We start from the raw sequence: 81322 nt of genomic DNA, 5'->3' as shown, positions 1-81322 counted from the left end.
TCGTAAATCCTTCTGTGTAAACCACAAGTTTACCACGGGTTTGACTCCTTTCATTGGTCTGAAAACTAAAAGTCAAACCCGTTGTTATTTCAATTCTACAATTTACACAACATAGTTTACACTACCTCTTTGAGAACGGCGTTGACGCCGGAGCGTTTTCCGTTATATTGTAGCCTGATAAGGGCGTAGGGCTGCTTGTACGGTGCCGCCCTCCCTATCACGAGACAAAGACCAGACCCCATCTTGTACCGAGGATAGCATGATAAGAAACAGCCTGCTCATTCTGGTGCTGCTAAGCTCCAGCGTAGTCGCCGGGGATCTAAGACACGTATCGCACCCGATTCAGCCACTGGTTACCGCTGACGGGGAATTCTCCGGCGGGACAAATCAGATGCTGCCAAACGTCGGGGCGCCGAGGATTCCATTCGAGTGTTACTACTTTGTGCTGCCATACGGCGAAAAGATCGATGCCATCGACGTCACTATGGAGCATCTCGAAGTGCTCGATGGTGAATTCGATATCCCGTGCGCCCAGATGCCTTCAATTGTCGGGCGCCCGGTCCCAGTCACAAATCGAGATGTTCGAATCTATGGCACCGATGGACGCTATCCCGCGATGGACTGGGAGTTGGCAGGCGTTGAACGGCTTTCGGGGGTTGATATTGCCATTGTCAAAGCCTATCCATACAAGTATAACCCGATACGTCAGGAACTCAGCTACTTCCGGGAAGTACTGGTCGAAATCAGGACATCCCCGGACGTTACCACCAGAGAACAGCAAGCGAGAATGATTTGTAGGAGCACTGAGGCGCAGAAGCGCTGGGAAGCACTTGCTGTCAACGCCGATGTAACGAACACTTATCCTGAAAGGAACCTGCAGTCGAGCACCAAGAGCTTAGTCGACACGAATGATCCAAGCACGTTTCTGATCATCGCCGGGGAGGCCTACCAGAGTCTTTTCAACGACTACGCAACATGGAAAGCAAGCCAGGGGGTGTCGGCTTCGGTTTACACAATTGAGGACATCCTGGCCGAGTACGCGTCGGGCGTGGACGATGCCGACAACCTCCGGGCGTTCATAATCGACGCCTACCAGACATGGGCAGGTAGCGAGCATCCCCTTGAGTATGTGCTGCTCGCGGGCGACGATGAAATAATCCCTATCCGGGGCGTCTGGGGTCACTGCGGGGAGTACGGCTACGACTACAACATCCCCTGCGACCTGTATTACGGCACGCTTGATGGCGACTGGAACGCCAACGGGAATGCATACTACGGTGAGGAGGACGATGATCCCGATCTGTTTGCCGAAATCCATATCGGGCGTTTTCCGGGTGACAACATGCAGGATTTCCAGAACATGATCTTCAAGATTCAACACTACGTCGAGAACCCATGGCCTGAAATACACACGGCGCTGATGGTGGGCGAGCTATTATACGAAGACCCTCTTCTCTGGGGCGGTGACTTGCTTGACCCAATCTGCGACGACACGGCTTATATGCCGCCGTTCTATGACGTCACGAAGATGTACCAAAGGGAGGGAACCTTCTCGACCTACGCCGTCACGCAGCATATCAACAACAATAGCTCCGCCATGGTGCTGCACTGCGCCCACACCAACTATAACTACCTGCTGGGTTGGTCGCAGTACGATGTCGACAACCTGCAAAACACAGAGTATCCGTTCTTTTCATCGGGGGGCTGCCACACTCTCGCCTTTGATCAGGCCACAAGTGGAAGTGCCGAAGCGGTGGGTGAACACGCATTGTTCGCCGAGGGGGGGATGATGGCCTATCTCGGTCACTCGCGCTACGGCATCTCCGTCTGGACGAATCTTATCCAACAGATGATGGTCTGCATGTATTCTCAGCAAAGCGGCGCCATTGGGGCAAGCCTGACCTATGCCCGCGACCAGTTGGCCCACTTGGTACCCACGCACGAACTCTGGCGCTGGGAATACTACGAACTGATTTTCGCAGGTGATCCACAGATCCATCTCCTCAATGCCGGCGGTTGTGACGACCAGGATCAAGACGGGTTCTGCGACTCAAGCGACAACTGTGCACTCGACTTTAATCCGGGCCAGCATGACGACGATGCCGACAGCGTTGGCGATGTTTGTGACAACTGCCCAGACACATACAATCCAAATCAGATTGATAGTGACGGTGACGGCATCGGTGACCTGTGCGATCTCATCTGTTGTACCGATCCCGGAAACATCGATCACAGTGAGAACGGCGCAATCGATATCTCCGATCTTGTCTATATAGTCGACTGGATGTTCAACGGTGGTCCGCCGCCACCGTGCATGGGCGAGGCGGATACCGACGGATCAGGCAGTGTTGACATTGCCGATCTGGTCAGGCTGGTGGATTATATGTTCACCACCCCGGATCTACCGCCGTGCAACTGAGTACGGTAGGTGGCCACCTGAGGACAGCGCCAGCTGAGTCTTCATGCTAAATTGGTTTCTCTTGTGAAACCGGTTTCCAACTCACCGCCGGCCACTATTTGCCTGTCCAGGGCAGAATTCCGGCGCTATATTGTCGGTGGTCGAGTTGCAGCGCACAGTCCTGACCTGCAAAGGAGATAGCCCAGTTGAAAATCGGATTCGCACAGTTTTGTCCTCTGTTGGGTGAACCCCAAGCCAATCTGACGAACGTCGACAGGCTGGTACGCGAGGGGCCGGAAGCCGACCTGTTGGTCTTGCCGGAACTTGCCAACAGTGGATACAACTTTGTCTCAAAAGAACAAGCATGGGAAACATCCGAAGAAGTCGCAAATAGCGTCTTCGTCGAAAGCCTGGCAGAGCTTTGTCGAAAACAACAGATGCACCTCGTGTGCGGGGTCAACGAGCGCGATGGTGACAAGTTGTTCAACAGCTCTGTCCTGGTAGGTCCGGAGGGCGTTGTCGGTAAGTACCGCAAGATGCATTTGTTCATGAACGAAAAGGACATCTTCCAGCCGGGCGATTCAGGTCTGCCCGTTTTTGATATCGGCCTAGCCCGAGTCGGGATGGCGATTTGCTTTGACTGGTTCTTCCCGGAAGTATGGAGGATACTGGCCCTTGACGGCGCCGATGTGATCTGTCACCCGTCGAATCTGATTATTCCCGGCCTCTGCCAGCGGGCAATTCCGATTCATGCGCTGACCAACCACGTTTATATCGTAACGGCCAATCGAATCGGAACCGAGGACGATTTGACTTTCACCGGGCTGTCTACTATTGCCGATCCCAAAGGGGAGTTGTTAGCTCAAGCCGGGGCGGATGAAGAGCTGGTCACAGTTGTTGACGTAGACATCGCAACAGCGCGCGACAAGACGGCGACAGCACGGAACGATCTGTTCGCCGATCGCCGACCTGAAGAATATCGACGTCTGCTGAATACTTAGGTATCTGATTACAACCAGATGCCGACCAGCTACTTCTTGGGCTGCGTCGGTTCTTTCTTCGGTTTCGGCTTTTTGGGTGTTTTCTTTTCCCGGCCGGGTCTGTTTCTGTCCTTTCCCATAGTATCCATCCTTTCGGCTGTCTATAGTCTTCATTAATCGGCGGTTTTCAGTTTCCTGATGTTTTACACATTCCACCAGCCGACGCATGCTCACCAATTCTCGCTTCATCAGAAGAATAAATAGTCCAACGTTTTTTGCCAAATAGTTTTTGAGTCATGTGAGCAAGCGCGGGACACAGAATCCATCAAAGTAGGTTGACCAATTCGCACTTTCCATCACCAACCTTCGCATACGTGAAGCTCTCGATAAAATCGCCGGTGTTTATGTAAGTGCCACTGTCAAACTGCTTGATCGCGGGAATGTGCAAGTGCCCGATGGCCACAATGTCGTAGTTGCCGGACAGTTTCTCTTTCGCATACTCTTCATAATCGGCGACAAAGTCCGGATCACGACCGGACGTGTAATTGCGCGAGGAGCCCGACACTGCTTTGGCCAGCGGAATCGCCCAATCGGGTGTGAGTTTTCGGTAGAGCCAGATATTGACCCGGTTGCGAAGGATACGCTTGAGGAAACGATAGCCTTTGTCAGCTTTGGCCAGGCCGTCGCCATGTATCAGATGGAGCCGTTTCCCTTCGTATCCCAGATCAAGGGTGTCACGATGTACCGCGACACCCATCTCCTTCGTGAAAAAGTCACCCATCCAGAAATCATGGTTGCCGCTGACATAGTCTATCCGGATACCTTGTTGAATCAAGCCATCGAGCATGCAGAGAACTCGATGGTGATCTTTGGGAATGGCGTGCTTGTACTCAAACCAAAAGTCGAACAGGTCGCCCAGAATCACCAGGCGGTCACCGTCGGTACGCACCATATCAAACAGCGCCGCTATCTTCTGCCGCTTGAGGGTCTCTAACTCATCAGAGTGTGCTCCGAGATGTGCATCTGAAAAGATGTATAGGGCCATGGCTAACTCCCAGGCTGTCGCCCCTCGACTCCGCACGGGGTGACACGACAAGGTTCTACTCTTGTGCCGGAGCCATGTTCCATACATGCGTGCGAATCACGTAACACCCAGTCTTTGGTCCCCTCTCGAGAGGGGTGCCCGAAGGGCGGGGTGTGTTCTTCATTCATACTCGTCAAATACACACCCCTGAATCCCCTCTCAAGAGGGGACTTTGAAGAAGCATCATCGTGCACTCTCGTTCCGCGTGGCATTGCCACAAAAACAGGGCTTGACCGTGTTATCCCACCTTCTCCATAAACGCCGGCATGGCTTCAAAGAAAGATGCATCCAGTTTATCCAACGGCAGGTCGGTCACATCGTTGATCTTTAGCCGATCACCGCCAACTGTGCCGATGTTCGCGCAGGGAAGTTCGAGCTTCTGGAAAAACTCGGCGACCGCATCGGCATTTGCAACGTCGCAACTAATCACAACGCGCGACTGGCCTTCGCCGAACAGAAGCGCATCAGTACGTAAGTCGTCGTTGAGAGTAGTTGTGGAGCCGATCTGCTGTTCGCGATTGGAGATACAACATTCAGCCAGGGCGACAGCCAAACCGCCCTCGGCGCAATCGTGCGCCGAACGAATCCAACCGCGCGTTATCGCTGCCAGGAGTCCTTCCTGCAACTTCTTCTCGAATTCCAAATCGAGTGCCGGTACCGCCCCTTTGGTCATGCCGTGCAAAGCGTGCAGGTACTCCGAGGCGCCGATTTCGTTAGTGTTTGTGCCAAGAAGGAAAATCACGTCACCGGTCTGTTTGAACCACTGAGTGGTGATATGCTCATCATCGGAAACCAGGCCGACCATGCCGATTGTCGGAGTCGGGAAGACCGCGCGCTCGGGGTCTTCATTGTAGAACGAGACATTCCCGCCGGTGACGGGTGTGTCAAGGATTCGACAGGCATCACCCATACCGGCAATAGCCTGGGCAAAGCCGTAGTAGATCTCCGGCTTGTAAGGATTACCGAAATTGAGACAGTTGGTCACGGCCAACGGCTGACCACCGGAGCAGACAATATTGCGGGCCGCTTCAGCCACGGCGCTTTGTGCGCCCAGTCGCGGGTTGAGGTAACAGAAACGGGCGTTGCAGTCGGTGGCCATGGCCAGCGCCTTGTTGGTCTTCCGCAGACGCATCACGGCCGCATCGGAACCGGGACCAACCGCCGTGTTGGTCCGCACCATGGAGTCATATTGCTCGTACACCCAGCCCTTGTGACAAATGTTCGGCGTTGCCAAAAGGTCCAGCAGGTCTCTGTTCCAGTCCCGATCAAGAGGGAGCTCATCCGTATCGAGATCATTCAATTCATCCAGATAGGCTGGTCGTTGGGTTTCACGTTCATACACTGGCGCATCGCCGCCCAGTACCAACGAAGCGGACGGAATCTGTGAAACGACCTCGCCATTGAGACGGACGGTCATAAGCTTATCCGAGGTGACATGACCGATGATAGTCGAGTCCAGTCCCCACTTGTCGAACACTTCGGTTACTGCCTTCTCGCGCCCTTTTTTGACACATACCAACATCCGCTCCTGCGATTCGGAGAGCAGTATTTCATACGGTGTCATCGCTGTTTCACGCACCGGAACTTTTTCGATATCGACAACCACGCCGCTTTCACCCTTGGCCGACATTTCCGAACAACTACAGGTGATCCCGGCGGCGCCCATGTCCTGGATACCTACGATCAAATCTTTTTCGATAATTTCAAGCGTGGCTTCCAAGAGCAGCTTCTCCGTGAACGGATCGCCTATCTGCACCGAGGACCGCTTTTCTTCGGACTCTTCGGACAGTTCCACCGATGCAAAAGTAGCGCCGTGTATACCGTCGCGCCCGGTTTTGCTGCCGACTATCATCAAGGGGTTGCCTTCCCCTTCGGCCACGGCTGAAGCAATGCCGTCGCTTTTGACAATGCCGACCGCCATGGCGTTGACCAGCGGGTTGCCGGTGTAGGCTTCATCGAAATAGACCTCACCGGCCACGGTCGGCACGCCGAACGAGTTGCCGTAGTCGCCGATCCCGCGCACGACACCGTCGACTAAGTAGCGCACGCGCGGATTATCCGGCGATCCGAAACGTAACGAGTTCAACGCCGCAATTGGGCGCGCACCCATGGTGAAAATATCGCGAAGGATACCTCCTACGCCTGTCGCCGCGCCCTGGTATGGTTCGACCGCTGAGGGATGGTTGTGCGATTCGATTTTGAACACCACGGCCAGACCATCGCCGATATCAACGGCGCCGGCGTTTTCTTCACCCGCTTTGGCTAAGAGATTTTTACCTTCGCGCGGCAACGTTTTGATCAGTCCGATTGAGTTCTTGTATGAACAGTGTTCGGACCACATGACCGAATAGACCCCCAGCTCCGTGTAGGTCATCTCACGACCGAGGGTTTGTTTGATTTTCTCGTGTTCTTCTTTGGTGAGGCCGTGGGCTTCGACCATTTCCGGGGTTACTTCGGGCTGCTGATATTTCGCGGGCATTTTATCTCCTTACCGTAAGGAGTGGAATATAGGGTGCTCAGGGGCCAAGGTCAATTGGGAAGGGGGAGAGAAAGTTTCTTTTCCCCACAGGTCGGTAGCAACCTTTAGGACGCAACTCGTGGCCAAAGAAGTCTATCCCTTCTTAAACTGTAGACCGGCTGCCTTCGATCGTTAGGGAGATCGGACAGAATTCAATGTTGTCCTTTGCGGTTCTCAATGGTATTGACGCAGACAGAACGCTTGGTTATCATGTATCTGTTGACAAGGGCATAAGATTACTAGTCCGTAAGAGGCCTATGCGACACCGCAAGAACGTAAAGCGATCAGGATTCGAACCGGGACCGTCGGCAAATGGCTCGAAAGGTGAGAGAAAACACCGATGTGCTGCCACCACAGCCAGAGGCCAGCAATGCAAACGACTCGTGGCGAATTCGAACCGATACTGTGGTCAACATTTGCGATTGAAGCAGCGCGGTGGAATTTCTACCGGTAGAACTCTGGGATGGGCTGCCAAAGTCGGCGCCATCCTGGCCTGCCCTCCTCTTGCTATTCTCATAGGTATAAACGAACTGGCAAATCTGATCAAGTGGCGCAAAACCGCCAAGGGCAAGTGGAGTGAAGAAGAAGAAAACAAAATGCTCTCAATGAAGATGATGGCCGGCAACCCGGTTGCAGCGATGAAGCTATTGGACAAAACACTCAGTAAATCCACGCTTCCAGATTCACACAGGAAGTTCTTCAGCATCCTCTCGAAAAACCTCGCCCGCGGCATCAGCATGGCAGATGATATCGAGACGATGGGTGACTTACGGCCGACAAGGAAGAAGTAGCATGGTGGCCCGCCCGCTTGGGGAGTGTTGAAAAACCGTGGTCGGTTGTGTCGGGTCCGGAACGCACCGAAGATGTGGCGGCCCATCCCCGCATGGGCGGGCTTGGTTTCCAGTGAGCATGTCGCCGCATGAACTTGCGTCGGTTGTCCACTTTCCCTACAAACTCTGCACAAAAACCCGAAGCACCCGTTCTTATGCGAGCACTATGCAGTGCATAGTCGTGAAAGAGGTACGCGTGGCAGAAACTCACAACCGGAAAGTGTCGTGACCAAAAGTACTTTTTCCGCAAAACGAACCCAATTTGCCATCGTGGTGCACGAGGACGTACACCACGCACAGGGTGAGGCTGAAAGGCGCGAAGCGCGAAAAAGCGATTTATCGCCCTTCGACTCCGCTCAGGATGAGGTAGGGTGCACGCACAGGGTGAGGCAGATGGCCGCGAAGCGCCCTGGCCGGGGTACCGCCGGGTGTGTGCAATCACTCCAACCGCATTGACACCCCCCGACAGCCACCCTGATCCCGGTCCGAATCCACCCAAATAGAGATTTTGCAATCCGTCTTGTTTTCTTTCCAGAAATTGGACTTATGGACGTATATAGTCTATATATTATCCGCTCCTGTTACGACAGCCTTAACGGTCACCTCAGTAACTGAACAGTGAACCGGTAGTTGTCGCGGGACTTAGGGATATTTGGAACGCCAACCTTTTTCCAGGAGAGACAATTGATGCAAACCTACAAGAGCCTGACCGTCAGCTTGCTCGCCGGGCTGCTGCTCGCCCTGTCAATCGGAGGTGTCCTTTGGGCGCAATTGCCCGCGCCGGGGATGACTATCGACTCCGAACACACGGCTCTCGTAATCACGGACCCCCAAAACGACTTCCTCAGTCCCGACGGAGTCACCTGGGGTGTGGTCGGTCAGAGCGTGACCGACAATAACACGGTTGAGAACATCGAGCGGCTACTGAAACTTGCCAAGGCGAAAGGCATCGAGGTCTTTGTGTCGCCGCACTATTACTATCCTACCGATCATGGTTGGAAGTTTGAAGGTGCCTTGGAGGTGCTCATGCACAATATAGGCATGTTCGACCGCGCCGGACCGCTCACTTTGGATCAGTTTCCGAATTCCGGTGCGGACTGGCTCGAACAATACAAGAAGTACCTGGAGGACGGCAGGACGGTTGTTGTCAGCCCTCACAAGGTTTACGGTCCTGAGACCAACGATCTGGTGCTTCAGTTGCGTAAGCGCGGCATCGACAAAGTCATCCTCGCCGGGATGTCGGCCAACCTGTGTGTCGAAGCTCACCTTCGCGAACTACTCGAGCAAGGTTTCGAGGTGGCAGTCGTCAAAGACGCCACCGCAGGGGCCATGGTTCCGGAGGGTAACGGCTATGAGGCAGCTTTGGTGAACTTCCGCTACCTGGCCAATGCCGTCTGGACCACCGACGAAGCTGTCGAACACCTGAACGAGTCTGAAAAGGAGGGCAACTAGCAACAATCTGTATTCAAGAATCCTGTCAGACCAGTGAGACTATCCCCGCTGACACAAGGTAAGCTTAACGAACTAAAACCAAGGACAAGACGATGAAACGAATTGGAATTACATTTTTCGCTATTTTGTTCGCCATTGCCGGTTGTGGTGATGACGGCACCTCCTCCAACGGTGTGATAATGGACAGTGAATTCGCATCGGCGAATATGGGAGGTAATCGAGGCCTGCCCGGAAAAGCCACGGTGCTCAGACTTTTCGGTACTGGTGAAGCATACGGTGGAACCGTGCCGGATATCGACGGCGATGGTGCTGTAGACTCGGCTACATGTTTTGATGTGGACCTATATGACGGCACCGGCAAAAAGATCGGCACCGCCACCGACTGTCTCTCGATGATCACTCCGGTCGGCGACGGTCTCGCGCTGATTGGAACCACTATCTTCCACTTGCCCAACGGCACTTTTGTTTCGCGTGGCAATACATCGGTTCAGCCGATTACGGTCAGCGTAGCCACACCGGCCACTCATGTAACCGGAGCTATCCCGATCGACGGGTCGAATGGAGTGCTCTCTGGGACCGGAGCCTACGAGGGATTCACGGCCCAGGTCCGTCTTTCAGGAGCCGTGGATATGTCCAAGCTGGACTCCGATGGGTTGATTACTTTCGACTGCCTGTTTGCGATCAGCCCGCTATAGCGCGGTCGTTCTTTGCTCGATGTGACACCTGCGCTTAGATCATCCAGGGCCAAGGCTGCCAATTCCAGCCTTGGCCCTCTGTTTTTTCCGTGGGAATATGGCGGGTGAGTATTTAGCCCGGTCCGTTAACCCGTTTTCAGACTGACAGGAGAACTGGTTGAAGAAGGACCCACCCGAGGCGAAGCACTCAGGGTGGGGTGCCGTGTCCACTAAATCGTGGAACTTCATGGCCTCCTCTGTCACCCCCGCGAAGGCGGGGGTCCATCATCGGATTTGAACTGAAGTCGGCCCGGATGGATTCCCGCCTTCGCGGGAATGACAGACCCATCGACTGCGTTCATCCTTCGACTGGACTCAGAATGAAAGTGTAGAAACATGACCGTGTGGAAGCAGTCGCATCCCACCTCATGGTGAGCGGAGTCGAACCATGAACTTCTCTTTGCTGCTCACCCTTCGACTCCGCTCAGGATGACGCAATTGGCAGGTTCACGCCACGGCGCGCAGGCGAATACGGACCCACCCTACAAGACTGCCCCGGGACACAGCTTGTACAACACACACTCGGCACATCGGGGGCGGCGGGCGATGCAGGTGGCGCGGCCGTGCCAGATCATCAGATGCGAGTAAATGATCCAGTCACGTTTGGGAATGAGTTTCATAAGGTCACGCTCGACTTTGACCGGGTCGGTCTGGTTGGTTAGTTTCAACAATCGGCTGATTCGTCCAACGTGCGTGTCGACCACGATCCCTTCAGCCAAACCAAACCCGGCACCGAGAATCACCGAAGCAGTCTTGCGACCTACACCGGCCAGTGTGACCAGTTCATCGAGTGTGCGAGGTATCTCACCGTTGTAGAGTTCGAGTAGCTGCTGTGCAGATTTCTTGATCGACTTCGCTTTGTTGTTGTGGAAGCCGGTTGTAAAGATAACATGTTTCAGCTGATCCGGATCGGCGTTGGCGTACTCTTCAATCGTGCAGTACTTCTTAAACAGGTCTTTGGTTACGATATTGACCCGCTCGTCGGTGCACTGCGCCGAGAGAATAGTCGCCACCATCAGTTGATGCACTGTTTCGAAATCCAGCGAACATCGCGCGTCGGGGTACTGCTTTTTGAGAAGCCGGATTATCTTGGAGCTTCGCGCCTTCTTCTCGGCCACGGTTTCACGAGGCATCGGTTCGCCCACCGCACGACAAAATCACCAACCGGTCGCAGTCGTTGTAGTCTTTCAGGATGGCGATAGATTTGTAGCGGTCGTCGGTCTCTGTCAACAGAGCCACCTGCTCGGCCTGGTCGTAGCCTATTTCGAATATCAGCCGTCCGTTGGGCGTTAGATGTTCGGGAGCACGTATGAGAATCTGGCGCACCGCATCCAACCCGTCCGGTCCTGAAGTCAGCGATATCTTCGGGTCAGCCAAGACTTCCGGTGGGAGAGTTTCGTACTCGGTGTCATTTATGTACGGCGGATTGGACAGAATGAGGTCGAAAAGCTCGGCCGGTGTCACGGCCCCAAAGAAGTCGGATTGTCTGAATTCGATTTGGTTTTCAGCACCCAGGTCGGCGGCATTTTTCTCTGCAACGGCCAGTGCATCTTTGGAGATATCGAGCGCCACAATTTCGGGCTCGGCCAGTTCAAGGGCCATCGTGACCGAAATCACACCGGAGCCGACACCTATGTCCAGAATACGGGGACGTTTGATCTTGCGCTGTTGAACATATCTGATAGCCGTCTCACACAGCAGCTCAGTTTCAGGTGTGGGTACCATCACGGCCGGCGACACGAAAAAACGTCGGCCATAGAACCATGACTCTTCCAGTATGTATTGTATCGGATAGCGCGTCAGGCGTCGTTCGATGATGGCCTCGAAACGTTCACGAACTTCATCGGTGATTAGTTCCATCCCGCGCATGTAAAGGTCGAGCCGTTCGCAATTGAGGAGATGGCAGAGGATTGTTTCGACCTCTCCTTTGGACCGCTCAATTCCAGCGTTGGTCAGGACTTGTGCCTTTTCCGAAATGAACTTCTGTATGCGTTCGGTCAAGCTGGATACCAAACAGCGGGTCGTTTAGCGCCGCCTTTTCTTGCCTGCCGGCTGTGGCTTCCGGGGTGCCTTCACCCAACCGATAAGGTAGATCAATCCGACCAAGCCGATGAAGCCGTAACAGACACCATACGTCAACCCGGCGCTGAACTGAATGGAATGCGGAATCAGATAGACGATCATCAACAAAGCGAACGCAGTCAGGCCGAACCAACCCAGTGTTTTTGGTGAATACAAGTCGCGCCGTTTGCCTTTGCTCAGAGACCCCAAGGAAACCAGCCAGATCATGGCCAGGTACAGAAACAAAAGCTGCGTCTTGTTGTCGGTGGCGTCGGTCCCGAACGGCACACCTTCCCAGATACCGCCAAAGGCGTAGTAGTTCATGGCGAATCCCCAGGGATAGCCGCCCAGAAAAGATGCTACCACGGCCAGGAAAATATAACGCGCCAGGTGGTGCGCGTCAGTGCCGCCGGAAAGAAGCTTGAACGAGTGCAAAAAGGCCATTACAACACAGAAAACGGTTGCAAACATCAGGAATATGTGTGGGCCGATGACATACGGAGGGACCTCGCCGATGAATTTTATGAAGAACGATTTGCCTTCCTCGGGTGTGAAAGTAGCGCGCAGTCCGCCAGTGCCGTCACGAATCTCGAAATAGTAGTAGAACCTGTCTCCGCGCACCAAAGTTGAGAAATTGGAGTAGTACAACCCGGCCGCGGAATCTTCGACCAAAAGCGGTAGACTGATGTATTTGTGCAAGGCCGTGGTTTCATCCTGCCCGAACTTGCTCTGACGGAACATCGGCTTCACACCCGCACCCATGTCACCTGTGATTTTTAGCTGTATCGTTGCCATGGCCTGTTCGGGCGCTTTCGGAACGGTGGTCATCTCGAAAGTGTAACCATTGTCGGTGTGGGTAATAAACTCCGGCCGACCGCGCGAGGTGGTGCGAGCGATGTATAGAAGAACAGCCGTGAGAATGACGGCTATGACGACTCTCAGTATTTTCATTCTTACCCCTGTTACACCTGAGTTTCGAGCTTGAGTTTCTTTTCCTGATCGTGGTGGCGGAGCGGGTCGATCAAAAGATCGACATCACCGGTGAGCACCTGTTCGAGCTTATAGACCGTGAGCTTGATACGGTGATCGGTCACCCGTGATTGCGGGTAGTTGTAGGTGCGGATTTTGGCCGACCGATCCCCCGAGGATACCATGGAACGACGCTCGGCGGTGATCTTGGCCTGCTGCTCCGACAGTATTTGATCGTACAACCGGGCCCGAAGGACTTTCATCGCCTTGTTGCGGTTCTTCAGTTGCGATTTTTCATCCTGACAGGTGACAACCAAGCCGGTCGGCAGGTGAGTGATGCGAACGGCTGAGTCGGTAGTGTTTACCGATTGGCCCCCCGGTCCGCTGGAACGATAGACGTCGACTTTGATTTCGTTTTCTTTGATGACTATATCGACATCTTCCGCTTCCGGGAAGACGGCCACGGTGACGGCCGAAGTGTGTATCCGCCCTTGTGTTTCGGTCACCGGCACGCGCTGCACCCGGTGTACGCCGGACTCATATTTCATGCGCCCAAACACCAGGTCGCCGCTGATGGAGAAGATGATCTCCTTGAATCCGCCGACTTCGGATGCATGTGAGTTCATCACTTCGATCTTCCAGTTTGACTTATCGGCAAAGCGTTGATACATGCGGAAGAGATCTGCGGCAAACAGCCCGGCTTCATCACCGCCGGTACCGGCTCGAATCTCCACCACCGCCGACTTGTCGTCGTTGGGATCCTGGGGCAGCAGTTTGAGTTTAAGTTCCTGCTCGAGTTGTTCAAGACTCAAAACACCGGATTCCAGTTCCTCTTTGGCCATGGCGACGAGTTCTTCATCGTCTGAGGATGCAACTATCTGGTTGGCTTCATCGACCGCCGCGTGTGCTTGCCGATACTTCAGTGCCGTTTCGAGAATAGACTCGACCTGCCGTCGTTCGCGTGTCAGGCTGATCAGCCGTTTTTGATTGGACAGGACTTCCGGCAGGGCCATCTGGTCATCGATGGCCTTCAGTTTGGACTCGAGTTTTCCGACTATTTCAAGCATATTTCTCACGCAAAAATTCGTGCGGTTAGTGTAAGGGCTGAGGCCGAAAACGGCAAGTAGATAAAAAAGCAGCTAAGGAACAGCCACTTTCTGTGAGGCGATTTTTGACTCGGTGACACCCAATGAAGCCTCCAGCGCCACAATTGCCACTTCCAGCTGGTCCATGGTAGGTTCCCGGGTGGTGATTTTCTGCACCCACAGGCCGGGTTGGATCAATATCCGGGTGAGGGCATGATCGCGCGTTTTGCCGGAAAGTTTTAAGAGTTCATACGAGGTGCCGGCCACCAGCGGCAAGAGCGAAAAGTGCAAACCGAAGCGCGTCAGCAAAACGGGCGGGTGTCCGGTGTACAGCGCGTAGATGGTATCGGAAACAGCGTAAACGAACATGGCCAAGAGAGCCACTATGAGTATAAAAGAGGTCCCGCAGCGAGGGTGAAAACGGGTGTGTCGGGCCGCCTGTTCGGGAACTAGTTCATCACCCATTTCATAAGTGGAGATCGATTTGTGTTCGGCGCCGTGATACTGAAAAATACGCCGGAATTCTCCAAAGAACGAAATCCCCCAAACATACAACACAAACATGGTCAAGCGGATGCCGCCGGCCAGCAGATTGAACCAGACGGCATTCTTGTCGACGTTAAAGAGATTCGAAATAGCCAGGGGAACGAAGAAGAAAATGAAAATGCCCATAGCCAGAGCGAAGACCACTGTCAAGCCCAACATCAAATTGTTGGATTTTGGCGGCTTGCCATCAGTCGTTTCCCCCTTTTCCTGAGCGTCCAGCTTTTCCTGTTCTTTTATGGCTATGTCAGCTGAGAAGTTCAGGGTACTGATTCCCAACACCAGCATCTCAACAAAAGAGACGGCGCCGCGCAGGATGGGTAGTTTGAGCAGCTTGTGTTTTTTCGCCCACGAGACATAAGGATCGGCCTTGACCAGAATGCGGCCATCAGGCGTGCGGACGGCGGTGGCAACTCTGTCTTCCGAGCGCATCATCACGCCCTCGATTACTGCCTGGCCACCAACGTTCAAATCCGGCATCGGGTGTCTCCATCAAAAGGTGCGGCGTCGCAACGTCCGGCCGCAAATAATAGAACAGGCGGTGCTTCCACAAAGAATACGCACCGCCGGTTGGATTTGTCACTCAGAAATTGGCTAATTTTGCTTCTGAGCCTTGGCGTACTTACGACGAAACCGCTCCACGCGACCGGCTGTGTCGATCAATTTCTGTTTGCCGGTAAAGAATGGATGGCATTGGGAGCAGATTTCCACGTTGATAGTTTTGCTGGTCGAGCGGGTGGGGAAACTATTCCCGCAGGCACAGGTAACCGTCAACTCGTGGTACTCAGGATGGATTTTCGGCTTCAATTTCACTTACCTCGATCATTCAATTTCGCAGTCTATTTCTTGCTTCCGTCAATCGGTACTTGATTCCGTCAATCGGAAACAGGCGCCAAATATATGGTATATTTCGGTTTTGGCAAGTCCATTATTTAGCGGTCGGGGCCGCACTAACCTTGATCTTTCAGCACCACCGACCAGTAGCAATCACCGTATATAAGCTGCTCTACTCGAAATCGGTTCCCGAAAATCGACTCAAGTTGACCGGCATCAAAGTAATTCTTGATGATTGTGTACTCCCGGCCGGAGTCAAGCCTGCGCTTAATCAGGTTGTTGCCGTGCCGGTCACTGCCGACTGAGTTGTGGCGGAGTCCTTCAGCCGGGGGATTGTTGTCGATCATCCAGATTGAGCCGTTTTCCTTCATATAAGCAAGAAGAGTATTGAACAGATCGTCGTATTGCTGCCGGGGATGGTGCGAGAACCAGAATCCGAGGGTGACCCGATCAAACAGATCAGAGTTGAAAGGCAGGTCATAAATATCGCCGCGAACAAAATCGACCGGGCAAGCGGTTTCTTTTTGCCGGGCTTGCTCAATCATCTCCCGGGAGATATCCACGGCGGCGATCTGCTCGGCGGTTTGTGACATTTTCTCAAGCCAATAGCCGGTGCCGCAAGCTATGTCCAGTACCGAGCAGCCCTGCACCAGACGGCGAAGCCGGGAAACCTCGGCGGCTAGTTCCATCTGACGCTGGGGTACGTCGCGGTAGTAAATCTGCTCGTACTCAGGCGCCCTGGCGCTGTAGTAGTTCAGAAGTTCGGGGTCGTTGTGGTTCGGTTGGTCAGGTTTGTTCATTCTGGTGGTTCTCTGCCATTTGCGTTTTCTGCATAACCAGTGCTGTCAGGCGACTCGCCTGACAGTCGTGTGTTCCTCCGGTTCCTGCGTTCGACGAAGGCGAACGTGTGAAACGGAGGTTTCAAAGGCTGCTCTGACACAACGCCTTGGTGAGAGTCGCAGGGTCCTGATCTCGACGCAGTCGGGATTGTGACCCTGCGAAACCAACATGATCACTTCTTCGTTGATATCCGTCCCAAACAAAGTTTGAGACGGCCACCCGCCGTTGTGGTTCGGGCGATCCTCGTCGCTCATCCCGGTTATTCCCCGCCACCATTTTTGTCTTCATAACCATCTATGATCTTCCGGGCCAAATGTTGGCCCAGTTGGTGGGCCAATTCGATAATCTGGGTATCTTCACGTGCTTCGCCGGCTCGGTTGAAATCTTGTGACAAGTATACCAGGTGACCTTCATCGACCATCTGAACCCATTTGAAAAAGCCTGCGACTACTCGGCGGGCGCCCTCGAACCATCCGCGCTCACCACCGACCAGCACCATGGCTGCCGGACGCAGCTTTGTCAGTCGACGGATGAACTGATGATCGGGGTCGACATTGTCAAAATCGGGCGGGCGAAAACAGTTGCAGCGATCGATAAAGGCCTTGGCTTGAGCAGTGACCGAGTCGAAATAGACCGGCGAACCAAGAAGCAGACAGTCGCACTCGACCAGCGCCCGGTAGACCGGCGTGAGGTCATCGTCGAAGAGGCAGTATTCCGGCTCGGGAGATTTACCGCAGGCTTGACAGGGAATGTACTTCAGATCGTTCAGGCGGACCGTCGTGGACGCTACCTTATCAGTCTCGCCAAGCGAGGCCACCACAGCGTCGGCAATCTCCGAGAGAATAAACTCTGTTGATGATCCTTCCACCGGTGACGCTGAAATGGTCAACAGCTTAATCAAGCTCGACCTCCTCGAGCTTCTCAAGTTGAGCTAACTGTTCCAGCAACTGCGCCTCGATCTCAGTTTTCCGCGTCGTTGCGGCGGTAAGGCGTTCCCAGTCTTCGGGCGCAATCTCATGCTCCAATTCATGGGCCAGCCGCTTCAGTTCTTCCTCCAATTGTACGATCTTGTCCCGAGTCGACTGCAAGAGTTTCTTGTGGCGGCCGCGTTGGCGTGATTTTTCTTTGAAAGCGTGGTAATCATCTTTGGATTTTTCAGGTTTTTGCGTGGCCGGCTGGTCGCCTTTTTCGGTCTTTTCTCGAAAGTAGGCATAGTTTCCATCGTACATGGTAGCCACGCCGTCATTCAGATGTAGAATGCGATCCACCACCTTGTTGAGGAAATAGCGGTCATGGCTGACAATCAGACAACTGCCGTCGTATGCAATCAGCGCTTCCTCCAGCCGTTCGCGAGAGTCCATGTCGAGATGGTTGGTCGGCTCGTCGAAGATGATGAAGTTGGCCGGATGATACAGCAGCCGGGCCAGCGACAGTTTGGTTTTTTCACCACCGGACAGGTTGGCCACCAGCTTGAACGGGTCTTCATCGGAGAAACCGAACCTGGCCAGGTACGAGCGGATCTTCCCGACGACGGCCATCGGCTCCATTTCCCACATTGAATCCAATACGGTCGACTCAGAATTCAGGTCCGACAGTTCCTGGTCGAAGTAGGCCACATCGACCTGATGGCCCAGTCTGATTTCTCCGCGCACCGGCGCCAGTTGCCCGATCAATGTTTTCAACAGAGTGGATTTGCCCGAACCGTTGCGTCCGATAATGCCGACTTTGTCCCCGCGGTAGACGTCCAACGACAGATTGTGTATGACCGCCTTGTCGCCGTAACCGAGAGATACCTCGGGTATCGACAAGACATGGGCGAACGAACGGCCGGACGAGGCCATACCGATTTTTTCCTGAAGACCATCACCGCGCGGTTTGGCCAGCCGTTTGATGCGGCCGAGATATTTCAATTTGGATTGTGCTTGTTTGGTTTTTTGTCCGGCCATGTTGCGCCTGACAAAGTCTTCCAGCCGTTTGATCTCCTCCTGCTGGTGGCGATAGCGATGTTCGTGCTGCGATCTTCGGGCGGTTCTTTCGGCCAGGTAGTTTTCCAGCCCGCCGGTGTAGAACTCAAGCTTGGCCAGACGTAGCTCCCAGATCTTATTGATGGTGGCACTCAGGAACGAGCGGTCGTGCGAAACGACGACAAAACTACGTTCGGTCTCTTTGAGATACTCCTCCAACCAACGAGTAGATTCGATATCAAGGTGGTTGGTCGGCTCATCCAGGAGCAGAAGGTTTCCTTTACCGGCCAGCGCTTTGGCCAAACCGGCCCGGTTGCGTTCACCGCCCGAGAAGTTCTTCATGAGATCGGAGAACCGGTTTTTCTCAAAGCCTAATCCGTGAACGATCGTGTTAACGTCGTTTTCAAAACTGAACCCGCCCTCCAACTCAAACCGCTCCTGCAACTCCCCCAACCGGTTCAACTGCTCACGATCTTCCGGCTCGATCTGAAGGTGATGCTCCAGACCGCCGATTTCGGTTCGCATGGCAGCCAGGTCATCACGAGCCGAGCTTACATACTCAAAGAGAGTCAGATCGGCATACTGGGTGGATTCCTGCTCAATATAGTCTATACCGCATCGGCGGGAGTGATGGACCTTGCCCTGATCGAGTTCCATGCGTCCGGCCATGATCTCGAAAAGAGTCGTCTTGCCACAACCGTTCTTGCCGACAAGCCCGATGCGGTCGCCGGTTTTGATGGTGAAAGAAACGTCTTTGAGAATTACCTGATCATTGAACTTTTGCGAGATTCGCTCAGCCGTGACCAGTGTCATGGCGACTCCTCGACGTCTGAGCCCCGCGCCAGAAGCATCTCGGCCAGCAAAAGCAGTACCGCAATCCAAAGTAGCAACTGCCACAACTCCTTGCCGAATCGCAATTCTGAAACAGCCGATGCGAGGTCCGTATCCGGCTGAAACCGATGTGGATCACGCGCGCCCAGGGCCGACACAATCTGGTCGTGGTCGACCGCGCTCAAGTCGGCTTCGGCTGGATCGAGGTTGAGCGCAAACCGGTCGATCTCCCGGCCCAGATAGGAGGCGCTATAGATACCCGGCAGATCGATCGGCTGTGGTCTGAAGACGAGTCTATCAGATTCTTCTTCGGGCGGGATGCTGTAGACATTGCTGTCGGGAGCTTGCATGCGAATGGCCGCCTGAACAGAGCCGCGTATATTCACGCTTCGCGCAATGGGGTCGCCGACCGTTAAATCCAGTTCGACCGAACTGAGGTCCGCAGCCAGGTACTCCACTATCCGCGATACGAACGGTACAAAGAAGGCGTGGCCGGTGAGGTCCGAAAACTCCGGTGACATCGGTCCGGTAAATGTGAGTACGTGCCCACGACCCCGGCGATGCTCGACCAGCGCCGGGCGATCACCGGAGAATCGCAGAAGGACCCGGCTGTCGCCCTCCAGGTGCAGTTCGGGAAGAGTGTAGAATTTCACTCCCGGCGGCTGGCCGTTTTCGAACCCGAACACACTGAAGATAGGGTGTTCCAGATCTACCGAACTGAAAGTGTAATATCCGGCTCTGGAGAAACTTGTTTTGGCCGGCTGATCAATGACCACACCGGTGCTGGGCGACCACGTCCGATTGAACTGGTCGACATCGGTCTCAGCCGAGTAGGTCACAAAAAGTGACTTGCCGCCATCCACAAACGACCACAGCCTTTCAACGTAGGTTTGGCTCAAGGTCGGTGCGCCGGAGAGTATGACAACATCGTAGTCGCGAAAATTCACACCCGACAATTGATCCGGGTCGGTCTGTTTTACCGACCAATACTGGTTGACCTCCTCAGACGGTGTCAGAGCCAGCGACACAAAGTCACTTGCACGATCACCCCGGATCACCAAAACGTTGAACCGGTCGGGAATGTGCAGGCTGAAATAGAAGCGGTTGTCCAAAGCGAATTTGTCGTCGGAGAGTTCGATCCATCCACTGTGGAATCCGGTGTGCGAAACGCTTCGCGTGAAACGCACGACCGTTTCTGCTAAAGCAGCAGCACGCACGTCGGTCTGAGAGACCCGCACGCCGTCCATGAACAAAGATGCAATCAGATCATCGCGGTCGTCTTCACCGTAGTTCATCACGGTGGCCGATAACTCGAACTCATGTCCCGGCATCAACAGTTGTCCGCCGAAATCGACACCGGTGATCCCTGAGTTGACCACCGCCTCCATAGGTAGTTCGAGAAAACAAATACGAGCATCGCTTGAAGATAGCACCGGACGCTTTGGCAGATTGCGCCGCTGTCTATCGGTAACAATGTAGATCTCTTGATTGAGGTTGTCGGAACTTTCCAGAAGTTCCAGCGCTTTGTCCAGCCCGGATTGCAGGTCGGCCTTTTTTGTACCCGGCTGTATTCTCATGAGCAGATCGGCCGCGGTGGCCGCGGTAGCAAACCTGGCCGCCTTATCTCCCCCGGTCGTACCGTCCAGCGGCAGTAGCGCTACCTGGTCGGCCTCGCCGAAAGTAGTAAGCAGTTCCTCGGTCCGTTTGCGAGCCAGGTCGAACAAGTCACCATCGGCCACGTACCGGTTCATCGACGCCGAGTTGTCGAACAATATCACCGCCGATACCGAAGCATGGGAGCCGAGGCCGCCCTCCTGCAAAGTGGGTCGAGCAAAGGCGAGCACCACGGCCAGGATTATCAGCATGCGAAGTATCAGTAAGAGTAGCTGTCGAATTTTAAGCCGACGTACCTGACGCCGCTGCATCGCTTTCAGATGTTTCAATGATGAAAACTCTATGATCTTTACGCGCCGCTTGGAGAAAAGATGAATGATTAGCGGTATCAAAGCCGCCGCCGCGGCGAACAAGACAGTCGAGTTGAGGAAGTTGAACATCGGTGGCAGCTATCGGGTGTACGGTGTCTTGAGGTGTCTTTGAGCTTCGGCTTGGTGGTAGGCGGCCGAAGTCAAGGCCAGTACTTCTGAGTAGTGGCCCACCGCCTCGTCCCGCAGACCGGTCAGATCGGCCAGTTTTCCCAGCCAGAGATGACTCATACCCAGGTAGAAGGGTCGCGTTTCCAGAAACAGGGCGCCTTCAAGGTAGCCGCGCGCCGCCTCGAATTCGTCGACACCGATACAGGCCATGCCCAGCCATAAATGAGTGGACGGCGCCGGAGGACCGGACTGAAGCGTCGCTTCAAGCCCCCGAATGGCCTGCAGAAGATACTGTTGGCCCAGGGCTCGCTCCTTCTCATCTTCGGATTCGCGCAATATGTGACCCAGAATTATCATGCTGCCGACGTGCGGACCGGCTTTGGTGGGTTGGTTGACGACCTGTTGCAAGTGTTCCCGTGCTTTGGCTCGCTCCCCGCGATGATCGTAGTTCATGGCCAGATTGAATCTGACATTGTGGTCGGATGTATCGAGGTTGAAGGCTGTGCTAAGGTCCTCAAGAGCTTGATCGTAATAACCGTTCATCATCCGGTAAGTACCCAGAGTCATCCAGTGCTTGGCCGAGCTGCTTTGAAGTTGCACCAACTGTTCCTGCACGGCGGTGGCGCTGTAGTAATCGCCCGAGTAGAAATAGGCTCGTTTGAGCAGCGAGAGATGCCCGAGCGAATCCTGGTGTGTCCGCGACAGTTCCGCCACAGCCTCGGCGTAACGCAACATCAAACGATAGTCGAACATGGCTTCGGCCAGACCGGCGTGAAAAACCAAACTGCCTATGTCAAACCGGCTGGTATCGACATAGGTCCGCCACTGATTTTCCAGTTCAATGATGGAAGCATCGTAGTGCCTTTCGATCTGACGGCGGAGATTCAAATCATCGGCCGCTTCGTATAGTTGCTTGAAACGTGGAAAACCGTACTGGTTGACCAGGAACATCACAAAGGTGGCACCGGTGCGGTCGGCCAAATATGGATCGGCCGTGTAGTACTGGTAAGTGTCCAGGAAATCATCCAGAGGCAGGTTTTTTTTCTGAGCGACGATTTCTTTCATGTCGAACAAGGCCAGCGACAGGTAATTGGCCAGGCCTTCCGACAAAAACGGTGGGGCGTAACCGTAGTTGCGAAGCACAACGGTGTGAGCCAACACGAATGGGTCGGCACTGTTCAAGGCGTGAGTAAAGATGGCGTGAGCCGTGGTGCGGGTGGGATCGACAGCCGTGGCAAATCGTTTGTCCCATATTACGGACGGGATATAACATGGGCACAGGTAGATATCGTATTTGCCCGGTAGCGTGAAGTTGTACAGTGTCTGGATCCGGGTGTAATGTTCTTCGAGTATTCCTTTGGCCGCTCCCCAATAAAAATCGCCCAGGGTGTTGGGCAAATAGTGAATATCAAGATGCGCGGACGGTTCTATGTTGAATACTCCAACCTGGCGGTGGCTGTAGGAGCACCAGGCGGAGTCGGTCTCGAACGACTGAAGGGGTGTGAATTCGAAGCGGTAGCGAGAGGAGCCTTTGCCCTGAATATTCTCAATGCGGGCCGGCAAACCGTACTCGACCTTAAAATTCCGTGAGTAAGTATTGGCCGTGGGGCCGAGAGTGATTATATGCAAACTGAATTCGCAACCGGTCGTGTCGAAGGACTCCAGTTCGATATCGACTGAAAAAGTCAGCAGAAATCCGGATACCGGCATGCCGGTCACAAACCGATTGGTGTCGGCAAAGAGCAGGTGATTCTCCGAGGTGGCCTCATCCGTTTGATAGACGGCGATGGCCCCTTCGATGCCGCCTGCTGACCAGACCCGAAGATGAATTAGTGATAACGCTACCAGCAATAACAGTGTTTTTTTCATTTGCACATTATACCATATCCAGCGGCAAAAGACGACCCTTGATCACGACAATCCGATCAGTCGTCAGCCGCTACCAACTGGCCCTCCCTTAGAATCGGCAATACCGGCATCGAGTCCGTGACCGCTGCCGCTGTAACATCGGATGCAAATCCGATTTGGCTGAGATACCGGCCATGTTCACCCTGAGCGATAGTCTGTCTGAGGGCGTTCTTGTTACTGCGATAGAGCAAAAGGGCCAACGACCCGGCATCATTTATGGTGAGTTTTAGTTTCTTGTCAGTCGACAATAGGTGCAGCACCATCCCTCCACAAATGGTATCCTCAATCGAAAACTGCCCGCCGCGACCAGCGCAGGTGATAACAAGATCCCTTTCTTCGACGGCGATACGATCGACCACTCTGGTGATATTGGTCAGGCTGCACGACAGGGTCAGCGCTGCGCTGGTGGCCTGCAAAAAGGCGGCGGTGCCGTTGGAGGTGGTCATCACCACATGTTTGCCGCCTACGGCATCGGCCGTGAACTCCATCGGCGAGTTACCCAGTTGGAAATTCTCTATTTTGATACCCTGACGTTCTCCGGCCAGGATGGCCATGTCGGGACCTATCTTGGTCCACATGTCGACCGCCTCGCCGGGACCGGGAGTCGGGATCACTCCGCGCGCACCGACCATCAGGGCGGCCGAGATACAGGTGGTGCAGCGTAGGACGTCAATGACCACCACGATCTTGTCGTTGATCTCCGTCTCGGCGGATGGAAATGGAGTCAAGTATAGTTGAACGTCCATGGCAAGAGTCCTATAGGTGCGATCCGTCTTTGTAAAACGGAGGTTTTACCACCTGGGCTGCAAACCGTTTGTTCCTGATCTGAAGTTCCAGCTGGGTTCCGGCCTTGGCATGTCGGCGAGGTACATAACCGAGAGCTATCGGCTTTTGCAGCGAGGGTGAAAAGACTCCCGAAGTTACCTGGCCGACCGGCTCACCTTCAGCCAAGAGTTGGTATCCCTGGCGCGGAACCGCGCGTTCGGTCAACTCAAGACAGACCAGCCGGCGATGCGGTTTTTCTGTTTTTATGCGGGCTATTTCGTCTCGTCCGATAAAATCAGTTTCGATATCCACGATCCAACTCAGTCCGGCTTCGACCGGGTTGGTGGTTTCATCGATGTCGTGGCCATAGAGAGTCATTTTCATTTCCAGCCTAAGACTGTCGCGCGCGGCCAGGCCGATCAGTCGCAGATCGTGACGCCGTCCGACCTCGTTGACGGCTTGCCAAAGAGCGTCGGTCTGCTCTCGGGTGACGTACAGTTCGAAACCATCCTCACCGGTGTAGCCGGTACGTGAAAACAGCATCTCACCGCCGACGATGTCGGCCACCGCCGAAGTGTAATATGACATCTCATCAAGGTTGTGCCTGGTCAACTCAGCCATTAAGGTCGCCGCCTGCGGTCCCTGGATAGCCAGCAGGCTGAAATCATCGGAGCGGTTGACAAGTTTGACATCGCCAAAGAGGTGCGACTCAAGCCAAGCCAGGTCTTTGGGAATATTGGCCGCATTGATCACCAGCATGTATCGATCAGCAAGGCGGTACACCAACAGGTCGTCGACAATGCCGCCGTCCGGCCTGGTCATACAACTATACTGAATCTGCCCGACTTCGAGGGCGGCGACATTGTTGCTGGTGACGCGCTGAAGGAAATCGACTGTGTCGGCGCCGTACAGATCGATCTCTCCCATGTGCGAAAGGTCGAACAGCCCGATGTTCTTGCGCACGGCCAGATGTTCGGCCGTGATTCCCTGATACTGAATGGGCATCCAGAAACCTGCGAACTCCACCATCTTGGCGCCGGCCTCGATATGATAATCATAAAATGCGGTCTTGACCGCCTGTTTTTCGGTCACTGTCATCGGTACTACCTTAAAGCAAATCTGACCAACCAGAGTTACCGGCGTAAAGTTAGAGTGAACCGGGGAAATGTCAATATCTTAGTTGGTTTCAGCCCAGTCCCTTTTGGCGCAGACGATAGGCCAAAACCCAGCGTTTCAAGGCCCGGTTATTCCAGTAATGGAATTCATCGGCGAACTGAGAAACTGTATCGACCAACTCCTGACGCGAGGGATAGTTCTTAACGACAGAGAAAAGGCCGCCCCCCGGCAGTGTTCGCTGATGGATTCGGTTGCCGTCTGAGTCAAAAGACTCTGTCTCATCATCGGGCAAGTCGTATGGCAGCATATCGACAACGACCACGCAGCCGGATACCCGCAACCTTTGATGCAAGTCATTGAGGAATCGCGGCAATTTCCTCTTTGGAATGTGCGCCCACCAGTCGGCCATGAAAGCCGTGTCGAAGGCTCCCTCGACGCCGTCGAGATTGTAGGCATCGGCCGGGGCAAATCGAGGTTGTGGGTTGGCGTACTCTTTTTGACGCGCAATCTCAAGCGTTGACTGGTTGACGTCGGTGGCCAGCACCGAGCGAGCTCTTTTGGTGAGGATTTGCGTCCAGTTGCCGGTGCCGCAGGCGATCTCCAGAACATCCTTATCCACGATGAACGGTTCGAGCAATTCGATGATCGGCTTGAACAACGCTTCCATCTGTTGGTTGGACTTATATGACATCCTCTCGTCGTGAATAGGTGCACGTCGATGATAGTAGTCGTTCATTCCTCGGATCAGATTGTCGTCGTCCATAAGCTTGACTCGCTCTGTGTCGTCGTTGATGGGTCCAATATGCTCCGATTAGGTTTGGTTGTAAACAGCAAAGGGGTGTTGGTATATTGCTCCGTGGTGGGCGGCGGGTCGCACATGTATTCGAGTGGTGTTGGACGACCCCGCCCGACACCTACCGTCCGACCGGCTGGCTGTCAGGCGAGTCACCTGACAGCACCTGTAATGTGCTCCGATTAGGTTTGGTTGTAAACAGCAAAGGGGCGCTTGGCTGGGGCACTTTTTTGCTTGCGAAACTCGACTCATTTATATACTTTAATTACACAGGAGGAAGCGAAGTGGTTTCTCGACCCTCGGCCACTTTATAAATCGAAACATACTTGACCCAGATCCATTGAGGATTGCATCATGAAAACCTTCGCGTTAGCTACCGTTTTGGTACTGCTCTCGGTTGCAGTATCGTATGCTCAGGATTACGGCCAGCCGGACACTATCCGCGTGGCCGGAGATTCCTTGAAAGTTGGTTTGTCAATGCCCATCGATATCGTCGTGGCCAACGATTATGGCATCAGGTACATCAACTTCGGTTTGATGTCCAAAACGCTCGACACCGGTTTTGCCAAGGTCGATTCCGTCCGCTTTGTCAATCGCCTGAGTAGCCCTGAGGTTCTGTGGTATCGAGTTACCAGCTATTGGGACTCTGCCGGAGTTCCGCCGGACACGACCGTGGTTGCAGCCTTGAGCGGCCAGCCGCTGCCACCGGGTAATGATGCAGTGGTCCGACTTTGGATGACAGGACTCACACCGGGCAGCATGATCGTAGACAGTGGTTGGTTTCCTCCGGCCGGGCAATTCGGCCTGATGTCCCTCCAGGAACATGGGTACGGGATGTACACGCCGACTGTCATCATTGACACGCTGACCGTGGTCTCAGGAACTCTGCCCCCGATTTTGGCGCTGCCGGCCGATGATCCTCGCACCGCGGCCGGGTCCGAGGTTACTTTCGATTGTTCGGCCGATTCGCCGGAGGATTATCCGGTTGAAATTGAACTGTTTGATTTTTCGCTGCTGGAAACCGGCGGCGGAACGCCCACCAACGAACCTGAGTTGGTCGACGGCGACCCAGCTGAGTTCACATGGTCGCCGACTGCGTCCGATGTCGGCTTGTGGTCGGCTCGGATTCGAGCTTGTGATACGGCTGGTATGTGTGTCATGCGGTCGGTCACAATCCAGGTGGTGTCGGATGCCGATTACCTGTTGTCATTCGATCAAACTGAAACTCCAAGCGCGCCGGAAGCCATCCACATGGTCCAGGGAAACAGTGATAGCGACATTGAGCCGGAGCTGTTTATCTGTTCCGTGGGTCGAAATTATCCAAAAACCGCCTGTCTTTTGGACCTTAACCAAGATATGACTTTTGACACCGTATGGACATATCCCAACGGATATGCCTTTCGCGGTCCGGTGCGGGGTTACTTGAACGGGGACAAGAATCTTGACTTCGTTATGTTGGGAAGTACAACCGAAACTGCATACATCATGCTGGGGGACGGGGATAACGGTTTCAGCACAATCGAATCCGAATCGTTTTATAATACTTTCGCACGCGGCGCGGTTCTGGGTGAATTCACCGGCGATCAGTACCTTGATTATGTCGTCGTGAATAATTGGGGAATAGGGATGTTCCAGGGCGACGCTGATTCGGTACTTTCCGGCCAGGGTTTTCCGATTCCTTTGGGGGGCGGGGAAGTTGCCAAATCGGTTACAAGTGCGGATTTCGATGATGATGGTCTTGATGATTTGGCTATCGGCACCGAAAGCGGGTTGAAAATATACCTCAGCACTGGAAGTGGCGGGTTCAACCTGAACGCATCCTATAGCCAAACTTACGGCTCATTCGATATCGAAGTCACCAACATGGGCTCCGACTTTAACAATGATGATCTTTTTGATCTCTGCCTGGCTACTCCCTCGGTCGGCGGAACACACAGCCAGTTGGTTGTTTACTTGGGTAACGGCGATGGTACTTTCAGCCAGACCATTATCAGAACCCCGCTCGGTCACGTTATGGCCGATTGCACCGGTGACTTCAACAATGACGGAAACCTGGATATTGCATACGTCAACGGCAGTGAACAGTATTGCGCGATCTTGTTTGGTGATGGCGACGGCAGCTTTACCAACGAACTGCGATATGACATTGACAAGTATCTGCCGATTCAGGTGATCTGTTTCGATGCCGATTCCGATGCCGATTTGGACCTGGTGGTCGCATCGTATGAATCACAGAGCGGTGCCTCGCTGTTCGTGCTTGAGAATCAGCTTGACCCCGACGGCTTTACTGCTATGCCGGTCGTGATCACAGCCGAGGACAATGCCCAGTTAGCCCTCTTGAGTCCTAGTGGGCAGGTGGTCAACAACGTTCGCAGTTCGATTGCTTCCGGTGAATATCAACGACGTAACAGCAACCAAAACGGTTCGCTCGACGATGCAATTACTTTCAATACAGCCGAAAGCGGTGTTTATACTCTGTCTGCAAGTCCCAAACCGGGTGTTGCCAAAAGTGTTGAAACGTTTTCTTTGGAAATGACTTTCGGTTCGGTCCCATATCGGTTTGCCGAACAAAGCACAATGGCTTCGTCCGGTTATAATTTTGACATTTATCCCTTTGGAGGATCCCCGGTTTATCCCGCGCCCGGTTCGTGGGTGTACAACGACAATCCAGTTCTCCGTTGGCCGGGGAGCGGCAGTTTCGACCTTCAAGTGGCCACCGATATCGATTTCGCAAGTCTGGTAGCAACAGCCACGGTCGATGGGAGTTCCTATCAGGTATCTCCTTTGGATACTGCCGTAGCCGACCTGTATTTCTGGCGTGTGAAACCTGAAGGTCAGTCGGAATACGAGGTCGTTTATCCGTTCAATCTGGCCCTGGTCGACTGTATCCGCAGAGGCAATGTCGATCACGATCCGGCCGGACAGATAGATATCTCCGACCTGATTCATCTGGTCGACTTCATGTTCAATTCGGGCCCGGAGCCGCCGAACTTGGATGAAGCCAATGTTGACGGCCTGGCCGGGATTGAGATCAGTGATCTGGTCTATCTGGTGGATTATATGTTCACCAACGGTCCCGAACCGCCGGCCTGTCCGTAGCCGAGCGGCGCACCGGATGAGAACAACTGACAACCGTGGGCTCCCGTGCCCCTTAGAATAATCGCATCTTTTTCACCCGTCCGCCAACAACGGTTAAGCCGTCGGCGCCGGCAAAAGCGCCTATGGACTTGATCTCAGAATGTCCCTCGGCTGCGATGCCCCGGACCTCTTGCTCCTCATACCGGCTTTCCGATAGTATCACAATCTGAAATATCCTCACGCCCTGACCGTCACCGGCCGAGTTGTCCTGGGCCGGACGGTAGAGGTTTCCGTCAACGTTGAATATCCGACCCGCTGGTCGCGCTTTTCTGACATCGGACACTATCGGGTTAAGCGGGTGTGGCGTCCAGTGCGTACTCAGAGGATGATCTGCGTAAAACAGAAAGAGCTCGTCGTTAATGGAGGACCCTTCGTTCTCGATCGCATTGGCCAGGAGATACCAGCTTGACTCATGATGAAACATAGTCGCATTGGCCGCCGTGATATCCTGGATGAGACAGTTCTCATAAGTCCACTTGGTCGGAAAGTCGGTAGCCCGAAACAACTCGACCGGTCCGCCGTCACTCGACGATGCGATCATGTAATGCTCATTCTCTAATGTGAATACAAACGGGTGCGACAGTGCATGCGGCTGTAGGAGCACCGTGACGGCAGATTGCCAACTGCCGCTTGAGTCTAAGGACAACAGCGAAATGTGGCTTTCCGACCGTTTGCGACCATGTTCGCCGACGAAAACGTGATGCCTGCCGCCTTCGTACACGATGCACGGGTCTTGCCATGACTTTTGTCCAGGAGGACTCAGCTTCTTGAATTCAGACAATGTTTCGGGCTGTTGTTCGGTGCGGCTGTACAGCAGGACCCATTGATCGCAGAAGAGCAGCCGGGACAGCATGACCCTGACCTGCTTGGCAAGATATCGTGCAAAGAGCCGAAGGAATCTGGTGTTCGATGGAGCTTTGTACAGCTTGCCGCCACCGCGATTGTCAGTTTGGTTGTCACCATGAACTTTTTCGAAGAACTTCTCCGCGCCCAGGTTGTGAAGCTCTCTTAGTTTTCTGGGGAGGAACGAGATGGACTTGCGGTAGTAATTGTCACGGTTGCGATCTATTGAGAACGGATGCGTGGCCGACCATGAACGATAGAGTATCACACCGTCGTCCAACTCCTCGCTAAGCACCTGCAAAACCGACCCGGTCACCGGGTGACTTTCGAGCACCTCCCAGAATCCAGGCGGACCGCCTCGGATCACACGATTGTCACTCATGTGATACGACCATACACCATACCTGGCCGCCTTGAGAATATCCCCTCTGAGAATACGGAAACCAATGCGAATAAGGACATCAACCTCGTGCGATTTTATGGTCTCTATATCCTCGGGTGTGAACCGGTCGGAGTGTCGGCTTTGTTTGGGCTGCACTTTCAGAACCGGGACGGCTTTCAGCAGGGCGGACGAATCAACCAACTCAAACGGGTCCCAACCGGGTTGCGATGGGTCTTTGCTGACGCCATGATAGGTTCGCCACAGGTGTGCTTCCATGTAGCCAAGCAAGCGGTAGAGGCTGCGTTTTCGTGGCGTGATGGTCGGGGCATCGTTGAGCAGTACCAATTGGAACGCGGCATACTCCGATGCTACTATCTTCTTTAGCATTCTCAACTGCCAGGTGTGGATGGTGAAGCTATCCAGAAGGAGACCGAGGCGCAGTTTTGGTTTAGGCTTTTCTTGCATCCCGTAGTTGTTTCCGGTTCGTGTTTGCACGGCAGAACCGCCCGCGGCCAGTTGTGTTCGACCACTCGCGTCATAGGTTCGCACAAAAGGTGTGCGATTGCAACCAAAACCGACCGGGGGACGCCTGCCATCCCGACACGAACTCGGTCCTGGACGGAAAGTGTTGGCAACACCATCCTTGCGACCTGCCGGACTGGATGAGATTATCCATACTGAACCTTTCTGAGGCTCACCGGTATCATTAGCAAAGCTCACGGTGCCCACGTCGAATAATGACACGATCCGGACCCGGTACGGTTATGCCGCCGATCCGAACCATGCGACGCATGTGACACTCGAGCGCAACCCGGAGGACAGCGTTATGTCCAAAAGAATCCTTCCCCTGGTGGTCATCTTTATCTTTGCCAGCGTCGCCTGGGTGACACTGGGATCATCGATGGAACTGCGCACCGACCGACAAGACGCCAAGCTCAAAGCGGCCGTGGGGCAGTTGTGGGGGACAGTTCAACATCAGCGGGCGCCCCGAGCGCTGGTGAAGGGTCGGATCGATCCGATCAAACTGTCAGAAACGGCTCTCTCTACATCCGACAGCGCCTTCGTCCCGGTCGGGCGGGCGCCGCTCCCGCTTGACAGCAGCGATATTTCGGTGACCCTGGACCTTGACAATCGCAAAAAGGGCCTGATCTGGTATTCCACCTACCATGTTGACTTCCTCGGAAAGTACGTTATCAGCAACCCGTCGGATATCGACCAATTCGTCGTTTTTGAGTACAGTTTCCCGGCGGAAGACGGCATCTACGACGGGTTTGCGTTCAAAATCGACGGTGACAGCGTGCCCAAACTGGACGCCTCCGGCAGTACAGTCTCTCGTGAACTGTGGCTGCGGGCGGGTGAGCGCAAGACCGTCGAGATATCCTATCGGTCGCACGGTATGGACGAATGGTGGTATCTTCTCGGTTCGGGCGTAACCCAGATTCAAAACTTCAGACTGACCATGACCACCGACTTCGATGAGATCGATTTCCCCGCCAACAGCATGTCGCCGGTGAGTATGCAGCGAACCGGAGATGGCTGGACCTTGATCTGGGAGTATGACAGCCTGATTTCGGGAATACAGATCGGTATGGACCTGCCACAGAAGCTCAACCCCGGACCGTTCGTCAGTCGCCTCAGTTTCTTCGCACCGGTGTCGCTGTTCTTCTTCTTTTTCGTCATGTTCATGGTGACCACGGTCAGGAACATCAAGATACACTTTATGAATTATTTTTTTCTGGCCACAGCCTTCTTTGCTTTCCACTTGCTTTTGGCCTATCTCGTAGACCACATCAACGTGCATTGGGCTTGTGTCATTAGCTCGTTGGTCTCCGTGTTTTTGGTTCTTTCGTACATGCGATTGGTGGTGGGTGTACGCTTCGCCCTGGTGGAGACCGGGCTGGCGCAGTTTGTTTATTTGATCCTTTTCTCCTACGCTTTCTTCCTGGAGGGATATACCGGCCTGACAATAACGATCTTAGCCATCGTGACACTGTTTTTGGTGATGCAGTTCACAGCTCGGCTCGACTGGGATAAACAATTGGCGGGGGAGGTCCCGGTCACATTGAGAACCGACTGAACGGGATTAATCCCGGAGCTGCACGACAGGCGTGTACGATGGTATACCAAAAACCCCCACCCGGATTATCCGAGTGGGGGTTGATTTGTCCAAAGAAAAGGCGCTGATTATTCGGCCATGTCGGCGTGCATTTTCTTGTATTCATCGGTTGTCCGCTGGGCGAAGGCGTGCAGCTTGGTCACCATCTCAGGTTTGTCGGACATCCAAAGCGTTATCTCACCGCCATCGGTGGAGACCACTTCCGGCATGACGCCGGCCATTATAAACTCGCCATAGCCCGCGCAGTGACCACACATGTACGGCGGCGGCTCTTTGGAGGCCATCATTTTTTCGCCCGTCTCGGTCATCTTCTTGCTGACGCGAGCAAAGGCTTCCTGGTAGTCCTTGTCGACCACGGTGATCGAGAGGATACCTTTGGAGTGGTTGTGATACTCGAAATTCATGTGCTCCATCAAGCCTTTTTCGGCTGTGATGTGTTTGCAGAAAGTACACTTCTCCATGTCGAACCAGGGCAGGTCCCCGGCCGTCGCCGCGGTGCAAAGCAGGGCGACCAATCCAATGAACAGGATCGCTGATTTGGTCATACCGTTCTCCTTTTGTTTGATAAAGTCAACCTATTTACTCTGTATACATTCCGCAATCACTTTTTCGGTTATTTGGTTCCCGGGAAATGCCGGGGTCTACCTTGGCGGCTTTTTGAATATCAGGTGCGTGAGAGCGCAACAATGCATTTATTGGTGCTCAGAAGAAACACCGACCACAATGGAGGTGCCGTCGTGAGTGAGAAGATATTAGTTGGGCAGGGACGCCGGATTGTGGAACTGCCACGACGAGAATGGGAACAGGAGTTGTCTCAGGCCCCGGCGGCTGTTGCAACCCTGTTGGAGTTCATGTCCGAGGACCATCATCGGGTACGTAATTTTACGGTCCGGGAGATACCAAGAGTTGGGCGGCCCTTGTCACCTGAGTTTATTGCCCGGGAATTGAAGATATCTCTGCCGCGCGTGAACGAAATACTCGATGACCTTGAGAAGCATCTTGTGTTCCTGTTCAGAAACGACAACGGGGAGGTTAGCTGGGCATATCCCGTGACGTGCGAAACAACGCCTCATCATTTCACATTCGAGTCCGGTGAACAAACCAATGCCGCCTGAGCAGTCGACACGACAGCCACGCCCTTCGTGCAAGGGCGTTTGAGAAAAGAACAGTTGTCGACACGGGTCAAGACCGAATGCGTTGTTTCCGGTCGATCGATCGTCATGGCCATCGACAGTGATCTTAACATCGACATATTGGAAGGCGGACCGGCGCCGATGGTTTTTGTGCCGCCGCTGGATTTGCCCAATTGGCGTGATCCGAGTATCATCGACAATTTCTGACGCAAGTCTGTCTTCTTCTGGTCAGAAGAACAGGCAAGAGAGTTCTGGGCAACATCCGATCTTGTTGAAGGTAGGTTCTACACACTGGAGCAAGCTGCTTACTCGACCCGTGTTTTCCAGTCTGCTTTGTTCGCGTTTGAGTAGCCTGCAAGGGAGACCGACAAAGTCACGAACTGCTTTCAGTCCGGCGGGGTCGCAGCCGTGGAAAGAACCGGGGCACACTATTCTTGTAGTTCAAATACTCCTGCCCAAACCGTTTTTCCAATTCCGGTTCTTCGACTTTTATGACGAACAGAATAAAGGGGAGCATCAAAAGCGGCGTTACAACGAAGAACTGCACAATCGACCCAAGCACAATCGCCAATCCGAAGGAACCTATGAACCACCCGGATATCATTGGATTCCTTGTGACCCTATACGGACCTGAAGTGATCAGACTCTTTGGAGGATTCAATGGAACCGGTGTGCCTCTTTGTCGAAAGAACAAGAACACGATCCAGAGCATCAGCAAGGAGCCCATAACACAGATGGGCCAGCCAAGGGCATATCTGAGTTCTTCGAATCCGGTTACGCGTATGCCGAGACGGCGGTCTATCCACAACGCAGACCAGACCAGAGCTATGTTTCCAACCACGAAGCAGAGCATGACGACAAGCGAAACCGGCCAGCGACGCCTTGGCGAACTCGATCGCCATCGGTGGACAATGTCTATGATCCTCTCCGACAGATTCACACAGAACCTCCGGTCAATAGATGTTATCTGTATGCAGTCGTTCGCTGCTATGGTTTCAGGGCTATGTCGGACGGTTGCTTATCAGGTGCGGTGAGTGAATCTTTGCGTCCGAAGATCATCCGGATCAGAAGTACGATTATGGCGCAGGTGATAGCGCTGTCGGCGATGTTAAAGGTCCACCAGCGCTGCAATCCATAATCGAAAAGTGTGATGTCCGGCACATTAACGTCGATAAAGTCAATCACACGTCCAAGGCGAATGCGGTCAACTATGTTTCCCATTGCGCCGCCGGCAACAAAGGCGAGGGTGTTGGCCAGCATACGATCGCTGCGGGCCAGGTACACATAATAGAGCAGAAAGAGAAGAATGAGCAAGGAGGCTATTAGATAATAGGTCGATGATCCCAGGTTGGTGCCCATGGCGCCGCCCTCGTTGTACACCAACGTGAACATGAGAAAGCGACCCAACACCTCGACCGACCCGGATGACGATTCGGCCAGGTAGTGGACGGCCAGTATTTTGCTCACTTGATCGGCGAGTAACACCGCGATGATGATTACGAGCGGCCAGAGGAGGTTTTTAGCGTTTTTGGGGGCCAGACTTCTTTTCCTCTTCGGATGACTTGCAATCGATGCATAGCCGGGCATGTGGTACGGCAGTCAGTCTCGGTTTGCTGATCTGTTTTTTGCACAACCCACACTTGCCGTAGCTGCCGTCCTCGATGCGCCTGAGCGCTTCGTCGATATGATACACCAACCGTCCGGACTTGGAGGCGAACATGAAAGCCAGTTCGCGCTCCATGGCATCGGTCCCCTGGTCGGCCATGTGGTAGGAATATGATGAGAGATCGCCGGTGGAGTCTTTTATGGTGGACGATACATGGGACTCCATCAGGATGCCCATTTCTTTGAGCAACTCCCGCTTCTTATCCAAAAGCAGCTTGGTAAATTTCTTCATTTCGGTTTTTCTCATGGGAAACTCCGAATTATACTTTCACGACCGATATCGATGTCTTTTCGCCGTTTATGTTCCACTCCTGGGCGTCGTCAATTTCCTCACCCGATGAGAATTTCAGTTCGTCGGCCAGCGTCTCGGCCATGATGAACTCATCGTGTTTTGATACTGCCTGGCTAACGCGCTCGGTCGATCTGAGCGCCACTGTAATCCGGTCAGTGACCTCCAGACCGTTCGACTTGCGCATGTTCTGAATCTTGTTAACCAGTTCGCGCGCAAATCCTTCATCAACGAGATCGTCATCAAGTTCTGTAACCAGCGCCACACTCAAAGCGCCGTCCGATTCAACGGCGAAGCCTTCGCGCTCCTGCCTGATCACCAGAACTTCTTCTGTAGAAAGTACGACCTCACGGCCGTCCAAAGCAATCTTAAACTGTTGCGATCTCTCACCCTGTACCACCTCTTCTGACCCGAGCTGAGCAACCAGGCCGGCTGCCGCCTTGGCATCGCCGCCGAGCCGTGATCCGGCAGTTTTGAAATTCAGTTTGGCCGAGTATATGACATAGTCGGCCAGATCGGTAGCCGGGCCGATCTTCTTTACGTTGAGCTCCTCCCTGATAATGTCGGCAAAACCATCCAGAGTGTCAAATCTGACTTTCTCCGGGAGACCGACTATCAGCTCCGAGAGCGGCTGGCGGACCTTCAGGTTCTTGCGTGAGCGCGCTGCCCGGCCGAGCGAGACAGCTTTTTCCACCAAGCCCATCGTTTTCTCAAGATCGGTATCTATCAGCGACTCGTCCGCGGTGGGGTACGACATCATGTGAACAGACAGCGGCGCCTCCTTGGTTTGGCCCATCAGTTGTTTGAACAGAAGTTCGCTGACAAACGGAGTCACCGGCGCGGTAAGCTCACAGACGCCGACCAAGACTCGATACAGCGTCAGATAGGCGCGCATCTTGGAGGGGTCATCACCTTTGGCCCAGAAGCGGCGGCGGTTGTTGCGGACGTACCAGTTGGACAATTCTTCGATGACGAAATGCTGAATCTGGCGCACCGGCTTGGTGATCTCGTACTTGTCCAGCTGGGCGCCTACATGTTTTGCAAGAGAGTTGAATCGGGAGATAATCCATCGATCAAAGCGGTCCGGATCGCCCGCCCGGCTTTCCAAGAAGTCCTCAATTGTCCGACCTTCCTCGGTTGCGCGATCCACCAGATTATCGACATTGGCGTACAGGGCGAAGAACGAGTAAGTGTTTCTCAGAGTGTCGAAATACTTTCGCACCACCTCGGCCAGCGAGTCCAGGTTGAACTTTGTCGGCACCGCGATGGCCGAATTGGCCAGCAGATACCAACGGGTCGGGTCGGCGCCGTATTTGTCTACTGTTTCGAAGGGGTCTATTACGTTGCCGACATGTTTGGACATTTTCTTGCCCTTTTTGTCGACCACAAATTCCATCACCACATTATTCTTGAACGGCGGTTGATCATAAAGCAATGTCGAAATAGCCAGCAGCGAATAGAACCATCCACGAGTCTGATCGACCGCTTCACTGATAAAATCGGCCGGGTACTTGGTCTTGAATTCCTGTTCGTTTTCAAACGGGTAGTGCCACTGAGCATAGGGCATCGAGCCGGCATCAAACCAGCAATCCAGCACCTCCGGGATGCGCGTCATCTCTGTGCCGCACTCGCAGGTTAGTTTGACAGCGTCCATCATCGGCTTGTGCAGTTCAATATCAGCGGGTATGTTGGTAGCTTCCTTGTGCAACTGTTCGATTGAGCCGACGGCGCGCGTCTTGCCGCACTTGTCGTCATCGCAGACCCAGATCGGGATAGGTGTCCCCCAGAACCGTTCACGTGAGAGCGCCCAGTCGACGTTGTTCTCCAGCCAGTCAAGCATCCGCCCGGAGCGGATCTCATCGGGATACCAGTTGGCGATATTGTTGTTCTTGATCAGTTGCTCTTTGAACTGGGTCGTCTTGAGATACCAGGACTGCCGCGCTATGTAGATCAAGGGTGAATGACAACGCCAACAGAATGGGTAGTTGTGTTCGTATTGTTCTTTTTTGAACATCCGTCCGGCCACCTTGAGGTCTTTGATGATGATCGGATCGGCGTCCTTGACAAACATGCCTGAGTACTTGCCGCTAAGCTCCTTGAAGATACCGTTAGCCGAATTGGCCTGAAGTACCGGCAGACCGAATTCCTTGCCGATTTCATAGTCATCGGCGCCGAATCCGGGAGCGATGTGAACGATGCCGGTACCGTCGTCGAGTGTAACGAACTCGGCATTGATGACATAGAAAGCCTTGTCGGTTTGATCTTTGAAAGTATCGAACAACGGCTCGTACTTTCGTTTCAGAAAGTCGGTGCCCTTGAAGCTTTCGAGAATCTCTTTGTCCTCACCGAAAACTTTGTTCACCAGCGCTTCGGCTAAGACCAGTTTTTCCTCTTCGTGCTCAACCATAACATAGTCGGCTTCGGGATGCATACAGAGGGCGGCGTTGGATGGCAAGGTCCAGGGAGTGGTGGTCCAGATCAAGTAGCTGAAATCTGAGTCAGCCGCTTTGACCTTGACAAAGATCGACGGGTCCTTGACCATCTCATATCCCTGAGCGACCTCGTGGCTGGAGAGACCGGTTTCGCAACGTGGGCAGAAGGGTAGCGTCTTGTAACCCTGGTAGATCAGATCACGGTCAAAGAAATTCTTGAGAATCCACCAGACCGTTTCGATATACTCGTTTTTGAGCGTTACGTAAGCGTCATCGAGATCGAGCCAGTAGCCGATGCGACGAGTGAGTTTGTCCCACAGGTCGAGATACTTGAATACCGACTCTTTGCACTTGGCGTTGAACTGGGCTACACCGTACTCGATAACCTGCGCTTTGGATTCCAGTTTGAGCTGCTTCTCAACTTCGATCTCAACCGGCAGCCCGTGTGTGTCCCAGCCTCCTTTACGGTCGACGCGATAGCCGTTCATCGCTTTGTAGCGACAGATCAGGTCCTTGATAGTGCGGGAAATGACATGATGAATGCCCGGCTTGCCGTTGGCCGTGGGCGGTCCTTCGTAGAAGACGAAATGCGGCCTGTCTTTGGCGGCTTCGTTACATTTGTGAAAGACGTCCTGCTCGGTCCAGAACTCGAGGATTTTCTCCTCGGCTGAGGGGATGGTAAAATCGTCTTTTAGCGGGTCGAACTTCATTGTCATATTCCTCTAAAGCCGCCTAATTTAGACGAATTATCGACACATGTAAAGAGTTTTTGAAGCCCGGCAGCCCGCGAGCGGGTCTTGGTCGCTAGCGCTCCGGCTGACCCCCCAAAGTAGTATTGACAATACACCCCCCTTCCCCCGATCTTGCCGGTCTAACCAAATCAGAAAGGCAATACACATGACCTCACTTGATGAATTCCTGGATGAGCCGAAATTCGCAACATGTATCAACTGTATCGATGGCCGGACACAACTGCCGGTTATCAACTTTGTCAAAGAAACGTACCAAATCGACTATGTCGACCTGATCACCGAGCCGGGCGCCGACCTGATGATGGCTACGCGAAACCCGGACAAGTTACCCTCCATCAAAGAGCGAGTTAAGCTATCGGTGGAAAAGCATAAGTCAGAGTTGATCATCCTGGTTGGGCACGGCGACTGCGCAGGCAATCCGGTCTCGGAAGAAGAGCATCTGGGGCATTTGCGGCGCGGTATGGAGTGTCTGCGCGGCTGGGAGTTGGATGCCGATATCGTCGGCCTTTACGTCACCGACAAGGACTGGTCGGTCGACGAGTTCGCGGTGATTACGCGGTGATAACAGGCAAGCCTGTCTCTCGCGCTACGCGGTGATAAATCACTTCTTCGCGCTTCGCACGTTTGTAACCTCATGCTGAGCGGAGCCGAAGCATGCACACGGCACGCTGCCCACGCCCTTGCGTGCGGTAAGCAGCAGATGTGGACATCTGCCGAGCACGAGCCTATCTACGTCGCATAGGGTGGGGGCTTGTCTCCCACCGAGGGATGCCCCCCTCGACTGCGCTCGGGGTGACAGAGGTCGGCGGACACAAGGCCCGCCGCTACGCGGTGATAAATCACTTCTTCGCGCTTCGCACGTTTGTAACCTCATGCTGAGCGGAGTCGAAGCATGCACACGGCACGCTGCCCACGCCCGTGCGTGCGGTGAGCGGCAGATGTGGACATCTGCCGGACACTACATGACCTTTGGTGCCAGAACCGGCATGAGGGTTACGCCCTACCGCTGTGTTTGCTCTACTTTCCCTCTCCCCCCTTCCCGACCGGGCGGATCAGGGCGCTGTGAGTTGCCGTAATGATCATCCGTTTATCGAGCAGGATCGTCGGCGAGGCAACATTGTACACGCCGTACTTCAGGTAGATGATGTCACCGGCCCAGGCCGCGTTGTAGGCTTGCGTGAATCCGTTATATGGATTGTTGCACCAACCACCACCCCATGTACCGGGAGTCGGAACAGCCCAGAGCATACGGTTGGCATTGCAAGGCTCGACTGCGAGTTCAGGTTGCACCCTGACACCACGTTGTTCGGCCAAATACTGCTGATGCTCCTCGTAAGTTATGCACGAGATCTCTGGCAAGTTGTCAAGCTCCTGAGGGTCCTTAGGGCAAGTGTTGTCCTGGATACCAGCCCAATCGTTGTAATCGTTCAGGTACGACAAACGACCCATGGATATGCACCAACCCCCGAGCGTATCACCATCAAGGTCCTGGACCACACTATCGAACTCTATCGCACCGTTACAATCCCAATCCAGCTTTTTCATACCGATGCCGAAGAACTCGTCCAGGTCCGCCTCGTAGATGTTGCACATACTGCCGTATGAAAAGTCGATCTCCTTCAGATAATTGGCGTCCCTTGGGGCCAACCCCATGTCGACATACCTGGTCCGAACACCTTCCAGTTGACAGAAGTAACTCATGGTGCTGGGGTAGTTTGGTGTAGTGTTTCCGGTGAGGCCGCAGTTCATGTTCCCGCAATGGTTCAAGCCCAGGTTGTGCCCCAGTTCGTGGGCCAATGTAGCGGCGCGATCGAATGGTGTGCCTATGGAATCGGTGAAAGCTCCAAGCGTGACTATGAAGTCATCACCACCCAGCTCGCCCAATCCGGAACTACTGGAGGTATCATAGTTGTTGGCTTGATAACGATGCCCGAAAATACAGTAATGCCAGCAAGCTCCGTTATCCCGAAACAGATGTTTGAGCTGGCCGAAACTGTTGGTGCCGGTATACCCGAAGAAATTGGCCGAATTGTTGGGGTCCCGCTGCAGTACTTCGATGTATGGCAGTTCGTCATCGACAATGATATTGCATGTGATGCCACGACAAGCGAACATCTGCACCACCGCATCGATTTCGATTTGTTGCGGTTCGTGAGTGAAGACTATACCGGCATCGTTTCTTTGTACCATGTAATCGATCTCGATGTTGATTACAGTCGGAGGAGTTGCCATGGCATCCGAAAACATCAACACCAGAGTTGCCAGCGCGACGAGAGTAGTCTTGGTGAACGCACGGGACCACGCGAGGCTTTGCAGGTGGTGTTGGGCGACCTCGCCCGACACCTGCTTTGTTCCATGAAGACTGTCAGGCGAGTCACCTGACAGCACTTGTGCCAGAACAGGCTTCATCCCTTGGTGGGCGGTTCGTGTAAAGATAGGTATCTTCATGACTAACCTCCCACCCTACTGCAAGTTCACCAGCACGAGTACCAGTCCCTGACCGTCATCGAGAGGCGACATAGCCTTACCGATGACGCTTCCATAGGCGCGATCACGGTCGGTGGCACTCATGGCGTGACCCGGTGTATCTGAGGTTGTTAGGAGGTCGCCCGGTTTGATTACCCCGTACGATGCATCAGCCAGACAGTAGACGCGACCGTTGATAGCCACGTTTTGACCGTCCTCAAACACATCTTTCTGCGAGAGGGTCAAGCCCGGTTTGACGCCGCCTGCGCCGCTGGTTATCCCAGCCACACGCGTGTCATAGGCGCGGTCGCTCAGTTTTAGCCGGCCGGGATTCTGGTCGTCGATCACAACCAGCGCTCCCGCGGGGACCTCGCCGCCGGACATGGCGAACGGTTCGGCCAGATCAGCGCCGCCGAGAAGTTCCAGTTCATTGCAGACAGCACGTCCCGTATTGGTAACGCGGAAAAGGAAGTTCCAGACTTCATCAACGTCGATATAGAAGCAACGCAACGCATCGCCGCTGCCCTTCTGTAGAAAGACAGCGGTAGCGTCGTCGGATGTGGTCTCGGCCATCAGGGCGATTCCGTTGGCGTGGTTGCTTTTGAAGAATGCAGTCGACCCGTGCACCCGGAAACTGCTGTTCTCCACGAGCAGCCGGTGATCTCCCGGTGCGGTGGTGCCGACTCCCATATTGCCGGCGGACGTAATGCGTAGCGCTTCCGGTTCAGCGACTCCGCCGAGTTGCAGGCGAGCCGCACCGTTATCGGCCCACCATGTCCAGGCGCCCACCGCACTCGGGCTCCGGTCATAGAACTTGAATCCGGCCAAATCGCCCGAAGAAGTGACGCGACCGGCTACCTCCAGATTTGATTCCGGATCAGCGACGCCGATGCCCAGACTGTTGGTGGTAAAATCACCTGAAATCAGCGGAGTCCCGGTGGAACTGTTGTCGATAACCAGCCTGCCGGAACCCGCGATACCATAACCGGCGCCGCGACCCAGAAAGACATTGTCCGATCCGGCGGCGTTGCGACCGGCGCTATAGCCGATCATGGTGTTTCGGTCGCCGAGGATATTGTTGTACCCGGCCTCCGCACCTACAAAGGTGTTGTGGTCGCCGGTGGTATGGAAGTACCCGGCCGACCGACCGATCATCGTGTTGGCGCCCCCTTCGTTGTTGGGCCCGGTGGTGGCCCCCACAAAGGTGCAATAGGAAGCGCTGCTGTTCACACCGGCTCCCTTTCCGACGGCTATACTGTTGTTGCCCGTGGCGTGCAGCACGGTATCGCCCGCGGCAAGATAAGCAGAGTCGGTATTGATGTTGCCGTTGACGTCGAGCTTGTGGTTCGGTGTCGCCGTGCCAATACCGACGTTGCCGTCATTGTAGTAGATGTCGTCGCCACTTAGAGTCCAGACACCACCCCCACCGGCACCAGCTAGAGCATAGTTCGCGGTGTCGGCGTGTACGGCGCGGAAGGCGTAGGGTGTTGTCACCAACGGGATCAACTCGTCAATCTGCGCACCGCCTACCCGGATCCCGAGTCCCAGAATGTCGCCGTTGAAAAACGAAGCATCCAGCGGCGTGGTCGACCCCAACAACACTGTAAACAAACCGTCCGTAACGACCACACTCGCATGCGATTCGTTCCAGAGCATGCTTGTCCCCAGCGTGTCGTCATAAATCCAGAACATCATGGGCGCGACCGTATCCACCGGCGCCCCGGTTGAGTCGGTCAGGCGACCCTGGTAGCTGATAACTGTGGGCACGTCGGCGACGGCTGTCAGAGACAGCAGGCATACCAATCCGAGTGCCAAGATAAGGATGCGACCTGGATTCATAATAAACCTCCGGGAGTATTCCGGTTTGTAGGTGCTTGTGTTTTGCTTAGTGAAGTCCGTCTTGTCGTCGAGTCTAAGTTAATATAGGCAATTTAGGCCCTTTTGCCAAGGCGGAGCGCAGGTTTTCCTGCACACCTGGCGGGGAGACAGTATCTGGAGCCCGGGGGGATGTGGACCACCGACACTGGAGGGTCAAAGACTGACGGGCTAGTATTGAACGGCCACAGCGGGTGGGCTGCTTAGATCGATGTCGTGGTGGATGATCGAGCCTATCTCTTCGGTCAAATGGCGGCGGCCATCTTTGAATCGAACGAACACCGACAATTCAGCGGAATCTGCAAATGTCACCGAAATAGAGTCGAGCGCCGCGACCTCAATAAGGACCGTCTCTTGCGCTGGTGAACCTAACTTGTCCCGGCAGAGCAAGCGCTTGGGGCCACATCCTGCAGCACAGTCGGGAAGGGATGAACGAGTGGTCACGACGTATCGCTCGTTCTCGGCCAGAGTGGTGTCTACAGTCGGATCGTCTGGTTGGTGATCGTGTTTACACTTGCTGGACCAATACGCAAAGCTGGACGGGGCGGGGGGGTTCAGCAGATTGATAACTCGCGCGCGGTGCTTTCCAGGTGGACCGAATATGAAGGTCGTTGAGTCGTACCAGCTCAGCCGGTAATCAGCCACCAAGATTGGTCGGTACAGAGGTTTCTCCGCCCTGAGAATGGTCCGCTTGTCAACCACTACCACTGTATGCGGTTCCTCCGGGAATGAGCTTGGACTGTACCGGTAAGAAGCAACCAGGAACCGATCATTCTCAATGCTATCGAACATCTCTCTATCGCGGCCAATGAGGATTTCGACGGTGTTAAACAAAGATAAGGTCAGAATTGGAAGTAGGAGTACTACCGGGACTATCAGAGCCCCTCGAACCGCTCCCGCCGCCCTTTTTGATACTGAACCGGTCGGGAACAAGACACCGTCGCGATTGCGACGCAGAAACCACTGGGCAGCGATGGCCAAAGCGGTGACAAGTAGAAGCAGCGAAAGGAGCAAGAGGTCTTTTAGTCGCCAAAGCATCAAACCGAATTTGATACTGGAAAGACAAAGGAGAGGAATCAGGAAAATCATCGTGTTGGTGTGCAGCCGGTAGCCCCACTTCTTCGATTTCCAGAGACCGTAGGCAAGGCTTGCTGTGAAAAGCCCAAGGTATGCCAACAAACCAGAGAAGAACACGGGAACCGCCGGGACCACCTTGATTTCGCCGCCTGTAAACAGCACCCAGGCCGTCGCGATAAGGAGCAGTAGAGCCACTATTCCGTACAGGGTCGCGAGGATGTTCTTTAATAGCTTCTTTGTTTCGATGCTCATACCGAATATATCGGCAAAACCTTCCCCCGGGTTGAACAAGAGTTTGGTTGGTCTTGACCTCCGAATCGGAGCCGCAGGCGTATCGACCATCCCTTTGCCTCAGTTCTGAGCAAATGCGGATTCACCGCCGATTCCTCCAGTGGATTGGGATGGGGGTTGGACCCCGGCCTTCGCCGGGGTGTTGAATCAGTCCAAATCCCAGTCATTGCGAACGACCGAAGGGAGCGCGGCAATCTCATACTACTTGTAACATAGCGAAGTGAGATTGCCGCGGCACGCAAGACGTGCCTCGCAATGACGACAAGTGTGGGTTTGTCAACAGGCTCTTTCGCCGGGCTGACGCAGTTTGTGTGTGGGCTTATTACGTCAAGCGGTCCATCTCGTCAATCTGGTCGGCGAACAGTTTAAGTGTCGCCTCGACCGGGGCCGGTGTCGTCATATCGACACCACATAGTTTGAGTTGTTCGATCGGATGATCGTTACCACCGGAAGAGATCAACTTGAGGTATCTCTCGATCAATCCTTCTTCGCCGGCGAGGAACTTATCCAGGATAGCCTGCGAGGCTGCATACGAGGTCGCATATTGAAAGACGTAGAAATTCAAATAGAAGTGCGGCACACGGCTCCACTTGAGACCGCTCAGTTCGTCAAACGACAGATTGGGTCCAAAGTACTTTTTCGTCAACTCGGTCCATAAGTCGTTCACTGAGTCAGGTGACAAGGCCTCACCCTTTTCTACCCGCCGATGGATCTCCAGTTCGAAGTGCGCATACATCACCTGGTTGAAAAATGTCCCCAGCGTGTTGTCGACGTGGCGGTTGAGAATGTACAACTTATCGAGCTTATCGGTCGCTTTGGACAAAAGATGCTGCACCAGGAGACCTTCGTTCAGAGTAGATGCTACCTCGGCCACGAAAATCGAGTATTGCGACTTTGGATACGGCTGTTTTTGATTGGAGTAGTAGCTGTGCAGGGCGTGGCCCATCTCGTGCGCCAGGGTGAACATGTTGTCGACAGTGTCGTTGTAGTTCATCAAGACAAAGGGATGGCAACTGTAGTTACCCCAACTGTAGGCGCCGCTCCCTTTTCCTTCGGTCTCGCGCACATCGACCCAGCGTGAGCCAAAACCGTGTTGCAGCATCTCCGCATACGCAGGTCCCAGCGGCTCCAACGCCTGGATCGTTTGCTCTACGGCCTGCTCGTATGGTACTTCGTAATCACGTTCGGGGAAGAGCGGGCAGACCAGGTCGAAGGTCCTGATTTCATCCAGTTTCAACAGTCGTTTGCGCAGGGATACATAGTGATGCAACCCATCCAGATGTGCCTCGGTCGTTTCAATCAGGGATTCATACACACGGGCGGGAATATTGTCACCATCAAGGGCCGCCTCAAGACAGTTGTCGTACCGGCGGGCGCGGCTGTAAAAGACATCACGATTAACAGCACCGGCCAAGGCGGCGCCGGTTGTGTTCAAGTGATCGCTGTAAACCGAGTAGAAGGCAGCATGCGCCTCTTGACGAACGCGACGGTTGGATGACTCCATGAGCTTGGCGAAACGCTGCTTGGTAAGCATGACTTCGTTGCCGTCTTCGTCATTGACGGTCGGATACTTGAGATCGGCGTCGTTGAGCATGGTGAAGATCGACTCGGAACTGCGGGCCATAACCGTTGACTGGGCCAGAAGCTCTTCGACCTCTTCGGAGCGCACATGCTTGCGGCTACGGATCAGCTCTTTGATGTAGAAGTCGTACTCATCGGGTTTATCTAGTTGCTCGATCATTTCAAGCAGTTTGGTTTCGTCGATCTGAAGCAGTTCCGGTTCGATAAACGAAAAAGCAGCCGAGGCTTCAGAGTTCAGAATAGCCGCCCGGTCGCTCATGGCCTGATATTTGGATTGGCGGTTGTCCAGATCGCGATTGAGATGCGCATACTGATAGAGGCTTGAACAGATCAGCCCCAGGTCGCTGCGCGTTTTCAGGCAGGCGTACAGTGTGGCCGGTGACTCGGCCAGTTTCCCGGCGAAAGCCTGGGCTTTTTTCTGTATCTCTTGCGCCTTTGAAAAATCTGCTTCCCACGCCTCTTCGGTGGCGTAGATGTCAGCCAGGTTCCATTTGAGGCCGTCGTTTACATCTTCGCGCTGGAGCAGTTTCTTGGGCTTGGTTTTGGTATCGGTAGTCATCAATCGCCTTTCCTGATGGTTGTTATTTCAGTATAGACAATAACGGGGGAAACGCCCGGAAACGCAAGTGGGGAGTCCTTGTCGGACCCCCCCTCAAAAGTCCGTGGTGCAGATGGGGCGACTGTCGGCGGCAAACAGTTTGTGGAGGGTGTCAAGGTAAGAGTCGTCCGACAGCACAGCCAGGTTATAATCGTACAGACTCTTAAGGTCGATCGCACCCATTATCAGCGACGACATATCGGCCGCGTTCAAAGTCAGTTCGACATCGTGCTCGGCATCGGAAGCCATAAGTTGCGGTTTGCCGCCATCAAAATGCAACACCAGACTGCCGTTGTTGGCGGGCATGAAACTGTCTTCGGTGGTCAGTTTGAGTTTACAACTCTGCCATCCGAAATTGTGGTCGGCCAGAAGCTCAAACAGCTTTTGGGTATCAACAATTCTATACATGATCCCGGTACCGCTTTTGTGCGTTTCATGATAGACCGAGGGAATCAGATTACGACTTGAGTTGCGAGGGTCCTTCAAAAGGTGGTGGAAGTTGTCATCGAATGTCCGCAGCTTGATCAGACCGATCTGGTCGAATTGTGAATGCAAAAACGTCAGCAACTGAGACAGTACCCGGGGACTTTCGTATACGGCCAATATCGCGTGCATCTGGTTATCGATGAACGAGTCATGACCGCCTTTCACAAAGCGGAAAGTAAGATAGCCCAGAATACGTCCATCTTTCTCATATCCAAGCCACCTTGTGACGCCGCCGCCAAGTTCCCAACCTATCTCGCGAGCCTGAACGGTTTCCTCGATCATCCCGTGACTAAGGTCAACGAACCGATTGTAGCAATCGTTGATGGCCGGAATGTCTTCTTTGGTCAGGAAACGGATGTGTTCTTTACTGTCACCTTTGGGAAAGTTCTCGGGCTTGATTTCGTAGAGATTGATTCGTGTGCCCAGCCCGTAACCCATCTGTTTGTAAAAGTCGGGTCGGAACGACCATAGCAAGGTCAACGGTGCGCCGCGGTCGCGGTAGTGTTGTCCAAAGAACTGCATCAAATCGCGCGCAACATGCTCACGCTTGTGCAAAAGATCGACCGCCACGCAGCCGATTCCGCCGGTGAGAACACGGGTTCCGTGGAGGTTCATGTCAAAGTCGAAAAACCGGGCACCGCCCACCAGCTCACCATCGCGATAAACACCCCACAGCGAAACGCGGGGGTCGTCATGGCGGCGGAAGAACCTTGGTTTGAGTCTCTCTCTATCATCGGCCGAGCCGGAGTGGATACCGGGATAGGCGTCGAGAAAGATATCGAAGAACCTGTCGAAGTCCTCTTCGGGGATAATTCGTATGTCATTCATCTCTCGATTGTCTCCGATTACGAGGCAGGGCGGCGGTGGTCTGGCTGCACCGCTTGTCTTTATCTTACGCTATCTGGTCAACATTGATCGGTACGAACACCGGGCAAGGCTGTTTCACAATTGTGTGTTTACTGTTTCATGATCTTCTCAATCACCGCACTGTCGGCTTGGAGCAACTCTGCTTTTACCAGCCGCGGGATCAGGTCGCGCCACTTACTGTCCTGGGCAAAGATATCTCTGAAAATCGGCAGGGCCATATCGGTCTGACCAACACCGACCAAAGTCACGGCCTGCCAGTAGCGTACCTCGAGGTTTCCCGGGGCCAATGTTGCGGCCATACCGTACTCTCGTTCGGCGCGCGTGAAATCCCCGGTTTCAATAGCCAAGTCTCCCTGGTTCATGTGTTCATAGGCGCGCGCAACTTTGACCAGGCGGCGCAGTTCAACCAGCGGCTCAGGTGAGTCATCCACGCGCAAATCGAACAACCGGTCACTCCAATCTCGTCCGGTCGGTTCACCGCTAACCACCAACAAGGCCGCCGACTGCTTACCGCGAATATCGCCACCCTCGGCCTGAGCCGCTTCAAGCGCGACCAGCATCCGTTCGGCTAAGTCACCATTGCTGTTTTCGAATGCTTCGGCCATGGCCGGCCAGACGGTCGCTTTTTCCATCAGGTTAGCCTGGACCGAGTAGTGATGACCGACATGGTGCCCCGCTTCGTCGATGCAATGGCTCCCGGTGTGAGCTAAGGCTTGGCCGTTTTTGTCGATCATGGCCACCTGTCGCACGCGACTTTGTGGATCGCTGGCCAGTACACCCTCCATGGCTTGTGTAGCGCTCTTGCCCGCCTGCATCATGGCCAGACCGAGGGGACCGTAGTTGAAATCAGCCAGCGACTGCGTGGCCACCGCCCCAACGCCCGATCTGGCCCAGATGACATCCGCGACTTTGAACCAGTGCGACTGCACAGCCGCGCCGAACTGGCCGGTGACTGAGTCGAAAGCCACGATTGAATATGTGTGCACGGGACGGCGGGGGATTGCTGGACCGTCGGTAGCGACCACTGACGGGACAAACAAAGCGAACATCATTGCAACGATACATAGCAAACGAAACATAGCTGACTCCTTTACAAAAGGATACTATCCTCAAGCAGTTGCTGCTCTGAACAAGACAGGTTGGCACAAACCAACCCCGCTGTCAATGATCAAATTGTGGGGCAAACCGGCGGCGGCGGGCCGCCTGAAAACATGAAGTCGACGAGATAGACCAAATCGGATATGTCAACCGATGAACCGCCGCCGGCGTCAACATCGGACTCTATCGGACAGCCCGGTGCCGGGCCGCCTGAAAACATGTAGTCTACCATCCAAACCAAATCAGATATGTCGATAGGTGAGGCGCCACCCTGGTGGTCGATGTCGCCTCGGTGCAGGCAGCAACAAGCGTCGCCGACGCCGTCATTGTCGGTGTCGGATTGATTCGCATTCGGTGTCTGGGGACAATTGTCGACATCGCCGCACACCGTGTCGCTATCGACGTCGTTAGCCGGATCGTTGGGGCACGGGTCACAGGCATCACCGACTGTGTCGTTGTCGAGATCGGCCTGGTCGGCATTGGCTGCTTCCGGGCAATTGTCGCAAGCGTCTCCCACGTCATCAATGTCACTATCACTCTGCGAAGCGTTGGCCGCGTCGGGACAGTTGTCGCAAGCATCGCCGATGTTGTCGCTGTCGGTATCGTCCTGATCGGGATTTGACACGGAGGGACAGTTGTCGTCCCAGTCGGGCAGGCTGTCGTTGTCCGGATCGTTGAGAAGAACCGTGACGTTGAAGTAGCAGGTGTCGGTGTTGCCTGCAGAATCAATCGCCGTCGCGGTAACGGTGGTCGTACCGATCTCAAAGAGGGTGCCGAACGGCGGATCGGTTGAAGTCGTCACCTGGCTACAGTTGTCACTGGCAAAGAGGTGAGCGTGGACAACAGCACCATAGTAACCGGAGTCGTTGACCACAGAAACATCGCTCGGACAGAGTATGACCGGCGGTTCCAAGTCAACCACGATCACGTTGAACTGTCCACTGTCGACCAGTCCGGAGGCGTCGGTTGCCACGGCCTGGACGGCTGTCGTGCCCATCCCAAACAATGATCCCGGCGGGGGATCGAATAGTATCTCAACCCCGGGACAGTTGTCCGATGCGCTTGCGGCGAACGAGACAACGGCGTGACATTCACCTGGATTATTGGCCACCACGGTGTCACTCGTAATCTCAAGGATCGGGGGCTGCGTGTCGACCACGACGATGTCAAAGTAACAGGTGTCACCGTTCTGTGTACGATCGACGGCAATACAGGTCACGGTGGTACTGCCGACCGGGAAACTGCCTCCCGACGGGGGAGCACATAGTATCGATGCCTCACAGTTGTCACTGACCGACGCATCGAACTCAACAACGGCCGAGCACTCGCCCGGTTCATTGAAAACCGTGATTTCCGACGGGCAGTTGCTACCCGGCGGCTCGGTATCCACGACGGTAATGTCAAAGAAGCAGACGTTCACATTTCCGGAACTGTCGCGGGCCAGACATCCGACCGTGGTGGTGCCTTCGGCAAAGTACGAACCGGAAGCCGGGGTGGCCGATACAATCGCCCCGGGACAATTGTCCAAAGCGGCCGGAGTAAAATACACAACGGCTCCGCACATGCCGGGATCGGTCGGTACCGTCATATCCGGAGGACAAACCGATGTAGGCGGTTCAACATCACGCACCGTGACCAGGAAATTGCAACTGTCGACATTGCCGCCGATGTCAGTAGCTATGCAGGTGACAACGGTGACACCGATGTCAAACCAGGCACCGGACGGCGGAAGACACTGGATGCTCACGCCCGGCAGATTATCGACGGCGGTGATATCAAAAGTAACCTCAGCTCCACACTGTCCGGTTTCGTTGTCGACGATTATGTTTTCGAAGCATTGGATCACCGGTGGTATGGTATCTATGGCTGAAACGATCACGCCGCCGTTGTGAAAATCTACGAGGCGAATGATATTGCCCTGCTCCTCATAGAGGCATATTTCGGGCGCTCCAAACAGACTGGGAAACGAAGTATCTTGCGAGATCGGGAATTCATCGGTGCCGTCGAATTCGTAGACTTCCTTTGAAATCCACAAACTGTCGCCACCGCGAGATGACACGCTGTTGTCGCCACAATCGTACCAGATCCATCTAATGGGCAGAAAGGTCCCGGTATAGGAGGAATCGAACGGCGTTATCAGAACCAATTCGGCCAGCGTACCCACACTGTCGCCATAACATGTGGGATGGTTGGGGCCGTTGTTGATGTCGGCGATGGCCACCAGGCGGACATCGTTAATAGCGCCATGTTGGTGTGTGAAGTACTCCCATCCGCAACTATCCAGAAGCTGACCGCTGTTCACGGTTTGAAACGTGAAGCCTGCGTCGTATGTCAACAGCAGGTCAAATCCACCCATCTCAAAATCGCCCAAAGGGTTGTCGAGCGAAACAGGAATGGTCACTTGTGTGGCCAGGGGTACCGGTGTCGGTCGGGCGATCCTGATACTAACCTGAGCGCCGACTGGTTCGACGATCAGAATCAATAAAAGCAGGGCAAGATGCGGTCTCACGTGTCCTCCGGAACCGGCTGGTTCCTGTTTGCCCGCAATATACAGGCGTTTGCGAAGGTGTCAAGACAGCAGCCACAATTCACCGACAGAACCGGCGGCGGCTTTCGTCAACGTTATGACTGTTATCGGAATGTTTACAGCCTCTACTTAGTTTCAAAAGAAAGGACTCCGTGTTGCCGGGTTGGATGGCCTTATGCTCGTGGATGGCAAGTGGAAGCCATTGGTGGCCGTGCTCATGAATCCCTCGACTGCCTGGACGAACTGAAGTCCACAAATGGACCTTTGGAAATCTCGCGCTCGGTATTATATTCAAACCACAGCGGCCGGAAGTAGCTCGCCGGATTCTTTGTCCCATCCTGTCTAATTCCATAGGGCGGGGATTTCTGAGGGCCGTCATTTCCGTTTCGGATAAACCGAATCGACTTAAAACCTGCCGACATGACCAGGTCATGGTGGTATTTGAGACTATGCTGTCGACAGAAGAACAACTCTTGATCAGTTTGGCCGACCTGTTGAATGATCCGCCCAGAGAGGATCGAGTTGGCCGATGTTTGTCCGCGGGGGTGGACTGGGGTCGACTGATGGCGTTGGGTAATCACCACCGGATGACGCCGATGATGCATTCGCTCTTCAGCCGCCTCAACGATGAGCGGATTCCCGAGACGGTTCGGTCTGTGTTGGACTCGATCTATGAAGAAAACCGTGCGCGCAATCTGGACCTGGCCAACCATCTGTCGAGCCTGGCCAAATCTTTCAAAGAACTTTCAATTGATTGCATGATACTCAAAGGGCTGTACATGGCCCGCACGGTGTTCCAGGATATGGCTTGGCGACCAATGGCCGATATCGATTTGCTTGTCCGAAAAGAGGACATGTCGCGAGCCGACGCCCTGCTGACAAAACATGGATTTGCTTGCGAAGCCGAGTCGGCCCCCAGGCGGTTCTATCATTTCGTACACTTCCACCTGAGTTTCGTTCACCAACCCCGTAGCAAGGTGCCGATAGTGGTCGAGTTGCACTGGGCGCTACAGGATCGATACCGGGTTTTGCATATCGATACCGAGGGAGTCTGGCAACGTTCTGAAGAATGGTCTTTCGATGACCGCCCTGTTCGGATCATGAACCACGAAGACCTGTTGATTTATCTGTGCTACCATGTCGATAAGCATAGTTGTTTCAGCCGATACGTGCGGGACTTCTCGTCGATCCGGGCTGAGGAAATCCTGAGCACCGAAAGCCAGGTGAAACTGTTGTGGTACCTGGAAATCCTGCTGTTGCTTAAACAAACGCAGAAGTCCATGAACTGGAATGTGATTTTTGATCGATGTTACCAATGGGGTGTCCAGGCAGAGGTGCGTTGCACGCTCGAAAGTTTGGGAAAACTGTTCGGCGCCTCACTGGTCCAAAAGCCGGTAGCCATGTTGAAGCCGTCACCGCCCGGTCGCCTCACCAGCGTACTCTACCCACTGTTGCTCGGTCGCCCCGGATCAACGGGTCGATCAACCGGGACGGTGGCCAAACGACTTCGATCTATCTTGACCAGAGAACATCCCATGACACACTTTCGGGCGGTAAAGTTTTTGGATATCGGCGCGTATATTTTACCATCGCGGGAATCGGTCGCCCGACGCTATGGCAGGACGGGATGGCTTCTCTGTTTTGATTACATTCGTCGCGTGGCAAAGGCCACCACTTTGTGCACCATAGTCTTTACCATGTTGGTGTTCTACGGCTTGCGGGCGATCGTACACAAAGCTACCAACCGCCGTCAACAGCTTAAGCAGTGCGGTTCACTGATGCAGGCAGTGCAGGATGGATCCCAACAGTAGGGCACACCCACAAGTCGGTATCGGCATGGACCTTGAGAAGTTAGCTGACACTGCCCCCTTGTGGGCATGTATACTGTTATTGCTCTTGGTGTCGTTCGGTGTTTATGCCAACAGTTTGACCGGAGCTTTTTTGTCGGCCGACCTACTCAGGTGGCAAGATACATCGTGGGTGGATGATACCGATTTCGCCACTCTGATCAGCCGTCTTTTTGTCCCCAGTGGTGGTCAATACCGACCGATCCCTTATACGCTCAACGTGATCGACTACTATCTGTGGGGCGCCAACTCGACCGGCTTTCATGTCACCAACGTTGCTCTCAATTGCACGGCGGTATTGCTCGTGTTTTTCGTCGTCTTCCGGCTGTTGACGAACCGACTGACAGCCTTGGTGGCGGCCATACTGTTCGCCACCCATCCGGTACATACCGAAGCTGTGGCCTACATCGCCGGACGAACCGATGTAATCATGGCCGTCTTCTTCCTGGCATCACTTGTGTTCTATATGAAGTTTCGAAAGCCCGACGGCGTCGGGTCGTATCGTCACTACTGGGCGGCGATCGTATGTTTCCTTCTGGCTCTGATGTCCAAAGAGGCTGCCATCTCAGCGCCGTTGATCTGGCTGACCTATGAAATATATTTCCGACCCCGACCCCAGGGTGAAGGCTGGATTTCGAAGTTTATCTATCCGCTGGCGCCCGCTGTGGTCATCGGTGTCATCTACCTTGGGGCGCAGGGCATGGCCGGCGCGGCTTCGTCGCTGATGAGTAAACAGGTGGGCTGGGGTGTGCAGGCTCTCACCATGACGCGCACATACTCCGAGCACATCTGGAAGCTACTTCTGCCTTATGATCTCAATTATGCATTGATCTTCGACTTCAACTGGTCGCGTTCGCTCAACGATCCACCCACAGCCGGCCCAATGCTGCTTGTTGTATTGTTGTTGGCTGCCGTCGTCTGGTTGTGGCGTCGCAGTCGCCTGCTTTCGTTCGGCATTGCCTGGGTCATTCTGTCACTATTGCCCATTTCCAATCTGGTGGCGCTCGAAGAAGGTCCACTACTGGCCGAACGTTACTTGTATCTTCCTTCACTTGGCTTCTGTTTGGTGCTCGCTTTGGTGCTCACCAGTCCGTTTGTCGAGGGCGCCCTTGCGCTCAGCGGACTCAGGTGGCGGCTTGCTGCAACTACCGCGATGGTAGCCATCGTGGGTACCTACTCGGTGCTAACGGTGGACAGAAATCGTGACTGGGATTCACAGGTGGCGTTGTTGCAGTCGGTCGTACAGCAACATCCTGATGCCACCCAAACGTTCCTGGCTCATCGCACAATGGGTACCACCTATGTCGGCCGCGGCATGTGGCGGGAAGCAATCGAAGAATTCGCAGCCGCACTGGCTTTGAACCCCACTTCACCGGAGATCCATAGCGATCTGGGCAGCGTTTATCAAAGAGTCGGTGAGCATGATAAAGCTGAGAGTGAGTTTACGCAGGCGATCATGCTCAATCCGGAATTTGCGCTCGGCTACCTGAATCTGGGGACATGCTTGCTTCGAAAGCAGCAATTTGATACCGCCGCTGTGGTGTTGGCCAAAGCCGTGGATTTGGATTTCACTCTGGTTCAGGCGCACCTGATGCTGAGCCGTCTGTATGAACAGACCGGTGATGTCGTCAAGGCGCAACATCACGCTGAGGCCGCCGCCTCACTTCAAAACAAAGGTAGCGGCCAGTGATGGATTACCGCGGTCGACCATTGACAAGACAATGATAAGACGCACCAAATGAAGTTCAACTGCCTCCACACTGAACTCTGCCCCGAGAATCTCACCGATGCCGACAGTCTCGGCGTCACCACAGAGCATCACGGCTGCATGCCATGGGGAACAACGGTTGTGCCTATTCGCTTTGTCGATGGTGACTCGCGCAACCAGCTCTTTCAAATCGATGATCGATTCATCCTCAAGTGGTTCCGCCCCAATGACCAACTTGACCATGAACGGTCGTATCAGAACGACAAAGCCGCGTTGACGCTCTTGCACCGGCATGGCCTGGACGTTCCTGAGATTGTGGCTTGTTGTGATCGACACAGGTTCTTTGTTATGGAGCGTCTGTCCGGCAGGTCTCTGTTGGAAGTCATGGAAGACCTGGACGCCGCCCAACAGGAACAGTATCTACAACGACTGTGCACCAGCCACAAACAAGCCAATCACCACCTGCGAGAACTCAGAGACCCGCCACAGCCGGACCCACGCCCGTTCGAACAGTTCTACCGAGATTATATTCTGCGTTTTTTAACTCAGGACATCCTCCGAAAGCCACACGCCGAATTCAGCGATCATGAGTCACGCATCTTTGATGATCTGATTACCGGGGCCAACCGTTCGTTTTCCAGGGACACATGGATGTACGGTAATCTCGACGCGGAAGTCAAAAACAGCATTGTCGAAAACGGCAGATTGTATCTGATTGACTTTGAGAAACTAATGTGGCATCCGTTGGCCGGCCGAATTGTCTGTATGTTCATGATTCTCGCTACCGGGGGTGTAACTGAGGAAACTATGAATCGCGCTCGTCGAATCGTGCGTGATGTATACGAGCATGATATTGACGACAAGAACGCAGAAGCGGTGGAGTACATGTTGCTGCTGCCGCGTTTGGGTGCGATTACGCTGTTGGATACCGGCGCCGAGGAAGCCTTTGCCCATAAGTTCACCACTGTGCCTGAGCTTCTGGCGGCGGAACAGTTGATCAAAGATGTTTGCAGGAATCCGGATATTCATCGCGGCAGAGCGATCGTATGATGGTTTTGGATCGATGCGAAAGGACAGTATGGCAAGAGAACCGGTGGTGTTGAGCTCCGCGGAAAAATCGTTTGTCACCGACCAGTTTCGCAAGTTAATCGAGGTCTGTTGCTCTTTCAAGCAGGGGCCTTCATTGCCCGCCAAGGCGACTCCGACTGATGTTGATGCTATGCGCCGCGCCGCTGAGGTAACGAAAGATGGAGAGCCGCTGGGTGACATCATTGACCAGTTTGAGCAGCACGTCATGCAGTTTTCTCTTAACTTCGGTTCACGAACGTTTCTCGCCCATCCCGATTGTGGCAACTCTGTGGCTGCCGTTGCCGGTGATCTGGCCTCGGCCTTTCTTCAGCAGAATCTGGCCAGTAAAGAGTTCTCGCCGATGGCCACGGACCTGGAATTGCAGTTGTTGCAACAGTTGCGAAAGCTCACCGGGTTTCCCTGTCGTGAGAACGGGCGCTATGCCTCGGATGCCGGTGGCGCCTTTGTTTTCGGCGGATCGAATGCCAATTACAGCTGTCTACTGGCGGCGAGAGAGAATCTAAGGGCGAGGCTGGCCAAGGAAAACCGCATCTATGAGCCCAGACGCGTGCGCGTGCTGGGCAACCGCCCCTTTACCCACTACTCGCTAAGACGTTCGCTTTACATGCTCGGACTTGGCAATCGTGATTTGACCGCCGCACAGCGTACCGATCTTGGTCTCGAAGAAGAGGCTCTTTGCGATGTCGAGACGAAGAACTTCCGCATGGACACTGGCGATCTTCCCAGACAAATCGAACGGGTGCTCTCACGCGGTGAGGAAATCATGTGCATCTTTGCCGTTGCCGGCGACAGCCGCATGATGGCCTTTGACGATTTGAGAACAATTACAGATATCGCGGCTCGGTACGGGTTGTGGGTTCATGTCGATACCTGCCAGGGTTGTCAATGTTTGTTCAGTCCCAACCGCTCCCATCTGCACGATGGGCTCGAAGCCGCTCAAAGTGTTTCTCTCGATCCGCACAAGGTTCTGATGGTGCCCTACAATCTCAGCCTGTTCTTTCTTCATGATCCGTCCCACTTGTCCTACGTCACCTCGGGCGCGACAGTCATAAAAATGGGCGAGGAGTCGTTTGGTTCGTTTACGCCGGTAATCGGCAGCAAGAGTTTCATGGCGCTGAAGCTCTGGTTCATGCTCAAGCACTTCGGTTGGGCGCGCCTTGCTTCGGAGATCGATCACCGTCATGAACTGGCTTTGCAAGCCTCCACAATCGTCCGCGATCATCCCGACTTGGTTCTCATCAATTCCGAGGTGCAGCACAACGCCGTGGCTTTCATGTATCGTCCTCCCGGTGACCGTTGGCGAGACACTTCCGCACTGAACGAACTGAACCAGGAGATCCATCGAAAACTCAACCACGAAACCGAATACTTTTTGCATACATTTCCGGCGCAGGACGATGAAAACGCGGTGAGTGACTCTCGCGCAACGATCCATCCTTTGCGTATGATGTTCGGCAATCCTGATAACACTTTCGACATCGTGCGCGACTGTCTGGACGCGGTCATCGCCATCGGAAACGACACAGCAAGTCGGCATTCGTGACCTCAAGAATGATATCATGATAACACAGCCGTTGATTAGCGTCATTATGCCGGCTTACAATGAAGAAGCTGTTCTGGCCGATGCGATTGAAAGCGTGCTGGCGCAGACGCACGATCTATTCGAGCTCATTCTGGTTGATGACGCCTCTACCGACGCCACTTTGTCAATCATGATGAGTTATGCGTCGGTCGATAAGCGGATCAAGGTCATACAGAACCCCGAGAACAGCCGCCAAGCGCTGATTAGGTGGGAACCGCGCAACGACGGCCTGAGGATTGCGCGCGGAACTTTCATCGCCTACCTCGATGCCGATAACAGCTGGTCGGCATGCTTTCTGGAGAAATTAGGGGCCATCCTGATTGATGATGACAGTATCATGCTCGTTCACTGTGATTCGACCAATCATCATTCGGCTGAGGAATGCCGGCATGTGATCAGTATCGACAAGCGTCGGTTGGTCAGCCACGATGAAACTACCACGCTGTTTTCGTACGAGAAGCTTGAACCGTCGAAGCTGGGCTATGAGATTTACATCGATACCAATGAAATCATGCATCGGTCGAGTATCTTTGCCGGACTCGGCTGTCTCTGGCGTACCGAACATCCAAGCAGAGAGAACATCAACTGGTACCAGGGTTCACGGCGGCCCTATCGACGACACAACGATCTCGATCTCGTCCAACGGGTGATCGACGTCTACGGTGTCGACAGCATCCATCACCTGGCCGAACCATTGGTTGACTATTATTATCCGTCGGCTGAACGACCGGCAACAAAGGGTCGTGCTTTCGGAGAGTCCGTCGGAACCAAAGCGCCTATCAGCCCCGATGTCGCCCGGCGATTGGACGACTTGAACGTTGCGCATTTCTACGGACAGTATCTCGGCACCAACCAAAGGGCAAATGTGATCCGACATGACTTCGGTTTGGGCGAGATCAAAGGTGTCGAGGGTGTCAACCTCGTCAGGTGGTATAAAGAGTTCATTGACTCCGGTGGCCCCGGTGAGCGCATGCTTAAGTACGGCGGGACGGCTGGATTGAATACATTGTTCGAACAACTGGCCGCCGGCTACAATCGATTCCTCGGCTCCACTGAGCTTAAAGACGTTGCCATCACCGCCTTCGATGGTTGTCACAATGCTATCTATACCGCCGTTTCGGTTCTCGCAGGACCTTCGCTGCACAGCGGTCGCCACGCCATTGCCTATGCCGTCCCCGCCTATCCTTATTGGTCCATCACGGCGGCCGCTCGGCAGGATAGTCTGCCTATAACGGCCTACAACATGACCGACTTTATAAGCGCATTGGAGCGTACAGAGGCACACGTTGGTGCTATCATTGTTAACAGTCCACACAATCCTATGGGTTGGGTACTGACTGCCTCGGAGGCCGTGGCTATCAACCGCCTGGCACAACGTCGGCAGTGCGGCATCATCGCCGATATCGCCTACCACAGTTTTGAGGATACCTCGGATCAACAAGCGGGGCTGGCGGCTTTGGACCCACAGCGTACAGTTTATTGCGACAGTGTTTCCAAAACCTGGGGCATGCCCGGGTTGCGACTGGGATTTGCCTTTACCTACAACCGTGAACTCTCGGCAGCATTGCGAGCGGTGAAAAGCGGGCAGTCGCTGCTGCCATCCAGTATCAAGCAAACGTTTCTGCATTACCTGCTGATGCACCACGCCGATGGACCCAGCCAAATCGCTGAGACCATCTGCAACCGAAAACAGCTCGCCTGGAATACTCTTAGACAAGCAGATCTGGCCGAACATGGAATGGAACTGGTTGCAACGCACGAACACGGTTTCTACGTGATGATCTATATTGACAAACTGTGCCAACGGTCCGGGCTGACACCCCGCCACATAGCGGAGCACCTGGCCAGGGAGCATTCGATACGGGTCATGGCCGACGAATCGTTTTTCCCGGTGTCTCTGCAAGCTCGGATACCTCGCCGATTTCTTCGGCTGTCGTTCGGATGCATTGAAGCGGTCGAAGCGGGCATCGACGTTTTGTTGGAGGCCCTTGTTTCTCTCTGGACCGATCACCAGTGACTCGAATAATCAGTGTACGATGACATCCATGCTCCTCCACATTCTTGAACGTCCGCACCGTTTGCAGACAATAAGTGTTCCGGTGCCGCTGCCTGCTGCGGGCCAAGTACGGATTCGGGTTGGATGTGTCGGTATCTGTGGCTCCGATCTCGAGGTTTTCACCGGCCAAAGAGAAGCACCGAAGAGGCTCAGTCATCCGGTGATCGGTCACGAAGTATCGGGTGTTGTCGACCGGGTGGGCGACCATGTTTCGGGATTCGTCGCTGGCGACCAAGTGAGCGCGGTCCAGACCTGGGGTTGTCTGACCGATTTCGTGTTGGCACGGCCCGCTCACATGCTGAAACTACCGCCAACCATGGACCTTCGGGAAGGATGTCTGATGGAGGCCATGCCGGGCGTTATGATGGCCGCCGAGCGCACCGGTATCAATGCAAACAGTGAGGTGCTCATCGTCGGCCAGGGTCTGAGCGGCCTGTTGCTGACACGAGTCGTGTCTCTTCATGGCTGCCGCCGGTTGGTGGTGGTCGATCCGGACCCGGTGAAACTCGATCTGGCTGAGCAGTTTGGCGCCCAGGCTACAGTGGCGCTGAAGTCGGACGTTGGTGCCGATGAACTTCGGAAACTCTACCCGGACGGTTTTCATGTCGCCATCATTGCCACGCCCGGCTCGGATGCAATCAATCACATAGTGCCGCTCATGCGCGAACGAGGGCGGATTGTTTTCTATGGCGGACTTCAATCGGAAGCACAGCTGGACCTCTATGCGATGCACCGTAAGAACATTTCGCTGATCAAAGAGGGGATGTTTGTCACCGGGGTTAGAGAGACACGTCGTCTGTGGCAACAAGCGTTGCAGTTGACCATTGATGGCAGGTTACCGCTGGAACGTTTGCGCACTCATGTGTTCCCCATGGATCGTGCCCAGGAAGCGTTTGAGTTGCGCGCGGACTCCGACGCTCATTCCATCCACGTTGTGCTGGTTAACAAGTGGGTGGATAACGCTTAGCTTGTTCATGCGCCGACAGCGCGCATGCTTCGACAGCGCTCGGCATGACAATGTTGACTATTCTACAGCAATGTTCCCGCGATGCATTGCTCTCTACACCACAAACTTCTGCATGAGGTCCCGGACGTTCATGTTCTCGCAGGCGAAAATAGTATCCTTGATCTCACGCTGACGGTCGGCAGACAGCAACGAGTCGGACAAGGCGTTGAACTTGGCCGTCAGATCGTCCATGGTCATCGGCTCGCGCGGGTCTCCCTTGGGATATTCCAGATACTCCGAGAATTCTTTGCCGTCGGTCGTTTTCACCACCACTTTCGAAGGTTGCTTGGCCGGGAACATCTTTTCGAACTCTTCTGACGCCACCCCTTTGATCTTGTCGATCACCGACCAGATGCGTTCGTCTTTGAGTTTCTCGTCGGAGAACGAATTGGTGGTGATCTGATGGTCGACCAGCGCCGCAGCGATACAGTATGGTAGCGAATGGTCGGCGGTCTCGCGCGACTCCGGGCGATACTTATGCGGATCGAAGAGGATATCGCAGGCGCGAGCAATAGATGTAATGGTCACTTCTTCAATCTGGTCATACGAAATATTATTGCCGCGCACAACATTCAAGGTCGCGGAAAGATGGGTGTGAGTCAGCGCCTCGGTCGGGAATGCCTTCATGGAACATTCGAGAATCTTGTAAGACTCGCCCAGCCCAGCCAGCAGTTGGTCGTTATCCCAGTCGGGTCCGAAAACATCCATGAAACCTTCCTTGCCTTCGAAGACAGCTTCGGTGCCTGAGTATCCTCTTTGTGCCATCAGGGCAGCGAATACACCGGACTGCACGGCCATCGGGTCGACTGTGTTCTTCATCATGGTCAACTTGCCCGCAGTCGGACAACCGATGGTATGATTGTGGGAGCCGTTGATGCCGATGGCCATCACCATCTGATCTTCAGTGAGACCCAACAATCTCCCCGCGACAACGGGTGACACAAACTGGGTGAGCGTGGCGTGGTGCCATTTACGTTCACGCACGCCCGGCACTGCAAACAAGCACATACGTTGTTCGAACTCGTAGGCGAGCACGATAGCAACGATAACTTCGTGCATGGAAGCATCGACCATCTCGCCGACCGCCAGTGCGGCCGGTATCAAGTCCGACGGATGCGAAGGGTCTTCTTTCCAATAAATGTCGTTGAAATCGAGCGCGCGCACCATCAGGGAATTCACCAATGTGGCATTCACCGCCGGCATCTTGTCACCAAAGGCCAGGAGGCAAGCCTCTTTCTTTCCACCCATGCCGCTGTAAATGTCGCGGAGGATGTTGACGTCTTTGGTGTGGTAGCCGCCGTAGGCGCAGCCGACCGAATCGTACAGGTATCTTTTTACTTCGTTGATGACTTCCGCAGGCAGGTCTTCGTATTTGAGGCCGAGTGCAAACTCTGCTATCTGTCTTGAGATTGATTTGTCCATTCTGTTTCTGTCCTTATCTACTTGTTGCTGATCTTCTCTATCCCGTCATGCCAGTCGGAGTCGCGGCACAATGGTAGTCCATTCATCTGTCACCCCCTCGCAGGCGGGGGTCCATCTTTTGCTTCACGCTTCGATTCCGCTCAGGGTGACAGGCCGGCGCGTTGCGCAAAAAAGTGATTTATTACCTACAATCTCTCCTTCACCCACGCTTCCAGCCCACCGGCGACGATCAACTCCTGGGCGGCCGCGCCGAGCGGTGCCAGTTTGTACTGCTTCCCATCGGCGGTAAGCTTGGCTGAAGCGAAGTCGATTGCGGCTTTGATACCGGTAGCGACCGTAAGCTTGTCGGTGCCGCACTTGTTTCTCAAATCGCGCACCAGCTCCGGCGCTTCGATAGCCAGGAAGCCGTTGTTGATGGCGTTGCGTTTGTATGTTTCGCTGAACGAACCGGCCAACACCAGTCGGATACCTCGGTATTTCAGAGCTGTCGCAGCCTGCTCGCGCGAACTGCCGGTGCCGAAATTAAACCCACCCACCAGAATGTCACCCTCTTTGGCCAGTTTGCCGAATTCCGGATCATAGTTTTCCATCGCGACTTCTGCCTGCTGCTGAGGTGTGAAATCGTCGATGTAGGTATACTTGCCGGGATAGATGCCGTCGGTGTTAAGGTTATCCTGAAAACAGGCGATCATGTCGCCGTCAATTGTGACCGGGAAACCGTCGACAATCGAAACCGCTGCCGAACCGGTAGCCGGTTTTTCATTGGTGCGTATGTCAGCTATTGGACCGGTGTTTTCAAACTCAGCAGGCGCGTCAATGTATCCTGCGATAGCCGAGGCAGCCACAACCGAAGGTGACGCCAGATAGGCTTCGGCATGCTTGGAACCCATGCGTCCCCTGAAATTGCGATTAGTGGCCGAGATACCTGTCTCACCATCTTCGAGCAAGCCTACACCAAGACCAATACAGGGGCCGCATCCCGGCGACAGCGCTATAGCGCCGGCTTCCACAAGGGCCTGCCAGTCACCACGTCCTTCGCTTTCGGCCTGCACCTCGCTTGATGCCGCCGCTATGTAAAACTTCACACCCTCGGCCACATGTTTTCCGCGCACCGCCTCGGCCGCCTGAGCGAGATCGTCTACCCGACTGTTGACACACGAGACAAGGTAGGCCTTCTGAATTGCAACGCGGCGCGCGCGCATCTCGTTGATCGGTGTCATCGTCTTCACATTGTGCGGCCCCGAAACGTGTGGTACCACAGACTCAAGATCGAACGAAAGATGTTTGGCGTATGTCGCATCATTATCGGGAGCCAAAACATTCCGCTTCAATTGATCCAGTCGCCGACTGTTCAAACGTGCGTTTTCTTCATCGCCGTCGGCATCCGACGGCACCCCGGCCGGTCCGCGTCGGGCGAGATGCGATGTCCGTTGGGCAAGCCAGTCGAGAGTAACTTCGTCGACCGGAAAGAGTCCCACCAAAGCGCCCCACTCGGTGGTCATGTTGGCGATGGTCAAGCGCTCATCGAGAGACAGAGAGGCGATGCCGCCGCCGGAGAATTCTATGGCGTGGTTGAGAACTTCGTCTGAGTTGAAGAAACCGCACAGCGTAATGATAACGTCCTTCCCGGTAACACCCTGTTTGAGCCTGCCGTGCAGTTCGCATTTGGCTACCGGGGGCACTTGCCACCAGGTGCGACCGGTGGCCCAAATAGCGGCGGCGTCGGTACGCACTATCGGCGTGCCGAGACACCCAAGTCCTCCGTACATATTCGAATGACTGTCCGAAGCCACCACCATCGTCTGAGGCCAGGCATAACCTTCCTCGCACATGATCTGATGTCCGATACCACGACCGGCCGGATAAAAGTCCACACCCATCTCATGCGCGAACGATTCGATCTTTTTATACTTGGCTATGTTGGCTTCGCTTGTGTCCTGCACGTTGTGGTCAAGGGCATAGACCGGCTGGCGCGGGTTGGCGATTTTCGTGGCACCGATACTTTTGAATTTCGGAATCACAGCGCCCGTGTTATCGTGGGTCAGGATGTGCTCAGGACGAATCGACAGGTAGTCACCGCTGTGAACGACGTGTCCATCCGATAGATCCACGGCAAATCGTTGAGCGATCTTTTCGACCAGGTTTTGCGCAAGCATGATGGACCCTATTTCACCAGTTCGAAATCTATGAAGTCGGCGTGATGGAAGATAATGCTCTCGGGTGATCGTTTTTCGCCGACCCCTTCTTTGGAGTGCGTCGCGATCACATGCATCACTTCCGACGGCAGACCATGTTTGAAAGCCAGACCGACCCCGGAGAAGGGATGACGAATATGTCGACCATACTCTGATTTCCTGGGTTGATCATCGACGATTTCAAATTCCAACAGTTTACCCACGTCGGCCAACAAGGCGCCGGCGATCAGGTAGTCACGGTTCACCATGGTTGCGTTGGAACCATGTACCTTGGTGAGCACATCATTGCATGCGATGCACATTTGGCATACGGCTCTGACGTGATCGATAAAAGTGATTTTCACGTTTTCGGCCAAAAGGGTGAAGGGGATGTTTCGCAACAACTCTTCACTCCAGCCCCGAAACTGGATAGCGTCATTCCAGCAGGTAATCACTTGTTCTTTCAGTTTTCCATCTTTGATCTCATCGACTTCCGGTAGCAGTCTTAGCACCAGATCACTCATAACAACCTCACTCGCTAACAGTTCTTTTCTCTCGTGCGTGGTGTACGTTCTCGTGCACCACGTCAATCCCGGGGCAACCCGAGAAAACCACCTTCACACGACCGGTCGTCCTGAAAACGGAGTCGCGCAGGGGATGCTAATAATATCAGCCGAGGGGCTGGAAATCAAACGGATTCTGCTGTTTTGTGTTGGCGGAATTCCAGTAAAAAAGCCACTCCCAATTCAGGGAGTGGCCGAAGAAAACTGTCTGAAACCAGCCGAGCCGACTAACTATCGATCGAACATGTAATCGATTAGTATCAATAAGTCAGAAATGTCCAGGAACCCGCTTTTATCCATATCCGCACCGGCCAGGATCATCGGTGCCGGTCCGGATTGGAACTGGTAGTCGATCAGGTAGATCAAGTCGGCAATATCGATCTGACCATCCAGGTTGACATCCCCCACCAAAAGTCCAATCAGACGGACCAACCCGGTCTCGGTGAAGTCACCACCGTCTGTGAACTGACCGGAAACCGTGTAAGGCGTCAGAGTGGTGTCATACAACGGCATGTTGTTCTCGATAAAATCCCCGATCGGTTCGGTAATCTGCAACACTTCGCCGACGAATCCAGGGAAGGTCGGGATAACTTCTGTGCCGGTGGGGATCAGTGTTCCGTTTATCACGACCGAAGCAGGGTCCACATCGAAAGCGCTGTGGCCATCGGTGAAATTTCCCAGGTAGAACAGCGCCGATATCGGATCGACCCGGTAGGCGTCCACCATGCGCATGGGATCGGGGCGCGCAATCGTCGTGTAGTCAGCCACGCCGACCTGCAATTGGACGGCCACGTCGCAAGTGTCGCCGCCGCAACTGTTACTGGCTGTCACCGTGAATCGGTAACGACCCGTGGTATCCGCATGGAAGCAAAGCTGCCCCTCCTCCCAAAAACCACCACCCACAACACCGATTCCGGTAGCATTGCTGATCGGCAGATCGACACACACCAGACCGGCATCCTCAATAAACACGGCCAGGTCGCCGCCCGGGCAGTCGATAGCCGGCGGCTCGATAATTGTCATGTCCAGCAGTACATGGCAGGAGTCAACTCCGCATTCGGTTTGGGCGATAATCGCGATGTCAAGCGGTCCGGAACCTTCTATCGGGACACAGACCTGACCCAACTCCGGCACCCATGAACCTATCGGTAACACTGTGACGTTGGCTGTATCCGGACTGATCTCGACCGGGAAACAGTATACCTGAGTACCGCAGATAGTATCGATGACAGACTCCGGGCATTCTACTACAGCCGGTTCACCCTCAATCACCATTATCAGCGAATTGTTGGTGTCGGCATCGCCGCAGGCATCGATGGCGATTATCGTCAGGTCGAACAATCCGGCCGTATCCGGCACGAAACAGTAATTGATTCCGTCAACATAACCGGGAATGCTGAAGATGGTATCTATCACCTCGGCCTCGCTACTTTCGACATGGAACACAGTACAGAGTGGCGCCCCCAGATCACAGACCACAACCGAGTATTGGGCTCCGGACATTCCGACCAACGGATGGAAATTCACGTGCGGGGTGACCGAGAAAGTACAGGAGTCAACTGCTTCCCCTGAGCCAGCAACCAACGTGATTTCCATAGTCGCCTGCGAGTCTTCAATGCCCAAGTCCAGACAGACCTGGCCGTTTTCGATATAGGCCGGCTCACTGGCGGTTACCCAATCGGCGTTGGCAACTTCAAACGGAAAACAGACAGTACCCGGATCGCACAGGAAGACACTCGTGTCGCCCGGGCAGGTTATCTCGGGGTTACTGGCCGCTTCACCGACCGTGTAACAGTGCGGTCCGTCCCATCCCGGGAAGACATCCGGCCCCGCCCATTTCCAAACACCGGATGGCGGATAGTAAGCCGAGTCCAGACAGATTTCACCTCCGTTGTAGGCAGCGTCGATGGGTCCGATTTGAATTGTGTAAGCTACGTCGTCGAACCCGGCCGGCAACCCGGTGGAAAAGAACTTGAAACCACCAAATCCAACCGTATCCTCACCCATGCCGTCGGCGCTGAAGTAGCTGATAAAGAAGCCGCCGTCAAACTGCGCTTTGCCCAGCGTTCCGGTGGTATCTCCAACCGTACCACCCCATTGGGCGCCGGTCGATGATGATACCACGAAGCCGTTGGTGGCGCCGCCGTGGCTGTCGTTATCGCTGGTTACACGGATATAGAATGTCACCGGGACACCCATTTCGAGTCCGCCGCCGGCATTGAGTCCATCGACATGGTCAAGTGATAGTGACTGTCCCCAAGCCATGCCACCCGACAGTAATGTCATCAAGGCGGCCAGCAAAAGTGCCCTTGTCTTCATTTTAGGTCCCTCCTGGGATCTTCTCGTGTGACTCTTTCTGTTTTCATCGAGCGTACTGGTCGTAGTAAATGTGAACGCCCAAAGTAGTATCTTCACCTACAATATAGCTTAGAACCCGAGTATGTCAAGCGGCACAGAAAACCGGGATAAGGATTGCCTTTTAGCCAAAAATCGTTACCATGGGAGCCTATGTACAACGAAACGGTGATGAAACACTTTGCAAATCCTCGCAACACCGGCGAGATCGACGAAGCTGACGGCGTCGGCACGGTCGGTAATCCCAACTGCGGCGACATGATGAAGCTCTACATAAGAGTTGTCGACGGACGTCTCGTAGAGGTGAAGTACAAGACCTTCGGGTGCGCTGCCGCTATTGCCAGCAGTTCGGTGGCCAGTGAACTGGTCAAAGGAAAGAGCCTGGAGCAAGCTTTGTCGGTCAAAGCCGAGGACATAGTCGATTTATTGGACGGTCTGCCGGATGAGAAAGTTGCCTGCTCGGTGATCGCGCCGGATGCTATCCGTGCTGCCGTGGAAGACTATCGTAAGAAAGCTGCGGGCAATTCACCGACATAAGCAATCTTGTAGGTCAAGTCTCTCTTTTCTTGGAGGCCTGACACAATTGTCAGGACCACAAGAGTTCTGATTTCCCTCAGTAGAGCGGATGGATTCCCGCTTTCGCGGGAATGACATAACACAGAACTCTTTTGTAGGGCAGGTCTGTCCTCAGACCTGCCGATAGTGGCGGGTTCGAAGATGTACCTGCCAAACTTCGGTAGCCCACCCATAGGCCTTGCGGCGGGTGGGTTAATTCTGACCGTGCAGCCTTCAAGTCTGTCATGCCGGACTTGATCCGGCATCCATATTTCCCTGTGCTGTCATGCGAACCCGCGTGACAGCTCTTGTAGGTAAGGCTCCGTAGTAAACCCGTCCCAAACAGGGTTTGAGACGGCCACCCGACGAGACTAAGTTCATGCTTCGACTCCGCTCAGCATGAGGTTGTGTCAGGACTACGAGGGTCCTGACCTACCACGGTCCTTACTGCCTGACAAACAGCCCCTCTTCGTATTGGTGGACAATCGCGAAACCCAACTTCTCATAGCATTTTATGGCGGCCATGTTGTCGGCCTTAACGTTTAGGCAAACGCATCCACGCCTTTCCGCTACCAGTTCAGACACCAGGTGCGCTGTCATCAAGGTCCCCAGGCCGCGGCCACGATCAGCCGGCATCGTTGCAATGTTGCCCAATACCGCTATGTCGTACTCGACCGAATAGACATGCAAGCCGGCGGCGGCCAACAACTGGTTGTTTTCGAAGTAGCCGAAACACTTTCCGGTGTCAAGCATGCGTTGATCGAAATAGCTGTCCGGGTATGCCTCAGCGTAGAACGATTGTAGCATCGACAGATGCGACCGGTCGAAGCGGTCAACAGCATCGGAGCGTGGATCATTGGGCGGTGGTGTGTAGTCTTTCAATTGCATCTTGAGATGCGGTCCGAACGCTTGAATCTCAAACGCTTGGGCCAACAGTTTGCGTTGTGCCTTTTGAAAATGACAGAAGAACCTACCCGGAAGGTCTGCGATTGAAGCCTCGACAAGAGAATTAAATTCGTTTGACACACCGAAAGCGAGCACGGTTGGTGTCGATGGACCTTTGTAGATCAGTAGCGCTTCGTCGATTACGCCGTCGTCGGTTTGATATACCAACCATTGACATTTTGGGAAGAAGAAATCGTCCAGGTCACCTATATGATAGGCATACAGCACCGGGTCCTTGCGGAAGTGTTGCTCCAAGGCGGCTTTGTCGGTACTTGTGGAGATCATGGTGATAAATCACCCATAAATGGGTTCCTAGCGCTTCGCGCCTTCCCAACCTCAGCCTGAGCGGAGTCGAAGGGCCTGTCATTCCCGCGCAGGCGGAAGTGACAGACGGGTGTATCCCCCTACCGCTTGTACCCAATCTTCTTGAGGAATTCGACGCGCTCGGCTTTGTCATCATCGGTCTCGATACCCAACGGAGTCTCGCCGTCGATGACACCAAGCACACCACGACCCTGATTGGTTTCGGCAATCAGCACCTGAAGCGGATTGGCCGTCGCACAAAAGATGCGACAGACCTCGGGCACCGCTTTGACCCGGTTGAGCACGTTGATCGGGAAACCATCGCGCAGATAGATGAAAAAAGTATGCCCGCAGGCAACATCGAAAGCAGCCGATGATGCCATTTCGATCAATTCGGGATTGTTACCGTCGGTGCGGATCAAGCGTTTCATCGAAGCTTCACAAAAAGCAATCCCGAATTTGAGCGACATCGACGACGACACCAGCGCCTCATATAGATCCTCGACCGTCTTAATAAAATGCGACATGCCGAAGATCACGTTTGCATCGGCAGGGATTTCCACCTGCACGATTTTGGTCTTGTAATCAGTTTCAATCCTGGCCATCATTATCCTCGAAAATAGCGCTGTCGAATCCTGAATTTATCTGCCCATTGGTGTAGTACTCGGTGCCGGAGAATTTCACTCCGATTAGGAACATGGCTTTGCCTCGTCCATTGATGTCGAACTGTCGCGGGAGCCAGTGCCCCTCCGGGGTGGGTCCGAACTTGATCGACATATCCAACTGCTTCATTTTGAACATCAGGTTGCTGGTCAGTTTGGCCGGTGTGAAGTCTACCCGCACCAGATGAAAAGATTCGGAGTCAAAATAGTAGTCACCGTTTATTCGCGTGGCATCTTTTTCTTTGCAACTGATTTGAAAGTGATGACACGACCTGCCCTCGACCAGATCGCCCGGCACACCCACGTACACGATGTCGTAGAAATCCCGTTCGCCCTCATGAAATGGTGTCAAAAGCTGCCAGGAGACATCTTTGGATTTGCGTTTGATCTTTTTCGACAACCGTTCAGCAGCCTCTTTCCTGGTCTCTTCATCGTCTTGCAGTTCCCCCTCTTTGTAAAACTGCAGATACTGGTCGTGCATCAGCGTAGTATCCGGCAGGTACTTGATGTAAATCTTTTTGACAATTCGGACCTTCTGTTCAAACTCCCCTTCGTCGTTGGTTTCCCCTTCGACATACTCTCCGTCAAGGATCAGGTCGTTGATCTGCTCGGCCTGTTGAGCATCGATCATCAGAATAGTCTCGATCAAGGCGTGGGGGTCTATCGCCTCTGTCTGAGACGTGATCGACGCCTGAGCGAGGCCGGCCAAAAGGAGACATGAGGACATTAGCGACGTGATTTTCATACTCAACCTTCCTGAATGACTATCTTTTGAATAAGGTCACCGCGCACGATTTGGTCGACCACTTCCATACCAGCGGTCACCTGGCCAAAAACGGTGTAGCGCGCTTCCAGGCGCGGTTGGGGTGACAGCGTTATGAAAAACTGTGAGCCGCCGGTATCCTGGCCGGAGGTGGCAATACCCACGGTGCCGCGCTGGTACGGCTCGCCGGAGTATTCGCATCGTATCTGCCATGGCGGACCACCCCAGCCGTCCCCGCGCGGGTCGCCGCCCTGCACGACAAAGCCGGGCACCACACGATGAAAGACCAGGCCGTCGTAAAGCCCGCTCTTGGCCAGTTCGATGAAGTTCAAGACGGTGAGCGGCGCTACGTCGTAGAACAGTTCCAGTTCAACATCACCTTTGCTGGTGCCGATAACGGCATACGGATTAGGCTGGTACTTTTTGAAACCTTCGTGAATAGCGTCGATCTCTATGCGGGCCGGGGCCGGAGGGACTATACCAAATCGATCCTCCCCCAGCACATCCTTGTAGACAATGGCCGCCTCCCGCCTGACGATGTACTCCGAGTCCATCAGGGAGTTCATCAGTATCAATGTGGCGTCGGCGTTCTCTGTCTCTTGATCGAGAAAGGCGCGAGCCACCTGCACCAGCGACCGGCGCAGATCAATCTCCAACACCGAGGCAGTCGCCATCATACCACTCAACTGAGGCAGATAGGATGAAAGCCGCGCGGACTGTATATGATCAACGGCCAAAGTTTGCAGCACCCAGTCCGGATCGGCCAGCGCTTTCTTAATATAATAGTCCTGGTTGTTCTTATCGATCTTGAGCAGGCCTGCAAAAGCCGCCGCCCGCACCCAGGGATCATCGTCGTTAAACAGCCCGGCCAGTCTCGGGATGACATTTTTCCTGGCTATCAAGGCATATCCTTCGGCTGCGGATTTTCGCAAAAACGGGTCCGGTTCGGCGGCCAGCGAATCGAGCAGGTTGACCGCTTTGTCTTTAACCCGCGAGGCCAGGTAGACTGCGGCCGCCGCCGTCACATTGGCCGGCTGGACGGTTTCCAACAATTCCCAGGTTGTCTGCACGGCTTCGTTGTTTTCCTGCAACCTGAGACCGTCCATGAGAGAGCCCATCAGCTTTTCATCCCAGCCGGACTCGACCCGTTTGGCCAGTTGATCTTTTGCTTTTTTGTCTTTGCTGCGGCTAAGTTCATTGACTGCCTCGGCCACCACGTTGGGATCAGAGTCATTGAGCGACATTTGCAACAGATGGAGCACCTTGGACGACCCCGAGCGGCCCAGACCTCGCACGCAGGTTTGCCGCACGAACGGATCGGTGTCGGCCAGATTGTCGACAAACAAATCATTTGCCTGGGCAATCTCCATCCGGGCCAACGCATAGAGTCCAGCAGCGCGCACCAAATCGTCGCTTTCACTCTTAAGATGTTTTATCAACAGCGGCGCCTGTGCTTTGGCCTTGGCGTTCAAGAGTGCATAGCAGATGGCTTCGCGCACATCCGGCGAGGGATGGTCCAGGAATTCCGCCAACCGTTCGGTGACGCCAGTTGTGCTGCTGTCGACCAACCGACCAACTGATGCAATCACTTTGGCCGCGGCCGATGACGGCAGATCAAGGGCAACATCCAGAAGTCGACCGGCGTACTGCGACTGGTGGGTAAGTCCCATGGCCAGCCCGGCCGTTCCGGCCAGATCGATGGACTCATCGGAGATCATGCCGAAAAGCAGATCGGCTGCTTTCTGACCACCGATCCGCCCCAAAGCCATGGCTGCGCGCGCGCGGACTTCCGGCGACGGATCATCAAGATAGCCCTTAAGCTTGTCCGATACCACCCGACGGTCTTCATCGTGAACTATCTCGGCCATTCGTTCGTTGACACTGCGCTCGCGGAATTGGTCGTACAGATAGTAGGCGGCCGCGGCAAACAGGGCAACAACGATTAGAATCGCCAGTTTTTTCAGCAAGTTCTTCATCGGCGAAAAATCTACCCACTGCCGACAAGGCCGTCAATGTTTAATCTGAAATACATGTGGGCGACAAGTGGAATCCACTCGTGGCCGTCCTCGACTGCCCATGCTCCTACTGCTTTCTGCATGACGTCTCCACGGCGCACGAGGACGTACACCACGCACTGAATATGAGCAGTAATTTCCTGTCTTGCGAGCCGTTCTATTGGCCGTTCAACAGTCGTTCGGCAAGTAGGTGCAGGAATAGACCGACATCGGTTACAATACCGATGGTCTGAAGAGAACCACGATCCTTGAGCTTGGTCACGACCGAAGGATTAATATCGACACAGACTGTGAGCACCCGCGCCGGAAGCATGTTGCCCACCGCTATCGAGTGCAGCATCGAGGACAACATCAGGACCACGTCGACTCCTTCGAGCAGTTTTGAATGGTGTTCCTGAGCCTGATTCATGTCGGTGATAGTGTCCGGCAACGGGCCGTCATCTCGTAGCGACCCGGCCAGCGAGAATGGCAGGTTGGCTTTCACCGTTTCGTACATGATACCTGATGTGAGTGAACCTTCAGCCACCAGCCCGGCAATCGATCCGGCCCGCCGGACTTCGTTGATCGCGCGCAGATGGTTGCGGTGGCCCATCTCGACCGGACGGCCGCTTGTGAGATCAATACCCAACGACGTCCCCAGCAGCGCAGCTTCGATATCGTGCACGGCCAGCGCATTACCGGCCAGAATGGTATGTACATGACCATGTTTGATCAAGCGGGCCAGATCGGGCGCACCGCCGGTGTGCACGACCACCGGTCCGGCCACCACGGCCACTCGCTTGCTGTCCTCACCGATTGTCTGGGCCACCCGGTCGACCGCCAAACGCACCTTGCGCTCAGACGAGACTTCGCCGGACATGAATCCAAAATCGTCGCGGTCGCGGCGCGCGAACTCAGGCTTGACTTTGATACCCGACAAGCCAAGAACGATCTTCTCACCCTTTTTGACATCGCGAAACTTCTTCACCGTCGCGTAGTCGTTGTCTACTACGATGACGCCGTCCATGCGTAGCTCTTGTACGGACAGCCATTTGCCGCCCAGGTGGATTTCTGTTTCCTGATTGGTGGTGCTGTAAAACTCCGGCGGCACGACACCATCGGCGGGCGCCGGGCTGAGTCGGATTTCTTTTTCTTCATCGACCACACAGCCGAGCGCCGACAGTTTGAGCAGGATTTTATTCATGGCCACCGCGTCCGGGGCGGCGACTTTAAGACAGGCCTGTGAGAACTCGTCGTTGTTGCGTCCGATCTCGAACTTGAGCATCTCGAACTGACCGTTGTCGGAAATGATCGTATCGAATATTCGACGCATCAATCCGGAATCGATCAAATGACCTTCGGTGGTGACGATTTTCTCTATCCTTTTCGGCATACAGTTGTTATCGGACAATGTCGGTTGGTTTTTACTGCCCCCAGCCCAACCGATATGCACTATGTACAGCCCTGGTTTTGAAGAAAACTCAGCGCCAACGCTTTAGTACCCAACCAAATTCATAGTTGCGTTGTTGCGTATTGATTATGTTCCTGATCAGGCGAGGAGTTCCTCTTGAACTCAGGGGATGATGGAGTCAGAGAAAGCAAAACCAATCAGAGGTTACTGAAATGAAGCACGAAATCAAACTTCCCCGTGGCTACGACCCGAAAACGCAGACAAAAGTTGGCCTATTCGCCGCCCAATTGGACGATCAACTGAAGCGACTGAAGAACAACGTAAAGGGACTCACCATCAAACAACTGGAATGGCAGCAGAAGCCGGGAATGAATACCATAGGCATGTTACTGGCGCACCTGGCCCTGGTGGAAGTATGGTGGATCAGGATAGCTCCCAAAGGCATTCCCTGGCAGCCCGACGGCAAGAAGTTGATTCAGAAAGCCTGTGGTTTCGAAGACGACGGATTGCCAATGCCGCCCAGTGGTCGACACTCGAAGTACTTGAAGGGATACTCCCTCGAAAGATACCTGAAAATCCTGGCCAAAGTGCGGCGATCTATTCACCGTGAAATGAAGGTTTGGCGTGACCGTGATCTTGACAAGTTGTATGCCTTGGGCAGCAGGCGAATCTCCCGGATGTGGACGCTGTACCACGTGCTCGAACATTTCGCTGCCCACTTTGGCCAGGTACTGATGCTCAAGCACCTCATGCGCGACGCCGGCGTACTGCCTCCTGCAAAGAAGAAGAAATAGACTCATAGGTCAGAAGTCGGTGGGTGGCCGACAGCTTGCTGTGGGATGACCGCAGAAAGCCACCACCTCATGCCGAGCGGTGTCGAGGCATGAACTAGTGGTAGACGCAAATCCGCCCGGACTCTCAGTGGTGTTGGGCGACCCCGCCCGACACCTGCCGAATGCCGAGCGCAGACTTCTCTTCGTCCCCTCTTGAGAGGGGTGGCCCCGCTTCGGCGGGGGCGGGGTGTGTTCTTTCGCGGCAGATGTGGACATCTGCCGCGCACTTGGCCGGGTGGCCCACAGCTTGCTGTGGGAACTGTTGGCAGCCACACCACATCCTGGACCTTCAATTCGCATTGGAGAATTAGTTTTCCCTGCGTATATTAAAGCAGTGGTCATCGATAACACCAAAAACGAAACCGAAAAAGCCATACTGGTCGGTCGCGCCCCGGATTCCCGGCAACGGGCTGAAGTCGAAGCTTCGCTTGAGGAGCTGGCCCGGCTCACTTATACCGCCGGGGCCAAGATCGTAGCCAAACGTATCCAAACCCGGCCACGCCCGGACCCGGCCATGTTCATCGGCAAGGGTCTGGTGCAACAGTTGAAAGAACAACTTGAGTCCGATGGTGCCAACTGTGTCATTTTCGATGACACCCTCAGCCCGGCTCAGCAGCGCAACCTCGAAAAAGCGCTGGATGCAAAGGTGATCGACCGTCCGATTTTGATTCTGGATATTTTCGCCAATCAGGCCCGCACCCGGGCCGCTCGTTTGCAAGTGGAGTTGGCCCAGCTTGAGTACACGCTGCCACGGTTGACCGGCGCATGGGTTCATTTCTCGCGCCAGTACGGCCAGATCGGCTCCAAGGGACCGGGTGAAACGCAGCTGGAAATCGACCGTCGGCAGGTTCGCACAAAAATCGCCCACCTAAAAGGACTGCTTAAGAAACTCGACAAACAACGTTCGACCCAGCGCAAACAACGCCAGAAGATGTTCAAAATCGCTATGGTCGGTTATACCAACGCCGGTAAATCGACCCTGTTCAACCTGCTGACCCGGGGCGGTGTGACCACGGCCGACCGGCTCTTCACCACCCTGGATTCAACAACTCGGCAGATGGTCAGCCGACATCCAATCAACGTAGTTATCTCAGACACGGTCGGTTTTATCAAAAAACTCCCGCATCAATTGGTAGAATCGTTCAAATCGACCCTTGAAGAGGTCAGTCTGGCCGACCTTTTGATACATGTAGTCGATTGCTCCGCCGTAGACTTTGAGCAACGCTTCCAACAGACACGCCAGGTGCTGGCTGACATTCAGGCTGAAAGGGTCCCTTACCTGTTGGTGTACAACAAGATCGACCTTAATTCGGAGTTTGTACCGCCAACTGCCGATGCTACCACCAGCTTTCTGGTTTCAGCTTCCAAGAAAGTGGGGATTGCCGCTCTACAAACGGAATTGATCGCCCGCTCCCAGCACGGCCCCAGGAAAAACGACCGCCAGAGCTAAGTTTTCGCGCCTTTTCTGCCGATTATATTCAAAAGAGCAACTGGGAAGAAGTATGACCAAGTCTATTTTGATCGTTGACGACAACCCCAACATGTCCTCGCTCCTATCGGAAATGCTCGAAGTTTTCGATTATGAGTCGGTCAGAGCAGCCAACGGCAGCGACGCTCTGGAACAACTGGCCGATGGTGAGTTTTCGTTGGTAATCACCGACATGCGCATGCCGAAAATGACCGGTATGGAACTCTTGCGTGAGGTCAAAGAGAGGTTCCCCAAAATCCCCGTGGTGCTCATTTCCGGCTACTCAGTCGGAGACATGGAGACCGAAGAGTCCACCGCCAAACCGGACGGCTTTCTGGCCAAACCGTTCATGATGTCCGACATTGAAAAATTGCTGAATAGTCTTCTGTAAGCAAAAAACTCTTTCCGCCTTTTCACATTTTCCTTATCAAGAACTCTGATCTGTGCGTTTGTCTCTTTGAGACTTCAGTTAATTGCACAAGGATTTTAGTTATGCAGCAAATATTGAAGATGTCGCATCTGTTCAGCGAATTGGAGGATCGTTCGTTGAATGAAATCGCCTCCGCCTCAAGCCTGAAATCCTGCGACCCCGGAGACACGTTTTTTTTCGAGGGTGATCCGGTTCATTCGTTTTTCATTGTTGGTTCCGGTCGGGTAAAAGTGTTCAAGCTTTCACCGGACGGCAAAGAACAAATCCTGATGGTGGCCGAACCGGGGGACAGCTTTGCCGAAGCTGCGATGTTTGCCGGGGGGCGGTATCCAGCTTCGGCCACGGCCCTGGAACGATCTGAGGTACTGGTGGTGAACCGCGAACGGTTTGTCGGCATTCTTCAGCGAGAGCCCGGCCTGGCACTCAACATGATCGCACGACTGTCTGAGCTGCTCAGAAGCCTGACCAAGCTGGTCGAGGGTCTTTCTTTGACCGATGTTACCACCCGACTGGCCAAACATCTCCTGGACCTGATTCCCGACACGGACAGTAATGAAGCGACGGTGACTTTGAACGAAAAGAAAACGATACTGGCTTCCAAGCTGGGTACTATCCCCGAAACGCTGTCGCGTTCTTTGGCGCGGCTTTCCCGCGAGAAGATAATTGCAGTCGAAGGCGCTACTATTCGCATTCTCGACCGCCAGCGTTTGCAGCAGCTGGTCGAAGGCAACTCAACCGGCGTCCACCCATAAATGGCCCATAAAAGGGCTTTATTCGCTTCGCACCTGTTCATGTCATGCCGAGCGGAGTCGAGGCATGGGTGGTGTCGCGGCATGGGTGGTGTCGCGGCGACCTCGCCCGACACAGGTACCCCACCTAGAGCCTTGCGGCAGGTGAGTTTTTTACCGAAGACCCCACCAAAACCTCGGTGCATGTCATTCCGGCGAAGGCCGGAATCCAGGTCTGTATTCCAAGACTGGATGCTGGCCTACGCCAGCATGACGTGGGCAAAGGCGTAGCGCTTGAAACCCATTTATGGGCGATTTATCACCGCTAAGTAGATTGTGGGGGAGGTTTTGCAACTGCTGCGGCCGAGTGGCCCCGTTGCAAATGGTCCAGCTGTTTCTTGAGACGACCCTCCAAATCAATGATATAGGTGTCGTCGTGGTATACGGTGGTTTTGAATTTGGTCAACTCCTGAAGCTCGGCGATAACCGATGTGATAGTGTTGACACCCTCAACGATCGTGCTCATGGCACCGGCCGCCTCACCGTTGGGATCACCGATTTCATCGCTTTTAATCTTCAACTCAATTAGTTGCGCCCGCCCGAGAATGGTGGCCGAAGCGTTGTTGATATAATGATTGAAGGTGGCCGTGATCGTCTTGAGCGCTTCCAGGGTGGCTTTCTCCATCTGGGCACGAGCTACTTCCTGTTGCATCCGCCGGTTCTCGCTGAGCAGATTTTCTACCGAGAGATAGTGTGAGTAGATAATCCGATTTGCCTCTATCAGCAACTCTTCGGGCGATCCGATTTCGATTTCAAGGAACTTTGCTTCCTCTATGAAAGCCGACAGCAGGTCTTCCTGTAATTGCACCAACCTGGGCGGCGCCAGTTCCAGAGCGGCGGATAGGGTCGACATACTCTCGGCATTCTCAGCCAGTTCCGGCCGTACTTTGGCGATCGTAAACCTGGAAACCAGATTGGCCAGCGAAACGATCTGTGCCGGACGCAACTCCGGATCGGTGCTCTCGGTTAATATCTGGCTATGATGATGTCCCACCGCCTCACATATCACCGCCGGCAGGCCCCATTGTTCCAACAAGAATTGACCGATCCGAGCATGGTTGGTGCCCCAGATATGCTCTTCCAATTCACTGATTGATTCACCGGCTTCGGCCTGTTTCCAGATACGCTGAAACTTGTCCGGGAACGATTTTTCCAGGATCAGTATGCCGATATCGTGCAGCAAACCGCAGATGAAGGCCTCCTCCGGGTAGGCATAACCGCTCTCACGGGCAATCATCCGAGCCGCCATAGCCACTTCCAGTGAGTGTCGCCAGAAACGCTGCCGATCCACCGAAACCTGCCACTGCCCCGACAGATCATAAATCGAACTGGACAAAGCCAGAGCGGAGATAGCCCGCGTGCCCAGAGTCATGGCTGCCTGAGTGACGGTGGTAATCTCGCGACCGGCGCCGTAATAGGGACTGTTGACAATACGCAGCAACTTGGCTGTCAGGGCCGGGTCCTTCACCAGCACGTCGGCCAGATCACGAGTGGAAGCGTTCTCGTCTTTGACAATCTTCAGCACTTCGGCCAGTGTCTGTGGCAGCGACGAGAGTTCTTTGTGGTCTTTCAGAATCTGTTCAAAGATATCATTGGTCATAGTAATCCGCCAGTAATCGTTCCTAATAGTTCTATCGGTAGGTAACGGAACCTATTGAGAGCTTTTGGCAGAAAAGAGCGTCGATCAGCCCTTTATCCTGGTCGTGAGCCGCTTGATTCGATGCTTCAAGCTATCCCGATGACTCTTGCCGTAGGGGCAGATGCGCTGCGCCATCTTGGCAAAGCGTAGAGCTTGGTGGTAATCCCGGGTGGAATGCTCGAAGTGTTTGGCCAGTTCCAGATTGGCCCAATATGCCTCGCGACTGTCACCGCCTGAGAGTGAGCGCCAAAGCGAAGCTGCCTGCTCTTTTTCACCGGCCCGCTTGAAAGCCTGAGCCTGGAACAAAGCCACGTCCGGCTGCGCAACACCCGGCTGGATCTCCTCGCGGCGACGACACAAATCGACCACCTTGTGGTGATATTTACGCCTTGAGTAAACTCGCGCCAGAGAATGCAAATCATCGGCTGAGTCAAGTGTGGAACCATCGCTGGCAAAAGCCTCTGCGACCATAACAGCAAGAAACCACAGGCTGACGATATCAAGCCGATTGTGCTCCAGCACACCGAGCAAACCGTCAAGCCGGCGCGTGCCAAGCCAGTCGAAATAGATCGACGGTATCAAGTAGCCGGGGACATCATCTTGGCGATAAAACTCAAACAGTTCACGCTCGACGTTGGTCAGCGAGCAATCTCCCAGCCGCCTGCGGAACAATCGTCGTGCTGCGTGCAAAAGATCGAGATGGTCGGCCATGGCCAGTTCACGAGCCACTCGATTGACAATCATGCGGCCCCGCAGAAGCGGCAGATCGAATGCGGCGCCGTTGTACGTAACCAGAGTTTTGTCGGACGAAAACTCTTCCTGCAGCGCTTCGAGCATAGCAGCCTCATCGGAGTAGTCAGGCATCAAGTATTGACGCACCTCGAAGCCGTTTTCGGTCACCGAGCCACATCCAACCAGGAAGGCAACCGCTCCACTACCGCCCAACCCGGTGGTCTCGGTGTCGACGAATAATAGCGAAGATACCTCCGCGCTGCCCGGTAGTTCTTTCATGGCAAAAGCAGAGCGGGCCAGCGAGCGGCCGAGTTGTTCGGTCGGCAACTGAAGCCGCCCATGACGATAGGCGCCGGAGTAGAATGTACGAACCAGACAGTAAGCACCGGCATGATTGGTTATCAGTTCACCGGCCAGGGCTTGCGCCAGTGTTTTGTAGTGCTCGGGGACGTTGGTGGTTGGCCGGTTCTTACTCTCGTCGGTTGTGATCAGTTTGTCAAGACGGCGCAGTTTCTTGTGCAGCTTGTTATCGTTCATGAGCGAGAGAACCGGTAGCGGAGATCATCTTTAGGCGAGCCAAACGATCCGGTTCGCGTTCGGCAAAGAACTCGCTCACTTTGGAGCCGTTGTCACCGGCGGCATGAGTCAGAGCCAGGACGGCGTGGGCGCGTCGGTCGGGGACCGCCGAGTGAGCCTGGGCCAGCAAAACAGCAACACACCTTGGTGTGCCTAACCGCCCGAGTATGCGACAGCTCAAGGAGCCCAACAATGGATCGGATGCATCGATGGAATCGGTCAACGCTTCGACTACTGCCGCCGTGTCCAGACTCAAAAGTGAATGTTCGGCGGATAGCCGGGCGCCATAGAAACCGTCTGAAAGCAGATGCACCAGTCTGGCGATACCTGAATTGGCGGCCAGCTTGCCTGCCGAGACAGCCGCTGCTTTGCGCACTTGTCCGATACTGTCGAGCAGCGCTTCCACCACCACCGAGGCGGCGGCCCGGTCACCGATTTTGCCCAAAGCTCCAATGGCCTGATCTCGCACCTGCCAGCGCGGATGATGTCGGACTTCAATCAGAGGCTGCACCGCGGCCGAATCGGCAATGTCCCCTAACGCCCAACAGACTCGCTGCACCACCAGTCCATCCGACAGGTTCAGTGCCTCCACCAACAGCGGCACGGCCGGGCTGCCGATTCGTTTGAGGACATGAATCACCGTCCACCGTTCGCGGGCCGATTTGGTGGTGAATTTGTCGATAAGGTGGGGCACCACCTCGACACCCATGGCGGCGATTGAATCCTTGGCCGGCTCGACCATATCTCTGAACTGGACTTCGCCTGATGATGCTATCATGAACAGAGAGTCAAACTTCTGCTGGACACTACCGGATGCTTGCGACTGAGTCACCATACCCAATAGTAACAGGCAGATGGTCGCCATGACTATCACATTTGAGCTTGTTGAGAAAGCCCTTGCCGCATGTTGCGGCGGGTCCTGCGCAGTCGCGTAAGCGAATTCGTGTGACCCGCAGCCACTTTGGGTCACGTTGCTCGTTGTCGGGTCACAACCACGCCTCCGGCGT

Annotated in this window: 63 protein-coding genes; 22 read left to right on the top strand and 41 right to left on the bottom strand. The window is 54.3% G+C overall.

Translation table 11 applies throughout. The features are described 5' to 3' along the window. Positions 1 to 259 precede the first annotated feature (259 nt). A complete protein-coding gene (locus tag OEV49_06610; GenBank protein MDH3890739.1) occupies positions 260 to 2419 on the top strand; it encodes a C25 family cysteine peptidase in 2160 nt (719 codons plus the stop codon). 185 nt (positions 2420 to 2604) lie between these two features. Further along, the gene (locus OEV49_06605) at positions 2605 to 3399 is read left to right on the top strand and encodes a carbon-nitrogen hydrolase (GenBank protein ID MDH3890738.1); all 795 of its coding nucleotides are present in this window, start codon (positions 2605 to 2607) and stop codon (positions 3397 to 3399) included. 304 nt (positions 3400 to 3703) lie between these two features. Here OEV49_06605 and OEV49_06600 read toward each other — a convergent pair whose 3' ends face one another. Beyond that, positions 3704 to 4423, bottom strand: coding sequence for a UDP-2,3-diacylglucosamine diphosphatase (locus OEV49_06600; GenBank protein ID MDH3890737.1), 720 nt, complete (start codon positions 4421 to 4423; stop codon positions 3704 to 3706). Positions 4424 to 4700: 277 nt separating this feature from the next. Further along, complete coding sequence (gene purL / locus OEV49_06595; GenBank protein MDH3890736.1) at positions 4701 to 6941, bottom strand: phosphoribosylformylglycinamidine synthase subunit PurL; 2241 nt, start codon at positions 6939 to 6941, stop codon at positions 4701 to 4703. Positions 6942 to 7402: 461 nt separating this feature from the next. Between purL and OEV49_06590 the strand changes: the two genes are divergently transcribed. The 3 genes from OEV49_06590 (at position 7403) to OEV49_06580 (ending at position 9957) form a co-directional block, all read left to right on the top strand. Beyond that, the gene (locus tag OEV49_06590; protein ID MDH3890735.1) at positions 7403 to 7771 is read left to right on the top strand and encodes a hypothetical protein; all 369 of its coding nucleotides are present in this window, start codon (positions 7403 to 7405) and stop codon (positions 7769 to 7771) included. A gap of 726 nt (positions 7772 to 8497) precedes the next feature. Beyond that, positions 8498 to 9262, top strand: coding sequence for a cysteine hydrolase (locus OEV49_06585; protein ID MDH3890734.1), 765 nt, complete (start codon positions 8498 to 8500; stop codon positions 9260 to 9262). A gap of 92 nt (positions 9263 to 9354) precedes the next feature. Next, a complete protein-coding gene (locus tag OEV49_06580; GenBank protein ID MDH3890733.1) occupies positions 9355 to 9957 on the top strand; it encodes a hypothetical protein in 603 nt (200 codons plus the stop codon). Between the two features lie 521 nt (positions 9958 to 10478). Here the strand turns inward: OEV49_06580 and nth are convergent. The 14 genes from nth to OEV49_06510 all read right to left on the bottom strand — a co-directional run bounded on the left by nth (position 10479) and on the right by OEV49_06510 (position 25768). Continuing rightward, positions 10479 to 11129 carry an endonuclease III gene (gene nth, locus OEV49_06575; GenBank protein MDH3890732.1) on the bottom strand — a complete coding sequence of 217 codons (651 nt, stop codon included), beginning with the start codon at positions 11127 to 11129 and terminating at the stop codon, positions 10479 to 10481. Next, the gene (gene prmC / locus OEV49_06570) at positions 11119 to 11997 is read right to left on the bottom strand and encodes a peptide chain release factor N(5)-glutamine methyltransferase (protein ID MDH3890731.1); all 879 of its coding nucleotides are present in this window, start codon (positions 11995 to 11997) and stop codon (positions 11119 to 11121) included. Before prmC ends, nth begins: the two co-directional genes overlap by 11 nt. Before the next feature lie 24 nt (positions 11998 to 12021). Then, on the bottom strand, positions 12022 to 13008 hold the full coding sequence (locus OEV49_06565; GenBank protein MDH3890730.1) for a hypothetical protein: 987 nt from the start codon (positions 13006 to 13008) through the stop codon (positions 12022 to 12024). Positions 13009 to 13019: 11 nt separating this feature from the next. Next, positions 13020 to 14093: a peptide chain release factor 1 gene (gene prfA / locus OEV49_06560; protein ID MDH3890729.1), complete on the bottom strand. Its 1074-nt coding sequence runs from the start codon at positions 14091 to 14093 to the stop codon at positions 13020 to 13022. Positions 14094 to 14165: 72 nt separating this feature from the next. Continuing rightward, a complete protein-coding gene (locus OEV49_06555; GenBank protein MDH3890728.1) occupies positions 14166 to 15134 on the bottom strand; it encodes a DUF1385 domain-containing protein in 969 nt (322 codons plus the stop codon). Positions 15135 to 15248: 114 nt separating this feature from the next. Further along, the gene (gene rpmE, locus OEV49_06550) at positions 15249 to 15461 is read right to left on the bottom strand and encodes a 50S ribosomal protein L31 (GenBank protein ID MDH3890727.1); all 213 of its coding nucleotides are present in this window, start codon (positions 15459 to 15461) and stop codon (positions 15249 to 15251) included. A gap of 143 nt (positions 15462 to 15604) precedes the next feature. Continuing rightward, complete coding sequence (locus tag OEV49_06545) at positions 15605 to 16288, bottom strand: class I SAM-dependent methyltransferase (GenBank protein MDH3890726.1); 684 nt, start codon at positions 16286 to 16288, stop codon at positions 15605 to 15607. 299 nt (positions 16289 to 16587) lie between these two features. Continuing rightward, positions 16588 to 17229 (bottom strand): flavodoxin family protein, encoded by a 642-nt coding sequence (locus OEV49_06540; protein MDH3890725.1) that lies wholly within the window; start codon positions 17227 to 17229, stop codon positions 16588 to 16590. After that, on the bottom strand, positions 17222 to 19105 hold the full coding sequence (locus OEV49_06535; protein ID MDH3890724.1) for an ATP-binding cassette domain-containing protein: 1884 nt from the start codon (positions 19103 to 19105) through the stop codon (positions 17222 to 17224). Before OEV49_06535 ends, OEV49_06540 begins: the two co-directional genes overlap by 8 nt. Further along, a complete protein-coding gene (locus OEV49_06530; GenBank protein ID MDH3890723.1) occupies positions 19102 to 21177 on the bottom strand; it encodes a BatA domain-containing protein in 2076 nt (691 codons plus the stop codon). Before OEV49_06530 ends, OEV49_06535 begins: the two co-directional genes overlap by 4 nt. A gap of 9 nt (positions 21178 to 21186) precedes the next feature. Beyond that, a complete protein-coding gene (locus OEV49_06525; GenBank protein ID MDH3890722.1) occupies positions 21187 to 23085 on the bottom strand; it encodes a hypothetical protein in 1899 nt (632 codons plus the stop codon). A gap of 56 nt (positions 23086 to 23141) precedes the next feature. Continuing rightward, positions 23142 to 23870 (bottom strand): 2-phosphosulfolactate phosphatase, encoded by a 729-nt coding sequence (locus tag OEV49_06520; protein MDH3890721.1) that lies wholly within the window; start codon positions 23868 to 23870, stop codon positions 23142 to 23144. Between the two features lie 10 nt (positions 23871 to 23880). Then, positions 23881 to 24987 (bottom strand): glycine cleavage system aminomethyltransferase GcvT, encoded by a 1107-nt coding sequence (gene gcvT, locus OEV49_06515; GenBank protein MDH3890720.1) that lies wholly within the window; start codon positions 24985 to 24987, stop codon positions 23881 to 23883. A gap of 88 nt (positions 24988 to 25075) precedes the next feature. Further along, positions 25076 to 25768 (bottom strand): class I SAM-dependent methyltransferase, encoded by a 693-nt coding sequence (locus tag OEV49_06510; GenBank protein MDH3890719.1) that lies wholly within the window; start codon positions 25766 to 25768, stop codon positions 25076 to 25078. A 384-nt stretch (positions 25769 to 26152) separates the two neighbouring features. On the opposite strand from OEV49_06510, the gene OEV49_06505 reads away from it, so the two are divergent. After that, a complete protein-coding gene (locus OEV49_06505; GenBank protein ID MDH3890718.1) occupies positions 26153 to 28897 on the top strand; it encodes a VCBS repeat-containing protein in 2745 nt (914 codons plus the stop codon). Between the two features lie 52 nt (positions 28898 to 28949). Here OEV49_06505 and OEV49_06500 read toward each other — a convergent pair whose 3' ends face one another. Beyond that, positions 28950 to 30626 (bottom strand): hypothetical protein, encoded by a 1677-nt coding sequence (locus OEV49_06500; GenBank protein ID MDH3890717.1) that lies wholly within the window; start codon positions 30624 to 30626, stop codon positions 28950 to 28952. A gap of 361 nt (positions 30627 to 30987) precedes the next feature. Between OEV49_06500 and OEV49_06495 the strand changes: the two genes are divergently transcribed. Next, entirely contained in the window at positions 30988 to 32238 is a 1251-nt protein-coding gene (locus OEV49_06495) for an inner membrane CreD family protein (protein ID MDH3890716.1), read from the top strand. 107 nt (positions 32239 to 32345) lie between these two features. Here OEV49_06495 and OEV49_06490 read toward each other — a convergent pair whose 3' ends face one another. Further along, the gene (locus tag OEV49_06490) at positions 32346 to 32822 is read right to left on the bottom strand and encodes a hypothetical protein (GenBank protein ID MDH3890715.1); all 477 of its coding nucleotides are present in this window, start codon (positions 32820 to 32822) and stop codon (positions 32346 to 32348) included. Between the two features lie 192 nt (positions 32823 to 33014). Between OEV49_06490 and OEV49_06485 the strand changes: the two genes are divergently transcribed. Continuing rightward, positions 33015 to 33392, top strand: a complete 378-nt coding sequence (locus tag OEV49_06485) for a hypothetical protein (GenBank protein MDH3890714.1) — start codon at positions 33015 to 33017, stop codon at positions 33390 to 33392. A 39-nt stretch (positions 33393 to 33431) separates the two neighbouring features. Beyond that, positions 33432 to 33617, top strand: a complete 186-nt coding sequence (locus OEV49_06480) for a hypothetical protein (GenBank protein MDH3890713.1) — start codon at positions 33432 to 33434, stop codon at positions 33615 to 33617. A 166-nt stretch (positions 33618 to 33783) separates the two neighbouring features. Here the strand turns inward: OEV49_06480 and OEV49_06475 are convergent, their stop codons facing one another. Genes OEV49_06475 through ileS form a run of 4 tightly spaced genes read right to left on the bottom strand, consistent with a single transcriptional unit; the run spans position 33784 to position 38506 of the window. After that, positions 33784 to 34350, bottom strand: a complete 567-nt coding sequence (locus OEV49_06475; protein ID MDH3890712.1) for an isoprenylcysteine carboxylmethyltransferase family protein — start codon at positions 34348 to 34350, stop codon at positions 33784 to 33786. 47 nt (positions 34351 to 34397) lie between these two features. Further along, on the bottom strand, positions 34398 to 34997 hold the full coding sequence (gene lspA / locus OEV49_06470; protein ID MDH3890711.1) for a signal peptidase II: 600 nt from the start codon (positions 34995 to 34997) through the stop codon (positions 34398 to 34400). After that, positions 34930 to 35322: a TraR/DksA family transcriptional regulator gene (locus OEV49_06465; GenBank protein ID MDH3890710.1), complete on the bottom strand. Its 393-nt coding sequence runs from the start codon at positions 35320 to 35322 to the stop codon at positions 34930 to 34932. The genes lspA and OEV49_06465 overlap by 68 nt, the downstream gene beginning before the upstream one ends. A gap of 13 nt (positions 35323 to 35335) precedes the next feature. Continuing rightward, positions 35336 to 38506, bottom strand: coding sequence for an isoleucine--tRNA ligase (gene ileS, locus OEV49_06460; GenBank protein MDH3890709.1), 3171 nt, complete (start codon positions 38504 to 38506; stop codon positions 35336 to 35338). 187 nt (positions 38507 to 38693) lie between these two features. On the opposite strand from ileS, the gene OEV49_06455 reads away from it, so the two are divergent. Beyond that, positions 38694 to 39110 carry a hypothetical protein gene (locus OEV49_06455; protein MDH3890708.1) on the top strand — a complete coding sequence of 139 codons (417 nt, stop codon included), beginning with the start codon at positions 38694 to 38696 and terminating at the stop codon, positions 39108 to 39110. Positions 39111 to 39565: 455 nt separating this feature from the next. Here the strand turns inward: OEV49_06455 and OEV49_06450 are convergent, their stop codons facing one another. The 7 genes from OEV49_06450 to OEV49_06420 all read right to left on the bottom strand — a co-directional run bounded on the left by OEV49_06450 (position 39566) and on the right by OEV49_06420 (position 51396). Further along, positions 39566 to 40996: a hypothetical protein gene (locus OEV49_06450; protein ID MDH3890707.1), complete on the bottom strand. Its 1431-nt coding sequence runs from the start codon at positions 40994 to 40996 to the stop codon at positions 39566 to 39568. Positions 40997 to 41011: 15 nt separating this feature from the next. After that, the gene (locus tag OEV49_06445) at positions 41012 to 42853 is read right to left on the bottom strand and encodes a hypothetical protein (GenBank protein MDH3890706.1); all 1842 of its coding nucleotides are present in this window, start codon (positions 42851 to 42853) and stop codon (positions 41012 to 41014) included. Between the two features lie 207 nt (positions 42854 to 43060). Further along, a complete protein-coding gene (locus tag OEV49_06440; GenBank protein MDH3890705.1) occupies positions 43061 to 44218 on the bottom strand; it encodes a hypothetical protein in 1158 nt (385 codons plus the stop codon). A 361-nt stretch (positions 44219 to 44579) separates the two neighbouring features. After that, complete coding sequence (gene pepF / locus OEV49_06435; protein MDH3890704.1) at positions 44580 to 46397, bottom strand: oligoendopeptidase F; 1818 nt, start codon at positions 46395 to 46397, stop codon at positions 44580 to 44582. 93 nt (positions 46398 to 46490) lie between these two features. Then, the gene (locus tag OEV49_06430) at positions 46491 to 47750 is read right to left on the bottom strand and encodes a GNAT family N-acetyltransferase (protein MDH3890703.1); all 1260 of its coding nucleotides are present in this window, start codon (positions 47748 to 47750) and stop codon (positions 46491 to 46493) included. 128 nt (positions 47751 to 47878) lie between these two features. Beyond that, positions 47879 to 48868: a DUF1028 domain-containing protein gene (locus tag OEV49_06425; protein MDH3890702.1), complete on the bottom strand. Its 990-nt coding sequence runs from the start codon at positions 48866 to 48868 to the stop codon at positions 47879 to 47881. An 89-nt stretch (positions 48869 to 48957) separates the two neighbouring features. Beyond that, positions 48958 to 51396 (bottom strand): HYR domain-containing protein, encoded by a 2439-nt coding sequence (locus OEV49_06420; GenBank protein ID MDH3890701.1) that lies wholly within the window; start codon positions 51394 to 51396, stop codon positions 48958 to 48960. A 467-nt stretch (positions 51397 to 51863) separates the two neighbouring features. On the opposite strand from OEV49_06420, the gene OEV49_06415 reads away from it, so the two are divergent. Genes OEV49_06415 through OEV49_06390 form a run of 6 tightly spaced genes read left to right on the top strand, consistent with a single transcriptional unit; the run spans position 51864 to position 60663 of the window. Beyond that, positions 51864 to 53225 (top strand): nucleotidyltransferase family protein, encoded by a 1362-nt coding sequence (locus OEV49_06415; GenBank protein MDH3890700.1) that lies wholly within the window; start codon positions 51864 to 51866, stop codon positions 53223 to 53225. Next, positions 53209 to 54951, top strand: coding sequence for a tetratricopeptide repeat protein (locus OEV49_06410; GenBank protein MDH3890699.1), 1743 nt, complete (start codon positions 53209 to 53211; stop codon positions 54949 to 54951). Before OEV49_06415 ends, OEV49_06410 begins: the two co-directional genes overlap by 17 nt. Positions 54952 to 54999: 48 nt before the next feature. Continuing rightward, positions 55000 to 56019, top strand: coding sequence for a phosphotransferase (locus OEV49_06405; protein MDH3890698.1), 1020 nt, complete (start codon positions 55000 to 55002; stop codon positions 56017 to 56019). Positions 56020 to 56047: 28 nt separating this feature from the next. Continuing rightward, positions 56048 to 57601 carry a pyridoxal-dependent decarboxylase gene (locus tag OEV49_06400; protein ID MDH3890697.1) on the top strand — a complete coding sequence of 518 codons (1554 nt, stop codon included), beginning with the start codon at positions 56048 to 56050 and terminating at the stop codon, positions 57599 to 57601. 16 nt (positions 57602 to 57617) lie between these two features. Then, the gene (locus OEV49_06395) at positions 57618 to 59657 is read left to right on the top strand and encodes an aminotransferase class I/II-fold pyridoxal phosphate-dependent enzyme (protein MDH3890696.1); all 2040 of its coding nucleotides are present in this window, start codon (positions 57618 to 57620) and stop codon (positions 59655 to 59657) included. Between the two features lie 28 nt (positions 59658 to 59685). Further along, positions 59686 to 60663: a zinc-binding dehydrogenase gene (locus OEV49_06390; protein ID MDH3890695.1), complete on the top strand. Its 978-nt coding sequence runs from the start codon at positions 59686 to 59688 to the stop codon at positions 60661 to 60663. A gap of 93 nt (positions 60664 to 60756) precedes the next feature. On the opposite strand, the gene OEV49_06385 is transcribed toward OEV49_06390, so the two are convergent. The 3 genes from OEV49_06385 to OEV49_06375 all read right to left on the bottom strand — a co-directional run bounded on the left by OEV49_06385 (position 60757) and on the right by OEV49_06375 (position 64822). Beyond that, positions 60757 to 62124, bottom strand: a complete 1368-nt coding sequence (locus OEV49_06385; GenBank protein MDH3890694.1) for an MmgE/PrpD family protein — start codon at positions 62122 to 62124, stop codon at positions 60757 to 60759. Positions 62125 to 62309: 185 nt separating this feature from the next. Continuing rightward, positions 62310 to 64280, bottom strand: a complete 1971-nt coding sequence (lysF, locus tag OEV49_06380; GenBank protein MDH3890693.1) for a homoaconitase — start codon at positions 64278 to 64280, stop codon at positions 62310 to 62312. Positions 64281 to 64288: 8 nt separating this feature from the next. Then, positions 64289 to 64822, bottom strand: coding sequence for an HD domain-containing protein (locus OEV49_06375; protein ID MDH3890692.1), 534 nt, complete (start codon positions 64820 to 64822; stop codon positions 64289 to 64291). Between the two features lie 133 nt (positions 64823 to 64955). Here OEV49_06375 and OEV49_06370 point away from each other — a divergent pair, with 133 nt between their 5' ends. Next, positions 64956 to 65111 carry a hypothetical protein gene (locus tag OEV49_06370; GenBank protein ID MDH3890691.1) on the top strand — a complete coding sequence of 52 codons (156 nt, stop codon included), beginning with the start codon at positions 64956 to 64958 and terminating at the stop codon, positions 65109 to 65111. On the opposite strand, the gene OEV49_06365 is transcribed toward OEV49_06370, so the two are convergent. Then, positions 65093 to 67180, bottom strand: a complete 2088-nt coding sequence (locus OEV49_06365; GenBank protein MDH3890690.1) for a dockerin type I repeat-containing protein — start codon at positions 67178 to 67180, stop codon at positions 65093 to 65095. The two genes, OEV49_06370 and OEV49_06365, sit on opposite strands and share 19 nt — an antisense overlap. A 189-nt stretch (positions 67181 to 67369) precedes the next feature. On the opposite strand from OEV49_06365, the gene OEV49_06360 reads away from it, so the two are divergent. After that, positions 67370 to 67753 carry an iron-sulfur cluster assembly scaffold protein gene (locus OEV49_06360; protein MDH3890689.1) on the top strand — a complete coding sequence of 128 codons (384 nt, stop codon included), beginning with the start codon at positions 67370 to 67372 and terminating at the stop codon, positions 67751 to 67753. 462 nt (positions 67754 to 68215) lie between these two features. Here OEV49_06360 and OEV49_06355 read toward each other — a convergent pair whose 3' ends face one another. The 5 genes from OEV49_06355 to OEV49_06335 all read right to left on the bottom strand — a co-directional run bounded on the left by OEV49_06355 (position 68216) and on the right by OEV49_06335 (position 73831). Beyond that, on the bottom strand, positions 68216 to 69001 hold the full coding sequence (locus OEV49_06355; GenBank protein MDH3890688.1) for a GNAT family N-acetyltransferase: 786 nt from the start codon (positions 68999 to 69001) through the stop codon (positions 68216 to 68218). 119 nt (positions 69002 to 69120) lie between these two features. After that, positions 69121 to 69624, bottom strand: a complete 504-nt coding sequence (locus OEV49_06350) for an adenosine-specific kinase (protein ID MDH3890687.1) — start codon at positions 69622 to 69624, stop codon at positions 69121 to 69123. Beyond that, positions 69611 to 70426: a hypothetical protein gene (locus OEV49_06345; protein ID MDH3890686.1), complete on the bottom strand. Its 816-nt coding sequence runs from the start codon at positions 70424 to 70426 to the stop codon at positions 69611 to 69613. Before OEV49_06345 ends, OEV49_06350 begins: the two co-directional genes overlap by 14 nt. Before the next feature lie 2 nt (positions 70427 to 70428). Continuing rightward, positions 70429 to 72420 (bottom strand): peptidylprolyl isomerase, encoded by a 1992-nt coding sequence (locus tag OEV49_06340; protein MDH3890685.1) that lies wholly within the window; start codon positions 72418 to 72420, stop codon positions 70429 to 70431. Positions 72421 to 72616: 196 nt separating this feature from the next. Continuing rightward, entirely contained in the window at positions 72617 to 73831 is a 1215-nt protein-coding gene (locus tag OEV49_06335; GenBank protein MDH3890684.1) for a TIGR00300 family protein, read from the bottom strand. Between the two features lie 230 nt (positions 73832 to 74061). Between OEV49_06335 and OEV49_06330 the strand changes: the two genes are divergently transcribed. The 4 genes from OEV49_06330 (at position 74062) to OEV49_06315 (ending at position 77332) form a co-directional block, all read left to right on the top strand. Continuing rightward, entirely contained in the window at positions 74062 to 74643 is a 582-nt protein-coding gene (locus OEV49_06330; protein ID MDH3890683.1) for a DinB family protein, read from the top strand. 373 nt (positions 74644 to 75016) lie between these two features. Beyond that, on the top strand, positions 75017 to 76132 hold the full coding sequence (hflX, locus tag OEV49_06325; GenBank protein ID MDH3890682.1) for a GTPase HflX: 1116 nt from the start codon (positions 75017 to 75019) through the stop codon (positions 76130 to 76132). Positions 76133 to 76184: 52 nt separating this feature from the next. Then, positions 76185 to 76541 (top strand): response regulator, encoded by a 357-nt coding sequence (locus OEV49_06320; protein MDH3890681.1) that lies wholly within the window; start codon positions 76185 to 76187, stop codon positions 76539 to 76541. A 101-nt stretch (positions 76542 to 76642) separates the two neighbouring features. Beyond that, positions 76643 to 77332 carry a Crp/Fnr family transcriptional regulator gene (locus OEV49_06315; GenBank protein MDH3890680.1) on the top strand — a complete coding sequence of 230 codons (690 nt, stop codon included), beginning with the start codon at positions 76643 to 76645 and terminating at the stop codon, positions 77330 to 77332. Positions 77333 to 77633: 301 nt separating this feature from the next. Here OEV49_06315 and OEV49_06310 read toward each other — a convergent pair whose 3' ends face one another. The 3 genes from OEV49_06310 to OEV49_06300 all read right to left on the bottom strand — a co-directional run bounded on the left by OEV49_06310 (position 77634) and on the right by OEV49_06300 (position 81180). After that, positions 77634 to 78968 carry an HDOD domain-containing protein gene (locus tag OEV49_06310; GenBank protein ID MDH3890679.1) on the bottom strand — a complete coding sequence of 445 codons (1335 nt, stop codon included), beginning with the start codon at positions 78966 to 78968 and terminating at the stop codon, positions 77634 to 77636. A gap of 84 nt (positions 78969 to 79052) precedes the next feature. Beyond that, positions 79053 to 80276, bottom strand: a complete 1224-nt coding sequence (locus tag OEV49_06305; protein MDH3890678.1) for a ribonuclease H-like domain-containing protein — start codon at positions 80274 to 80276, stop codon at positions 79053 to 79055. Beyond that, positions 80266 to 81180, bottom strand: coding sequence for a HEAT repeat domain-containing protein (locus tag OEV49_06300; GenBank protein MDH3890677.1), 915 nt, complete (start codon positions 81178 to 81180; stop codon positions 80266 to 80268). The genes OEV49_06305 and OEV49_06300 overlap by 11 nt, the downstream gene beginning before the upstream one ends. Positions 81181 to 81322 lie beyond the last annotated feature (142 nt).

This window comes from Candidatus Zixiibacteriota bacterium, assembly GCA_029860345.1.
In the GTDB taxonomy this organism is placed as follows: domain Bacteria; phylum Zixibacteria; class MSB-5A5; order GN15; family FEB-12; genus JAJRTA01.
Note: the sequence above shows the minus strand (reverse complement) of the source record. Positions and strands in the feature narration are given on the sequence as shown.

Excerpts from the sequence above, each read along its gene's own strand:
- OEV49_06600 (MDH3890737.1), bottom strand. The coding sequence starts at position 4,423 with ATGGCCCTATACATCTTTTCAGATGCACATCTCGGAGCACACTCTGAT.
- ileS (MDH3890709.1), bottom strand. The coding sequence starts at position 38,506 with ATGAAGTTCGACCCGCTAAAAGACGATTTTACCATCCCCTCAGCCGAG.
- OEV49_06580 (MDH3890733.1), top strand. The coding sequence starts at position 9,355 with ATGAAACGAATTGGAATTACATTTTTCGCTATTTTGTTCGCCATTGCC.
- OEV49_06500 (MDH3890717.1), bottom strand. The coding sequence starts at position 30,626 with ATGCAAGAAAAGCCTAAACCAAAACTGCGCCTCGGTCTCCTTCTGGAT.
- OEV49_06340 (MDH3890685.1), bottom strand. The coding sequence starts at position 72,420 with ATGAAGAACTTGCTGAAAAAACTGGCGATTCTAATCGTTGTTGCCCTG.
- gcvT (MDH3890720.1), bottom strand. The coding sequence starts at position 24,987 with ATGACAGTGACCGAAAAACAGGCGGTCAAGACCGCATTTTATGATTAT.
- lspA (MDH3890711.1), bottom strand. The coding sequence starts at position 34,997 with ATGCCCGGCTATGCATCGATTGCAAGTCATCCGAAGAGGAAAAGAAGT.
- OEV49_06490 (MDH3890715.1), bottom strand. The coding sequence starts at position 32,822 with ATGACCAAATCAGCGATCCTGTTCATTGGATTGGTCGCCCTGCTTTGC.
- OEV49_06405 (MDH3890698.1), top strand. The coding sequence starts at position 55,000 with ATGAAGTTCAACTGCCTCCACACTGAACTCTGCCCCGAGAATCTCACC.
- OEV49_06410 (MDH3890699.1), top strand. The coding sequence starts at position 53,209 with ATGGATCCCAACAGTAGGGCACACCCACAAGTCGGTATCGGCATGGAC.
- OEV49_06310 (MDH3890679.1), bottom strand. The coding sequence starts at position 78,968 with ATGACCAATGATATCTTTGAACAGATTCTGAAAGACCACAAAGAACTC.
- prfA (MDH3890729.1), bottom strand. The coding sequence starts at position 14,093 with ATGCTTGAAATAGTCGGAAAACTCGAGTCCAAACTGAAGGCCATCGAT.
- OEV49_06355 (MDH3890688.1), bottom strand. The coding sequence starts at position 69,001 with ATGATCTCCACAAGTACCGACAAAGCCGCCTTGGAGCAACACTTCCGC.
- OEV49_06525 (MDH3890722.1), bottom strand. The coding sequence starts at position 23,085 with ATGAAAAAAACACTGTTATTGCTGGTAGCGTTATCACTAATTCATCTT.
- OEV49_06315 (MDH3890680.1), top strand. The coding sequence starts at position 76,643 with ATGCAGCAAATATTGAAGATGTCGCATCTGTTCAGCGAATTGGAGGAT.
- OEV49_06320 (MDH3890681.1), top strand. The coding sequence starts at position 76,185 with ATGACCAAGTCTATTTTGATCGTTGACGACAACCCCAACATGTCCTCG.
- OEV49_06510 (MDH3890719.1), bottom strand. The coding sequence starts at position 25,768 with ATGGACGACGACAATCTGATCCGAGGAATGAACGACTACTATCATCGA.
- OEV49_06370 (MDH3890691.1), top strand. The coding sequence starts at position 64,956 with ATGCTAATAATATCAGCCGAGGGGCTGGAAATCAAACGGATTCTGCTG.
- OEV49_06610 (MDH3890739.1), top strand. The coding sequence starts at position 260 with ATGATAAGAAACAGCCTGCTCATTCTGGTGCTGCTAAGCTCCAGCGTA.
- OEV49_06305 (MDH3890678.1), bottom strand. The coding sequence starts at position 80,276 with ATGAACGATAACAAGCTGCACAAGAAACTGCGCCGTCTTGACAAACTG.
- OEV49_06385 (MDH3890694.1), bottom strand. The coding sequence starts at position 62,124 with ATGGACAAATCAATCTCAAGACAGATAGCAGAGTTTGCACTCGGCCTC.
- OEV49_06450 (MDH3890707.1), bottom strand. The coding sequence starts at position 40,996 with ATGAAGATACCTATCTTTACACGAACCGCCCACCAAGGGATGAAGCCT.
- lysF (MDH3890693.1), bottom strand. The coding sequence starts at position 64,280 with ATGCTTGCGCAAAACCTGGTCGAAAAGATCGCTCAACGATTTGCCGTG.
- OEV49_06565 (MDH3890730.1), bottom strand. The coding sequence starts at position 13,008 with ATGAAAATACTGAGAGTCGTCATAGCCGTCATTCTCACGGCTGTTCTT.
- OEV49_06345 (MDH3890686.1), bottom strand. The coding sequence starts at position 70,426 with ATGAAAATCACGTCGCTAATGTCCTCATGTCTCCTTTTGGCCGGCCTC.
- OEV49_06375 (MDH3890692.1), bottom strand. The coding sequence starts at position 64,822 with ATGAGTGATCTGGTGCTAAGACTGCTACCGGAAGTCGATGAGATCAAA.
- purL (MDH3890736.1), bottom strand. The coding sequence starts at position 6,941 with ATGCCCGCGAAATATCAGCAGCCCGAAGTAACCCCGGAAATGGTCGAA.
- OEV49_06430 (MDH3890703.1), bottom strand. The coding sequence starts at position 47,750 with ATGAATGACATACGAATTATCCCCGAAGAGGACTTCGACAGGTTCTTC.
- OEV49_06545 (MDH3890726.1), bottom strand. The coding sequence starts at position 16,288 with ATGAACAAACCTGACCAACCGAACCACAACGACCCCGAACTTCTGAAC.
- OEV49_06395 (MDH3890696.1), top strand. The coding sequence starts at position 57,618 with ATGATAACACAGCCGTTGATTAGCGTCATTATGCCGGCTTACAATGAA.
- OEV49_06365 (MDH3890690.1), bottom strand. The coding sequence starts at position 67,180 with ATGAAGACAAGGGCACTTTTGCTGGCCGCCTTGATGACATTACTGTCG.
- OEV49_06505 (MDH3890718.1), top strand. The coding sequence starts at position 26,153 with ATGAAAACCTTCGCGTTAGCTACCGTTTTGGTACTGCTCTCGGTTGCA.
- OEV49_06520 (MDH3890721.1), bottom strand. The coding sequence starts at position 23,870 with ATGGACGTTCAACTATACTTGACTCCATTTCCATCCGCCGAGACGGAG.
- OEV49_06555 (MDH3890728.1), bottom strand. The coding sequence starts at position 15,134 with ATGCCGGATTTGAACGTTGGTGGCCAGGCAGTAATCGAGGGCGTGATG.
- OEV49_06350 (MDH3890687.1), bottom strand. The coding sequence starts at position 69,624 with ATGGCCAGGATTGAAACTGATTACAAGACCAAAATCGTGCAGGTGGAA.
- OEV49_06335 (MDH3890684.1), bottom strand. The coding sequence starts at position 73,831 with ATGCCGAAAAGGATAGAGAAAATCGTCACCACCGAAGGTCATTTGATC.
- OEV49_06400 (MDH3890697.1), top strand. The coding sequence starts at position 56,048 with ATGGCAAGAGAACCGGTGGTGTTGAGCTCCGCGGAAAAATCGTTTGTC.
- OEV49_06585 (MDH3890734.1), top strand. The coding sequence starts at position 8,498 with ATGCAAACCTACAAGAGCCTGACCGTCAGCTTGCTCGCCGGGCTGCTG.
- OEV49_06495 (MDH3890716.1), top strand. The coding sequence starts at position 30,988 with ATGTCCAAAAGAATCCTTCCCCTGGTGGTCATCTTTATCTTTGCCAGC.
- OEV49_06390 (MDH3890695.1), top strand. The coding sequence starts at position 59,686 with ATGCTCCTCCACATTCTTGAACGTCCGCACCGTTTGCAGACAATAAGT.
- OEV49_06535 (MDH3890724.1), bottom strand. The coding sequence starts at position 19,105 with ATGACACTGGTCACGGCTGAGCGAATCTCGCAAAAGTTCAATGATCAG.
- OEV49_06360 (MDH3890689.1), top strand. The coding sequence starts at position 67,370 with ATGTACAACGAAACGGTGATGAAACACTTTGCAAATCCTCGCAACACC.
- OEV49_06465 (MDH3890710.1), bottom strand. The coding sequence starts at position 35,322 with ATGAGAAAAACCGAAATGAAGAAATTTACCAAGCTGCTTTTGGATAAG.
- OEV49_06300 (MDH3890677.1), bottom strand. The coding sequence starts at position 81,180 with ATGGCGACCATCTGCCTGTTACTATTGGGTATGGTGACTCAGTCGCAA.
- OEV49_06455 (MDH3890708.1), top strand. The coding sequence starts at position 38,694 with ATGACCTCACTTGATGAATTCCTGGATGAGCCGAAATTCGCAACATGT.
- nth (MDH3890732.1), bottom strand. The coding sequence starts at position 11,129 with ATGCCTCGTGAAACCGTGGCCGAGAAGAAGGCGCGAAGCTCCAAGATA.
- OEV49_06425 (MDH3890702.1), bottom strand. The coding sequence starts at position 48,868 with ATGTTTCGTTTGCTATGTATCGTTGCAATGATGTTCGCTTTGTTTGTC.
- OEV49_06445 (MDH3890706.1), bottom strand. The coding sequence starts at position 42,853 with ATGAATCCAGGTCGCATCCTTATCTTGGCACTCGGATTGGTATGCCTG.
- pepF (MDH3890704.1), bottom strand. The coding sequence starts at position 46,397 with ATGACTACCGATACCAAAACCAAGCCCAAGAAACTGCTCCAGCGCGAA.
- OEV49_06415 (MDH3890700.1), top strand. The coding sequence starts at position 51,864 with ATGCTGTCGACAGAAGAACAACTCTTGATCAGTTTGGCCGACCTGTTG.
- OEV49_06330 (MDH3890683.1), top strand. The coding sequence starts at position 74,062 with ATGAAGCACGAAATCAAACTTCCCCGTGGCTACGACCCGAAAACGCAG.
- OEV49_06440 (MDH3890705.1), bottom strand. The coding sequence starts at position 44,218 with ATGAGCATCGAAACAAAGAAGCTATTAAAGAACATCCTCGCGACCCTG.
- OEV49_06530 (MDH3890723.1), bottom strand. The coding sequence starts at position 21,177 with ATGTTCAACTTCCTCAACTCGACTGTCTTGTTCGCCGCGGCGGCGGCT.